Genomic DNA, 115,343 nt, shown 5'->3' with positions numbered 1-115,343 from the left:
TCGCTCTTTTCACTAACACCAATTGCTTTAGCGCTTTTAGCTCTAACAGCTTGTTCACCTGCCAATGAAACACCTCAAGCAAAAACTCCAAAAGTGACATCACAAAACGAGACTGGCCAAACCGAATCCCAACGCCTTGCCGCTTTCTTTGAGAGCTCATTTGAAGAAGACCTGAAACGCTCTCCACTCTTTCAAAGCTATTTAGGTAAAAAATGGGACTATGACAAGTGGGATGATATCAGCGAGGAAGAGACTGACGCGCGCATCGCCATAGCGAAAAACAGGCTAAAATCCCTCGAAAGTTTCGACTCACTAAAGCTGAGTGACCAAGAAAATTTGAGTCTGCGTTTGTATAAATTGGGTATTGAAAGAGACTTGGCCAATGACGAGTTTCGTCACCAAAGGTACATCGTTCATCAATTTAGAGCGGCACACACTCAGGTACCCAGTTTTTTAATTAACATTCATGGCGTGAAGAGCATAGAGGACGCAGAAGCCTATATTGGCCGACTTAATAATGTAAGCTCTTACTTTGACCAAGTTATTGATCAAATGAAGATAAGAGAAGACGCAGGCGTTTTTCCGCCAAAATGGGCTTATGACCAAATGGTGGATGCCTCTGAAAATGTGATAAAGGGGGCGCCATTTGATGACTCAGACACCCCTTCTACTATACTGAACGACTTCAAAGATAAAGTGAGCTCGCTTAGCATTGATGACAGTGAAAAAGAAGCCTTACTCACAGATGCCAAAAACGCACTCACAGTTTCAGTTAAACCAGCCTATAACCGTTTTATAAAAGCACTGGAGCATCAAAAAACATTATCACCTGAAGGCGATGGTGTATGGCGTTTGCCTGATGGCGATAAGTGGTACCAAAACCGTCTAAACTGGTTCACTACCACCGACCTTACTGCCCAAGAAGTGCATGACATAGGTTTAGAAAATGTGGAACGTATTCACAACGCTATGCGCAGCATTATGAAAGAAGTAGGATTTGAAGGTACGCTGCAAGAGTTTTTCGTATTTATGCGCGAAGACGATCAGTTCTACCTTCCCTCTACTCCCGAGGGCAGACAGCAATATCTAGACGATGCTAAGCAAGCTATCGATGATATGAGAGAGATGATCCCTGAATATTTTGGAATACTTCCCGAAGCGCCAATGATAGTAAAACGCGTTGAGGCGTTTAGAGAGCAGTCGGCAGGGAAAGCTTTCTATCAGAGCCCGGCACAAGATGGCAGTAGACCAGGCATTTACTATGCTAACCTATACGACATGAAAGCGATGCCAACTTACCAGTTAGAGGCCCTAGCATATCATGAAGGCATTCCAGGTCATCATATGCAGCGGACTATTGCTCAAGAGCTCGACGGTATTCCGCAGTTCCAAAAATTCTTAAGCTTTACCGCTTATACGGAGGGCTGGGGGCTTTACACTGAGGAGCTTGCTAAAGATATGGGGTTTTATGAAGATCCCTATTCTGACTTTGGTAGGTTAGCCATGGAGCTATGGCGTGCTTGTCGTCTCGTTGTAGACACCGGTATCCATGCCAAAAAATGGTCTCGCGAAAAAGCCGTCGATTACTTGGTAGAAAATACGCCGAACCCAGAATATGATGCACAAAAGGCTATTGAACGCTATATTGCTATGCCTGGGCAGGCCACAGCGTACATGATTGGAAAATTGAAAATTATGGAGTTGCGCGAGAAAGCGATGAACGAGCTCGGCGACGACTTCGATTGGAAAGGTTTTCATGATGAAGTATTAAAGTATGGACCGGTCCCGCTTTCGATGCTTGAGGAAAACATCGATAGCTGGATAGCAACCCAAAGCGCTATGTAAACGTTCTGTATTTTCCAAATAGAGTTCCAAGAAGCGCCGTCGCTTAAAAGCATGGCGCTTTTTTTTGCTCAAAAGATGCCTTTTAGGTTTCTTTGAGTCGGTATTTGGTGTGAGACGTTAAAAAATTAACCCTTTTTGGAATTTATTTTATGTTTGCTCGAAATAAAATCGATAACACTCGGGTCTTATCGAGTATGAAAGCAAAGCATCAAAGATATGAAGCCCTAGTGAAAGCATTTCACGCCGATATTTTTCGTTATGCCTACTGGTTAGTAAAAGACAGAAGTGTGGCGGAAGACATTGTTCAAGAAACATTCCTACGGGCATGGCGTTCTCTCGACGCCTTAAACGACGAAAAAGCAGCCAAAGGATGGTTGATCACTATATTGCGCCGTGAAAATGCCCGCCGCTTCGAACGAAAACAGTTAGAGCTCGTAGATATCGATGATGTTTTCATTCACGACGACACTCAGCAAGCTGAAGGCGATATTAAAGAAAGAGAACTGCATAGGTTACTCGGTACCTTAAGCATTGAATATAGAGAGCCGCTTATTCTGCAGCTGTTATTTGGTTTTAGCGGTGAAGAAATAGCGACTCAATTAGATCTAAACAAAAACACAGTAATGACACGGCTTTTTCGGGCTCGAAATCAGTTAAAAGAGGCGCTGGAGAAACAGAATCAACATAGAGGTCAAGCTAATGGATGAATTAGAATTTAGACGTAGAATTTACGCTAATCCTAATACAACTGACAGCGATTTAGTCGCTGCTGCAAATGCAGATGAGAAAAAGCGCGCTTTTTGGCAGGAGCAAAAAGCATTAGACAATAAGCTTAAGCAAACTCTTAAAGTTGATGTACCAGAAGATTTAGCGAGTAAACTTATTTGGCAGCAATCGGCCGATGAATTTAGCCGATATAAGAAAAGAAGCCGCTGGTATGTGGCGATTGCCGCATCTGTCGCATTTGCTGTGGGGATCAGTTTCACTATGCTTCAGCAGCAGTCAATTAGTTTGGGCGACCATGCGCTGGCTCATATGCAATATGTTGATGTAGAGGAATCTCACTCCTTATTACCCGTTGATTTAAATATGGTAAACGCGAAACTGGCGAGCTTTGGCGCTAGCTTCGACACCATGATTGATGGTGTCGAGGTTGCCAACTACTGCCACCTCAGCACCGTACAAAGCCTGCATCTTATTGTCGATACACCGCAGGGGAAAATGTCAGTTTTTGTGGTACCAAGTCGTGACAATGTGAAAGTACCCAGCGAATTTGAAGATGACTCCTTTCACGGCGAGAGCTTCAAAATGCAGCAGGCCAATATAATCGTTGTGGGCAACAAAGGCAGCGACCTATCTACTATGAAAGACGCGGTGGCCAATAGAATTCAGTTTTCTGCTTAAGCAAACAAAAAAGTATATAGCTTTTCAACCGCTTATAGCTTTTCTATCTACTTACGCTAGTTTGCTGCCAACGTCGTCGACTTGGTAGCAAACATAGCCTTATGTTCATTTTAAAAATTTAAGGTGCAACTAAGCGCTGTAAACTCTATACTTTAAACTAGTACAATAGTGTCGCATATAGGCTACAAGTAGTAGCTAAGCAAGCGCGCAAAATTACCTATTGAGACAAGTTCAATTCGTCCTAAGCAGTATAGAGTTAAGAGCAGTAAGTGAGTCGTAGATCAAAAAAACGCGCTGATAGCATTAAAGGCACAGCAGTTACGTCATTATGCCATTGTGCAAATAAGCTAGCCCTTAAGTGCCTCCTCATGCTTTTTATAACGTTCCCGTCCCTAGCTTCTAGCAATGATGTCAGCACGAAAAATCAGGTAGATGCTTATGCAAATCTCGCGCATGCCGTTCTTTATGAGTGGAACTATACTTCTGAACTTACTAATGAAGACATTGCTAAACGACTAGAAGAAAACGGTATCCAGTCTGATGATTCGGAGATAGCCGTTGTATTTCGTCATATCATGGCACTATCAAATGTAGAACACCAAGGTTCCCCTCAAGTCCCCATTACAGTTAAACGGCCGCTATTAGAAAGACATTGGCTTGAGTTAAAATCGATAGATATAAGAACTTATGTGTACTTAAAAGCTTATTATTTTTACATAAAAGGGGTGAGCGATTACAAAGGCTCGCTCAAACGTTTAAGTACAACTATTCCGTTACTCTACAACCTCAAACAAGAAATACTTCAGTCAGGCGATAAGCGAGCGGTCGCGATAGCAAGTATGTGGTTAGCCGCAGAGTATTCTGCGTCATCTCCCATACGTTCCATCAACGAAATGGAATATGCAATCCCCTTTCTCGCCGTTCCTAAAAATAGCAATAAACTTGAAAAAGAATTCAACCTTTATGATGCACATAGATTACTTTCAGAAAGCTATCTCGATTTAAATTTACCTAGCAAGGCTGTTGAGCACGCCAAACAATTTATTGCCCTAAAAAACCAGCATAGTGCGTTGGACACTGTTGATTTTTTGTTAGCAATTACAGCGCTCAACCGACTTCGGCATTTTGAAGATGCTTTAGCCTTAATTGAAGACGCAAAAAAATACATGCCCCCTGTACAAGATTTCAAAAGTATTTATGTAGATTTATTGCTTATGAGTGTCTACAGCTCTCGTCTAGTTGAGGGTGACACACTAAAGATAAAAGAATTAGCCAATAGGATTTTGAGAGCCTCTATTGATATGCCTGCTTACCTTATTGACGCAAAGCCTATAGCTAATGCTATGTACATTGCGGTTAGCGGAAGTGATTCTCAATTTGACGCTGCCATTCGCGAATACGAGAAGGCATTTGAAAAAAAGTTGAACGCTGTACCGTATAAGAAGGCTGCAATACTAGGAAAATTTCAAGCGCTAAAGCATATATATGCAGTGAGAGGCGACAGTGAAAAAGCGTTTGTAAACCAAGATAAGTACAGTTCTGCGCTAGCGAATTACCACACAGAGCGCTTCCAGCTCAATGACAACGCCAAATTAAGCATGCTCTCACGAGACGTTGAGCTTGCTGAGTATAGGCAAAAAGAACTTGAAAGTTTACAACGCGAGACCTCGGGACTTGCTGGCGAAACAGAGAATTTACGCACTGCGGTTTTCGCCCTTATAACCATTATTTGTTCAATTTTGACTACATGGCTATGGATAGCGAAAAGGAAAAGCGACACCAAAGCAGATACCGATTCACTCACTGGCGCCTTAACTCGCCGTGCCATGCTAAGACAATTAAAATCCTTGCTAAAGAAACACCCCGCGTCGTGTATCGCCCTTATTGATATCGACCATTTCAAGCGCATCAATGACAAATACGGTCATGCCGTAGGTGATGAAGTATTAAATACCTTTAGCCAAACCATTCGTAAGCGTATCCGCAAATCCGATTTGCTTTGCCGCTATGGTGGCGAAGAGTTTTTAATCTACTTTGAGAACTCCAGCGAGCAAGAAGTGAAAAGCGTACTCGATGAGTTAAATTACGCGTTTTCTCGTGTCGCCCATTGGAAGCATACAGACAAGGCGTTTACCGTTTCGTTTTCAAGTGGTGTAGTGGCGCTGAATGGGTCGGTAAACCCAGAGTCTGTGATTAAAACATGCGACGACCTTTTGTATAAAGCTAAAAACAGCGGTCGCTCACGGGTTGAATCAACCACCCTCGCCCATGCCTAAAGCGTGACTATCTATGGCTTATTGTCTTTAGCTTATTAGTTCTAGCTCACTGGCCTAGCTTCTGTCCGTTTTCCAGCCCTGTCTATTTGGCAAAAAATAAGGAGGAAGCTTACATAATAAACCCTTCAATCTAAAACCCACTGTTCACAAAGTAACCGGTGAGAGCCTACTTACGTGGAGACTCCTAGATATTGGTGATAGCATGGAGAAAAAATTCAAAGGGAACATATATGGCTACGGGTACGATTATTTCGTTGGGTTTGTATTTTGTTGTAATGTTGGGTATTGGTCTATTTGCCTACCGGCAGACGGATACCAACGTTGAAGGGTACATGCTTGGTGGTCGACAGTTGGGTCCCGCGGTAACCGCTTTATCTGCTGGTGCATCTGACATGAGTGGCTGGATGCTTATGGGTCTTCCTGGTGCAATGTATGTCTCAGGACTTTCTGCTGGCTGGATAGCGGTCGGTTTAACCCTTGGCGCACTTGCTAACTACTTACTCGTCGCCCCTCGACTGCGTATTTACACCGAAGTTGCAAATAACTCTATTACTATTCCAGATTATTTTGAAAATCGCTTCGCTGATAACTCTCGTCTTCTTAGGGTTATTGCATCTGTAGTAATTGTTGTTTTCTTTACATTATATACCTCTTCTGGCGTTGTAGCCGGCGGAAAATTATTTGAGACCTCCTTTGGACTGAGCTATGAAACTGGCTTGTATGTCACCGCCGGCGTAGTCGTTGCCTACACACTGGTAGGCGGGTTTATGGCGGTTAGCATGACCGATTTTGTGCAAGGCTGTATCATGTTTGTCTCGCTCATCATGGTGCCAGCTGTGGTCATCAGTGAATTAGGCGGTATCGGCGCATCTATCGACGCATTAGATAACATTAACCCTGCCCTTTTTGATGCCTTTATGGACGCCTCTACTAATCAAACGATTACCTTTATCGGTATCGTTTCTCTGATGTCTTGGGGGTTAGGTTATTTCGGACAGCCTCATATTATTGTACGTTTTATGGCCATACGCTCTGTAAAAGATATTCCAGCGGCTCGAAACATTGGCATGAGTTGGATGATAGTGTCTATCATCGGCGCATTAATGACAGGTTTGTTTGGGTTAGCCTATGTCACAGGCAATGGTAACGAGATTGATCCTGAAACTGTCTTCATTTATCTTTCACAAATTCTCTTCCACCCGTTAATTGGTGGCTTTTTACTTGCGGCTATTCTAGCGGCGATCATGAGTACAATTTCATCACAACTGCTGGTAACGTCTAGCTCATTAACTAGCGATTTCTATCAAGCCTTTTTACGCAAAGATGCCTCTGATAAAGAGTTAGTGGTTGCTGGTCGCCTTAGCGTAGTTGCGGTCGCATTAGTGTCAATATTCTTAGCCTACGACAGAGACAGCACCATTCTGACATTGGTGAGTAATGCGTGGGCTGGATTTGGCGCAGCATTTGGCCCGCTAGTACTGTTTAGTCTGTTTAAGCGTAAAATGACTCGTCGGGCAGCCCTAGGCGGCATGATTGTAGGTGCGGTAACGGTGTTACTGTGGATTTATCTTCCTGTCACCATTAATGGTCAGGCTTTAGGTGCTTGGATGTACGAGATTGTGCCTGGGTTTGTGCTTTCAAGCTTAACCATAATGATACTCAGCAAATCAGGTAAGCCCCGTGAAGGTGTAACCGAGACATTCGATGAATTCCAAAAGCAGTTCAATGCAAGATAATCGATAATGCTCTGACTTTTAAAAAGCCTCAAACTGCAAAAACAGTTTGGGGCTTTTTTACTTTCTGGAAAGCGAAAATAGCGCTTATGCCTAAATTGTATAGCAATTATTTTATACGGCATAAGAAAGCTATTTTAAATAGCAAAATGGCATACTACTTTTAAAATTAAATATGTTATCTTTCTATGCAGAAAAACAACCCGCATATAACTTTTTTTTATATAACATAAATCGGACTTCAAAATGACTGCAAGTATCCCGTCTATAACGCATCTGAAACAACTCGAAGCCGAGAGTATCCAAATTTTCCGAGAAGTTGCTGCTGAGTTTGACAACCCAGTAATGCTTTACTCGGTAGGAAAAGACTCTTCGGTACTGCTTCATTTAGCACGTAAAGCTTTTGCACCTGGTAAAATTCCATTCCCACTTCTTCACGTTGACACAACGTGGAAGTTTCAAGAAATGATTAAATTTCGTGATGAGCAAGCCGAAAAGCACGGCTTCGATTTACTAGTACATATTAATGAAGAAGGTGTAGAGAATGGCGTAGGTCCGTTTTCACACGGTTCAGCTAAACACACTGACATCATGAAAACTCAGTCTCTTAAACAGGCACTCAACAAGTATCAATTTGATGCAGCGTTTGGTGGAGCCCGTCGCGACGAAGAGAAGTCTCGTGCAAAAGAGCGTGTTTACTCATTCCGCGACAGCAACCATCGCTGGGATCCAAAGAACCAACGCCCAGAATTGTGGAACATCTATAATTCACAGGTAAACAAAGGCGAGAGTATTCGTGTATTTCCAATGTCTAACTGGACAGAGCTAGATATCTGGCAATATATCTACCTTGAAAACATCGATATCCCACAGCTATATCTGTCTAAGCCGCGTCCTGTAGTAGAGCGTGACGGCGTACTAATCATGGTAGATGACGATCGCATGCCGTTAGAAGAAGGCGAAGTACCAGAAATGCGTTCTGTTCGCTTCCGTACTTTAGGCTGTTATCCATTGACCGGTGCTGTTGAGTCGACGGCGGCAACCTTACCTGAAGTTATTCAAGAAATGCTGCTGACCAAAACCTCAGAGCGACAGGGTCGAGTTATTGATCACGATAGCTCCGGGTCTATGGAGAAGAAAAAGATGGAAGGGTACTTCTAATGGCCACCGACAATGTTGTTTGGCATAAACATGAAGTGAATAAAGTTACACGCTCTGAAAAGTTGAATCAGCGTCCTCGTGTTTTTTGGTTAACGGGGCTAAGTGGCTCTGGCAAATCTACCCTGGCTAATTTGCTTGAGAAAAAGCTCCACGAAAAGCAAAAGCATACCTATTTGCTTGATGGCGATAACGTGCGCCATGGATTATGTGGCGATTTAGGCTTTAGCGATAAAGACAGAGTTGAAAATATTCGCCGCATCAGTGAAGTGGCCAAGTTATTTGTAGACTCGGGCACCATTGTGCTGACAGCTTTCATTTCTCCATTTAAAGCAGACCGTGACTACTGCCGCAGTTTGCTTGAAGGTACAGAATTTGTAGAAGTGTTCGTTGATACTCCCCTTGAGATTTGCGAGCAGCGCGACCCTAAAGGCTTGTACAAGAAAGCCCGCAGCGGAGAAATCAAAGATTTCACCGGCATCGACTCTACCTACGAAGCACCTGAGTCGCCGGAAGTACACCTAACGTATCAGGATGAACCTGCAGAGCAAACCGCTGAGCGGTTATACACTTTGCTTCACGAAAAAGGATTAGTGTAAATGACACTGCCAATTAATTCTTTAGCACAAACTGTGCTGCGCATTGCCAAAGAGGCAGGCGATAAAATAATGGCGATTTATGAAAATGATTTTGCCATTTATGAAAAGCAAGACACCAGCCCCCTAACGGAAGCTGACTTAGCCGCTCATAACGTGATTGTTGATGCACTTACCGCAGAATCAGACTTACCTATTCTTTCTGAAGAATCGGCTGATATCTCTTGGGACGAGCGTAAGCAATGGCAGTCATATTGGCTGGTTGACCCTCTTGACGGCACAAAAGAGTTCATCAAGAAAAATGGTGAATTTACGGTAAACATCGCCCTGATTGAAGATGGTAAACCAACCATGGGTATTGTTTACGCACCTGCATTAAATAAAAGCTACGTAGGTATTGTAGGTGAAGGTGCTTGGACTGAAATAAATGGTGAGTTTGCACCTATTTCGGCGACAAAGCACAGTGGAAACGACGTTTGGAAAATCGTTGGAAGCCGCTCTCATCAAAGCCCTGAAATTCAGAATCTGTTAGACCAACTTATTGGTGAAACTGAGTTAGTTGCCATGGGTAGCTCATTGAAACTCTGTTTAGTGGCTGAGGGTGAAGCGCATCTTTATCCACGTTTAGGCCCGACCTCAGAATGGGATACAGGAGCAGCACATGCCGTGGCGATTGCAGCAGGCGCGAAAGTGACCGTTCTCGATCCTGCAAACCCTCTAGATTTCAATGCAGAAGACCTTACCTACAATCAGAAAGAATCTGTATTAAACCCCTTTTTCCTTGTGAGCGCATAACATGAACAACGAAAACGAATTATTGAGACAAGACATCCTGTCTTACCTAGAACAACATGAAGAGAAAGACATGCTACGTTTCCTAACTTGCGGAAGCGTAGATGACGGTAAAAGTACACTGATTGGTCGCCTTCTTCACGACTCAAAAATGATTTATGAAGATCAACTAGCAGCGATTACTAAAGACAGTAAAAAGTCTGGGACTACAGGCGAAAAAGTAGACCTTGCATTATTAGTAGACGGTCTGCAGTCTGAACGTGAACAGGGTATTACTATCGACGTAGCATACCGCTACTTCTCTACAGACAAGCGTAAGTTCATCATCGCAGATACACCAGGACACGAACAATATACCCGCAACATGGTTACCGGTGCGTCTACTTGTGATCTTGCCATCATTCTTGTCGATGCTCGCGGTGGTGTAAAAGTACAAACTAAACGCCATTCTTTCCTAGTGTCTTTATTAGGTATCAAGCACGTTATTGTTGCTATTAACAAAATGGACTTGATGGAATACTCACAAGAAGTCTACGAGCAAATTCAGGCAGATTACCTTAAGTTTGCCGAACAGCTTGATATCCCTGATATTCAATTTGTACCCTTATCGGCGCTTGAAGGCGACAACGTAGTGAGTATCAGTGAAAACACACCGTGGTTTGACGGTATTCCGCTGATGGAAATGTTGGAAAATATCGAAATTGGTGAAGATGATAATCACGATGATTTCAGGTTCCCGGTTCAGTATGTCAACCGCCCTAACCTAGACTTCCGCGGATTTGCCGGCACAGTGGTTTCAGGCCAGGTAGCACCCGGTGACGAAATTACCGCATTGCCTTCAGGTAAAACGTCAAAAGTGAAGCAAGTGGTTACCTTCGAAGGCGACCAAGAAAAGGCTTACGTTCCACAAGCCGTTACGCTAACCCTTGAAGACGAAATCGATATCTCTCGTGGAGACATGATTGTAAAGTCAGATAATCTGCCTTTACTGTCTACACAGTTTAAGACACACCTTGTGTGGATGTCAGAAGAACCGCTAATGCCCAACAAGCAGTACTTGTTTAAGTTTGCAACCAAGTCAACGCCTGGTGTTGTAGCGCATATCGATAATCAAATTGATGTGAACACGCTGGAAGAAACTGACGCAATGCACCTTAACCTCAATGAGATTGGTGTGGTTGACGTTAAATTTACCCAGCCTATTGCCTGTGACCCTTACAAACGCAACCGCCCAACCGGGTCGTTTATCGTTATTGATCGTCTCACAAATGGCACCGTAGGCGCGGGTATGGTAATTGATGCCATTTCAGGTGATGCACAGCACACTTCTCCAAACTTCTCTGAGTTTGAATTAGAATTCAATGAACTAGTGCGCAAGCACTTCCCTCATTGGAACGCTGTGGATATTTCCAAGCTATAAGCAGGACTGGACATATATGGATGTTACCCAGTTCATCGTACTGGCCATTTTTGCCAGTACGATTTTAGCGCTGATTTTTACCAATCAGCGCCCTGCCACCGTATTTTCAGGTGCGGTGTTAGGCTTACTGGTTACGCAGCAATTATCGCTAGACGACATTCTATCGAATTTAACAAACAAGGGCTTAATCACCCTTGTTTTGTTACTTTTGGTCAGTAGTGCCATCGATAAAACTGCACTCATTAAACGGTTGGGTAGAAAGCTCGTTACGGCTGACTTCACCCGCTCGTACTGGCGATTATTTTCGCTCACCTTTATTTCATCAGCACTGTTAAATAACACGGCTATTGTGGCCAGTCTCATTGGTCCGATAAAGCAAAACCAACATCACCCTGCTTCAAGATTACTCATCCCGTTGTCTTATGCCGCGATTTTAGGTGGAACGGTTACCCTTATAGGTACTTCTACTAACTTAATAGTAGACAGCTTTTTGCAAGAGCACGGGCACCCTGGTTTCAACTTCTTTGACTTTACCTTGTATGGCACAGTGGCAGGATTAAGCTGTGGCTTACTTATGTTTGTATTACTGCCGCTTTTGCCGAATATCAGTAACAAAGACAGCAACTACTTTGAATACATGGTCGAGGCCGAGGTAGAAGCGGGTTCAGAGCTCATTGGCAAAACCGTTGAGCAAAACCACCTTAGAAATTTACCTGAATTGTTCTTAGTTGAAATTGTTCGAGATAAAAACCTGATATCACCAGTTGGTCCTGATCTGGTTATTCTCGAAAGCGACAAGCTTATATTTTCCGGAAATGTGCAAAAGCTAGACAACCTAAGCCATATTAAAGGGTTAAGTATGTTCGCTGAAACAGACGGTGTTTTACGGGAAAGCCTCACCGAAGTGGTTGTATCTAATCGCGCTCAAATTATTGGCCAAACTATTAAAGAGTTGGGCTTTAGAGCGTTATTCGATGCGGCAGTTGTGGCTATACGCAGAGACGGCGAACAGCTATCAGGAAAGCTTGGGGAAATAAAATTAAAATCTGGTGATTTTTTACTGCTCGCTACCGGCGCTGATTTTGCGACTCGACAGAACCTAAGCAAAAACTTTTTCATACTTTCAGAGCAGAAGATAGCCCGACCGCTAACCAATAAACAAGAGTGGATAACTCTGGGCGGCTTTTTAACTACCGTTGCCCTTGCTGCATCAAATGTTATTCACTTGGCTATTGGTCTCTTATTTTTAGCCGCTGTTTTAGTGTTTATGAAAGTAACGTCTAATGGTGAAATGAAACGCAATCTCCCTCTTAACTTGATTGTTGTGATAGTGGGAGCATTGAGTTTGGCTACCGCACTAGAAACCTCTGGTGTTATTGCGGTGACTACAGAAGCGCTCTTGCCGGTGTTATCAAATACCGACTGGTTTGTTGCGTTAATCGCTATTTATTTCATCACGCTTTTACTCACCGAGTTTGTTACTAACAATGCGGCGGCAGCGTTAATGTTTCCATTTGCTTATGGGCTGGTTGAGATTATAGGGGCACCACTTATGCCCTTTGCCTTAGCCGTTGCCTTTGCAGCAAGTGCGAGCTTTATATCCCCCTTCGGCTATCAAACTAATCTGTTAGTTTACAATGCCGCGAACTACCGTTTTTCTCATTTTATAAAGATTGGTTTACCCATATCAGTAGTTTATAGCGCCATTGTGTTGTTCCTGCTGAATATCACCTATCTTTGATTGTGATGAAAAGGCTTATGCAAAATACGATAAAAAGTTAGGTTGACAGTACGTTTATATGTTCGACTCAATGAAAAGGAAGCGAGTGCTTCCTTTTTTGTTGTTTATCGATGTATAGGTAAACAATAACGTCGACGTAGTGCTTATATACCTAATAATTACTTACAAATAATCACCTAATTTGTGCCCATTTTCCTGTACTTAAATTCATCAACTCAGTAATCTATGCCCATCTAATTGATTTTCTGTAAACTTTTAGAGTGATTGTTAGACCTACTTATCTATAAAAATAACTAAACTTTTTCAGGGAGTTAGAATGCACACAGTGTCAAATCCGTTTCAAGCGTGTAACGATATATTTTTCAAACCCAATGGGGTCTTCAAAGCCGTTGGCGAGAATAACAACTGGAGCTGGATGCCTTTCTTTATGGTGATGGGCGTTACCTTAGTACTTCAGTACCTATATGTGAATTTTGTCGATATTGAATGGTTTGCAAATTTAAATATTGCCGCCCAAGGCGATATGAGCCCTGCTGAAGAAGATCAAATGCGTGCTTTTTTCACAAGAACAAGCCTAATGTGGTCACAAATGGTTGGGGCATTTTTTGTACTTACCATCGTTAATGCTATTTATGCTTTATACCTTAATCTTGCCACTCGTTCAGACGATAGCCACGTTTTTGGCTTTACTGACTGGTATGGATTTTCATGGTGGGTGGCGATGCCATACGTTGTAACGGGTTTGATTGGCGTTGCACTATTGCTTTTCGCAAACGATCATCAGATTTCTCCAGCGACACTCGCTCCTACTTCTCTTAGCTTTATACTGAGTATTCCTATGGATTCACAGTGGTATGCCTTTGCTCAAGCTCTTAGATTAGAGCTGTTTTGGGGAATTTATCTTGCGATGGTCGGTATTGCTCAATGGACATCGTTTTCTAGACAAAAAGCCGCCATTGTAGCCACCGCTCCATACCTCGTGATTTATTCTATATGGCTTGTTGCTATCCTTGCATTTTAATCTGCACATGAGGGCCGATAATTACTGGCCCTGTCGTTTTCTCATCGACTTGTTCGAGAATATGCCGACCAGTAAGCTATTGCTATGGAACCTCAGCGCTCGCTGTGCTTCCATAGCGGCAGCTGTACTGTTTGTTTAGCCCCCTTTCTAGCCGGCCTAAAATACTCTTCATTATCGTAAAAACTGTCAGGCTGCGGCTGATGCCACCCCGGTACGCCAAGTAAAGGTATAGGTTTTAATATAGGTGCTTGCTTAAAGTCATTTAATTGGGCTATTCGCTTAACCATGGCATTATCCAGCTCACTTCGTTGCTGCCACTGACTCAGCTGACTAAAACCCTCAGGAACTGCAACCGCCAGCCACTTGCCTGTTAATCCAATAAAAGGATTTAGCATCATTTCTAAATTGGCGTGGCCAAAAATAAAGGCCGTGACATCCCCTGCCCACGTGTTGCGCTTTTTTATAAACACTTCATGCCAGTTGTGCGCTGCTAGTGACGTTAAGAACGCTTCTAAATCGGCTGTGTCATTGTCTTTAGGGGTTTCCACTGCCAGTACTACGCCACATTCATCGAAATGAGTAATTCGATTGCGTCTTGCTGTACGAGGGCTAATTCCAAACTCATTGATATCATTCACATGCAACGTATTCAGCAGGCCTTTGGTTTTAGGAAACTGTATCCAGATAAGTGCGTTGAACAAGTCATGCCAATTGCTCTCCCGTGTAGGGACACGGTTATCTTCGCCAATAATAGTTTCGTAATATCGCGTTTCATTCTCCCCAAACTCGCTTTGCGCTACAAAGTAAGGCCCCTGCCAATTGGAATGAAAGTATTGCGCTAATGCATTTAGCTGCGCCGCCGAAGGAAACTCATTGAGGTCTATCACGTTCATTTCTGTCAAAAGGCGAGTAACACTTAACGAGGCACATTGAGATAAATACGTTTTACTAAAAGGAATATCTGTTGATTGCATAACACCTATTGGTTCGTTTTGTGGATTTCTCTATACTGGGGTCTATTGTAGAGCAAACTAAGATGGTTAATAGAGACTAATAATGAAAAAAATATTCTTGCCCTTACTTGTTCCTACGCTATTAAGCGTAAGTGCATGTACTCCTTCTAACGACAGTGAAACGAAGGTTAGCGACTCTGATACGTTAGCCACAGCACAAGAAGCAACAAACTTCGAATCGGTATACAACAGTATTTCCGATGCAGATATCCGAGAGCCGTTAAAAATACTCTCATCTGATGAGTTTGAAGGTCGCCTACCCACGACAGAAGGTGAGAAGAAAACCATTGACTACCTTGTTAGCCAATTTAAAGAAGCAGGTCTTGAACCTGGAAATGGCGATAGCTATTTGCAGAAAGTTGCGCTAATGGAAATCACTGCAAATCCTGATATGACAATGACTATCGGTGACAACAACTTCGCTTATAAAGAAGACATGGTGGCATCATCAAAGCGTGAACAGGCTTCGGTCTCGCTGAACGATTCTGAATTAGTGTTCGTAGGCTATGGTGTTAACGCACCAGAATATAAATGGAATGACTACGAAGGTTTAGACGTTGAAGGGAAAACGGTGGTTATTCTCATTAACGACCCTGGTTTTGAGAACCCCAAGAGTGGCAAGTTTCAGGGAACCACAATGACCTATTACGGTCGTTGGAGCTATAAGTACGAAGAAGCCAGTCGCCAAGGCGCGACCGGAGCCATAATCGTACACGAATCGGCTCCCGCATCTTATGGATGGTCGGTAGTTGCCAACAGCTGGAGCGGCCCGCAGTATGGTCTAGTTAGTGAAGACAAGGGCGCTAGTCGCGTTGCTGTAGAGGGCTGGCTGACTCTAGATGCTGCTAAACAAGTATTTAGCGATGCTGGATTGGACTTTGATGCTGAAAAAGCAAAGGCAATGTCAGGTCCTTACAACAAGGCAATGGATATTACCGCGTCGGTCACTGTTAAAAACACGTTCAAAAAATCAGAAAGTAATAATGTCATAGCCACATTACCGGGCTCTGCATTTGCTGATGATCACATTATTTACACCGCCCATTGGGATCATCTTGGCAAAGATGAAAGTAAAGAAGGCGATCAAATTTACAACGGCGCCCACGACAATGCCACCGGCACAGCAGCGATGATAGCGATGGCTAAGGCGTATTCATCACTAACGCCAAAACCTAAGCGCTCAGTTTCGTTTTTAGTGGTTACTGCAGAAGAGCAAGGCTTACTAGGCAGTAAATATTATGCTGCAAACCCAGTTATTCCGCTGGAAAAGACAGTGGCAAACATAAATATGGATGCCATGAACATATTGGGTAAAACCAACAATGTTGCCGTTGTAGGCATGGGTAAATCAGAGCTTGAAACCTATCTAAAAAAGGCTGCAAATAAACAAGGACGAGTATTAACCCAAGAAGATAAACCTGAAGCGGGATATTACTATCGCTCGGATCATTTCAGCTTTGCTAAACAAGGTGTACCGGCGCTATATGCCGAAGGCGGCAACGAACCTGCAGATGAAGAAACAGCAAAGTACCGCAAACGCATGAATGTGATTGTTACCGGCTGCTATCACCAAGTGTGTGACGAGTATCGTGAAAGCTGGGATATGGGTGGTATTGTTCAAGACACACAAATGTTGTTCGATGTAGGTGTGAATGTAGCAAATGCCCCCATGTGGCCAAAGTGGTATGAGGGCAGTGAATTTCAGCGCCAGTACTAAAGAGCAATCTCCGCAGTTTCATCACTTTGACGAAACAACCTTGACGGAGGCTTTTCTAGATTACATTAGCCTATATGAATGTAGATAAGCCGGAATAAATGTTAAGTGCCCCAATTCTCTGGGGCACTGTGTTATCCACGTTTATTTAGCTGCAGTTCTTGATTCCGTTTTTTAACCCATTCCTTCATCACTGTGTTATCAGAAAATGTTAAAAACTCAGCGCACACCTTAAGAGGTGCTTTTTTGTGCAAAATAGGACACTTTTGCGTTTATCGTTGAAACTTCGCTGAAAAGACCTAATAAATTCCATTTTATCATCATAATGTACTTGCAATTTCCTGTCAGACTGGCACATTCAAGACACGCGAATCAGACAAATCAAAAATAATAATCCTTCGCTGCTCTTCAACGAGTGCCCGACAGAAATAACCCATTTTTTAAACCAGCGAACAGAGAGAACCCGTTTTATGTGTGGTATTTTCGGTATCCTTGATATCAAAACCGACGTGTCTGAACTCAGAACCCAAGCCCTCGACTTATCTAAATTATTGCGCCACCGCGGCCCTGACTGGTCGGGTATCTGGAATAATGACAATACCATTCTTTGTCATGAACGATTAGCTATCGTCGATGTAGACACAGGTGCTCAACCTCTTATCAGCCAGAATGGCAAACACATTCTTGCAGTCAATGGCGAAATTTATAATCACAAGCAATTAGCCGCAGATTTAGACGAGCCGTACCCGTTTAAAACTCGCTCGGATTGCGAAGTTATCCTGCCATTATTTCAACAAAAAGGCATCGAGTTCATTGATGAGCTAGAAGGTATGTTTGCCTTTATTCTTTATGATGAAGAACAAGATGCATACCTAATTGCACGGGACCATATTGGTATCATCCCGCTGTATACAGGTTACGACGAGCACGGCAATTTTTATGTATCATCTGAAATGAAGGCGCTGGCGAGTGTATGTAAAACCATCAGTGAATTTCCTCCAGGCCACTATATGTGGAGTAAAGAAGGCAAACTAACTAAATATTACAAGCGCGACTGGATGGACTATGAAAACGTTAAAGACAATAGTACAGATTTAGACGAGTTGCGCGTTGCCTTTGAAAAAGCAGTTAAGTCACACATGATGTCAGATGTGCCTTATGCGGTGCTATTATCAGGTGGTTTAGACTCTTCATTAGTGTCTGCCGTTGCCGCACAATATGTTGCGAAACGCGTAGAAGATGAAGACAAAACCGACGCGTGGTGGCCGAGGCTTCACAGTTTTGCTGTTGGCCTTGAAGGTGCGCCAGACTTAAAGGCAGCGAAGAAAGTTGCTGATATGATTGGCACTGTGCATCACGAGATTCACTTCACCATTCAGGAAGGTTTGGACGCTATTCGTGACGTAATCTTTCACCTTGAGACGTACGACACCACGACCATTCGCGCTGCCACGCCTATGTATCTTATGACTCGTAAGATTAAAGCCATGGGTATCAAAATGGTGTTATCTGGTGAAGGTGCTGATGAAATTTTTGGTGGCTATCTGTATTTCCACAAAGCGCCAAACGCAAAAGAATTCCATGAAGAAACGGTACGTAAGTTAGACCGACTTCACATGTTTGACTGTGCTCGCGCGAATAAGGCAACGTCAGCGTGGGGCGTAGAAGCACGTGTTCCCTTCTTAGACAAAAACTTTATTGATGTGGCAATGCGTTTAAATCCACAAGACAAAATGTGTCTTGATGGAAAAATGGAAAAATGGATATTACGAAAATCTTTTGATAATGGCGACACATTGCCTGCCGAGGTCTTGTGGCGTCAAAAAGAGCAGTTTGGTGATGGCGTAGGCTACTCATGGATTGACTCTATTCGCGAATTTGTTGACGGCGAAGTGACCGACAAACAGCTTGCAACAGCTGAGTTCCGCTTCCCTTACAACACGCCTGATACAAAGGAAGGCTATTACTACCGCACTATTTTTGAAGGCTACTTTCCACAAGAAAGTGCGGCACGCTGTGTACCTGGTGGTAAGTCAATCGCCTGTAGCACCGCAGAAGCATTAGAGTGGGATGAAAGTTTCAAGAATAATGCTGATCCATCTGGCCGCTCTATGAAAGGTGTTCACTCTGGAGAGTCTTAAGATTTTTCTTTAGATAGCATTCTACAGTATTAAAAAACGCGACCTTTGGTCGCGTTTTTTGTGCATTATTTTTCATTTTCGGGCTGTTGCTTTATACCACAACGCCTCATTCGCCAGCGGCGTGTCGTCAGGTAAAAGTGGGTTTTCAATACTAAAAATCGTTCTCTCATCCATATTCATTTCATCGAGTATAGGCATAAATGTCGACTGGAAAAGCTCATCAAAAGAACCATCTTCAATGGCTCTTTGCAGTCCAGTCTCAATTAAATGCGCCAAAGTTTTATTGTTGTTACTTACAAAGTAATACATGGCGGTGGGGTAATAAATGGCGAGGGAAGGCTCAAGTGACACGCTAGCGCTTTTGCCTATTTTGTCTAACTCTGGGATAATTTCGATAACGGAGCGAGGGAAGAAATCCCCTTTTCCCTGGCTAAGGAAGTCGTAAGCTTTATCAAATTCCGGAACGGTGAATACATTAAACCCGTTAGCCTGAAGTATTTTTGTATCAGGCCAATCCTCCCCCTGAACCGGAACAAGCGCTCGCATATCGGCTATGGATTCAACCTCAGCAAACTTTGCTCTTTTTTGGTTTGGAATGGCAAATACCCGTAACCCAATTAATCCTTTAGCGATGGGTATTCTAATGGCGGTTAGATCTTTTTCGCGCTGAATGTCTGTCATACTCCATACCACGCTCACTTCTCTGTTTTCGCGAAGCTGCCGCATGGCTTTGCCTGTAAGCAAAATTCTATCTGAGGGCCGCAGTTCATAGTTAACGCCGGTTTTATCTAGCGCTAATTTGAGCAGCGCAATAGGGTATAGGGTCCGCTCATCGGTATCGTCTATGGGACGAGGGTAAGTAATTGTCCACAATGCGGCATGCGCATTAAGGCCTACCAACAAAAGCGTGAGTAATAACACTTTGAATAAGCCTAAAGTGTGTATCTGCCCTTCGCCGTTCCTATCCACTACCGAGGTAGCCAAAAACCATAAATTTAACATGCCTTTACTCAACACTCCTTTACTCTATACCGTCTATTCAATACCGATGTACTTGTGTGTTTGTAAAGATAGCCGCCAGTTTCTTGCAATACAAGTCTCTACAGCGAGCTGTGTTGCTCTTGGCTGCTGGCTAATTGGCTGTAGACAAATCTGCTTGCCTTTTAACGAAGAAACCGTAGAGAGAAGCGCGTCAAGCTCGTCTATATGCTTCTGCATAGCAATGGGGTGCTTTATTTCATTCGCGCGCTCTAATGCGCTTGTCAGTACTTCATAACCGCCACGCATATTGATTTTGGGCGATACTGTCACATAGGTTCGCTCATCGCAGAGTACTTCAAAGGTTCCGCTAGTCTCTATTTGCGTGGTGTAACCGTTATTGTGCAGCATTGTTGTCAGCCCCCGCAAGTCGTACATACAGGGTTCACCACCGGTAATAACAACATGAGTCGCCACATAACCTTCTTGTTTGAAAAGCGACAGCATGGTCTCATCATCTGCAATAAAGTAGGTCTCAGACTCTTCGGTTTGGTCAATGATATTTCTGGGAGCAACAATAAGTTCTTCTTTAATCTCCCAGGTGTGCTTTGTATCGCACCACGGACAACCCACAGGGCAACCTTGAAGACGAACAAATATTGAAGGGATCCCAGTGTGGGCCCCCTCTCCTTGAATAGTTTCGAACATCTCGTTGATGTTTAATGTGCTTAATACAGACAAATTGACGTCCTTTAACAATTGTATGTTGGGATTTTACCAAGGATCACATAAAATTCTGACATTATTTCTTAATTCGTGAAAATCTATGTCAGAAAACGTTGTTGTTATTTACTCTGGAGGTATGGATTCTTTCACTGTGCTGCATAAAGCACTGCGTGAAGGAAAGAAAGTACATGCCCTTAGTTTTAATTATGGTCAGCGCCATAAAAAAGAGCTCGATTATGCCGCGAGTGTATGTGATTCACTAGGTGTACCTCATAAGATTGTTGATATTAGTGCAATTAATTCACTGGTAGGTGGCTCTGCACTGACCTCTGATATTGAGGTTCCTGAAGGTCACTACGAAGAGCCGAGTATGAAGCAGACTGTTGTACCTAACCGCAACATGATCTTGCTTTCTCTTGCAGTAGGTTACGCAGTAAGCCTAGAAGCAAAAGAAGTGTATTACGGTGCCCACGCTGGAGACCATGCAATTTATCCAGATTGCAGACCAGAGTTTGTACATCGAATGAATGATGTATGCGGTATTGCAAACTACACACCTGTGGAAATTGTTACCCCTTACATTGATGAAAGTAAAACGGCTATTTTAACCGATGGGTTAACTATGGGGCTTGATTACGGCATGACGTGGACATGTTACAACGGCCGAGAAAAAGCCTGTGGAAAGTGCGGTGCTTGCGAAGAAAGACTAGAAGCCTTTAGAGACAATAACACTACCGATCCGTTAGAGTATGAATAGTAACAGGTTAATCTATGCATTTAGAATTCAACTAGAGGCCTAAGCGCTTCTAGTTGAATGCTTCTAGCTGGGCGCTTCTCGCTGAACGAAGTCGCCCCCCCCTGCTTTATTTTTCAAGGGTTTCTCATTTTAATAGATAGGCGTGTCGCTGCCATTTTCGTGAGATGCACTGCTGACACTGAAATGAAAGCGCAAACACCTAATGCCCCGCCAACGCCCTCAAGAAAGGGCAACAACAGCGAGCTAATAACACCAAATAAACACGCCGCCGCCACGACCCCTTTACTTGAAAGGCGATGAGATGATGTCATTCCTACAAAGCTTCCGCCAAAAAAGATGCTGGTATACGTATTTGCCGTCTCTGTGCCTGCTGAATAAGCGATTGCTAGATAACATACCAACGTACAGGTACTGCTTGCTCGAATAGCATTCATCCAAGATAAAATAGACAGCTTATAGGTAATAACACCACCTAAAATAGCAAAGAGTAACACTAACACTATTTAATCACCCATTTGCTAATCACCATTTACTAATCACCATTTACTAATCACCATTGTACAAAGCACAACACTGGCGACAGACACAAAGGCGATTGCACCTAGCTTTCCCCCAATGCCAATAAAATGATTTTTTAGCAATGTGTAAATTGCCGCTCCAATGAGGCTAATAACAACAAGTTCATAAGGAGAGTTAATAACATCAGAAGAGCACATGCCAGCAAACGCGCCTGCATACATGGCAGCCTGTGGATGGTGTCGAAATTGAGTGGTAGTGGGAAGGAAGCTGCCTACAAGCCCCATTGTGGCAGCACTGACCACAACAGGCACAGTCAGAAACTGATGAAGAGCAAAGCAGCCGAACAAACCAAAAAAGAAAGACAGCAGTTTTACACCGTAAAAAAGACTCACTTTCTTAATGGCTTGCACTCCTTGGCTCCGAGTTAGTCATTGCTAGAACGCGTATCCAAGTACTTTTATATCGCGAAAGAATACGGTTACTTTTGGCTTTCAGCAATAAAGTAGCTCAGTTCTTTAATGCAGTGTCGTAACACTGGGTTCAATCGCGTGTTTTTGCCGTTCATTACAAACAGTTCATGACTGAAATTAAACAAGCTGCCGTTGGCGATAGGCACTAACCCTAAAGCAGCGCCTTGCTCTTTCGCCATATAATCAGGTAGAAGACCAACGTATTCTCCTGTCATAATTGCCGACATTGCAGCGTCGAAGGAATCAGAGAATGTTTGAATGGCTAGCCTCGACTCGTCTTCAATATAGTTCGCTGATGACAGGCCTGAAATTCCAATAGCGGGATAGTCTTCAATATTCACATTATCAGGAAGCTCAGTATCTCGATATTTTGCTAGCACATGGGTAGGAGAGCAATACAACCGGCCTTCAACATTCAAGCCTACTGGGTGGAAAGTCACTGATTCAGGTTTCACCATGTCGTAGGTAGATACTACTAGATGACACTCACCTGATAGCGCCACATGTTCTACTTCGTTGTAAAGACGAGTTTGAATATTCACGTGAATATCATCAAACTTTTTCATGGTGCTTTTAACCGCTTTACTCACTGCTAAATGCATTGAAAGTGGCAAACCAGCCATTAATACAAGGGTAATGTGTCCTGAATAATCATCGTGTAACGATTTGAGGTTAAAGACAAAGTTATCGAATGCATTAAAAATACGTTTGGTTTCTTGAAAAACAACCTCGCCTTCTTTGGTCATTTGAAACCCGCCCCGCCCTCGGTGGCAAAGCACAAGATCTAGCCGTTCCTCTAATTTTTTGATTGCTGCGCTTATATTGGGTCGCTGCATTCGTAGAACGGGTTCAGCCGCCGTAAATCCATTACAACTTGCTACTGCATAAAAAACGCGCAGTAGCTTTATATCCGATTCTTGGAGACGATTTAACATAGTAGCACCTGTTTTAGGTATAGTTATTGATACTCTTTTGTTAACTATATGAAACAACACAGACCATTACAACGACAAATTGAGTCTTTTGGTTGCAACGTTGCTCGTTTTAGCTACTTGTTCGCCTTTCGCGAGTTATTCAGCTTGATGCTGAAAAACTCGCGGTCAGCTGGTGTTATCAAGATAAAGTGACGACTTGTTTTCTCAAAGCCTCTACGTCATCTCGAAGAGATGCTGCCTTTTCAAACTCCAATTCTCTGGCATATTCGAACATCTGTTTTTCGAGCTCTGCAATTTGGTCCATGAGATCCGTCGCCGTCGCCGCTTTTTTCTGTTTATTCTTCTCTTCAACCTTACGCAATCGCACCTTACCAGAGGCTGGATGCGCTCCATCACCAAGGTCCATAATATCTGTAATTGGTTTGTTCAAGCGCATTGGTGTGATGTTGTTTGCTTTATTGTGCGCCAACTGCTTCTCGCGACGCCTGTCAGTTTCATCTATCGCTTTGCGCATAGACTTCGTAATCTTGTCTCCATACAAAATAGCTCGCCCATTTAAATGACGGGCAGCACGACCTATGGTTTGAATTAACGAGCGCTCTGCACGTAAGAAGCCTTCTTTGTCTGCATCTAAAATAGCAACCAACGACACCTCTGGCATGTCTAAGCCTTCTCTTAAAAGGTTAATCCCCACCAACACATCAAATTTGCCTAGGCGTAAATCGCGGATGATTTCTATTCGCTCAACCGTATCGATATCAGAATGAAGATATCGCACTTTTACGCCGTGCTCATTTAAGTACTCACTTAAATCTTCAGCCATGCGTTTCGTTAGCGTGGTGATAAGCACCCGTTCATCTAATGCAACACGCTTGTGGATTTCTGATAGCACATCATCCACCTGCGTAGCCACCGGTCGAACTTCAATAATAGGATCGAGTAGCCCGGTAGGTCGCACCACTTGTTCTACAATGTCACCTTCGGTTTTTTTCAGCTCATAATCGCCTGGGGTAGCTGAAACATATATCGTTTGCGGGCAAATTTGCTCAAATTCTTCAAATTTCAGCGGTCGGTTATCAAGGGCCGACGGCAACCTAAAGCCAAATTCAACTAATGTTTCCTTACGAGAACGGTCTCCACGGTACATGGCGCCAACCTGAGAAACGGTTACGTGAGATTCATCAATAAACATGAGTCCATCGGCAGGAAAGTAGTCAAGCAAGGTTGGAGGCGGTTCGCCGGGTGCTCGACCAGAGAGATAGCGAGAGTAGTTCTCGATACCTGAGCAATACCCTAGCTCCATCATCATTTCAATATCAAACTGAGTACGTTGAGAAATTCTCTGCTCTTCAATAAGCTTATTCGCTTCTTGTAACTGCGTTTTGCGCTCGCCCAGTTCAACTTTGATATGCTCAATCGCGTTGAGAATTTTCTCTCTGGGTGTCACATAATGAGTTTTGGGGAAAACCGTGGCCCGCACAACTGATTTGTCCACCGCGCCCGTTAATGGGTCGAACAAACTTATCTTATCTATCTCATCGTCGAATAACTCTACGCGAACCGCTTGCTTTTCAGAGTCAGCAGGAAAAATATCAATAACATCGCCGCGAACGCGAAACGTGCCTCGCTCAAACGCCAAATCATTTCGTTTGTATTGAAGTTCTGCAAGCCTGCGCAGTATATCCCGCTGATCCATGGTGTCGCCCTGGCGAAGATGCAGCAGCATCTTCATGTAGGACTCGGGGTCGCCTAGGCCATATATGGCGGAAACACTTGCAATAATGACAACGTCTCGACGCTCCATAAGCGCTTTTGTCGCGGACAAACGCATCTGTTCTATGTGATCGTTTATCGACGCATCTTTTTCAATAAATGTGTCTGTGCTCGGAACATAGGCTTCGGGTTGATAATAATCGTAGTAAGACACGAAATACTCAACTGCATTATTGGGGAAAAAGTCTTTCATTTCCCCATAGAGCTGAGCTGCCAGTGTTTTATTGTGCGCAAGAATAAGCGTAGGACGCTGCACTTCCTTAATCACATTGGCCATGGTGAAAGTTTTACCAGAGCCCGTCACACCAAGCAGCGTTTGGCCGGCTAAACCACTTTCTAATCCGTCGACTAACGCCTCTATTGCAGCGGGCTGATCACCGTCGGGTTTATATTTCGAATGAAGTTCGAAACCTCTACTCATTACAATACCTTTATTGTGGACTAACTGGGTTGGCGTCAACTGGACTAGCACGCTCTTTAGCTACAGCATGTGCTACGGCTCTTTTAAATACCAAAAGAGATAAACCCGCCATCGCCACATTCGCAATCACATTGCCGACGAATAATCCTTGTAGACCGTATAAATAACTTCCTAAAACACTTATGGGTACGAAGAAAACGAACAAGCGGATGACACTGAGAACAAGAGCGGTCATTGGCCGATGCATAGCGTTTAACGATGAGTTGGTAAGGACAATGACTCCCTGCATACCGTATCCAAGCGGTACAATCATCAAAAACAGTTGTATTAAATTACCTACTTTAGCTTCATGAGCAAAAGCTTGTGCTATCCAGCCCGACAACGCCCACATAATTAGAAATATAAAAAGTTGCCATACCAATACAAACTTAAAGGTAATGGCATAGGCTTGCTTCACCCTTGCGATTTGGAGTGCTCCTACATTCTGACTGATAAAAGGGGGCAGCGTCATTGATAAGGCTAGTACAACAATATTGGCAATAGACTCCATCCGATTGCCCACCCCCCACGCGGCAACCGCCTCTGCACCGTAACTCGCCACAATAGCTGTCATTATGCCGCCCGCTATTGGTGTTAGCATATTTGCACCTGCAGCAGGTAAGCCAATCTTCAAAATGTCTCTCGTGCTGATGCGTAACTCGACGAGAGTCAGCAAACGGGGCAGCATTAATTTGCGGCGAACCGCTAATAGGTAAATTATCCAACCAGCGCCAATAAACCATGCAATAAATGTTGCCAAAGCAGCGCCCTGTATTCCCATTGCGGGGACCGGACCAAAGCCAAAAATAAACAAGGGGTCTAACAATGCGTTCAAACCGCCAACAGAAGCCATCACTATGCTCGGTGTTTTAGTATCCCCGCAAGCACGCAATACACTGTTTCCAACCATAGGTAATGCAAGAAAAATGCTTGATACATACCATAGTCCCATATAATCGGAAATATAGGGCATTAGCCCTTCAGAGGCGTTTAATAAGGAAAATACAGGCGTTATAGAAAAGAATCCTATGGTGGCTAATATGCCAACTAGCATTGCCGACAGCATTAACGAACCGGTGGCATAAAGTTTCGATTGTTCTAGTTCCTTACTGCCTTGAAGCCGGCCGATAATTGCGGAGGTACCGATACCTAGACCGATTGTTAAACTAATTACTGTGAAGGTCACAGGGAATGTGAAGCTAATGGCTGCCAACTGCTCAGTGCCTAGCAAGCTAACGAAAAACGTATCAATTAAGCCGAAGCTCATCATCATTACCATGCCTAAAATCATAGGGATAGTCATACGCTTTAACGTGGTCGCTATATTTCCCTCTAAAAGATTTGACGCTTTTGAAGATGACTGATTTTTTATCACTTATGCTCCTGCTTCATTTAAGTAAAGCGTTGAATGGTACGTAAACGTCTTATTCCACATTAACGTATTGTTTGTACAATGATAGTTATTACGCTGTTTTTTAATTGCATTACATTGTTTTATTGGTTGAATTACAGTGTTCTTATGACGTTGACAGTGTCATATTGCACGCTCTGCGACTATCAGCACTGAATGATTTCAATAATGTCACTATCATCTCGACAGTGTAAAATAGTAGACACCGTTACACCACGCCAACACGATGAACACGAGATGGCTTACGGCTGCTGTAAACTGCTAAGGGTTTAAAAAAGGGGTTAAGTTAATAAAATCTGGCTTGAAATATCGAGCGCTTGAACTCGATACACTTGCACTTGTACTTGCATTTACATTTACGTTTAAATTTATACTTACAATCAGGCTTTTCACGCCAACGCCGAACACTAGTTATAAACGTTATTTTCTCGATTCGGGCTCAATTCGCGTATGAATCGGTCGAAATGTATATTTACCCATCAAAATTAATCTTTGTTAGTAAACCACTATAATTTAGCTAGTCTATTTTTATGATAACTGTTATCACCAATGACTAATTGCGGCCCGATATGTTGGCAAAACAGGGTTTTGAAGCGTTTCACACCAAAACCACAAGGTTTATCAGAGCGTAAATTTTGTTACTCATATGTAACAACTCTTGATAAAACATAAATTTAGCTGCATAGCATTTAGACATTCGCTGAATTAACACACAAGCTAAATTTTGTCCACATGATCTCATCGGATCTCACAATAAGATCGTTAACAATGCCATAAGGCGCTGATTTTTAAGGTTTATAATAAGAGCCGCGTCATTGGATATTGAGATCAAAAGTGCAACGATCGTTTCTGTAATTATTACCAAATCAATCTATCAACATAGTTATCCACAGATTTAGTGGATAACTAACGCTAGACCATAGATGGCGGGATTTCGTGTAGCTCAAACGCAAATAAAGGTAAGTAGTGACTAACCTTTTAATCCTTAGGTTCAGGTTACAGTTTTATTAAACACTGTATACAATACCAGCATCAAAGCTTTTTTTTATTCTATTTTGTTATACTAATTTCAAGTAATGAGATATGAAAAACAAGCCATTTTAGTTTTGTTATCCACGTGACAGAAAAAACGTAATAAAGAGCATTTTCTTGTTTTAGTTCACTAATTAATCATTAATTTCGCACCGTTGACGACTATTTGACCACCAAGACGCTAAAAAGCTATTTTTTGCGCAGTCAGTGCAAATATTTTAGATATATTGTTGACAGCAACTAAGTACGTCTTTAATATTCGCCCCCGTTGAAGCACAGGTCCCCCTTAGCTCAGTTGGTTAGAGCGACGGACTGTTAATCCGCAGGTCCCCCGTTCGAATCGGGGAGGGGGAGCCAACTTCAGCAGTAAATTAAGTGTCAATTCCCCCTTAGCTCAGTTGGTTAGAGCGACGGACTGTTAATCCGCAGGTCCCCCGTTCGAGTCGGGGAGGGGGAGCCACTTGATTGGCTCACATCTCTACATTTAAAAGCATTGTTCTACAAAAGCCCCTTCTAGTTTGATATCTCTTTACAGTTTTCTCCTCTAGATCCAAAATTTATTAAATTACCCTAATTCAATCAAGTTGTTAAACCGGTTGTAAAAAGCGATAATAGTGCTGCTATTTTGTCTTATTTATTTGCGACCTGAGCTCGCATAAATTCTGTCAAGGACCTCCCTCTTTCATTTAGGTCTATTTTTGGCATTTCATTTGGGTTTTTCATGACTGATTTTTTACTGCTATTGATTGGCACAGTATTGGTAAACAACTTCGTATTGGTGAAGTTTTTAGGTTTATGTCCTTTTATGGGCGTATCAGGCAAGCTCGAAACCGCTATGGGCATGTCTATGGCTACCACATTTGTGCTTACACTAGCCTCTGCTTCAAGCTATCTCGTTGAGACCTATTTATTGGCTCCCCTTGGGCTAAGTTATCTTCGCACCCTTGCCTTTATTTTAGTCATTGCAGTAGTGGTTCAATTTACCGAAATGGTAGTGCACAAAACGAGCCCAACGCTTTATAGGCTATTGGGTATTTTTCTCCCTCTTATCACCACTAACTGCGCAGTGCTTGGCGTGGCGTTACTCAACCTAACGGAACAGCACAACTTTATGCAGAGCCTTATTTATGGGTTCGGCGCAGCTCTTGGCTTTTCATTAGTACTCATTTTATTTGCCGCAATGCGAGAGCGCCTTGCGGCCGCAGATGTGCCCGTTTCTTTTAAAGGAGCCTCCATTGCAATGATAACAGCAGGTTTAATGTCCCTCGCCTTTATGGGGTTCAGCGGATTGGTGAAAGTGTAATGTCTATTTCATTTGCTGTTATTACCATTGGTGTTCTCGCCGTTATCTTTGGCCTGATTCTTGGCTACGCCAGTATTCGTTTTCATGTTGAAGGCGACCCACTTGTAGAGCAAATTGACGAAGTTCTGCCTCAAACGCAATGCGGTCAATGCGGCTACCCAGGATGTAAACCCTATGCTGAAGCCATCGCTAACGGGGATGATATTAATAAGTGTCCTCCTGGTGGTGAATCAACAATTAAAAAGCTTGCGGATTTAATGGGTGTTGAAGCTAAGCCCCTTGATGCTGCTCACGGTGAAGAAGATACAAAAAAGGTAGCGTTCATTCGCGAAGACGAATGTATTGGATGTACAAAATGCATTCAGGCCTGTCCAGTAGACGCTATTTTGGGGGCTGCTAAGCATATGCACACCGTTATTGTCGATGAGTGTACCGGTTGCGACTTATGCGTTGATCCCTGCCCCGTAGACTGCATTGATATGGTTCCATTGGTTCAAACAACGTCCACCTGGAACTGGGATTTTTCTTCATCACCGAAAGGTGACATTCCAATAAAAATGGTGTCTTAATCGTGTTATCTCCAAGCTTTGATTCCATTATTGAAACACTGAACAACAACAAGTTGTATTCGTTTCCAGGTGGCGTACATCCCGACGATAAAAAGTCGCTATCCAATACAACGACGATACAAGTGCCCTCTTTACCAGCGCACCTTATTGTTCCTATGCGCCAGCATATTGGCTCTGATGGCGCGTGCTGCGTTGAAGTGGGTGATAAGGTGCAAAAAGGGCAAATACTGTCGCAAAGCGCAACGCCGTTTGCGGTGCCTGTGCACGCGCCCACATCTGGCGAAATCATTTCTATTGCACCACATGTAGTTGCCCACCCCAGTGGGTTAACTGAGATGTGTATCACATTGAAACCTGATGGAAATGATACATGGTGCGATTTAAGTCCTATTCCCAATTACACCGACGTCAATAAAAACGAATTAATAAACCATATCTGCCAAGCCGGTATTTCTGGAATGGGCGGCGCAGGGTTTCCAACACATATAAAAACATCAACATCGAAACCTATAGAGTTTTTGGTGCTAAATGGCATTGAGTGTGAGCCCTATATTACATCCGATGACCGACTGATGAGAGAACATGCCTGGCAAATTAGGCAAGGGCTTGACATATTAGCTCATTTAATTAATCCCAAGGCGATCATTGTCGCGATAGAAGACAACAAGCCGGAAGCACTGCAGGCATTAAACATTGCCTGCCAAGATAAAGATGCATACCGCGTTGTTAGTGTGGAAACCAAATATCCTGCAGGCGGTGAAAAGCAGCTTATTCAAGTACTGACAGGAAGAGAAGTTCCTCGCGACGGATTACCTGTCGACATTGGCGTGGTAATGTTTAACGTTGGTACATGCTATGCGGTTGCTGACGCCATCTTGCAAGGTAAGCCCCTTGTGGAGCGAATAGTCACGGTAACGGGAGAAGCCGTTAAACAACCAGGGAACTTCAGGGCTCTTATTGGAACGCCTGTTGCACATTTACTTGAACAAGCCAAGTACAATCCAAAAAAACAAAAAGCACCGAAAGTGGTTATGGGCGGCCCTATGATGGGGTTCACACTCTCAGACGCCAGCATTCCGATTGTAAAAACAACCAACTGCCTGCTTGTACCAAGCAAAAAAGAATTGGTGGATGATAATGCAGAGCGCCCTTGTATTAGATGCAGCGCTTGTGCCGATGCCTGTCCAGCGTCTTTACTTCCTCAGCAAATGTTCTGGCATGCAAAAGCCAAAGAATATGATAAGGCTGAGGAATACGATTTATTCGACTGTATAGAATGCGGCGCATGCGCATATGTGTGCCCTAGTGAAATTCCACTAGTACACTATTACAGACAGGCTAAAGCTGATATTCGCACTCAACGAGACGAAAAGAACAAAGCTGAAAAAGCCAAGCAACGTTTTGAGGCAAGAAATGAGCGCCTAGAGCGTGAAAAACGCGAAAGAGAAGAAAAGCATCGCAGAGCAAAAGAGGCGCGACTAGCAGCAAATCAAGCTAAACCGGCAAACACTGACGTACCAGCACAACCGGCGAGTGACACCAAAGACAAAGTGGCGGCGGCACTTGCCCGAGCTAAAGCTAAAAAAGCAGCCTTACAAAGCAATGTCAGTAATCAAACCCAACCTGATGCTAAGACGCAAGAGAGCGCACCGGTAACAGCCATCGATTCAAGCGTTAAATCAAGCGGCAATTCAAGCGGTGGATCTGGTAGCGATAAAAAGGCGCAAGTCGCGGCAGCAATTGCCAGAGCAAAAGCAAAGAAGGAAGCTCGGGGGGCAGACGCTTCGAACAACCCCACTGCAGCAACAAAGCCAAAGAGCGAAATTTCAAGTGACAGTAATAGCAACAACACTGCTGAAACTGATGCGGGCGCAACGGATATTGATGATAAAAAAGCAAAGGTTGCTGCGGCCATTGCTAGAGCGAAAGCCAAAAAAGCAGCTCAACAGGCTTCTGCGCCAACTAGCGATGCTTCCTTAGCTTCTGACGCTAAGACTTCTGAAGCTAAGCCCGCTAAAAGAGCGGAACGTGATAGCACCTCGGGTGACACTGGGGTAAATGATACGCCTTTAAGTGAAGCTGATGAGAAGAAAGCACGTATTGCAGCTGCTGTGGCTAAGGCAAAAGCGAAAAAAGCCAGTTTAGCGCAAGGCGATAACCGTGGTGAAAAAAGCAATAACAGCCATATCAGCACCAAAGATAGCAAGAAGGCGGCTAAGGTATCTAACAACGAAATCATTAACACGCCTAGTCATCATGGAGACACGGGTTCGCAAGAGCAAAGTGCTTCAGATGCTAAGAGTTCCGCAAATGCCAACAGTGGCGAAGATGCAAAAAAAGCGCGAATTGCAGCTGCGGTAGCAAAGGCCAAGGCAAAAAAAGCAGCAATTGATAAAGAGAAAGAGTCAAAATGAAATTAAGTTTATCAAGCTCACCACATCAGCGCGTAAAACGAGATACGGGCCAGGTCATGCGCATCGTCATTTATGCCATGATCCCTGGCATGATAGCGCAGTCGTGGTTTTTTGGCTGGGGCATGCTTATTCAAGCGGTAATCGCTGTGGCTAGTGCGCTCATATTTGAAGGCGTGATATTGTATTTGCGAAACCGCCCGATTGAGAGAACACTAACTGACTATAGTGCGGTGCTAACGGGCCTGCTTATTGCAATCAGTATTCCGCCTACCCTGCCTTGGTGGATGACAATTATTGGGGTGTTTTTTGCCATCGCCGTTGCAAAACAAGTCTATGGCGGGCTTGGTTTTAATATTTTCAATCCCGCTATGATAGCTTACGTGGTGCTACTAATCTCTTTTCCGGCAGCGATGAGTGTATGGCTTCCAGTAACCACACACGCCGCCATTACGCCTAGCTTTCTCGACTCAGCATCGCTTATTTTCACCGGATTTACCACAAGCGGCTACGACGTAACTCAACTAAAAACGCTAGCCGGCGGCGCATCCATGGTTGACGGAGTCACTATGGCCACGCCGTTGGACACGTTAAAAACCGATCTTACACAAGGCCTCACCTACTCAGAGTCATTAGCCAAACCCACTTTCGATGGCAGTTTTTTTGATGCAGCAGGCGCTGGATGGGGCTGGGTTAGTCTAGCTTATCTACTTGGCGGTCTGGCTTTAGTGAAAACCCGCGTAATTAGCTGGCATATTCCTGGCAGCATGGTAATCAGTGTGTTTGTTTGCGCAGCGTTACTGCACTTAGTGAATGGCGATCTTTACGCTTCACCTCTGTTTCATTTGCTTAATGGCGCTGTAATCGTTGGAGCATTTTTCATTGCCACCGACCCCGTGTCGGCATCCACTACCCCAAGGGGCCGCCTCATTTTTGGTGCAGCCATCGGGTTTTGGGTTGTCGTTATTCGTGTGTTCGGTGGTTATCCCGACGCTGTAGCGTTTGCAGTCATTATCATGAACATGGCAGTGCCATTAATTGACTACTACACACGCCCACGAGTTTATGGCAAAAATGTCAGCAGTAAGATGAGGGCAAAGTAATGGCCCTAAATAACATGATAAAAGATAGCCTGATTAAAAACGGTGTAATGTTAGGTAGCTTCGCGATTGTGACAACTGCGCTTATCGCCGTTACCTTTTTCGGTACAAAAGATACTATTGAAGAACAAAAAAGACGCAAACTTCTGAGTGTTCTTAACGAAGTGGTGCCAAGTTCACTGCACACCAACCCGCTCTACGCCGACTGTACTGTTATCGATTCACCGGCCCTTGGTCCAGGCAATCATGCTGTATATCGAGCGCGCCTAAACGGTCAACCCAGTGGGCTAGTTGTACAAGCCACAGCCCCTAATGGGTATAGCGGTAACATCGACATGGTTATTGGCGTAGATATTCAGCTCAATGTATTGGGCGTTCGCGTTGTTGAACATAAAGAGACCCCAGGGCTTGGTGATAAAGTAGAGCTCGCCATTAGCGACTGGATAACATCATTCGCAGGAAAAGAGTTTTCTAGTGAAAACCTCGCGCCTTGGCAGGTGAAAAAAGACGGCGGTGAATTCGACCAATTCACAGGGGCAACGATCACTCCACGAGCGGTGGTTAATGCAGTTAAAAATGCACTAATTTATGTAGAAGAAAATCAGACTCGTTTATTTGACGCCCCCAATCAATGCCAAGTGGGTACTGATATAGATGCCGACAGTCAGGAGCAGCCATTATGACAGATTTTCGCGACTTATCGCTTCAAGGGCTATGGAAGAATAATCCAGCCTTAGTCCAGCTTCTCGGACTATGTCCATTACTTGCAGTCACCTCTACCTTTATAAACGGGTTAGGGCTAGGTTTGGCGACCATGCTTGTTCTTATCGGCAGCAACGTTACTGTGTCGCTTGTGCGTAATATTGTGCGTAACGAAATCCGTATTCCCGTATTCGTTATGATCATCGCCTCATTTGTTACTATTGTTCAGCTACTAATGAACGCCTACACCTACGATCTGTATTTGGCACTGGGAATATTCATCCCTCTCATTGTTACTAACTGCGCCATCATTGGTCGCGCAGAAGCATTTGCTTCCAAGAATCAACCTCTCGCCTCGGCCTACGACGGCGTGATGATGGGACTTGGATTCACCGCAGTTCTCGTGATTTTAGGCGGTCTCAGGGAAATTTTAGGGGCGGGTACCTTGTTTACCGGTGCCGATAGGCTATTCGGTGAGGTCGCACAAAACTGGGCAATCACGCTGTTTGAAACGGACAGCCCTTTTTTACTGGCCATTTTGCCACCCGGCGCGTTTTTAGCGATGGGGCTATTAATCGCGGTAAAAAACATGATAGATACGAAACTCGCAGAAAAAGACACAACACCGAAAGCGAAAGCTGAACGGGTGAGAATTACTGCAGAAACATAGCCATTAGCGGACCGTTCCTAGGGCGTGTTGATCTTTGCTGTACATTTTTGCAGCGGTCTGTGAGCTATTTAAACAAGGCGAATGGTTGAAGGTCTAGCAGGCTAAATCGAAACCATTCAACGCAGGGTAAATAGCTCACAGGCGCTGCCCGAAGGGGGCGTTATGGAAGCATTTTACTCTTTGTCGACGCTTTTTTTATTTGGGCCCTTTGACTTAGCCCACTAGGCCTACAGGACTGTTTCGCGATTGAAATGCTTCAATTTAGCCCAAAACTCGTACAACAAAAATCAACACGCCCTTAGGGTTCAAGTTAACTATAATTATATTAAGAGAGCACATTCATGGGTGACGCTGTAAAAACATTGTCGAAACACGAAAAAGTCCAGGCCATCATGGATATTCTCGACGACCTTTACCCTGAAATTCCCGTTCCCCTTGACCATACCGACCCATACACATTATTAGTCGCCGTACTGCTCTCAGCACAATGTACCGATGAACGTGTTAATCAAATAACACCGAAGCTTTTTGCCAAAGCAGATAACCCATTCGACATGGTCAAAATGAGCATTGAAGAAATTCAGAATATTATAAGGCCCTGCGGCCTATCGCCAATGAAATCAAAAGGTATTTGGCACCTTTCTGACATGATTATAAAGCAGCATGATGGCAAGGTTCCTCAAGATTTTACGGCTCTTGAAGCTATGCCAGCCGTGGGCCACAAAACAGCGTCCGTAGTCATGTCTCAGGCGTTTGGCGTGCCTGCATTTCCGGTGGACACACACATCCACCGATTAATGTATCGCTGGGGTTTATCAAATGGCAAAAGTGTTGAGCAAACTGAGCGTGATGCAAAACGCCTATTCCCTAGAGAGAGATGGAACGACTTACATCTACAAATAATTTTTTACGGCCGTGAGTATTGCCCGGCCAGAGGCTTTTCGTTAGACCGATGCCTAATTACAAGAGAGTTTGGGCGAAAAAGTTTCATTAATGAAGTGATTAACGAGCAAGAAAAGAAGAAAACGCTAGCGGCTAAGAAGAAAGCAAAGCCGGTTAAACGTAAAGCGCAGACTCAGTGAGTTACCTGTCTTCTAAAATCCCATTCTTACAGCAAGCATTATCGACTTTCATCTCACAGTCGCTATGATTGAGTAACAAAAATAAAAACACAAAATTGACAAACAAGAACTTGGAGATGACATGCTACAACTTAAAGCAGTAACACTGAGTGCATTAGTGGGGGTGTTTAGCACATCCTTACTCGCCGCTCCCTCCCCCATTACCGATTCACAAAAAGAAACCGCAGAACAACTCATACAAACCGCTCTTAAAAGTGATATGGGCTATGACATAGTCACATCACTGACAACCGAGGTCGGTCCTCGATTAGGTGGCTCAGAGGCTGAGGCTCGTGCAAGGAACTGGGGTGCCGAGCTTGGAAGAGAGTTAGGTTTTGATAGGGTATCAATAGAAGAGTTCACAATGCCTTTTTGGGATCGTGGTCACTTACATATTACGCTCACCTCTCCTTATCAACAGCCGCTTTATGGAACAGCCCTTGGCGGAGCTGCCCCGAGCGAGAGTGAAGTTAATGCCGATGTAGTCTATTTTCGCGACATTCACGCCTTAACAGATATCAAAGACTCAGAGCTAAAGGGAAAAATTGCCTTTGTTGATGGCGACGCCATGGTTAAAAGCCAAACTGGTGCGGGCTATGGACAAGCTAATCAGCGGCGACGCATTGGATGGCAACATGCCCAGCGTGGTGGAGCAAGTGCCCTTGTTGTGCGTTCTGTTGGCTCGGACTCCCACCGTTTTCCCCATACAGGCATGATGAGTAAAAATGGCGACGAATGGGCAAACATACCCGTTATTGCTGTTTCTAATCCAGATGCGGACCATCTTCGCCGCCTTCATCAAGCCAATAAACCGCTTTCCATGTCGCTTCACAGTGAATCCAAGTGGAAAGGTGAAGTGAGCAGTGGCAATGTGATCCTCGATATCGTAGGTAGTGAGAAGCCAGAAGAGATTGTACTCATTGGCGGGCATTTAGACAGCTGGGACTTGGGAACAGGTGCGGTTGATGACGGTGCTGGTGTTGCGATTACCACTGCAGCTGCAGCGCTTATTGCTAAACTTCCAACGCGACCTAAACGCACCATACGCGTTGTTATGTTTGGCGCTGAAGAAGTAGGCCTATTAGGTGCTTTTGCCTATGCAAAACAGCACGAGGCAAATTTAGCCAATCACGTTGTGGCCACTGAGTCAGATTTTGGCGCGCAAACAGTCTGGCAATTAGTATCAAATGTTAATTCAGACGCAACGCAACTCGTGGACGATATCGCTAAGATACTGTCACCATTAGGCATTATTCGAGGCGGCTCTGACATCGCAGGCGGAGGCCCAGATATTATTCCATTAGCAGCGAAGGGCGTACCCACTATCAGACTGAATCAGAATGGTCGTGATTACTTTGACTTACACCATACACCTGATGACACGCTGGATAAAATCAATCCTGAGGAGCTCGCGCAAAACATTGCAGCTTATGCGGCTAGTATCTATCTCTTGGCAGATACAGATGTAGACTTAAAAGGCGCAAAATAGCATCAAGACACGAGATAACAGTTAACACGGATGTTGGCTGTTCTATTTCGCGGCTTCTCTTGTGCGGTTATTCCTACGAGCTTTTAATTACGCGCTCTTAATTACGCGTTTCTGACACGGGCTTTTTGGAAATTTGGTTTATGAGAGTGTATTAAGCACTTTTCTCGAGCTAAGCTAGCCAATCAAATACGAATTTAATCAACACTGAAAGCGTTATGAAAAGTTTAATAACCAATTAAGGTAGGCTCTAGTTTCTTTCTTAGAACTGAATTCAATATGACGTTTGCTATTTACTTCGGTAAAAGCAATGCTGTTTTTATAGACTGAAATATTGGAAATTGGAGTTTGTACTGGGGAATTTTTTATAGATTGGATGTGCAAATTAATTACTTCTTTTATCATTATTATATTGTTGTTTTTAGTATTCCTTTTGTGGTCAGCAATTGGTAGTAAGAAATTTCAAAAACTTTATATTAGGCTCTCATAAGAGAGCCTAATAACTTCAAAGACTCTAAGCGTCTTTTAGCTTATCGAACAACAACGTTAGCTGCTTGTGGGCCTTTTTGACCTTGTTCTACTTCGAAGCTTACCGCTTGGCCTTCAGAAAGAGTTTTGAAACCGTCAGAAGCGATTGAACGGAAATGTACGAATACGTCTTTACCGCCGCCGTCTTGAGTTAGGAAACCAAAACCTTTTTCTTCGTTAAACCATTTTACTGTACCGTTTACAGAATTAGACATAATATATACCTTTTAAAAAATTGATGTTTAAGTGGTGAAATCACCGATAGCGATAGACATAAACGAGCTAGTAAAGCAGATGTATATCTATATAAAACTTCAATTGAAGGAATAAAAGAGTGGTACAAAGCAGTATTAGGTAAAGCGTAAAACATATCTAAAGCCCGCGTAAGATACATGCAAAGCATGGGCATGTCTAACCTTTTCATCAATGTTTTATTAACCTCATGCTAAAGCGCGCACAAAATACACATAAAGCATTGTTTTGTAGTCACTTTAAAATATTATTTATTTGATTTTTATTTTGACGCATAAGTATTTGCCGCTCTACAACGTATAAAGCGATCGCAAAATGAAAAAATTACCGCCATCGCTAACATCTTAATTAACCTGAGCCTGTTAAAAGAATGTCTTCAAGTTTTCACAATTACCCATTACCCTTAATTTTAAGTGTACTGATATGCTATTCGCTGGCGACGCACTGAATATTGAGGAAGACGGTTTTAGCGAGTAGACCGCTTAACATAGGAATTATTATGAGAATGCTGCACACCATGCTTCGGGTTGAAAATCTAGAAGCTTCACTACATTTTTATGTGGAACTAATGGGTATGCGCTTGTTGCGCCAATCTGACAATAAGGATTACGAATATACACTCGCTTTTGTAGGTTACGGCGATGAAGAGAATTCAACCGTGCTGGAACTCACCTATAACTGGGGAGAAAACACTTACGACAAAGGCAATGCTTACGGTCATATTGCTATTGGCGTCGATGATATTTATTCGTTTTGTGAAAACCTTGAACAAAATGGTGCTGATGTATACCGCAAACCTGGACCAGTGAAAGGTGGCAAAACGGTCATTGCTTTTGTACGCGACCCTGATGGCTATGCTATTGAGCTTATAGAAGGTCGTTAATTCAATGTAGCACCTGCATTTTATGAATGAGAGTACGTCTTGCGCCCACTTCTTTTTGGAATATTTTAATGAACAATCGTCCCGTGGCTTTGCTTTTTTTACTTTTCAACTTATGGATGCTTTCATTTGCAGAAGCATCCCAAACAGAGAGCGCTGTCAATAAGGAAGCGCCAGATAGCGAAAGCCAACGAGCTGAATTTTTAGTCATTGCTCATCGAGGCGCTTCAGGTTACTTACCCGAGCATACTTTAGAAGCGACTGCCCTAGCCTTTGCGCTCCAAGCAGACTTTATTGAGCAGGATGTGGTGATTACCAAAGATAATGTGCCTATTGTGCTTCACGATATCCATTTAGAGACAGTCACCAACGTAGAAACTGTGTTTCCTAAGAGAGCGCGGAAAGACAGCAGGTTTTATGCTCGGGATTTTACATTAGCAGAGTTACGCAGGCTTAACGTGCACGAACGAGAAGATAAAAGCAAAAACAGAGTATTTCCATCACGTTTTTCCGCCACGACTTCTCGCTTTAGCATTGCTACTCTTTATGAGCACTTTGATTTAATAAGCGAACTCAACCGCCAGCTTGGCAAAAACATAGGGGTATACCCAGAAGTTAAATCACCTGCTTTTCACTTAGCTGAAGGAGTAGACGCAAGCCGCATTGTTATAGACGCGCTTCAAGCATTTCATTTAGATGGTGCACAAGACAACAGCTACTTGCAATGTTTTGACTTTAGTGAAGTGAAAAGAATTCGCAGTGAGTTAGGCTACAAAGGCAAGGTTGTTATGTTAATTGGCGAAAATGATTGGAAAGAAAGCAGTACTGACTACACGTGGATAAGAAGTGCAGAAGGAATGGCAGAAGTGGCTAAGTACGCAAATGGTATTGGGCCTTGGGTACCTCAGCTTTTCAATCAAGACGACACAACGCGTAAAAAAATTGAGCCTGCAAACTGGCTAACACATGCACATAGCAATAATCTAACAATTCACCCTTACACCTATCGCCAAGATGCACTGCCTTCTGGAATGAGTGGCCCTCAACTGTTAAACGCCCTACGCAACATAGCCAAGGTAGACGGAGTATTTACCGACCATGTCCCTCCTGTACTAGCATGGCGTGAACAAGGCCGTGCAGACGTCGATGATGCCCGATAAACCAACGGCTATGATTTAGCTAGTCTAACTACAACGCGTCGGTTTTGCGCTCGCGACTCTTTTGTATCATTAGGCGCGATAAAACGCTTTTCACCATGACCGGTTAGCTGAATACGATCGTTAGGTACGCCGATAGCCGTGAGGTAACTTTTAACCTCATTCGCTCTTCTAATAGAAAGCTGTTCGTTGTTCCAACGGCCGCCGTAGCTGTCGGTGTAACCGTCTAGCAGCACGAGTTCTAACTCACCATCTTCTTTGAGATATTCACCAATCATTGTAAGCCGCTTTTGCGAATATTTTGTTAGTTCTGTGCTGTTATTTTGATAAGATAATACTGTGTAAGCTATATCATCAAAGGTATAGGGAAGCAGGTTAGAAACACATTCCACGAATTGTCTGTAAACGCCGGCAAAATTACTCGCGTTTAGCGCCACGCTTACTTTGTCATATTTGTTATACCAATCTTGATAATAAATAGTGGGCCAGAATCCTTTTTCGAGCTCTGAAAGCATGGTCCATGCTGCATCTTGGGGTAAGTCGCCGTTGTACTGCTTTCTCATTGTCATGTCTGCTATCGTCTTAGGTGCGACTCCGGGCATCCATTTCGGCGGTACTGAGTACACCGCAGCAACGTCGAAACGATTGGGCAGCAAGTGCATATCAAGTTCAAATTCCATATTCAGTTGTTTAGACGCTACGCTCGTAAATATGGCATCACCGTATCCAGGCAGCTCATGATTTAACGTACACTGCAAACGCGATTCTGTATCAACTTGCCAGTTAGACGTTTCAACTGTTGCTGAGTACTGGCGCATGGCTGCATGCGCTGCTGTCGAGCTCATCACAACGGCTGCGGTTATGATCAGCCGGCGAATGTTAAGGTGCCCCTCAAACAAAGCTCGTCTTGTAATGTTCCACATTATTTTAGATGTCGATAGCATAACGAAAACCTAGTAAATGAAAATTGAATACCGCATCCATGTGCGCAGCAGTTCCAGCAGTAGTACTAGCAAATACACACTATAATCAGTATATCGCCTTAATCACAAAAAAGTTTAGACGTGATTTATTAATTTACACTCTGTTAGAGCATTCCGCCCTTCCTTATGCAACGCTTTCGTCTCACGGAGCTTTTGTCTTGCGGAGCTTTACGATTTGGCTAGCTTTACTGTAAGCAGAGCCTCTCGAAGTGCCGAGTAATCCGGAGCAGGCGTTTAGTAGCCCGAATTCCACAATTTATTCGTCGCTCTTAAAGCACTGCGCGAATTCGTGCTAGCACTTACCTTTTATCCTTGCGATAATCTTGCTCTATTGTCATTTGTGTCTGCGATTATCCTCACGACACTTCACATTCACCTGTCTGTAAAAGAGAATCTATGTCTTCAACTGCAATGCCTACTTTATCTCAGCGTTTCAGAGGTTACTTTCCCGTTGTGATTGATGTTGAAACTGCAGGTTTCATCGCTGGAACCGATGCGTTGTTAGAGCTTGCTGCTGTAACGGTAAAAATGGATGAAAATGGTTTGCTGCATCCAGACGATACCTTCCATTATCACATTGAGCCCTTCGAAGGCGCCAACCTTGAACCTGCCGCGCTAGAATTTAATGGTATAGATCCAAATTGTGCTCTACGAGGTGCTATTGAAGAAAGCGATGCAATGAAAGACCTATGCAAAGGCGTTCGCAAGGCGCAAAAGAACGCCGACTGCCAGCGTTCTGTGATTGTGGCTCACAATGCCGCTTTCGACCAAGGTTTTGTTAACGCAGCTATCGATCGATGTAATATCAAGCGTACGCCATTTCACCCCTTTGTGTCTTTTGACACCACGAGTTTGGCAGGGTTAGCCCTTGGTCAAACCGTTCTGGTAAAGGCATGTCGAGCTGCGGGGATCGATTTTGATCAAAACGAGGCTCACAGCGCACTATATGATGCACAAAAAACGACCGAGCTTTTCTGTTATATAGTGAATCGCTACCAATCATTAGGCGGTTGGCCTCTTGCCGAAAAAGAATAACCGAATTACTCGGGCGTGTTGAGCTTTGCTATACAAATTTTGGACTAGGTTAAGTGTGCAAAATTAGGCACCGTGAAGTAAGAGTATGCAGAAAGGCTCCCTACACCATTAGACGTATTTAATGAAAATTATTCTCAACTAGACTTGCCAAAACCACGAATAACAATTATTATCATTTACAGATTCATTTGGAGTATTCGATAATGTTTGTGTGTATGTGCTTTGGGGTAACCGATAAAAGTATTCGTGCAGCTGTTGAAAGCAACGGTGTTGGCAACATGCGTGAATTACGTGAGCACTTAGAGCTTGGCTCTCAGTGCGGCAAATGCATTAGCATGGCACAGCAGATTATTGATCAAACAATCATCGACGAATCTCTATTTAAAAACGTAGGCTAATATCCCTTAAATACTTCGGCGCTTCGACGCTTCGCAAATATTAATCGATAGCTAGCACAAGCCACTGTGAGCATTATTGACCCTGCCTTTTTCATTTCACTACTTAAATTCAAACTCCAAACCTGCGTAGAAAAAGTTTCCGTTTATACCGCCCGGCGTAGTCGGCGGATACAAAGCACCAACCTCTCCCTTGAAAATATTAGTATCTGGCAACGTATTGAATAAGTTTTGCGCCCCAACTGTAAAACGAGTTTCCTCTGACACTTGCCACGAAAACTGCGCATCCATGGTCAGTCTTGCACTACCATATATATCAAAGCCTGCAGATGCATCTAAGTGATCTTCATAAAATGAGCCAAAGTAGTTTAAGCGCCATGTAAATGCGAATGACGAAATAGCTTGTTCGAGAGTAATACTTCCCCTGTGGGCTGGCAAATTATCCTCTAGCATGCGTATCCGCGCATTGGTCAAATTTGGCGTAAGCTGAAGCGCGCCATCGACTAACGCCGGGTATAACGTCACTCGCTCTACCTGCGTATCGGTCCAGTTGTAGGCAAACAGCAGATTGTTTTGCCATTCTCCTGCTGCAAATTGATAATTTACAACAACATCAACACCCTGTGTTTTAGTATCAAAATCGTTAGTAAAATATTTTGCAGCGTTGTATTTAGCCGCATCAGGTCGCCCATCGGCAATAAGTGCACTGATGTCATCTTCTGTGAGCGGGATAGCTGACGTAGTGCTGATCCTATCTTCCAAGCGAATATTGAAATAATCGACGGTGGCAAAGAAATACTCACTCACGTGCATTACCGCCCCTACACTGAAATTGACCGATTCCTCTGGTGTCAGCGGTGTCGCGCCAAGCTGTACGGATATTAAATCTGTAGGCGGCAGTGTGGCTTGGTCTTCTAGCCCGTTGGCGCCGTAGGCCGTGGTCACGTTAATAACATTGCTCTGCCCTACCGTGGGCGCTTTAAAGCCTGTATTCACTGAGCCTCTTAAAGCAAAAAGATCGGTAAGTTTGTAGCGCGTACTCAACTTGCCATCAAATGTAGTGCCAAAGTCACTGAAGTGCTCAAGACGTGAGGCAACACCAAATTGCAATGCTTCGGTAACGAAAAACTCAATATCGGCGTACATAGCCCAATTACTGCGACTCCAATTTCCAGCAGACTGAGGCTGATAGCCAGGGAAACCGTTGGAGCCAATTGAAAATCCTTCGTTTAAGCCTAACGGGGGCTCAAATGCATAAGGCCCTGCAATATATGAACTCTCATCGCCTGCTTTTTGAAAATAGGTCTCTTTTCGCCACTCTATTCCAAGACCAATACTCACAGGGTCGTCGAATACGGTTTGAATTAGCTTCGAAAAATCTAAATTTAGGGTGCGCTCGACTTGAGACACGCCTCCTGGGTTAAATGACGTTGGAGAAGCCGGACCTAATGAGGGGTTTACCGTATTGGTAATCTCATAGTCTACATTACTGTAGCCCAAACTCGCACTCACATCGAAAGCCCAATCGTAAGGAAGCTCTTTTCTAAGCCCCACCGCCAATGAGGCGTCTTTAATAGTGCCGCCAAAGCTTGGTGTAAAACCACCTGGATAAACCTCGTTGAACGCAAAGCAGTTTTCGCCAAGCTCAGTACGGTTATCCGCAATCTGCTGATAGGTAGGATTTTGCAATACATCGGCATCGGTAAGGGTAATTGAAGGGCACTGTATGCCAGAATCAATACCATCTAAATCGGCAACAATTAGTCGCCGTGCTCCGGTTTCACCATCAGTGCGGCTAAACACCCCATCCCGTGTTTGGGGATTGCGGTAGTAAAATCCACCCGATAGCTTTCGAGTGGCTGCAGTTAAAAAGCCGTATACGGCCGTGGTGGAAGATGGGCGATAGCCTGCGTTAACGGCAAACTTTATATCGTTATCAACATCAAGCGCGCCCCAAATTTGCGCGGGATTTTGAATAAAACCATTTCCCTGCTCGCTTAACGCGAAAGCGTCGTTCCGCTGCACCGTTCGAGACGTACCGCCCTGCTGGCGATATTCACCAGTTACATTAATAAAACCAGTGTCGCTCAATGCAAAGCCACGATTACCCTGAAATTGAAATAAAGCACCATCTCCCTCGCCATAGGCACCTGATTTCAATGCAAAGCTTCCTCCTTCCCTATCATCTTTAAGCACAAAATTAATGACACCGGCAATAGCGTCTGAGCCATATTGCGCTGATGCTCCATCTCGCAATACTTCCACCTGCTTTAACGCATACGCTGGAATAACTGAAATATCGGGGCCCTGTGCGCCATCGCTCAACCCGCCACCTAAAAAGGTGATGACCGCAGAACGATGCCGACGCTTACCGTTGAGCAATAGCAACGTATGGTCAGATGACATACCGCGTAAATTTGCTGGCCTTACCAAGCTGCTTGCGTCGTTGATTGGTTGGTCGTTCACATTAAGAGATGGCACCATAACGCTGAGCATTGACAGCACGTCTGCATTGCCTTGAGAGCTTAACGACTTAGCGCCAATAATATCCAGCGGAACCGGCGAATCAACGGCGCTTCTAGGCGCATTTCGTGTGCCAACGATAGCAATGCGTTCTAGGGCGTTACTATTATCCTCTTGCTCTTCTTCTTTGCGCTCAACGGGCTTTTTAGCCACTAACGATGTTCGTGAGCGTATGCTTAGTACACCTAAATCATCAGCAATTACCGCAAGCTCGGTTCCTTCTAGCAGCTGCTCAAGTGCTTCATTCAGCGTATAGGTGCCATTGAGCGAGTTGGTTTTAACTCGCTTGGCTAAATCGAAGGGAAAAAGGAGTGTGGTATTTGCCTGCTTAGCCAGCTCGGTTAGGGCTTCATCTGCCGATTGGGATTGCACCGAAAACGTAAATAAGGGCACTTCCGATAAAGCTGGGGCCTCGCTATCGCGGCTTGCAGATGTAGATTGCTGAGCATGGCTTACGCTTTGCCACCCCATGCTTGAAAAGGCTATGTATATCGCCAGCGCCACTTGGCTCTTTTTATTGCTGCTGTCATGGGAGCCACGATAAGCGCTGGGATTAGCGCTGCGACCGGCGCTTTTGTGAGCACAGTAATGAGAGTCCACAGCACGAAAACACCAACTAAAAAGTTGACGTTTCATAGAATGAGTAATGTCTGCAAAATGCATGTACTGCAAGGTAAAATATCGATGTGCTGTTATTCTTTCGTATATTGTCACATTCAATAAGCGGATGCCAATAGGCCAGTACCATCGCGCTAAATATTTTTATATCGCATTAGCGCTTGCCACTCTTTTTTTATATATTTTTGAGGCTGCTTAAGCTCAACAGTTTCATACAGTCATGATCAAAACTGCCTAAGAAGCGACAGATAACTGAATGCTTGTATCGGTTATTTTTTCATAATTGATATTAAAACTGCTTTTTAGCGCTGCCAGTAAGCCATCGATATCGCCCACTTTAAAGTAGCCAGCAACCCGGCGTTTACGTAGGCGTTCATCTGTTATGTTAAACCGCACTGGCGTGTAGCGTCCTATCTCAGCAAGTACCGCTTCTAAAGGCTCGCCTTTAAATACAATCATCCCCTGCTGCCAAGCTAAATCATCATCAATATCGTTTTTCGACATGCTTTCGCGAGCTTCCACCTTGCCTTGCACCGTGGCTTTCTCACCCGCGAACATAAGGAGACCTTCCTCGGTAACAGGCTTCTTCCCAAACAAAGATTCGGCAGATGTGGAATCTCTGAACCGATCTTTAACGAGTACCTTTCCGTCTGTCACAACCAGTTCGAAAGCATTATCGTTAACGTACTGCATATTAAATGCTGTTCCTACCGCGGTAACCGTGTTGTTTCCTGCGGTTACTGAGAAGGGGCGAGACGTATCATGAGCCACTTCAAAATGAGCTTCCCCCTTTAGCAGCACAATAGAACGCGCGCTCTGGGAAAAATCGACCGTAACGATAGAATTAGTGTTCAAGTGCATGACAGAACCATCGGCCAAGGTGATGTTTTTTTGCTCTCCAATACCCGTCTCCACTTTTTCGCTTATGGCGGCAAACTCAGGTGTATTGTCTAACCACACTTGCTGAACAATCGTCCCTATCGCTAACGTCATTACCAAGAAAACAGCGGCAATACTCCAATTAGCACGCTGTTGAAGAGCGTTTTGGCGCTTTGCTCTGTTTCCATCACTTTTACGCATGTGAGACTCGGGAAACAAGCCACTTAACTCGTTGAGCACAGACATGTCGTCCCAGAGGCTAGCCGCTTCAATAAGAGACTGACGATGGGCGTTACTCTCGCTAAGCCAGCTATCAAGTTCCACGAGCTCTTCATCTCTCAAACCGCGGTCTAAGCGGCTTACCCACAAGCAGGCATGCTCTTGGATATCTTCTTTACTGGAAAATTGGCGAATGTTATTCATATCAACTACTGCTTATGTCCTGAGTCGCACTTAAAGGTGCTTGGGGTGACGAAGTATCTTTTGACAGGTCGGCCAAATACCGAGAGCACATTAAAAGACCTTTGGCGACATGCTTTTCCACAGTGCTTTCACTCAACCCCACGAGTTCGGCAATTTCTTTTTGTCGCATGCCATAGACTTTTTTCAATAAAAATACGCGCTTCACATCCGCAGACAGCGTGTCTGTGGCTCGGCAAAAGTGAATGAAGCGCTCTTTACTTTCTACGTTTTTTTCTAAACTGTGCCCTATCAACTCATAGGGCAGCATATCCATATCGTCTAAATGCTGTTTATTTTTATTTTCAGCCTTCGACACATGGTTAAGCGCTAAATTACGCGCAGTTTTAAGCATGTAGGTCCGTTCATACTGTATTTCTTGTTTTAGTTCGGCCTCATAGCTCTTAATAAATGCTTCTTGCACTATATCTTCAATATCATCAGTACCAACAATAGTGCCTACCGCGCGCATTAACTTGCTGCGGTATTTTAAGAAGGTTTCAGCTACTGTCGACTTTCTGGTCATAAATCTCTAATGAATGTGTTTCGAATTGCTTACAGATGTTCAAGAAATATAGATTTTGGGATAACAGCTAAAATCTATAGCCCCTAATCATGCCTGTGTTTGTCAGGCTTTTCACGCTTTAAATATGAATTTTGCGGTGAGTAAAAAGGGAGCAAATGCTCCCTTTTTAGATGTACAAGTTAGAACGTGTACATGCCTCGTAGGTAGTAGAACCCACCATTAATACCAATAGGTGCTGTTGTTGGGTATAACGACCCAGCAATGCCCGCATATTGCGTATTTTCGTCTGGGTATTCATCCAACGCGTTTTTGGCGCCAACAGTAAGCGTGAAGTCTTCTGTAAAGCTATACGCTACTTCTAAATCAACGGTAAATTCAGAACCAATTTTCTCAATTGGAAGGGCTGAGTCTAAGTGATCTTCAAAGATGCTGCCAAAATAGTTTAGGCGTGTAAGGAAACGCCAGTCACCGTTTGTGTGGTTAGCCGTTGCGCTGTAACGAACCGCTGGAAGGTTGTCTTCTAGCATGCGAATACGGAAATCTGAAATATTATCAGACGCTCGGTCAACTACTGTTGATGTCCAGTTATAAGCAAGTGAGAACTTAGTGTCTCCACCCAACATTTCCATGCTGTAGTTTGCTACTACGTCAACACCTTCCGTTGTAGTATCAAAGTCATTGGTAAAGAAGCTGATTTCAGAGAAGCTAGACGCATCATTGATACCTTGAGAAATCAAGGTCGCAATATCTTCATCAGTTAGCGCAATGCCCGAAGCAGTACTTAAACGGTCTGTAAGTTCGATATTGTAGTAATCAGCTGTGATAAATAACCCGCTGTCAAACTGTGCAACAATACCAAAAGTCATGCTTTCTGATTCTTCAGGAGTGAGCTGTTCACCGCCTTTAAGCTGCGATACTGGATCCGTTGGTGGTAGCGTCGCACGGTCAATAAGTTCGCCGCCAGTACCAAACGCTGTCGTTACGTTGCGAACGTTACTTTGACCCAGTGTTGGCGCTTTAAAGCCAGTTGAGTAAGCACCACGGAACGCGATGTTTTCAAGTGCTTGCCAACGGAACGCAATTTTACCTTTTGTGGTGTCACCGAAGTCTGAGAAATCTTCATAACGAAGCGCACCTGCTAACATAAAGTTTTCAGTAATGTACGCCTCTGCATCAATATAAAATGCTACGTTATGACGAGACACAAGGCCTTGGCTATTAGCTGCTAAGCCAGGGAAACCATTTGAACCAATGCCAAAGCCTTGTGACGCCAATGGACCTATTTCATAGGACGCGTTATCACCTGCAAAACTCTCGTAGCTTTCGTGACGGTATTGGAAACCCGTTGCAACGAAAAGTGGCTCGTATAGGCCAATATCGAAAGGTTTAGTGAAATCTATATCTAACGTTTGCTCAGACTGGGTGTAACGACCCGGACTGAATTCAAACGGTGTATCTGGACCAAGAGATGGGTTGATCGTGTTGCTAATTTTAAAATCAACTTCGTTCTGGCCTAAGTTAACGCTAACGTCATACGTTACGTCGTTGTCTAACTCGCCTTTCGTACCGAATACCAAAGACATATCAGTCACTTCACCGCCGAAACGTGGCGTGAAGCCGCCAGGAAGAATTTCGTTGAACGCAAAGCAATCCGGATTGTTCGCCACTTCATTGATATAACGTTCGTTAGTCAGCACGTTTGCGCCTGGTGCAATATCAGTTGGACAGTTGCCCGACATATCACCAGTTAAGTCACCCACAAGAAGCGAACCGTCATTAGCGAAAACACCGCCGCGAGTATGTGGGTTACGGTAGTAGAAGCCACCTTCAACTTCGCGCACCGCATAGTTACCAAACATGTAGGCTTCTGAAGAGTCTGATAGCTCTAGTCCCGCATTCGCGAAAAGCTTAATGTCGTGCTTAATTTCAGGCGAACCCCATATTTGTGCAGGGTCTGCGACAAAGGTGTTGCCAGCAGCAACAAGCGCTGCGGCGTCATCACGCTGCACGCTGCGAGATGTATCGTCTGCAGTGCGATATTCAGCAGAAAGGTTGATGAAGCCCGCATCAGACAGTGGAAGACCAATGTTGCCTGAAAGCTGGATCATGTCACCATCGCCTTCATAAAATGAGCCGTAACGAGCTTCAAACGTACCGCCTTCTGATGCATCGTTAAGGACGAAGTTGATAACGCCTGCGATGGCATCTGAACCGTACTGTGCAGCGGCGCCGTCACGAAGTACTTCTACCTGCTTTAATGCAGATGCTGGGATAACTGAAATATCTGGACCTTGTGCGCCGTCAGAAAGACCGCCACCAAGGAAAGTAATGACTGCTGAGCGGTGACGACGCTTACCATTGACTAAAACAAGAGTATGGTCAGCTGCCATGCCGCGTAAGTTTGCTGGGCGTACTAACGTTGATGCATCGTTGATTGGCTGGTCGTTCACGTTAAATGAAGGAACCACCGTTTGCATCATAGATACCATATCAGTGGCACCCTGTTGCTTAAAGTCCTCACTGGATATGATGTCAATTGGCACTGCTGAATCGCCAATTGAGCGTGGTGCTGCACGTGAACCAACTACCGCAATTTGTTCGTAATCTTCCGCTTTCTTTTCGTCGTCTGCTTCTTGCGCATAAACAGGCGCGGCAGCAATAACGGAAAACGCAGCAGAAGCAGCTAGTACGCTGCGTACGTTTTTAGTCAATAAAGACAAGTGTGTTTTCATGGTGTTTTCCCGGAGTTTTCTTTATCAGCTTTGGCGCTTTTGCGCCTTAAACCATAACCAGAGTGATTACGATAAAGTATTTTTTTATTAGACCTTCATCACTGACGACTGCTGTGTCAGCACAGGTTTTTTATAGAGGGTAACGTATTAAAAAACAAACCTTTTTCGATAAAATAAAAATTTTTTTTCAAGGCGTAGAGGATTTATTTTTCTGGCTTGTCTATGTAGTTTTAGCGGAATTAAAAGCGGTGTGTTTTTGGGTGGTTTTAATCAAAAAAGCCAACTCAAAGCCGGCTTTTCAATAGAGAAATAAGATTTTCCAATTACTCTTCAGTTTTGTGTTTTTCAGCCGTTTCTTTGACTAAAGGCTGTAGCTCGTTTTGCTGGAACATTTCAATAATGATGTCACACCCGCCTACGAGTTCACCATCAACCCACAGTTGTGGAAACGTTGGCCAGTTTGCATATTTTGGCAATTCTGCTCGAATGTCTGGGTTCTGAAGAATATCAACGTATGCGAATGCTTCCCCACACGACATAAGCGCCTGTGAAGCTTGTGAAGAAAATCCACAGCTTGGAAGCTTAGGTGAGCCCTTCATGTAAAGTAAGATTGGGTTCTCTTCAATTTGTTGCTTAATTCTGTCAATCGTCGATTGGCTTTCAGTATTGTCCATGGGATCCTCTCAGCGGAATAGTTAATACTCAGGAAGTGGGAATGCTCGTCACATTTATCAAGGGCAGAATAACACAAATTATCTTATTGTGATGTTATGCAGTGTTTAACATAACCGCTAATATGCTTAATAATGAATAGAGTAACGCGGCAGTCGCTTTACTAGCGCCGATAAAACACGCGTTATAAAGTGATCTGTTGAAAGGTCATGTGGCTATCAATTGTACCGATACTTACTTCTCTCAAGCATAGACAAAAAATTCATAATTTTGTCATTGAGTTATAAGACTTTATCCCCACTTCTACGTTATGCTTTATTTCGAAACGCTTTATTTCGAAACAATACACATAACGATATTAGTGAGCTAAATTAGCACCTTGTCCTCTAATAGCAGGCTTTAGAGGGTTGATAACGTTACATACACAAAACCAATCATGGAGACCGACATGGCTTTTGAATTACCAGCATTACCATACGAACAAAATGCACTAGAACCGCATATTTCAGCTGAGACACTTGAATACCACTATGGCAAGCATCACGCCACCTACGTAACTAAGCTTAATGGCCTAGTAGAAGGTACTGATATGGCGAGCAAGAGCCTAGAAGAAATCATTAAGGCTTCTGAAGGCGGTGTATTCAATAACGCAGCTCAAGTTTGGAACCATACTTTCTACTGGAATTGCTTAAGCCCAAATGGCGGCGGCGAGCCAACAGGTGCAGTAGCTGACGCAATCAATGCAAAATGGGGCTCATTCGCTGACTTCCAAGCCGCGTTTAATGACAAAGCAGTGAACAACTTCGGTTCAAGCTGGACGTGGCTAGTAAAAACAGCTGACGGCAGCCTAGACATTGTTAATACAAGCAATGCTGAAACACCTATTTCAGGCGACTCGCTAACGCCAATCCTAACTGTTGACCTTTGGGAACACGCGTATTACATCGATTACCGTAATGCTCGTCCTAAGTACCTAGAAAACTTCTGGGCATTGGTAAACTGGGAATTTGCTAATAGCAACCTAGCGTAAGCGACCTCTGTTTCTAGACAGGGTGAGCGCTATACAGAGCGGTCACTGAATAGAAATAAATCGCTACAAATAGCTGAATATGAAAGCCTCGCACTAGCGAGGCTTTTTTGCTTTCGGCGACAAAAACTCTCTTAAAAAGTTAACCTACAAAACCTTACCTTCATTGAGATTACTGAGCAGCAGTATAAACGGGGGGCAAATGAGGTTAGCGTATGAAATAGTCATTAATTCAAGCCCTTGTATTGCTTATTTAATGGAAGAAAACACCATCACCATGCAGGCGTTAGTTATGGGCCATGCATGCTACGGCCACAACTCCTTTTTTAAAGGCAGCTATCTATTTAAAACTTGGACCGACGCTGGCTCAATCATCGACTACCTAGTGTTTGCTAAAAACTATATTGCCGAATGCGAACAAAAATTTGGCTTTGAAGATGTAGAGAATATTCTTGATTCGTGCCACGCGTTAATGAACTTTGGCGTAGATAGGTATAAGCGGCCTCAGAAAATATCCCTACAGGAACAAAAGAACCGTCTGCAAGAACGCGAGACATACCTACAGTCGCAGGTCAATGAACTATGGCGAACACTGCCGGAGAACGCACAAAAACATAATACACACCCCCGTTGTTTTCCTAGTGAGCCACAGGAAAACTTACTCTATTTTATTGAAAAAAATGCGCACTATTCGCTAACATTACGCTACACCCCTCAACACGATATCCCTCTTGCCGAGTCAAAAGATAAGGTTATGCGTCATTTACATCGACTGTGGAAATTTGATGTCAGGTTAGAGCAAGAGCATAAATGCGGTAAAACCGACGTCATTTCACAGTGCAGCCTGACGAAATCCGAACCTTAGAATTTTAGTATTATAGTCTTCGGCAAAAGGGCTCAAGCGTTAAACATAAAAATGCCAAACGCCCAGCTTTCTTTTGTCATGAAGTGGTTAGGTAGCGGCACTAGAAAAGCGCTGCCCCCTTACTACAAGGTTAAAAATAGGTTTCCTGAATTTCGTCGAATACAGCGATAATGCCAAACTGCATATCATCAATAAATTCGTGTAATTTATCTTGAATCAAAAGTTGCGGATTAGCCTCTGTAAGCTGTGAATCAACCTTTTGAATGGCCAGCGCCACTGATTCACAGTGAGGCAGCTCGTTGATACACCCTTTAACTTGATGCAGTGCATGGCGCAACGATCGCGGAAACTTTTCGTTTAATAGCAAAAATTTCAATACATCTGCACGGCGAATACGAAGGCGCACCTCACGGCGATACATTTGATACGCAGTCATTGATTTCAGCACGCTCATCCACTGCAGGTTTTCAAAAGCAGCCTGCTCAGTTTCAGTCTCAGGTAATAATGTTGCCGAACGGACGTCTATAATCCTCGTGGTCATATCAGCACGTTCTAGGTTGCGCCCAATCCGCAGAAACTGATATCCCTCATCACGCGTCATGGTGCCCGCAAGTATTCCGGTTATTTTTTGGATAGACTCTATTATTTCAGTTAAAAATTCATAGCGCGTGCGCCTTATTACCGCTTTATCGCCGTGCTCTTTGACGAACAGGTATAACTCATTAATTTGTTCCCACACTTCCCGCGGTATTATTTCGCGTATAGTCCGTGCATTTTCACGAGCATTTTCCAGCGACGCCAAAATAGAGCCTGAGTAGTCTGGACCACTCACCATAAATTTAATGACGCTTTTTTCATCTGCGTTTTGATATCGCTCATCAAACGCCTCTCGTCCAGAAACAATATCAACAATGGGCTCCCAGCCCAGAACAATCACTTTTGGAAGGTCTAACAATAGATTAGCGTTAACACTGATGAGGCGAGCGGTATTTTCGGTACGCTCAAGGTATCGTCCTAACCAGCAGAGATTACTTGCTACGCGTGATAACATATTATTGTCCCTCCGCTTTTACAATCCACGTATCTTTACTGCCGCCACCCTGCGACGAGTTAACCACAGTAGAACCTTTAACCATTGCAACACGGGTCAATCCTCCCATTGTTACTTTGATATCTTTACCGCTGAGAATGAATGGACGTAAATCTAGATGGCGACCTTCTACGCTATTACCCACCATCGTTGGTGCTGTAGATAACAACAACATAGGCTGAGCAACATAATTTCGCGGATCATCCTGTATAAGCTTGCGGAACTCATCATGCTCTTTCGCGCTACTGTGTGGGCCTATTAACATTCCGTATCCACCAGATTCATTCGCGGGTTTTACTACCATGCTGGCAATATTCTCTAAAACATATTCGCGATCTTTTGCGTCAATACATCTATATGTGGGTACGTTTGGTAGTATGGCCTCTTCATCCAAATAGTACTTAATGAGCTGCGGCACAAAGCTATACACCACTTTATCATCAGCAACGCCAGAGCCGGGAGCGTTAGCTAAAGCGACATTACCGGCTTTCCACGCGCGCATGACTCCAGGAACCCCAAGTGTTGATTCAGGATTAAATACTTCAGGATCCATGAATGCGTCATCAATTCGACGATAGATGACATCAACTCTACTAAGTCCGTCTATTGTTCGCATGTAAACGCAATTGTCATCTTCCACAACTAAATCACTGCCAACAACTAACTCTGCTCCCATCTGCTGCGCCAAATAAGCATGTTCGAAGTAGGCAGAGTTATAGATTCCTGGAGTAAGCACCACAATCTCGGGCTCATCAATATCACGGGGAGATAAATTGGCTAGCATGTCATAGAGATCAGACGGGTAATCATCTACTGGCATTATGTCGTACTTTTCGAACATCTCTGGAAACACGCGTTTCATTACCTGCCGATTTTCTAGCATATATGAAACACCGCTTGGAACGCGCAAGTTATCTTCTAATACATACACCGTACCGTGTTGGTCGCGAACTAAATCGGAGCCACAAATATGTGCCCACACTCCTTGCGGCGGCTTGATACCGTTGCATTGAGGCAGAAAGTTCTTTGACTTTTCGAGTAACTCAGAAGGAAATACACCGTCTTTTACAACATTTTGCTCATTGTAGAGGTCGTCAATAAACATATTTAATGCTTTGACTCGCTGAACTAACCCCTTTTCAATGTCTTGCCATTCTTCATAGGGAATTAAGCGCGGAACTATGTCAAATGGCCAGGCGCGATCGATTGACCCTTCTTCATCGTTGTAAACACGAAAAGTAATACCCATTACTTTAATCGCTGATTCAGCCGCTATTTTATATTCGTTTATTTCTGCATCACTTAAGTTCTCTAAGTAACTACATAGATCGGAAGCGTAATGACGCGGCTCGCCTGCCGTAACGACCAACTCGTCAAAAAATGGTCCTACATCAAAGTTTTTCCACACAATTGCCATACTACGAACTCCCTTTTTTTGAAGACATAATCATCAATTTTTATTCTCAAGCTAAGCTTCTAAGGCTCAGATTATATTGCTATTACTGCATTCTCAATCCACACTATACTTGTGAAAACCCTGATTATAATTTCATCACTTTCTTTCACTGTACATCATGGAGCATCGCTTTGACATATTGTTTGGCTATTAGTGTAAATAAAGGGCTGGTATTGGCATCCGACTCTCGCACCAATGCGGGCGTCGATTACGTTGCCACATATAGCAAGATGAGTCGGTATATTTTTGAGGATAACCGTTCCTTAACACTGCTAACGTCAGGCAGTCTAGCAACTTCTCAGGCAGTCATTAATGCTATCGATGCTGACCTCGATGATCCCGACGTAGAGTTCGATATTAGCAAGGGTAAGCACTTGCACGAAGTTGCTCAGTATATTGGCCGTCTGAGTCAGCGCGAACAAACCTTACACAACAGTGCAATGGAACGGTCAAAATCGAGTAATGAATCAAGTTTTATTTTAGGCGGTCAAATTACAGGGCAACCCAGTGAGATTTTTCTCATTTATCCGCAAGGTAACTTTATTGCGGCGTCACCCGAGACGCCTTTTTTACAAATCGGCGAGAACAAGTATGGCAAGCCCATTCTCGACCGTATGATTTCACCCAATACATCATTAGAGGACGCAGCACGATGCGCCATCGTGTCTCTCGACTCCACGATCAGGAGTAATATCTCAGTTGGTCCGCCGATTGAGTTAGCAATACATAAGGAAAATGTCATTGAATCGCCCTACCATAGCGTTTTGGGGCAAAACAGTCCTATGTATAAGTCGGTACAAAAGCAGTGGAACGAGGGGCTGAAACAAGCGTTTCAACGCTTACCTCGTTTTGAATGGGAAAAGTCTCGCTAAAGACTCTAGTCTTGCCCCATGATGACTTCATGAACAAATCTAAGCTTATCCAATGCACTAATCGATATAATGAAGGGGTATGCATCATCATGCCCCATACTTCGATTGAGACCGTTCAGTACTTTTGTTAATTGACACCAATCGTTAAACAAATGAGTAAAACTGACCGCAGTATAAGTATCGTCGTGATGTATATGGGTAGAAATAGGATTGGCAATAAGATTACCAGATACGCTAAATTGATATTGATTGGCAGTTTCTAATGTATCAACCATGTGCAGGTAATGAGCCCAGGTTTCAGCCCAATCTTCCCAGGGATGCATAGAAGCATATGCGCTAATCCAAACATTTTGCCAATTTTGGGAGGGCCCATTGGCATAATAATTTTGTAGCGCACTGATATAATCCAACCTTTCATCGCCAAATAAACGGCGAAACTCCTCGAGATAGTGACTGTTGGCGACCAGTCTGTCCCAAAAGTAATGCCCAGACTCATGGCGAAAGTGACCGAGTAAAGTACGATAGCGCTCACCCATTTTCTCGCGCATTTGCACTCGCACAGCGTGATCAGCCTCGTTCAGGTTTATCGTAATAAGCCCATTAGCATGGCCTGTTGTCACCCACTCTTTTACGATTAACTCATTGCCAAATTGATCTTCAACTTGGTCTTGTTTAAACGCAAAACCCAGACCAGTTCTAGGGTTAGACTTTCTGTCTTCTATAGGTAATCGTAACTGCAAACACGTATAAAGTAATCTTCGCTTAGCGGCTTCAAGGCGAAACCAAAGTTCAAGATTACCTGGTTCTTGCAAATTCGGAATAGTCTCATTCAGCCGACACGACAAGCAATATTCATGGGGGTCATCTGCTGGCACCATCCAATTACACACATCAAGGCCTTCGTAATTTTTGCATTTACGATATGTTTTCCCATTGATGGCGGCCTGTAAATTACCCGAGACATCGGTGGTAAATGCACTTAACCGAATCTCTTCTGGTACAAAGCCGAGGGGCAATTGACAAGCAATACAGTGGGTATTTGGAAAATGAACAGTATTACCACATTGGCACGTGAAGTTCTTCAAAGTGATTCCTAAGACAACAACAGTCAGCGCCAGAGTATAGGGCATAATAATGCAAGGGACTAGGCCTCATTACACAGACCGGTGTGTGTAACGACGTTTACTTAATAGAGCCTGCCGCTACTTTAGAAGTGTCGAGTTTAGATGAACCATCCATCACTTTTTTAGAGCACAAGAAAAGAGACAGCGCCCCGACAGCAGCGAAAACGGCTGCAGTCACAAAGGTTTCATAGGCATTGGTGCCTTGTGACCACTGCTGGCCTGCAAGGTAATTACCAGACGCGCCCCCTAAACCAAAGGCAATACTGATATACACGGCTTGCCCGCGGCTGTGGAATGCTGCGGGTAAATACTGATGAATAAAGTGCACAGACACCGCGTGTGTTAATCCAAAGCTTAATGCGTGAATAACTTGGCTAAGCACGATGACAGATACATGTTGCGCAAAGTCGGCAAGCAAGTACCATCGCAGAGCCGTCAACGCGATACTCGCAAACAGCAAATTCCACACGCCAAAACGGCTAATAAGATGCCTGGCAACTAAGAATATGCCCACCTCAGCCAGCACACCAAGTGCGATAAATACGCCGGTTTGCTGACCAGAGTATCCGAGATCTCGCATGTACAATGCAAAGAAGCCATAGAAAGCACCAAAGCTAATTTGTAGACATGCAGAGGCAAAAATAAATACCGCAAACGGTTTTTGCTTAACGAACGTCCAAATACTTCCAGGCTCATTGTCAGATTCTGATTTTTTAGCGGGTGCGGTAATGAATAATGTGCTGATGAATAGTAGCGATAGCACCCCAACACTGACATACACCGGAGTTTCGGTGGAAAATATATCGAGGGCTTTACCCGCAGTCACTGTCAAGCAGATAAAACCGATGCTGCCCCATAGTCTTATTTGCCCGTAGTTTGCTGAGCTCGTAGAAACTGCGTTCATTGTGATCACCTCCAGCTGAGGCAATACCGCAGTCCAAAACATCATCATAAGACCGAAGGCAAGAGTGAGGCCCCAAAAGCTAGAAAAGTAAAACACCGAGCTAAAAGTGAGCACCGTAAGCAAGCAGCCAAGTCGCAAAATGCCAACCGCATTGCCCGTTTTATCTGCTACGCCTGCCCACAGTCCGGGCCCTAAAATACGCGCTAACGTAATAACAGCAAATAGCTCACCTATGTCCTGCGACGAGAAGCCTCGACCGTCTAAAAAAATACCTAAATAGGGAACAAGCACGCCAAGTTGACCAAAGTAGAGCCAATAGGTTAATGCTAAAATAATGAGAGACTTTTTACTGGTAACCGAAGAATGGCTAGAAAGCGTCAATGCGTATCTCCATATGTATAAATTCCATTTACACCGACCAAATAAAAGGCGCCACTAATGTGATATTAGAGCGCCAATAACGTAATACAGGAAGCCAAGTGTTATAAACGATAGACAGTAGCGTCTAACGACTGCCGGAAATCGGGGCTGTCGTTGATACAACGCCCATGTTTTGTGCGCGGTGGCGCAATAGATGGTCCATCAACACTAGCGCCATCATTGCCTCAGCAATAGGCACAGCGCGAATGCCAACGCAGGGGTCATGGCGACCTTTTGTCACAATATCAATTTCTTCGTTTTGCTTATTGATGGTCGTACCTGGCACAGAAATACTCGACGTTGGCTTTAATGCCATGTGAACTTCAATGTCTTGCCCCGTAGAAATACCACCAAGTACGCCACCGGCATGATTAGACGCGAAGCCGTCAGGAGTCAGCGTATCGCGATGCTCACTGCCCTTTTGATTAATAACGTCAAATCCGTCGCCAATTTCAACGCCTTTAACCGCATTGATACCCATCATGGCATGAGCAATTTCTGCATCTAGTCTGTCAAACACTGGCTCACCAAGTCCTACAGGCACGTTCTTAGCGACCACTGACACTTTCGCGCCAATACTGTCGCCAGACTTCTTTAAATCGCGCATGTATTCGTCGAGAGCTTCTAGTTTGCTCTCGTCTGGGCAGAAAAAAGGATTGGTATTGGTAATAGAATGATCAACGTTCTCTACGGCAATGGGGCCTAGTTGAGATAGGTAACCCAACACTTCAATACCGTGAACTTCTTTAAGGTATTTTTTTGCAATACCCCCCGCTGCTACGCGAACAGCTGTCTCGCGAGCAGATGAGCGACCACCTCCGCGATAATCGCGGCTGCCATATTTTTGATCGTAGGTATAGTCGGCGTGGCCTGGACGAAACCGGTCGGCAATATTGCCGTAATCTTGGCTTCGTTGGTCTTTGTTTTTAATTAACAGGCCAATACTGGTTCCCGTTGTTTTTCCTTCAAAAACGCCTGAGAGGATTTGTACCTCATCATCTTCTCTACGAGCAGTGGTATAACGAGACGTTCCCGGCTTTCTTCTGTCTAAATCAATCTGAAGGTCTTCTTCAGTAATTTCCAATCCTGGAGGACAACCGTCTACGACACCACCAATGGCAATACCGTGGCTTTCTCCAAACGTGGTTACAGTAAAAAGTTTCCCGAAGCTGTTACCTGACATAATTAACCATTAATCCTTACTACTAAAATACTGAACCAGTGTGTCTTTATTCACAGCAAAGATGCCTTGGCCGCCGTTTTCAAATTCTAACCAAATAACTTCTAAGCCAGGGAATCTCTCATTCATGTGCACTTCGCTATTACCCACTTCGATAAATAGCCAACCGCCATCATTTAAATACGAAGGGGCCTGACGCAACATGGTATCGACCAAATCAAGGCCATCTTCTCCTGCGGCTAGCGCGAGTTCTGGCTCATGATGATACTCTTCAGGGAGGTCTGCCATATCTTGTGCATCAACATACGGCGGGTTTGAAATAATTAAGTCGTACTTTTGGCCTTCTAGGCTTGTGAATAAATCAGACTGAATGGGATAAACGCGATGACTAAGGCCATGCTCTTGTATGTTGATATCTGCCACTTCAAGTGCGTCTGAGCTAATGTCCACCGCATCTACTTGCGCTTCTGGATAAGCATGTGCAAGTGCTATTGCAATGCAGGCTCCCCCAGTACACATATCAAGAATGTTCGACGGCTCGTTTTCTACAAACGGCGAAAAGTGGTTTTGAATTAACTCAGCAAAGGGTGAACGAGGAATTAGCACTCGTTCGTCAACATAGAACGGCATACCGCAAAACCATGCTTCGTTAGTCATGTAGGGCAAAGGCATGCGTGTTTGTACACGCTTTAATACAAGCTCTGCTATTTTCTCACGCTCACTTTTTGTAAGGCGAGAAGACAATATATGTTCTCCCACTGACGATAGAATTGGGTGTGGAAGGTGAAGGGCTTGCAATACCAAGCTTGTGGCTTCGTCCCACGCATTGTCAGTGCCGTGACCAAAGTAGAGTTCAGCGTCATTAAAACGGCTTGTTGCCCATCGGGTCATATCCAGCAATGTATGCAGATCGTCAATGGCTTCTTCTAGGTAAAACTTATCGGTCATAGCGTTTGGGTACATCAATATTTTGAAAGCTGGTATCATACCCAAACTTCATGCTAATTCACATAATTAACTGTGGGTGCAGCAGCGTCGAAAGGTATTTTATTAACGCTCGCTTTTGACAGAAGCTTCTTGCTTCTTTGAAAGCCCAATGCAGATTAGATTCATTATGAAAGTGTTTAAAAAAGAATTGAAAGCGTTGAAAAAGCAGCAAAGTACGCTCGCGCCTGCTGTTCAAGAAGAGACCTTTTCGTTCACCGACGCAATGGCAGGCGTAAAACCGTTGGCTCAAGATAAAGTAGAGCCAAATAAGCAAGTAGAGCTGTTTAAAAAGAAACAGCAGTCGTCGGCTAAAAATCTTAAACACAGTAAACAACTTGCTGCGTCGTTTAACTTTTCAGACATGTACCAAGCCGTATTGCCACAAGAAGGCCCGATGCGTTATTGCCGCAGCGATGTGCCCACCCATGTGTTAAAACAATTACGACGAGGTGATTTTTCGCCAGAGCTACATTTAGATCTTCACGGACTGACCAGAGAAATGGCAAAAGGTGAAATTGCCGCGCTCATTTACGCCGCGAGAAAAGACCTTGTAGACTGCGCCTGTATTATGCACGGCTTTGGTCAGGGTGTACTGAAAGCCGCCCTGCCCCATTACTTGGTTCAACATCCCCACGTTAAAGCGTTTCACCAGGCCCCATTAGAGTATGGCGGTAAAGCTGCTTTACTGGTACTGCTTGATGTGCCGGTAATGGCTGGCAAACAGTAGCTGCACTCTACTTTTTGAAAATAGAGGCCTGGCTGCATCTGCCGTTTAAAGCAACCAGGTTTATTTTCCAGCTGCGCTGTTGTGCATGAACAAATAGGTGTAGTACACCATCATTCCAACAATAATACCTATACCTAACAGCGAACCCCACACCACCGGATCTTTAATCATTGTCCACAACATAATTGTTCTCTCCATAAATACGTTAAATAGGTACGTAAAATTAGTACGTTAAATAAACACGTAAACAAGCACGTGAATAAGAAATCTATAGTTGAAGTGTATGGAAGACCGAGAGCTGCGGTTATGATCTAGATCAACAGCGTAGAAAGGATGAATGGTTTTGCATGGGTATCTTGATCTGCATCAAGAAATAGAAGGGTCACAAAAAATACATCAAATTGCTATTGCAAATCATTCTCATTTACAATACATTGAGTGTGCCTGTTCGACGTTGGGTCAAAAAAACGGTCTTAGCTTAGCGTCGCTGAGGGGGTAGAGATAATCTACCTCCTCTTTTTTTGTTCTGATGTTTTATAATTTTTTTTTGATAGATGCAGCTTATTAATACGCTAATTTCAAAGAGCGTGTAACAGCCGGCTGAGCGACAAAAACAAACGGCTTACGAAGGAAGTAGCTTTAGCTGAAAAGCTTCATAAACCAACCTTTCTGAAGATCTTCTTCACAGGTTTTTAACTGAGTGGCATAGCGTAATGAGCGCGCTTTGACCTTTGATGCCACCTTTTTAAGCCATGGCTTTCTATCGTAGCTGCGTCGTTTATACCCGCCCCAACCTTCGTGATAATTAAGATACTGGGCGTAAGCATCCCACTTGGACACACCATTAACCTTTTGCGATTTGTAGATAAACCACCCCATAAAATCAATGGCATCTTCAAAGTCGTCTCTATCGGCGCCACTGCTATCTGTTTCTCTTATGTAATCTTCCCAAGTGGGCGTTTTCGCTTGTGAATAGCCGTAAGCTGAGCTCACTCGACCCCAAGGAACTAAGCCAAAAAAAACATAATCTCTGGGAGGAAGTGCATCGTGTCTAAAAGAGCTCTCTTGGTACATCATCGCCATAGGAATATGAATTGGAACGCCCCATTTATCCCTCGCATCGGCAGCGGCATCATACCAATCTTCTTTTTCGTAGAAGATTTCACACAAGTTACTGCTGTTTTTTGGGGGCGTTGTGGCACACCCTGCGATTAACAGTGGAAATAGAACGATGAGGGCTGATAAAAAAACAACCCATTTTTTGAACTTTTGGTCCATAGCGTGTCTTAATTAATGTTCTAGTAAAATGTGTGTTTCCCTGGAACCCTTTAATGCCTGACAGATGTCAGGCATTTTTTTTTGCTGGGGGCTCGGCAAAGTAGTCAGTAATAAAGGTATCAAAGTCTTTTTCATCTGACGCCTCTATTTCTCGCTGTGCGTCAAAAGAGCTTTCGCCCTGTCTTACAAACTCAGCACTATCGGTAAACGTGTAGTCAAACCCTTTCATTTCGTTGCTGTATTTCTGCGCTAACTCTAACCCAAAAATACTATTGTCTTTGTCACCATCTAACAGAGTCTGAAGCATTTTCCCTGAAGGCGTTAAAGCGGGGTTTTGAATTTTAGCGTATTCGTCACTCACCGCCTTGGTGTATTGTTTTGTGTTATTCGCTTCATCAAGCAATGTGGCCGCTTGGCCAAAGTATTCAAAAAGCTTTTCACTCCATTGAGGTAACGACACCGCGTTGCCGTTTTCTGTCAGCATTAGCTCCGGGTTTCGTCCGTCCAATACAACGCGATCCATATTTTCTTTTGCTTCATTAAGCTGTTGTTCGTCTAAAGCTTCACTGGGCATCAGCAAACAGGAAAGCAGAAATACATCAAGAAAATTAAACTGCGTATCAGAGATGCCTATGGCTGAAAACGGGTTTACATCTAATGCGCGCACTTCTATATAGCTAATACCGCGCCTTACGAGAGCGTCGGTAGGCTTCTCCATTGACTCAGTAGGCTGCTTAGGACGAATAGGAGAATAGAGCTCGTTCTCAATTTGAATAATATTGTGATTAAGCTGCTGATAATTTCCACCCTCGCCAGAGGCAAATCGCTCAAATCGAGTAGACGGCGTCTTCATTGCATCTTGCAACAAACGCACATAGTTATCCAATTCGTTATAGCAAATTTTTAATGAAGACTGCTCTGCACTGGTATAGCCTAGGTCACTCATTCTTAGGGACGTGGCGTAAGGCATGTAAAGTGTACCTTTACCCACCTTCTTAAACGGCAGACTGTGTTCCTTGCCTTTTAAGAATGAGCTGCACAAAGCTGGAGACGCACCGTATAAATAAGGGATTAACCAGCACAAGCGGCGATAGTTTCTAATTAGGCCAAAATATTCTGCCGACGTTTGATTTTGCGAATGGGTAGTGCCGTTTTGCTTCGCCCACAGTGCCCAAAAGCTCTCTGGGAGCGAAAAGTTAAAATGAACACCCGCGATGGCCTGCATCATACTACCGTAGCGGTTTTTTAGCCCTATGCGATACACTCGCTTCATTTTACCCACGTTAGACTCGCCAAAGTACGCAATGGGAATTTCCGTCTCATCATCAATAAAACAGGGCATACTAAGGGGCCAAATTTGCTCGTCCTCGATATTATCAGCAACGAAGCGATGAATATCTTTGAGCTGCGCAATGGTCTTTGCCGAACTTGCTTCTGGTGGAGTGATAAACTCTAACAAAGACTCAGAAAAATCGGTCGTGATAGATTCGTGAGTCAGGGCCGAGCCCAACGGCTTAGGATGTGGCGTTTGTGCCAATGTACCGTTTGGATTGATTCGAAGCGCCTCTCGCTCTACACCACGCTTTATGTCTTTTAACGAGGCTAAAAATTCTGGCGATTTAAGCGCTTTAACGCGCGCGTCGAAACAAGTGTTGTCTGCTGTCAAAATGGTATTCCGTGATGTCATTATTGCGCCCAGTTTTGGAAGTCATGGGCGGCAATAGTGTAAATTCAAGATACGTTGGCTGTTTAGTCTAACGCTTCTCGCTTGTTGTCCTCTACCGATAATTCAACCATCGGCATATTTAATGCGCCCAGCTGTGGCAAAATCTTTGTCTTATCACCCACTACAATAATTTGCATCTTATCAGCATTCAAATATTGTTTCGCTAGCCTGTTAATAGCAGCTTTATCTATGCGGTTAATGATATCGAGTTGCTCGTCTCGATATCCTTTTTTCAAATCATAGCTTAGCAACTGTCGTAAAAAGCGAGCTTTGCTAGAGGGTGTTTCAAATGCCAATGCATCACTTAATGTAAAGGCATTTCGCATAAATTCAATTTCAGACTCAGTAACGCCTTTTTCTTTATACGCATTTATCTCGGCAAAAATCTCTTTAATGCCCAGTGCAGTATCCTTTGCGGTTAAATCAGTACTCACTTCAAACCAACCTAAGGTTTTTCCACCCACGAAGCCGCTGCTCGCACCGTAGGTTATACCTTTATCTTCCCGTAGATTTAAATTGATTCTACTGTTAAAGGCTCCACCTAGCGGGAAATTCATAAGTCGAGATTTAAAATATTCACCTGTGGCATCAAAGGGTAAACCTCTATCCACAATATACACCACCGACTGCACCGCATCAGGACTGTGTACTACATACAGGTTTTGCTTTTTGTACTGAGGAAATTCATGGTAATCGACAAATTCATAGTCTTGCCCTTCCCAATTATTTAAAAAACCAAGCGCTTCCATGGTCTGCTCTGGCGTCAGGTTACCCACAACAACCATGCTGGCTTTTGCGGGTGAATAATAGCGTTCGTAAAATGCTTTTACATCATCCAAGGTAATATTGTTTACCGACGCTATAGTGCCTCCATCAGGCAAACTTACTCGATTTTCTTCCCCAAACAGAATTAAGTCTTTGGCTCTCTGCGCTAGGCTAGAGGGCGTTTTTGCCTGCTGCTGCAAGCCCTGCAGAACTCGTTCTTTCATGCGCGAGAAATCTGCTTCAGTAAATGCAGGGTTAAACAGCTTCTCTTCCATTAACGCTAGCGTGGGTTTAATATTTTTCGTCAGTGTAGACACCGACATCTGAGTAAACCTTCCACCAGTGCTAAAGCGAATCGAACTGCCTAGCTTAGCAAGTTCGTTTGCTAAGTCTTCATTACTGTAGTTTTTCGTAGTCTCGTTCATCAGTAGCGCCGTAAGGTAAGCGGTGCCTGCTTTGCCTTCCGGATCTAGTAACATGCCACCGTCCATACCTAAGGTTATGGTTACCGTGGGCGTTTCATTACTGGTTACGCCGAGCACCTTAATCTCATTATGTAGCGAACGTTCCCAATAGTCTGGCACTTTAGAAACCGGCGCAGGCCCAGCACTTGGCATAATGCTTCTATCAAATGTTGACGCTGCGCTAACGAACGATTCATTGTCACCTTTATGCTTTGCAGAGGCTAATTGATGCTCAGATTGTAATTGGTCATCGGGCAGTGTGCGCGTGGGTCGCTCGAACGTCGGCTCTGCCGCAGCAAGCTGAGGGCTACCATTTGGCACAACACTCAATACAACGCTGTTGGCGTCTTTAATATACTCATTGTATACACGCATAATGTCGCTAGCGGTAACTGAATTGTATCGCGCAATGTCTTCTGCAATGAGGTCGGGAGTTTTGTAGTAGGTTTCATTTGCTGCAAGCGCAGAGACTTTACCTGAAACGCTTTGAAGCCCAAATACTGTCCTAGATTCTAGCTGACCTTTCGTTCTGGCAAGGTCATCGGCGGTAACCCCTCGGGTCTCAAACTCTTTTAATGTATCGTTGAGCGCTTGTTGAAGTGTCGCTAGCGACGTCACTTTAGCGGGATTGGCCAAGGCCAATAGCTGAAACTCACAGGCTAGCTCGCGACAGGGGTGAGACACAGCGGCCTGCACCGCCATTCCTTGCTTTACCAAGTTCTTATAAAACAACGACGTTTTACCACCGCCAAGAATATTAGCCAACACATCTAAGGGTGCTTCATCAACGTGACGGGCGTATACCGTGGGGTATGTTATTTGCAGCAGGGGCAAATGCACTTTGTCTTCTAAGGTTAAGTAACGCGTTTCATCAAGCGTCACAGGCTGAGGCTTAGCATCCGTAACCTCTGGCCCTGTGGGTATATCGCCAAAATACTGCTGAATAAGTGCTTTTGTTTTGGCCACATCAATATCGCCGCCAATGGTGAGCACTGCATTGTTTGGTCCATACCAACGTTTAAAGAATGCCTTTAAATCGTTAACGTTTACGCGGTCTAAATCTTCAACGTAGCCTATTGTTAACCATGAATAAGGGTGCCCCTCGGGATAGAGCGCTTCGCCGTTTAGCTCAAATCGAAGGCCATAGGGCTGATTATCAACTCGTTGAGCTCTTTCGTTTTTTACCGTTTCCCGCTGATTTTCGAACTTCTCTTGGTCTACTGCGTCAAGCAAGTAACCCATGCGATCAGACTCAAGCCACAACACCTTTTCTAATTGATTAGCAGGTACGGTCTCAAAATAATTGGTCCTGTCTGTATTTGTTGTACCGTTAAGGTTTCCGCCCGATTCAGTGATAACCTTAAAATGCTGCTCATCAGCAACATGCTTTGAGCCTTGGAACATCATGTGCTCAAAAAAGTGGGCGAATCCTGATTTACCCACTTCTTCCCTTGCTGAGCCAACGTGGTAGGTCACGTCTACGTGTACCAGTGGGTCTGAGTTGTCTTCGTGAAGAATGACAGTTAGGCCGTTATCCAATGTATATTTTTCAAAAGGAATAGACACTGAACTTACTGTTTGTGATTCATCGACCTTCACCCTTTGGCAAGCGCCAATTATTAACACTAGAAGCGCTATACAGACGATACGGATGGAGGGATGTAGCGGCATGTTTATTCCTTTTCAACTAACAACGTTATAAATCGCACTTTTTAGAAGCGATAATTTTATTATTTTACAATAGGATGAGGACGTAGCATTGACACCGAAGATTAACAGAAATTTGGATGCTTTACTTGTACTGGTAACGCGATGACTATATAAATTTATGTGATCTTGAAATAGACTATCACCATCATGAGTTCTATCATCTCTGGTATTACAGACCAGTGCTATAATGTTTCGCTCAATGGTAGTAAAGCAATGACCAACGACGTTGGATCAACGTCGCCTTAACGTGTTGTAGAAGGATACTTGAATGGATAAGTCAACCCCATTAGTCGATCTCGAATTTGGAATGTCGCAGTTAAGCGGAAACAAAAAACTCTTATTTACTTTGCTCGGTAAATTTACAGATGAATATCGAAACTTAGATTCAGATTTACAGACTCTGATGCACAACGAGCAATATGACGAAGCCTATTCTCTTATGCACACTCTCAAAGGCGTGTCTGGTAACTTAGGCCTTTTCGCGCTTCACAACAACAGCAAGCCAATAGAAAGTGCCATTAGAAACGAACAACAGTTATCAAGTGGTTACTCTTCATTTGCTGTGTTGCTTAACGACACTGTTGCCGAAATAGACAGCATTACGACCGAACCGGCTGTATCAAACACGCAGGATACCACAACCAATAGCGCAGCCGCAGAACGCGCTAGTAAGCACCTTGTCGCAGCGCTAAAAGCCAGTGAATTTATATCACAAAGTTCCCTTGATGAATGGCTAAGTGCAATGAATCTTAGCGATGAAAAGCGCGCAGCAATTATTGAAGCGGTGGACGAGCTAGATTATGAAGAAGCTTTGACAACCCTAGAAGCTAAGTGAAGCTAACGAGTGCAGCACATACCCATTATTTATCGTGGTAAGGGCATCATTGTTGTCAATAAGCCTGTTGGCGTTGCCATGCATACTCGGTCTTCTGAGCATAGCGAGGGTGATAAACTCAGCAGTCATAACCTGCATGATGAAAATACAGCGCAAACTGACAACAAAAAGCAATTCGATAACAGTGGACGCCAAAATGAGGTTGGGCTTGAGTCAGAACACAGCAAAGAGCGTATTGCAGAGCGTGGTCAGAAACTGGGTATAGTCGAGTTATTAAAACGGCAGTTGAATGTACCTCAATTGTATCTATGCCACCGCTTAGACACCGGCACTTCTGGCTGTTTATGCCTTACTGAAAATGAGCATTTGGCAGCAGAAATTGGTTTGCTATTCGAGGCTCGCCAGGTAAGTAAGTACTACTTAGCGCTCAGTGATAAAAAGCCGAAGAAAAAGCAGGGCTTAATCATCGGCGACATGAAAAACCGACGAGGTGGCCAACATATTTTGTTAAAAACCACTGACAATCCTGCCATCACTCAATTCTTTAGCCAGTCGGCAAAACAAGGGATCCGCGGTTTTTTATTAAAGCCCCATTCAGGTAAAACTCACCAAATAAGAGTTGCTTTAAAAAGCATAGGCGCACCTATTTTAGGGGATTCACTTTACGGCGGTAGCAGTGCCGACCGATTGTATTTGCACGCCTTTATGCTTTCATTACCTTTGAAAAGCGGCACATTGACCTTTACCGCGCCTCTATTAGAGGGCGATGAATTTAACGATGCTACCGTTAAGCAGTGGCTTTTGACTGTCGCAAACCCCGATAATTTTGCATGGCCGGCACTGCCCTCTCGCTACTCTCATGACAGCTCCCTTAGCGCAGCCGGACAACCTAACTGATATGACGCACTTACATATTGTGGGCAGTGGTGCCATTGGGAGTCTTTTGGCGGCGGGCGCTGAAAAGCATAAAGTGACTTATACTCGCTACCCTCGGGTTTACTCGCCCTTGCACCGCAATGAAGCTACTAAGCGTTGTGATAAACCAACACTTGCTACATCTTTTAACATTCCAAACAAGTCTAGTATTCCAAACGAAGCAACATGGCTTGATGGGCATTCTTTTCCCCTACAAGGCGCTATTGCATCACCCACAAAAATTGATGCCGACCATGTGCTAATATTTCCGCTTAAAGTGTATCAACTGGAGTCGGCTCTTCGCCAATGGCTACCGTTTTTACACGCCAAACCCGTTATTGTATTGCTACAAAATGGTATGGGCGGACAAGAAATAGCGCGGGCTTTACTAGGTGATGACTATCCACTGTTATTAGCGACAACGAGCCACGGTGCGTTGAAAAAGCAAAGTGACGATGCACAGCAACAGCTCGTGTATACGGGCTTGGGAAGTACTACGCTAGGCAGTATAAAACACCCTAACCTGTGTGCGTTAGACGACTCATTCAATGCTGATAGTTTATTAAAAACAGATCACCTATTGAAAACAGACCATCTATTGAAAACAGACAGTTTAGGGAAAACCGGCAAGCTATCAAAGTCAGAGCGTGAAAGCAGACAGCTGGTGACAGCCTATACCTTACTGAATAAGACGTTGCCACCAGTGGCACTCTCCAACGACATCCTACACGCGCTTTGGAGCAAGCTTGCAGTAAACGCAGTCATAAACCCACTAACTGCGCTTAATAATGTCCCAAACCTTGCTATTTGTGATGAGAGCTACAAAGAACTGATACACGATATTTGCCAAGAATTTGTAGCAGTAGCTCGAGCTTGCGGCGAGCACTTTGACCTTAGTGAAGTTAAAGACAAGGTAGTGCAGATAGCAAAGGCGACGGGAAGTAATTTTTCCAGTATGCATCAAGATGTACAGTATAAACGTGAAACTGAGATAGACGCGATCAACGGCTATATTGTGTCTATGGCAAAGAAAAAGGGTATTAGCGTTCCCACCAATACCCTTCTTGTAGAGCGCGTGAAAGCGCTCCTTGTCTAGCTTTTTATTCGGTTTTTTTACTCGGCTTTTGAGTCTTTTGCCTCAGCGTCGTTGCCTGCTTGAGGCTTCATGTGAGGGAACAAAATAACATCTTTAATGGTAGAGCTGTCGGTAAACAGCATTGCTAATCTGTCGATGCCAATACCTTCACCCGCTGTAGGCGGTAAGCCATACTCAAGGGCGCGAATGTAATCGTCATCAAAATGCATAGCTTCATCGTCGCCAGCGTCTTTTTCTACCACTTGCTTAGCAAATCGTTCCGCTTGATCTTCTGGGTCGTTAAGCTCACTAAAGCCGTTAGCCAATTCACGACCGCCAACGAAGAACTCAAAACGGTCAGTGATAAATGGGTTATTGTCGTTGCGACGCGCTAACGGAGATACTTCCCACGGATATTCAGTAATAAACGTCGGTTGTTCTAGTTTCTCTTCTGCAGTGGCTTCAAAAATTTCACACAAGTATTTACCTGCACCCCAAATACCGTCTACCTCTGGCTCTTTAATATGAAGCTGCTTTGCCATGGATTTCAGCGCATCGAGGTTCGCTTCTGGGTCGCGGATTGCTGCTTCATTGGCCTCTGGCCAATATTTTAAAATAGCATCGCCCATGCTTAAGCGCTCAAAAGGCTGGCCAAAGTCGTACTGAACTTCACTGGTTACGTTGCCATCAGCGTCTTTTGTGGTATTGGTAATAATGCTAGTGCCAAGGATGTCTTCTGCCAAGGTGCGAAGCATATCTTCGGTAAGATTCATCAAATCGTTGTAATCCGCGTAGGCTTGATAAAACTCAAGCATAGTAAACTCTGGATTGTGACGAGTTGATAAGCCTTCGTTACGGAAGTTGCGGTTAATTTCGAACACACGTTCAAACCCACCTACAACCAAGCGTTTTAGGTAAAGCTCAGGGGCGATGCGCAAATACATATCAATGTCTAACGCATTGTGGTGCGTAACGAAAGGCTTCGCAGTAGCGCCGCCTGGAATAACCTGCAGCATTGGCGTTTCTACCTCTAAGTAGTCACGCTTAGTGAGATAATTGCGAATACCACTCACAATTTTGCTGCGGATCATAAAGGTTTTACGGGTTTGTTCACTGGTGATCAAATCTACATAGCGCTGACGATACTTAGTTTCCTGATCGCTTAAGCCATGAAACTTCTCAGGCAATGGGCGCAGTGCTTTAGTCAGCAGCTCGTATTCGGCCATGTTAACGTATAAGTCGCCTTTGCCAGATTTGTGCAAATCACCGGCAACACCAATAATATCGCCAATATCTAACGCACCGTATTTGGCTTTAAGCACTTTCTGCGTATCTTTGTCAGCATAGGCCTGAATACGTCCAGTCATGTCTTGAAGCAACATGAATGGACCGCGTTTCGCCATAATACGTCCGGCGATGCTTACTTTATTACCCTGCTCTTGCAGCGTTTCTTTATCGAATTCACCGAACTTAGCTTGTAATTCGTCGGCGTAATTTTCGCGACGGAAGCTGTTAGGGAAACCGTTTGCACGGCACTGCTCACGAATAGCGCTTAACTTAGCACGGCGCTCTGCAATCAATTTGTTATCGTCAGTTTGTTGGTCAGTCATAACCTTTCACTTCGTTGTTCGGTCTACAGCCCAGACTTCAGGCTAGCTACAATGAATTTATCCAAATCGCCATCAAGGACAACCTGGGTGTTGCGTGTTTCAACGCCAGTACGCAAATCTTTTATGCGAGAATCGTCTAATACGTAAGACCGTATTTGGCTCCCCCACCCGATATCTGACTTACTGTCTTCCATCGCTTGTTTTTCAACGTTTTGCTTTTGCAGTTCAAACTCATAGAGTTTCGCTTTCAACTGCTTCATGGCTTGGTCTTTGTTTTTGTGCTGCGAGCGATCGTTCTGGCACTGCACCACAATTCCGGTGGGCTCATGGGTAATACGCACAGCGGAGTCCGTTCGGTTTACGTGCTGTCCACCGGCACCTGAGGCTCGGTAGGTATCAATACGCAAATCGGAAGGATTGATATCGATATCAATATCGTCGTCAACTTCAGGGTATACAAACGCCGAAGAAAACGAGGTGTGTCTTCTATTGCCAGAGTCAAATGGCGACTTTCGAACTAGGCGATGGACGCCTGTTTCGGTACGCAGCCAGCCAAAGGCATACTCACCTTGAATGCGTAATGTCGCACTTTTTATGCCGGCTACATCACCGTCTGATACTTCGATAAGTTCGGTTTTAAAACCGTGAGCTTCACCCCAGCGAAGATACATACGCAGCAGCATATTCGCCCAATCTTGAGCCTCTGTACCGCCTGAGCCAGATTGAATATCAATGTAGCAATCGTTGGCATCGTTTGGCCCGGAAAACATACGGCGAAACTCAAGTTTCTCTAGCGCCTCAATTAAACTATTCAGTTCATTTTGCGCTTCTTCGAATGTCTCTTCGTCTTCGGCTTCTACGGCAAGTTCAACCAAACCTTCAACATCTTCGGTGCCTTGGTCTAGATTGTGAATAGTTTCCACAATTTGCTCTAAGGCTACCTTTTCTTTCCCCAGTGCTTGCGCTTTGTCTGGTTCATTCCACACATCTGGGTTTTCAAGTTCTCGACTTACTTCTTCTAAACGCTCTGACTTCGCATCAAAGTCAAAGATACCCCCTAAGCGCGTCGGTGCGCTCGCGGATATCTTTTATCGCATTAGTAACCGGGTTAATTTCAAACATAGTCCGCTTATTAATTAAAAATTAAGACCGCGGATACTACCGAATTTAGAGCAATTTTGATAGAGGCTGCAGTAAATAAGACTCAATTTAGACAGCCTACTTTACCAGCCCTTTTTGTCTTAATTGCGCTTGTCGTGTTTAGACATTTAATAATCGCCCTCTTGCTTTTTATTTTTTTAAGCTTACACTTGTGCGCTGAATGAGCGTACAAGTGTAAGCCAAAGGCTGTACATATCTTTGGTGATAGTAAAAACGCTGTCCGTACCTATTTTTGAAGGCCCCCAGAGAGCTAATACAAAAGCCAATACAAGAGCAAAGAGTAAACATCGCAGTGAAAGCATTAATAAATAAGGCCGCAGCCGTTTTCTTCCACCACGCTACGTGGGCGGGATATTGGGAAACGGTTTTTCAAATGGTGAATCCATCATGGCGGGACGGGTATTATCAAGCCCGTGTAAAATCGGTATCTACCCTAAATGCCACAACCGTTCAGCTTGTTCTCTCACCGCAAAAGCGCTGGCCAAAACACACGGCTGGTCAACATATTGCGCTTACCATAGAAGTAAACGGCAAGTTAGTCACTCGTGTATTTACCATCGCCAGCGGCCAAAAGAGCCGACAGGATGAAGGCAATATTCGTTTGGTAATACGGGTTAAGAAAGACGGTGCGCTAACGCCATATCTGAGCGCCCTCTTATCAAAAACGGCATCAAAATCGGCATCAAAAGTGTCAGTGAATATTTCTGCGCCCATGGGCAATTTTGTTATGCCAAAGGCAGCGCTTTTAGATAAGCTTGAAACCTCTTCATTAGAACAAGCAGCACCTGAGCAAATCAAACCCATTGTAATGATAGCTGGCGGCTCAGGCATTACGCCTTTCATCGCTATGCTAGAAGGTCTTAACAGTGCAAGTAGCGATAATCTTCAAAGTCGGCCTGTTCACTTACTGTATTTTGCTAAAGAGAATGAGCATCTACTCACACAAGAGCTTGCTGAATATAAGCGCCTAAATACTTACTTCACCTATGAATTACTGTGTCGCCAAAAAGATGGCGGGGTGGAACAGCGTTTGGCTAGCCACACTGATTCACACTGGATGGTATGCGGCCCGCAGTCTCTTTATGATGAGGTGGCAAATACACATGCGAATCTTCCCCCTGCTAATGATGCGTCATTAGATAGCGAACATTTTGCCGCATTTCCCGTGGCAACTGCGCAAACCAGTGGTGAAAAAGCCTTTTTCTCTTTAAGCCATAACGGAAGCTCTCTTTCTGTAGATAACCAGCAAACGCTATTAACACAACTTCAGCAAGCTAACCGACCTGTTACCTACGGATGCGGCATGGGTATTTGTCACCAATGCCAGTGCGTAAAAAAACGTGGCGTGGTTCGAGATACACGAACCGGCGCGCTATCAGATAACGCAGAGCAGCTAATTCAACTTTGTGTATCTCAAGCCGTTACCGATTTGGAGCTTCAAGCATGATTACGACAATTAGTACAAACACCGTAAATAAAAGCACGGTTAATAAAAGTATCGTTAATGAGGGCCAAGTATTAAAAGGTTCAAGCAGCCGCTTAAATAGTGGAAAAAATGCGAATGAACAGACTTCACAACGCTCATCAAAAGATATCGATGTTGGCACTAAAAAAACACCTGACTATACCAAACTTGCTACTCAGCTTGATGCCGTTAAAACCGACGTGAAAAGCAAAATTGGCAGTGAAGATGCCGCCTACATTAGACGGGTAATATTGGCCCAGCGTGGGTGTGAATGGACCGGCAGAATACTGCTAATGTTAGGGTTTATACAACCTCTGCTGTGGGTAGTAGGTGTGCTGAGTTTAGCAACGGCTAAAATTTTAGATAATATGGAAATTGGTCACAATGTTATGCACGGTCAGTACGACTGGATGAACGATAAGCACATCAACTCCAAAGCCTATGAGTGGGATATTGCTTGTGACGGCTCTAGCTGGAATCGTGTGCATAATTACGAACACCACACCTATACCAATATTATTGGCAAAGACAGAGACTTTGGTTATGGCTTACTGCGTTTGTCGAATGACTTTCGCTGGCGAGTAAAAAACCTATGGCAGTTTATTACCTACGTAATGTTGAGCGTCATGTTTCAATGGGGAGTGTCGTATCATGAGATGGCGGCAGAGCGCGTATTTTTTGGTAAGAAAAAAGACAACCGCAAAAACCAACTGTCACATGCTGAGTTAAAGCGTCGCTTTTTTAGCAAAGGAGCCCGTCAATTAGTTAAAGACTACGTATTATTTCCTTTGCTAGCCGGCCCATTCTTTCTTTACGTTTTCACCGGTAACTTGGTGGCTAACTTGCTGAGGAATTTATGGACGTCTACCATCATCTTCTGCGGGCATTTTACGGGTGATGTGCAAACCTTTAGTGCTGAAGACTGCGTTGATGAAACCCAAGGGCAATGGTACTACCGACAAGGGCTTGGTTCGTCCAACATAAAAGGCGGTAAGTTATTTCACGTACTTACCGGTCACTTGAGCTTTCAGATAGAGCATCATCTGTTTCCAGATATTCCTGCCCGCCGCTACAAAGAAATGGCACCGCAGGTACAAGCCATTTTCAAAGAGCACGGTATGCATTACAACACGGGCGGATTTTTTAAGCAGTATGCCAGCGTGCTAAAACGCATTGTTCGCTATTCATTTCCTTAAAACAGCGCGAAATCCTAACCAGCCTGCCATAGCGCTAGCGCTGGTTAGGAATGTTCCCCATGCCCAATCTATCAGCATGATAAACAGGGTGAACCCGTCGATAATACTGTACGCCGTGAGGTTGTAAGCGCCATAGCTGGCAAGCCCAAGTAATGCACCGTCGATGCCTGCGTACAATAGTGACTTATCGCGGTTTGCTACCACTGCCAATACAAATACAACACAGCCGTACATAAGATAAAATACTAGCCACGGCCACGTAATAAATTGCGAGCGTAGCAACGGCGCCATTTCGGTTTGATACCAGCTATCGGCAATAATGCCTAGCCATAGGAAATCGAGCACGCCAAAACAGATGAGAATAGCGAAAAGAGAAGCCGCTATTGATTTTGCAAAGTGTTGAATATTTTGAAGCATCTAACATGTCCCTGTTTTATAAATTGTTAGGTATAAGCTCGTTAGGTTTAAGTCCGTTAGGTGAAAGCTCGTTAGGAGCCAATTTGTGGCGAGCATCGCCCTAGCTAGTTCGCGCACATACTTTGTTCGGCGACGCCATTTGACACATAAATTGGGCAGTTGAAGAGATTGGTAGATTCTAAGCACATGCCTTCAACCTTCGTTCCAGCAGTGACATTGTCAATCTTTGCCGAACATGCCACTGTGCATTGAGAGCTATCAGAGCACACATTTCCGGCATCACTCGCGGGCAACACACAAATAGCAGATTGCTTGCTATCATTTTGCTTCCACGTACCGCCCTCTTTTTCACAGAGCTCACTGCTTTTTATCGAATATGCTTGCGCAATAAGGGGAAGGTCGTGATCGACGCCTTGCTCTAAATTCTGTAATGCTTCTATATCTATGAAGTCTTCATTAGGCTGCGCACCGCAGGCGGCGAGAGTTAGGGTAAAAATAAACGCTAGTAGACGCATATAGAATTCTCTGCTCTTATTCTGTTTTTTATGAATGGCCTCTATGCCGCTAGTGTGAACATAAGCGCTATTAGACGTTATTAAACGTAAGTTACGTGGCTTGCGGTTACTGCGCTTTGATGGCTTACTTAAGTGCTAACGTAACCCAAACCAGGCGATGATCAGAGCTTGCTTCTCTTCCATCCACCAAACGATAAAGCTCGCTGTTTTTTGTCGGCCAGAAAACGCCAGCGTCAGTGATGTTGAACTGTGCAGAGGGTAGCACATAATCAGCCCTAGCGCCCCAACTTGCCGTATAGCGGTTACTGTAAGAGACGTTAAACGACTCTGCGCCACCGCGACTTATTGGCAAAACAGTATTATTAACTAACGGGTTTTCCGTTAGTTGCTCAATAACACCCTTACGGTACTTATCACCGATGTCGGCAGCATTAAAATCACCAGCAAGTACAAAGCGCGTATTGTGTTGCAAACTCACCTTTTTGCCGTTGTCATCATAAATATAGCTTCCTTTATCTGGCGATAAGTAATCTGCCATTAAACGAATCTCATCATGATTGCGCTTGCCGTTTCTGTCCTCTTCCCCATCAAAAGAGGGCGGTGTTGGGTGCATCGCGAGTATATGAATACTTTCGCCATTAACCAGCACGGGCACATCCCAGTGAGACTTTGAGCTTAGACGCAGCGCCTGCCACTCTGTAGCATCATACCAAGGCGTCCACTCAGTCTCTTTTTGCTGGGGGTTTGGTATGTATGGCTGCTGGGGATGAGGCATGTGGTGCCATTTGAACCGTTGAAACGTGCGGATATTATCGATGTCGATGGGATATTTCGACAACAGTGCCATACCGTATTGGCCTGGATATAAGCCAAAACCGTAAGCATCTCCTCCAAGCTGCTCAGCCCGACCGTTATTGTCTAAGTCGAATGGCGTGGCGAGCCCCGTATTGACCGGTGCAATATACGTATAGGGGTAGTCAACAGCCTGCTGGCCATTTTGAGAAACATTGAGGTAGTGGCGAATAAAGGCGTCGACACCTTTGGTCTTATCCGCAATATAATCGAACTCATTCAATAGCAGTACGTCTGGATTAACGCGCTGAATAATTTCAGCTACATTTTTAACTTGCGGGTGCTCTCCCGTACTGAGCACTCGTTGAAGCACGTCAATACTCGGTGCGGACTTTTGCGTTGCCCCTTGTGAATTTTTCGTTTTTGTTAAAGCCTCAGGGTAGTTTCCCGCCTCCATACTGACATTGAAGGTAGCGACTTTCAGTGTCTCAGTAGAAAGACAATATGGCGACAGCGTAAACAAAAAAATGAGTAGCAGAGCTCTCATAGTATTTTTCCTAATTTATAATTTACCTAAGGCGTGAATATCTAAGACACGTTGTCCTTGAGCATGATGATTTAGGGTGAAACGACCTGACCTAAGATCTAGTGACCTAAGATCTAGTGACCTAGTGACCTAGTGACCTAGTGTTTTAGCACAAGATACCAAGTTTTTTATGAAGCCCAAACAATTTATGCACGCAGCACTGCCGAACACTTCGCTTCAAAAACGTCAAATAGAATCACAAACCTTTTAATTACTAATTTTTGGTATTGAGTTGCAATTAATTTATTAAATATAGAAAAAAACGCACAGAAAAACTGAAAACTCACTGCTATTCTACAGTCATATTTTCTTCTGGCGACATGTTTTAAGGGATTGTAATGGCAGATTGGGTTTCCCAAGCGATAAAAAAAATAAATGCGGACTATCAGCGCTCAGCGGATACGCACCTTATCAAACTCGATGCACTCAAACTTAACGGTATCGATATTTACTTAAAAGATGAAAGTACCCATCCTACCGGCAGTTTAAAGCATCGCCTCGCCCGCTCACTATTTTTATATGCGTTGTGTAACGGCAAAATAAATCAACACACTACCGTTGTGGAAGCATCTTCTGGAAGCACCGCGGTATCTGAAGCCTACTTTGCGCGTATGATTGGCGTTCCATTTATCGCAATCATGCCGCGCTCTACTGCCCTAAAAAAAATTGCGCTTATTGAGCAATTTGGAGGTCGCTGTCATTTTGTCGACTGTCCAACACAAATGCACGATGAGGCAATTCGTGTTGCTAAGCAGAGTAACGGTTACTTTATGGATCAGTTCATGTTTGCAGAGCGCGCCACAGATTGGCGAGGCAATAACAATATTGCTGAGAGTATTTTTCACCAAATGGAGGCCGAACCTCACCCTCTGCCCCATACCATAGTGATGAGTGCGGGTACGGGCGGCACTTCTGCCACCATAGGGCGTTACATTCGCTTTAAAGGTATGGCATCTAAATTGGTGGTGGTAGACCCTGAGTTCTCCGTGTTTTATGACAGCTATAAACAACGAAACTCCTCATTAACGGCCAATAGAGGCAGTAGAATAGAAGGCATTGGCAGACCCAAAGTAGAGGCTTCATTTCAGGGCGATGTTATCGACGATATGATTCAAGTTCCTGATGCAGCAAGCGTGGCCACCATGCATTGGTTAAATGACGCTATGGGTATAAAAGCGGGCCCGTCCACGGGAACAAATTTGTGGGGTGCGCTGACAGTTGCTCAATCTATGTTAAAAAAAGGTGAGCAAGGCTCTATTGTTACGCTTATGTGTGACAGCGGAGAGCGCTATCTAGATACCTATTATAATCGCGAGTGGATTGACAGAGAAATAGGCAATACATGTGACTATGAAGAGATATTAAACGCCCTAGAAGTGGGTTAATCTCTTATAGGTTTATCTCTTATACGTTTATCTCTAAGAAGGTAAATTCACGTTTACTAAAAAGGAATCTGTATGCGAAAGGTCAAAAACGCCATACTCTGCTCTCTAACTGCTATTTCATTTTTCGCCAGTGCTACAGTCAGCGCGAGTGCTTCTTTGAACACTAGCGCTAGTGAGAACGCTAAGGGCCTTGCGACTGGTTTGAAAACTAGCGATACAACGGCTGCTGCACACGTCAGCGACAACGCAAAAAGTAGTACTGGTGAAGCATACGACTCAAGTAATAGTGATATCAAACAAGATAGTGGCTATGAAAAGGTATTTTCAGACCTCGCCCTTCAATGTATTCACCAAGAATACCCCAATATTATTAAACACACGATGAGTAGCAATGCCGATGCAAAGACACCAAAAGCCCTTTACCCTGCATTTTATGGCTGTCTCGATTGGCACTCTTCCGTACACGGCCATTGGTTATTGGTTCGCATGCTCAATACCGTAGGCGATAACATCTCCAAAGACACGATTATTGCCAGTTTGAATAAAAGTTTTAGCCAGCAAAATATCGACGGTGAAATAGCAACAATACAACGGCCAAATAACAGCGCATTCGAACGCCCCTACGGCCTTGCATGGTTCTTACAGCTAACTGCTGAGCTGCGCCAATCGTCGTTGCCTGAAGCTGCCGTTTGGCTGTCGCGATTAAAGCCGCTAGAAGCTATTATTGTCAAGCGAATAGAGAGCTGGTTACCCAAGCTCGCCTACCCCATACGCACAGGTGAACACAGTCAAACTGCCTTTGCCTTTGGCTTAATGCTAGATTGGAGTCGTATTGCAAACAATGAGTCTTTTGAAGCCCTGCTTACATCTAGAATAAAAGATTACTACGAAGATGACACCACCTGCCCAATAAGCTATGAGCCATCAGGGCAAGACTTTCTTTCACCCTGCTTGGCAGAAGCGGATTTAATGCGCCGAGTTTTATCTAAAAAAGAATATGGCGAATGGCTTACTGACTTCTTCCCTACACTCACTAGCACAAGCAGAAATTGGTTGCAGCCCGCTACGGTAACCGATAAATCTGATGGAAAATTAGCACATTTAGACGGTTTAAATATCAGCAGAGCGTGGATGATTGAGGGTATGATAAATGCGTTAGACACCAATGATCCGCGAGCGAGCGCTTTGCAAAAGGTGATGGAAGCACATCGCGATGCAGGACTAAACGCAGTCCTTGAAGATATGCACTATATGGGAAGCCACTGGCTTGGCAGTTTCGCAAGCTATCTGGAAACGTCGAGAGGGATAAAGTAGAGGCATTGCCCTGACGCTACTGTAATGAAATATAAATGATAGACAAAGTGGTCACTCATTTGGTGATTGAATAAATCCAAACATCTCATGAGTGTTTGCAACAACATCGACATTGGCAGCCAATTAGCGGGTCTCACTAATTGGCCTTACTAATTGACTTCGCTAAAGCACTGCGTAAAGTCTTGCAATAAATAAACTAGACACTGCTCTTTTGATTTTTCAATCGAACACTAACAGATGTATTAAAAGCCATTTCAATTTTAATGAGTACTAATAGCGCAAAAAGAAGCCAAGGGTTTTGATCGAACCAGCCCCAGCATGAAGAGAGAACAACAAAGGTGCTATTAAACAAAAACTTTTTCATAGTGTTCCTTTAAACTCAAATTTTAGAAAAGCTGGGATACATCGCTGCATCCCGCAAATTTTTGGTTTTACTGGGAACACACATAAGCACCAAAACCAGCACCAGCCATTGCACCAGCAACTCCAAAAATTCCCAGGCTGGCTCCTACAACACTTGCAGTTATGCAATTAAACTGGGAGTTGTCGCTTCTCCCACCAGTACGGCTTTCTCGCATTCTTTGAATTTCCAGTCGTCTTGCGCTATTTCCGCCACACACAGCGTCGATCTCTGAACTAATCAATTCTTTCATTATTTATTCCTTTTTAATTTTTTCCATTTTCAAAAAAAGCTCAATAATTAAGCTTAAGCTTCAGTATGCCCAAGTTTTCCCAGCTTTCTACTGTACCCAAGCCTATAATATCAATGGAATAACAGAACCAATAAACAGATTTAATTGTGCGAAGGGCGTGAAGATAAGCGCCGAGGGTGGTTTAGCGGAAAAGAGTTGAGATAAGAGCAGATGAACAAAAAGCGCAGCTTTTTAGCTGCGTCAGTGGCTTAACATAAGTCAAAAACTGGAATTTGGTTTAGTAATATTGATAAGGTAAACTATTAATCAGCAAGCTTACGCGCAAGCTCAGCGGTCTCTTTGCCTAAGTTTTTAAGCTGCTTTATTGTCTTTTCATCGCTTACGTTGCCAGAATCGTCAAGTAAGGTGTTTACTTTCGCGATGGCCTTTTGATTTGGGCTAACAATAACGCCGATGTTTTCTAACAGCATTCTAAGCACTACCAGCACTCTTAAGCCACCTAACCCACCAGCAGATGCAGCCATAATACCGGCAACTTTTCCTTTAAATGCTTGAAGCGGCTTTTCACCTTCACTCATTCTAGAAGCCCAGTCGATAGCGTTTTTCAGCAAAGCAGGATAGCTGGAGTTATATTCAGGCGACGCAATGAGAAAACCATCGTGCTCCATTAATAGCGCTTTAAACGCCAATGCTTTTTCTGGAATACCAAACTCAGCCTCTTCGTCTTCATTGAATATTGGCATTTGATAATCAGCTAGGTTGATAACGGTTACATCGGCCCCTGCTTCTTTTGCCCCTTCAGCGGCGACTTTTACGATAGCATTATTAAACGAACCGTCTCGAGTACTACCAGCGAATGCGAGTATTTTTGTCATTGGTTTTCCTATTGTTGTTTTGTCGTTATTGTTTTGTCTTTAAGGTTTTGTCGTTTTTTTTGTAATGGTCACGCTGTTTTTAGTATCAGCTTGTATGTAGATAAGCTGATCGGTACACGCCCTTCGATGTAAGCTTCAGTCCATAAAGACAAAGCCTTGGTGACTTGGCTTGCAGAAATGAAAAAGGCTGACATTACTGCCAGCCTCTTTCTCATATAGCTACTTTATACTGTGCAATGTATGACGTAGATTACATTTTTTCTAGTGTTTCGATACCGAGAAGAGTTAAACCTTTTTCCAGCGTATTGGCAACTAAAGCTGACAATGCCAACCGGCTGTCGCGGGTTGTTGGCTCAATGCCGTCTTTAAGCATTGGGCACGCTTCGTAGAACGTCATAAAGGCCGATGCAACATCGTACAAATAAGTACAAAGAATATGCGGCGTTGCCTCACGAGACACCATACTGATAACTTCTTCAAATTGTAAAAGAAGTACCGCTAGCGCATGCTCTTGTTTTTCTACGAGTGTGATATCAACTGACATAGACGCCATGTCTACCCCAGCCTTTCTAAATAAACTTTTCACACGAGTATAAGCATACTGTAGATAAGGCGCTGTGTTGCCTTCAAAACTCAACATCGAGTCCCAGTTAAACATATAGTCAGTGGTACGGTTCTTAGATAGGTCGGCATACTTCACCGCACCAATACCTACCTTGTAGGCAACTTCATTCAGTTCGTCTTCGCTTAAATCGTTGTCACGCTCAGCAATCAGTTTACCAGCACGCTCAATAGCTTCGTCTAACAACTCTACCAACTTAACCGTTCCACCCGTACGCGTTTTAAAAGGCTTGCCATCGCTGCCTAACATCATGCCAAACGGACAGTGCTCATAGGTTTGTGTTTCAAGCATAAAGCCCGCTTTGCGGCCTACAATTTCAGTTTGCTTAAAGTGCAACGCCTGACGGGCATCGGTAAGTATCAATGTGCGGTCGGCATTTAGTTTACCGCTGCGATAGCGCATTGCTGCAAGGTCGGTAGTGGCATAAAGGTATCCACCGCCAGACTTTTGAACGATATAAACAGCAGGATTACCCTCTTTGTCGGCAAGTTCAGGAATAAACACCACCTGAGCACCTTGGTCTTCAACAGCAATCCCTTTTGCTTTAAGGTCGGCAATGACATTAGCCAGATCGCTGTTGTACGCCGACTCACCCATAATATCGCTGCGAGTTAGACTGACATTAAGCTTTTTGTACACTTCTTCTGAGTGAGTAATCGATACATCGATAAACTTCTCCCAAAGTGCTAAACACTGCTTGTCTCCGCCTTGAAGTTTCACTACGTACTCTCTAGCACGATCGGCAAACCCCTCTTCGTCATCAAAACGAACTTTGGCTTCGCGATAGAAGTCTTCTAGGTCAGACAGCGCGGTTTCGGCCACTTCTTCTTGAAGCTTGTCAGACAGGTGTGCCAACAGCATCCCAAACTGCGTACCCCAGTCGCCCATGTGGTTTTGGCGAATGACCTTATGCCCTAAAAACTCAAGCACTTTCACTACCGCGTCACCGATAATAGTGGTTCGCAAATGCCCCACGTGCATTTCTTTAGCTAAGTTTGGTGAAGAATAGTCAACAACAATATTTTGTTCATCCGACTTAGCGATGTCCAAGCGAGGGTCAGCGAGTGAAATTTCGCACTGGCTAGCAAGCCATTCGTCACTCAAATGAATGTTGATGAAGCCTGGGCCGGCTACTTCTAGTTTTGAAGATACGTCGTCAAGTTCTACTATTTCGACGATTTTCTCTGCAATGTCGCGAGGCTTTTGGCGCAATTGCTTAGCCAGCGCCATAGCGCCGTTAAACTGATACTCACCAAACTCTGGACGAGCACTGCGAGAAACGGGAATAGGCGCGTTTTCAACGCCCATTTTTTGAAGTGCTTCGCTGAATCGGTTAACTAATAGAGCATGTATATTCATAATGTGTTCTTAATTTTCGCGCGTGTTCGTAAACTGAATGTCTGGGTAGCGCTCTTGCGCTAACTGAAGGTTCACCATAGTCGGTGCAATGTAAGTGAGGTTATCTCCGCCATCTAACGCAAGATTTTGCTCACCCTTTCGACGAAACTCGTCTAGCTTTTTCTCGTTATCAGAATAAACCCAGCGCGCTGTGCTTACATTGATATGCTCATACAAGGCTTCTACGTTGTACTCAGCTTTAAGACGCGCAACCACCACATCAAACTGAAGCACACCAACGGCGCCAACAATAAGATCGTTATTCGCGAGCGGACGAAACACCTGAACCGCACCTTCTTCTGAAAGCTGTATAAGGCCTTTTAACAATTGTTTTTGTTTAAGGGGATCTTTTAGACGAATGCGTTTAAATAGTTCTGGCGCGAAATTAGGGATACCGCTGAATCGATAGTTATCACCGGAGGTAAAAGTATCACCTATGCGAATAGTACCGTGGTTATGCAAGCCGATAATATCGCCAGCATAGGCCTCTTCAAGTAACGAGCGGTCGCCAGCTAAAAACGTAAGCGCATCAGAAATACGAACGTCTTTACCTAAACGGCTATTGCGCATTTTCATGCCTTTTTCGTATTTACCCGACACAATTCGGCAAAATGCAATTCGGTCGCGGTGTTTCGGGTCCATGTTGGCTTGTATTTTAAATACAAACCCGCTGAACTTGGCGTCTTTGCTGTCAACTTTGCCTGCTTCAGTATCACGACCTAAAGGCTCTGGAGCCCACTCAACTAAGCCATCGAGCATGTGGTCAACGCCAAAGTTACCTAATGCGGTTCCAAAGAATACTGGGGTTAATTGCCCCTCTAAAAACAGCTCTTTGTCGAAGTCATTTGACGCACCGCGTACTAATTCGAGTTCATCGCGCAGTATATCTGCTAACTCGCTGCTTACTGCCTCATCAAGCTCAGGGTTATTCAGCCCTTTGATAGTGCGTACTTCTTGAATGGTGTGACCTTGACCACTTTGGTACAACACGGTTTCGTCGCGATACAGATGATAAGTACCTTTAAATCGCTTTCCGCTGCCAATAGGCCATGTAATAGGAGCGCACAGAATATCTAGCTCGGTTTCAACTTCATCGAGAAGTTCTAACGGGTCGCGAATGTCACGGTCGAGCTTGTTCATAAAGGTAATAATGGGCGTGTCGCGCAGACGAGTAACTTCCATCAACTTGCGGGTTCTATCTTCTACCCCTTTTGCGGCATCAATAACCATTAAGCAGGAGTCAACAGCGGTAAGTGTACGATAGGTATCTTCAGAGAAATCTTCGTGCCCTGGGGTATCGAGAAGGTTCACTAAATGGTCGTTGTAAGGAAATTGCATAACCGAGGTCGTCACGGAAATACCACGTTCTTTTTCCATTTCCATCCAATCTGATTTTGCATGCTGGCCCGACTTTTTCCCTTTAACCGTACCAGCGGTTTGAAGAGCACGACCGAACAACAACACTTTTTCAGTAATGGTGGTTTTACCCGCATCAGGGTGGGAGATGATCGCAAACGTGCGTCGCTTTCCTATTTCTTCAAGAAGCTTTAGATCTGACATTGATAATAATCTTTTTTCTGTGCTTTTGGATGTCGTGCTGATTAGTCAACTCGACTCCGACATTTGAACCACAATGCATTGAATTTCCATTTTGCGAATGCATTGGAAAAACAAAATTCGGGTGGTGTATTAATTGCTGGTGATTTTAGCATCTTACCGTCGGTAACAGTAGAGCCTTATTTCAAGAAATATTTACACGCTTAGCAGTAAAAGCCTTTATTAACCTGAATCATAAAGAGTTCAATTTTAAACATATATTTTGTAAATATTACATAGCTCAGTTGATTATATGACAGCTTTGTGTATACATTAGATGTGCGCAAAAAAAACGCACACATAAAAAAATCAAAAGTTCTAAGACAATACACAGTCTAGGGAGACTACAATGTTTACAAACCACAAGCTGGCTAAGTCAGTCAGACTAGCTTGCGCTTTCGGAGCTGCGGCTTCCATAGCTTTATCCGGCAATGTGTATGCACAAGAAGATGCAGACAGTGAAGACGAAAAAGTCGAAAAAATTGAAGTTACAGGTTCTCGTCTACTTTCCAACCCAAATATTGCAGCTGCTACACCAGTACTGAGTGTATCAGGTGCTGAAGCTGCTGCTCGTGGTAACTTACGTGTAGAAGACTTCGTAAACGTACTTCCTCAGGTGTTCGCAGGTCAGGCCTCTGAAGTATCAAACGGCGCAACAGGTACGGCAACGCTTAACCTACGTGGTCTTGGTGCCAACAGAACCTTGGTGCTTATCGACGGTAAACGTCTGCCATACGGTTCATCTGGCACAGCGGCGGCCAACGTCGATTTAGTACCTACCCAAATGCTTGAGCGTGTAGACATCCTAACCGGTGGTGCATCGGCGGTATACGGCTCAGACGCTGTTGGTGGTGTTGCTAACTTTATTCTTCGCGACGATTTTGAAGGCGTAGAGTTTGGTGGTCAGTTTAGCTCCAATTATACAGACAACGACAATGGCCTTTACGAAGGCGTATTAAACGCGGCAAACCAGCCTATCCCTGGTTCAACTATGGACGGCGACGAAACACTTATTTATACCATGTTCGGCGCCTCAACAGGCGATGGCAAAGGTAACGTAACCATTTATGCTTCTTATGAAGACAGAAATGAAATTGTTCAAGCAGACCGCGTATTCTCTGCGTGTACCCTTGGTCAAAGCAGCGGCGCGTCTAGCTTTGAAGGTTTAGGCTGTGTGGGTTCTGCTAACTTCCGTTTATTTGGCGGCCCAGGTGGTTTTGCATTCCAAGAAGAAAACGGCAACATTATTCCTTATGCTGGCGGTCCTGCACAAACCTTCAACTTTGGCGCGCAAAACTTCTTCCAACGTCCTTCAGAGCGTTATCACTTCTACGCGAAAGGCGATTACGATTTAACTGAGAACCTTGAAGCTTACGCTGATTTCTCGTTTATCAATAACACCAGTAATGCCCAGATTGCACCGAGTGCATCATTTGGTATTGGTGCTTATGACATAAACTGTGGTAACCCACTAATTCAGGGTAATGACGGAATTGCGTTTACTGAAATCTTTGGCTGTTCTGCTGATGATATCGCCAGCAATGCCATTGTTAGCGGCGTAACCGCTTCTCACCGTAACGTGGAAGGTGGCCCTCGTGATTCTCGCCTTGAAAATAGCACATGGCGTTTTGTAGGTGGTTTAAAAGGCTTCATCGACGATACATGGGCGTGGAATTTATTTGGTCAAGTTTCAGAAACTCGTGACCAAAGTGCATCTACAAACGATTTTGTTGTAGCTAACCTACAGCAAGCATTACTTGCTACTACAGATGCCGACGGTAACGTAGTGTGTACTGACCAGTCTGGCGGTTGTGTACCTTACAACATTTTCCAACGCCCAGGCGGTGAGAGCCAAGTTACACAAGACCAACTCGATTTTATTCAAGGTATTGGTATTGTTAACGGTGAAACATCACAGAAAGTATTTGGCGCAGATATTCAAGCTAACCTAGGCGATTACGGTATTCAGTTACCAACCGCTGACGATGGCATTGGCCTTTTGATGGGTATTGAGTATCGTAAAGATACGCTAGCCTCTTCACCTGATGAAATCAGCCAAGTTCAAGGCGGTGGTTTTACAGGTGTAGGCGGTGCAACTCTTGCCGTTGAAGGTTCTATTGAAGTTCGTGAGTTCTTCTTAGAAACTCAAGTACCTTTACTTTCAGACGCACCTTTTGCTGAACAATTAGTGCTAAGCGCGCAATATCGCTTCTCTGATTACGACGCTAACGGCAACGGTACAAGTAATAGCTTTGACACCAATGCATATGGCTATCAGTTAGCGTGGACACCGGTTGAAGACGTTAAACTACGTGCACAGTTCCAACGAGCGGTACGTGCGCCTAACGTAATTGATTTGTTTACAGGTCAAAACACAGGTCTTCCAAACCTAAGTCCTAAAGGTACTGATGCAAGTGGTGAGCAGTTATACGATCCGTGTGCGGGTAGCAACCCAATTGCGTCGCTAGAAACCTGTGCGCGCACAGGTGTAACTGCGGCTCAGTATGGCGGCATCCTTGACGTAATCTCAGGTCAAACACAGTCTCTAACAGGTGGTAACCCTAACCTATCGCCAGAAACTGCTGACACTGTAACATTTGGTGCTGTAATTACTCCTGAAAGCATCGAAGGCCTTTCAATCAGTATCGATTACTTCGATATTAAAGTTGATGACGCTATCTCTGCCGGTATCCCAGCACAGACTATCTTTGATAACTGTCTAGATTCAGGTGATCCAACATTCTGTAGTCTGATCACACGTTCAGCTGCAGGTTCACTTGCAGCAGGTACATTTGGTGTTGGTTTCCAGCAAACCAACTTGAATATTGCAACCCTTGAAACATCGGGTGTGGATTTACAAGTTGGCTATAACTTTGATACTGAGCTTGGCAACATCAAACTAGACTACGCAGCAACATTGCTTGACGCGTTAGATACAGTGCCGTTCCCTGGTGGTGATGCCGTTGAGTGTGCGGGCTTCTTTGGTAACGCGTGTGGTGCGCCAAACCCAGAGTACCGTCATAGATTTATGGCAACGTGGAACACCGAGTTAGATATCGATATTACAGCAACGTGGAGACACTTTGGTGCAACTGATAACGATGATGAAAACGATAATCTAGAAACCGGTTTCAACTCTATTAACTACTTAGATATCTCGGCAACGTATTACATGTCAGATAACTTCGAGTTAACGCTTGGTGCACTTAACTTACTTGGCGAACAGCCTCCTGTTTACTCAGGTGCTGGTCCAGCGCTAGGTAACGGTAATACTTACCCTACAGTGTATGATACAAGCACAAACTTCTTTGCTGGTTTAAGAGGTAAGTTCTAAAACACGTTTAGAACATAAGTTTAAAACATAAACATGTAGTCAAAGCCCGAGATATTCTCGGGCTTTTTTTTGCCTTTATTATTTTTGCCTTTACTATCTTGGACGTCAGCCTGCAGCTTTCCGATATTGGCTAATTTTTTTGGGGGGGGCGAGGTTGAAATCTTGTCTCTTCTTGCTTCTACTCGCCGCCACCAAACCTTATTGACACTAAAACCGTTTATTCCTATGAACGAATATGGGAAATTAGGGTAAAACATTAACGCATTGGCATGGTCAATTTACATGCAACGTCATGTATTAATTTGAAAGTGTTAAGATTAGTATCCATTCTTGTGCTAAAAAGACATAGTAGAAAATTATATTAAAAGGATGTTTTCGATGGTGAGGTTGAAACTGTTTCTTATATTCATGCTCTACAGCGTGTTTGTTTTTTCAGTAAACAGTAATGTACTTTTCATTGATACGAATGAAGAGTTAGCACTCACTGAGCATGCACAGTTCGCCATATCTAACACCTCTGTATTAACCGGCCGTGAAAATTGGGTTAATGAGCCTAGTGGTTTAGACAGGAAGCCTACTCAATATCTGCACTTTAAAATAGAAGTAAAAAGTAATAGTAGTAGACCTACACCGGTATGGTTCAATATTACGTTTCCTGCTATTAAACACCTACAGGTATCGGACGGCAGACGGGTATGGAACACAGGTGATGCACTCACCTTTTCTACAAGAGAGATTAACCTACCGAATTACCACTTCCCATCTATATTACCCGCCAATGACAGCGTGACGTTTACCGGCCATATGCGGGGTGAAATTCTTCGCTACAACTTCTCTCTTGCCACACCAGAGAAAGTGATTAATGACTATGTCGATACGCTACAGCGAGACATGGCCTTTTTTGGTGCCATGGCCATATTGACTGCCTTATCATTTTTGGTCTTTTTTGCCACGCGCAAAATTGCGTTTTTGAGCTTCGCGGTTTTTATCTTAGCAACCACCTTTTGGTTTTTCAGAGTGTTCGGTTACGCGTTTGAAATACTGTGGCCTCAAACCCCTGAACTTAATGACATCAGCTACGCAGTCAGTATTTACGCACTGCTACTTTCTGCCTTCGGGGTGATAGTAACGGTATTGAAAAGACCAGGCCGACAGATTTACGGTGAAAAATTTATCAAGTGGTTTTGCTATTTACTTCCGCTTATTGGTATCGCTGTATGGCAAACCTTAGGATTAGATTTAGCGTTACAACTACCAGTATTGCTGTTTTTTCCCTATTTACTCATTTCTGTTTTAGTCATTATAGTGGAACATAAGCGGGGATCGGACATAGCAAAGCGTTTTGCATTCGCGATGTTACCTATCACTTTGAGTTCTATATTCTTAGTACTTATCGTTCTCAATAATACACTCTCTACCTGGGACCCTGTTGCAACCTTCATGGCTGGGATCTTACTGACCTGCATGTTCATGATAGTAATAACTTCCAATTACTTGATAAAGCGACTTCAAAAAGAAAGAGATGCAGAAAAGGAGGTGGCACGAATGAAAAGCGAACAAACGTCAATCTTAGAGTCATTAGTAAAAGAGAGAACCTTAGAACTCGAGCAGTCAAACAGAATGCTTGCTGAGTTAGCATCTAAAGATGCGCTTACCAACCTACCTAACAGAAGAAGTGTCGACTTATTTGTCGACGCAAGTTTTGAAAGCCTAGTAGGCGGCGACCGCAATATTGCGGTAGCGCTTATCGACCTTGATCATTTTAAAACCATTAACGACAGCTTTGGTCATAACGTGGGCGATATTGTATTGAAAAAGGTTGCTAACACACTAGACGCGCTTAATGGCGATAACATGTTAGCGGGCCGTTTTGGGGGAGAAGAGTTTGCCATTATTGCGCGAGATATGGATGACAATACATTTTATAACATGCTCAACAACGTACACGATGACATCAACGGGCTTTCCCTTTCAGAATTAGAGGATAGAACAGTGGGCGCCAGTATTGGCTATACGATGTGTACAGGCCAAACTGATGTGGTCGACGCATTTAGACGGGCAGATAAAGCCCTTTACATTGCGAAAAACAAAGGTCGAAATTGTATAGTTCGTGCCAAAAAAGGGGAGTAAAGCAGCCCCTCTTCATTTCTATCAGAGCATGCAAAGACACACTCTATTTAAGAAGTAATAAGCGCTTACGGCAGCCGGAACACTTTTTTCAACGTGTGTGGTGACAACCCATTCACTATCAGTGCAGCAATCATTAACACTGCGCCAGCGACCACCATTGGCAATAAATTTTCCTGTAAAATAATCACTGAACTTACATAGCCCACTATTGGAGTCAGCGTTGAAATAAGCACAATTTTTTCAGGAGGAAGCTTTGGCCCAGCAGCCACCATTAACCCAAACCCCAATCCTGTTGCCACAGGACCAATGTAGGTTAATAGAAGCCAATCTGACCATGTGTAAAGTGCAAAGTCTGGAATAGGTTCAAAAGCCAAGGCTAATCCCACCATAGCAATTCCTGCGATGGCGAACTGCCAAAATACTGCCTCGATTACGCTACCTTGCCACTTGTGAAATGACACTCTGCGGATTGCTACAGCCCAAAGCGCAGAGGCGACTAACATTCCCAACAACGGCAGGCGTGCGCCCGGCTCACCAGATGCAAACAAAATCATTGCGCAGCCAATAGTGGATATACCGGTAAGTATGAGTCGCTTTGAAGCTGCTCGCTGCTTGTACCATAAGGTGTCAATTAGCAACATCCAAAGCGGCGTGGTGTAAATGAGAATACTCGCCGTTCCTGCAGGAATAAACTGGAGACAGACAGTAATTAGGCCCATAGATAAAATAAATTGAAAAAAAGCGACAACAAGAATGACGGACCTGTCTTTTCGATTGAGCATAGGTAACCGCTTCTTGGTTAACACCACAAAAAGCGCTAATACCGGTAAGCTGAGTAAAAATCGTAAACTCACCATCCACAGCGGGGAAACTATCTCAAGCCCTACTTTCATTCCAGGCCAGTTAAACCCCAAGCACAGCACGGCAACTAAAAGCATTTTAATGCCTTTAGACTGGGTTTTATCTATTGTGGAAGTGTGTTGCATGGTTATTAGATCCAATTGGCTACATTTGCGCTGTTGCTGCGCACTGAGGCTTATCTATAAAGAGCGGGACTATAAGGTAAAACCAGCCTAATTGAAATGAAGCGTGGAAAAATGCAAAACGAAATATGACCAAATGGTCAACTTTTAGTTACAGCTTAATAGACTAAGATACCTTCGGGCTTCATCATCATAATCGAGCATATTTGCTATCGAATGCGATTGTAATGAGATGCTATGGAAATTGCATGCAGCGTAAATTAATCACTATAAAAATGACAAACTCTACGGCTCAGCATTACTCCACTTCATAACTAAGGCATTCTCTCTGCCTGTTTCTGTGGGATAGTAATTATTCCTTGTATCTATATAGGAAAATCCCTGCTGTTTATAAAGGGAAATAGCAACTTCATTACTTTCCCTCACGTCAAGCCACACCTCATCCATGCTGCGACGTTTAGATTGCTCTAGTACAAAGGTAAGCAGCGCTTTACCAAGCCCTTTACCTCTTGCTTTTTTGTCTACGGCAATATCCATTAACGTGGCTTCTGACAGCACTTCAAGCACAATGGCGAACCCCACAACTTCTTCGTTAAGGTAAGCGAATACGCCGTAATAAGGTGCTGTAAGGCAATCTTCAAAAGTAGCGAAAGACCATGGCTCTACCTGCACAGATTCGTGAATACGATGGGCCTCGTTAAGAGAACCTAATGGCGTATGCGAGTTTACAATCGTCAAGTTTGGCACTCGTGCTTACTCGCTATTTTGGCTAGTTGATATTAACGCCTGCCATAGATCACGTTTTTGCTGCGTACTCAGTTGCGTTGGCGGTGCAGGTAAAACTATAGCGTCATCATGAATACTGAGTGTGGTTCCAATGAATACATTTACCTGGCTCGAAGAGAGGCCTAGCTGCACGCAGGCTAAAGTGAGATCGGAAAGCCATGCTGCGCTTGCTACTTTCTGACTAGCACTTAGCGGTATACCCAGTGGCTGAGACTGAGAATTGGTATCGCTTTGAGTGGGTTGTGACTTATTGGTGGCTGAGCTTTCCTTAGCGGCTGAGCTTTCTTTAATGGGTGGGCTTTCTTTATGAGCAGTCGCTCCACCAACATGAGCTCTTAGCTGATCAAGTCGCGACTGCTTTTCTTGCTGTGAAATGGGCTTGCTTGATACTGGAGCTGGCGCATTTTCTCTAGAAAGCAATTTAGCCGTATTCTCACTGCCCGTATTCTTATTAGCCCCATTGCCTTCTTTACTATTTTGTGCGGCAAAATATGCCTTTTTAGATATCCAAACGGGAATACCCATCTCTTGCAAAACAGCGTGTTGATAAGGCGTAATGAGCATAATAATACCGGCAAATTAGATTAATGCTTAAAGCAGAAATAGCGTAGTAATAACGTATCCGTAGTGTACTGCAATGACGTGAGATATTGAATGACTAATCGTATTCCACAGACTCTGCACAATTGGAAAACATTAAAAATGGGGAACTAAATAACAAGGAATAAAGGAAAATTACATTAAGGTTCGAGGCTTTACGGATGTTTGCAAAAGTGCAACCAGAAAAACTCAGAGGGGAAAGTGGCAGGGGTGGAGGGACTCGAACCCCCAACCATCGGTTTTGGAGACCGCTGTTCTACCAATTCGAACTACACCCCTAGCGCGCTGTGCATTATACGTATGACAATTAAAAGGTAAAGACTTTTTGTTAGCTGCCCTGCTCTCATGCTTAATTTACACTCAATGCGTTGAATTTTCATTCAAAAGTGTCTCATTATTCGCTGTCGCATCCATTGCTGCGCGCCATAACGCGTTGGTTACATCCACGATGTCAGTGAACAACTTATACTGTGACAATGCTCTTTGTGGGCAAATATTCATTTCATCGGCGTAGGTGTTAACTAACTGAGCGCTTTCTGCTTCTGTGAACCCATTGATTAAACAACATGACGCTAAATCGAAATAACGATTGCCAATAGCTGCGTATTCCCAATCAATCAGTAAAGGGGGTATGGCTGTGGCTTTTAATACATGAGCCCTCAATAAATCATTGTGGCAAATAACGATGTCGCTCTCGGTAACATTGTCATTGTGTCTGTTTTCGGCATCAGAACCGTCACTGAAGGTTCGTTCGCTGTTGATAACGTGGTGTTTCAGCTCACACACTTTATCGAATAATGCACTTGTCGATGTTATGTTGGCCACTTCAAGATAATGCTGCCAACGTTCATACAGATTCAGAGGGTGACCGCTAACAGGTAATGCGTGAAGCTGTGCTAACACCTGCGCCATCTGCTGAGGTGTTAACGCCTCTGGTTGACTATTTGCCTGCTTATCGTTTTTCTGCACAGAGCTCTCTTGAGCATTGTTGTCCTGTTTTATCTGATTGGCGTCACAATCAATCCACTGCTCTACCCAAATTGTTTCGTCAGCACTCAACCAAATGGGTTCTGGCGCAGCGCCTAAACGCGATAAGGATTGCTGCAGCACAAATTGCTCACGTCGTTTTACGCCACTAAAGTTATCGTCACCAAGCCATTTTACCGCCGCGCTAAGGTTGGCATCTAGCAAGTGATACACATGGTTAACCGCCCCTGCAGGACAGCGATACAAACTTGCCTTAGCAGACAGCCCCAGAGGCTTATGTAACAGCTGTAGCAGTTGATTGTCTGTCATCTTGCGCTTTCCATTGGGAGAACCATTGATAGTAACCAAATATAGAAAATCCCACATACCCTAGGAAAAGACATGCAGATAACGCATACCCTACCTGAAGATATAAATAGGCCGACGCAAGATTGATAAAAAACCAATACACCCAATTTTGTAAGATTTTGTGGGCAACCATAAAGGTAGTAACAACACTGAGTAAATTAATACTGGCATCTAAAAGTAAGTAATCGCTAATAAACTGTGAGCCCGCAACTTGAGCTAACGCCCACGCAAGCAGCAGCATAGCAGGCACGATTAGACAATGAACCCACAGGGCCCATGAACGCACAGGCTTAACCTGCCCGTCTGCTGTGCTGCCCTTCGACCATTGATAGTATCCATAGCCGGCCATTGCCATGTAAAACAGGTTCAAGGCAGCTTGAAAGGGAAGCGTGACTTGCCAGAATAACCAGGTGTAAATAGCAGTGCTCACAAACGCACACGCCCAGCACCAGCTGTTTTGCTTTGCAGCGAGCAACACATACCCTAGTGCGAGCACAACGGCCACCCATTCTAATAGAGAGGTGGCTGCTATTTGGGCAACAAAATCAGAAAGAAAGCCGTCCACTACGACGACTTTCTTGACTGCATTGCATCGAAGTTGAGAAATTTGGCGACGAAGATTGCCTGCCCTACTTCCTCGTGTGTCCGTTGCATCTCTTTTCCTAAAATCTCCATCACCTTTGTATAATCGCCAGTGACCTGAGTACTGGTGGAACAGGTGTTAATGCTTAACTCAGTATAGCTATTAAGCCTATCAATAAAATCTTGTATAGGAGGAATATACTCATTGACCAACGGATATAACGACAATTCAACCATCACTTGCATATTCATACCCCCTTAAAACTCATACTTAGCAGTTACGCCAAATTGACGACCGTTACCCAGCTGATAATACGGTTCTTCAAACGCATATTCATCTCTTGGATCATTGCTAAAGCCGCCAAAGCCCCGTGTGTAATACTCTCTGTCGAACGCATTTTGAATCCACACAGAGGTTTGCCAGTTGCCGTGGTTTACTACCAGCTCTGAGTTCACCAACGTGGTGGATGGAGCCGTCACCTCATGTCCGTCTGAAAAGCGATATTCGTCTTTATAATCGACGTCTACTCGCCACGTTACATTGTCGGTTAACGCATATTCACTGTATAGATTACCTGTCCACTTCGGTGCCTGAGCCTGACGCTGTTCATTAACTTGAGTGCCATCGGCTAACGTATAACCTTCAAATGTAGCTGACAGATAACCTGCACTAGCACTCAGCTGCCATACATCAGAAACCAACCATGACAACTCTAGCTCAGCCCCCTTGTTGGTACCAAGATCTGCATTATCAATAATATCGATAAACCCGGCCGTGCCGTCTTCACGAGTAATCACATCAAAGTCACTCACTTGAGTGTCTGTTCTATCCATGTAGAAAACAGCAGCGCGGGCTGTTAAGTCTGGGGTTAACAGCGGCCCTTTAAATCCTAGCTCGTAATTGACGTTGTATTCTTCATCGAAGAAACGCTGGTCGTCGTTAACTCGGTTATCAGGGTTAAAGCCAGGCCCTTTGTAGCCACGCGAAATACTGGCATAGTAAAAGTGGTTGCCCAAGGTGTACTGCAGTGCCACTTTGCCGCCCAGCATATTGGTATCGTTTTCGCGGGTCAGGCCACGGTTATCCGCAAAATCAAAATCATAGTTTTCTGCGCGAATACCGGCTACAAGCGTTAAGTCGTCTCTTAAGCGGGTTTCTGTTTCTAAATAAAGCGCAGTTGTTGTAGGAGTAAATTCACTCGCATAATCACCGTCTAAATACGTATATTGGCGTAGCAGGTTTTCCTCAGTTTGTTTGTAGAAAGCCCCTACCGTCCAATCTGTCATGCCATTAAACAGCGCAGCATCGTCTGAAGACACAAAGCGTACTTCCCCTGTCTGTGTTTCTACATCACGATAGTAAGCGTCAAAGGACGTATAACCGAAAGGGTGGAACCCTGTGAACGTCCAATCTTCGTCATAGCCATAGGCGATGTTATGAGAAGCGTGGGTCGCGATTACGATGAAGTCACCCGCACCAGTGGTGGTGGTTGAGCGGGCACTTACTGCGTGGGTTTGGTGCTCGTCAAAACCCGGCTCATCAGACAGCGTTCTGTTATCATTGTCTAAAGAGAATGCGTCGTAGCCGTTATCAATATCATACCATCGGTAAGCCAATGCCAATGCGGTTTTATCGTCAAGCTTCCCCTCAACAGCTACCCTCAGCGCAGTCTCATCGATGTTATTCGTATTGTCTCTATTTAAAAACGTATTCTCGACAAAACCATCGCTTCGATTGTGAACCAGCGCCACGCGATACCCCCAATCGGAGTTGATGTCATCACCGGTAGCAGCCTCAACGCGATAGCTGTCTTTATTGCCAATTCGCGCTTCAACATAGTCAGGCGCCTCGCTGCCCGTTTCATTGCTTGATAATTTGACGGCTCCGGCTAGTGCTCCAGTGCCATATAGCGTTGCCTGTGGACCGCGATAAACTTCAAGCTGCTTCGTGTCGAAAATAATGCCCGACGCAGCTAGACCAGAAAAATCAAACTCGTCAACGATAAAACTGACAGACGGATTAATCGGCTCAGCAAACTGGCTGCGCTCACCAATACCACGAATTTGTATAAAGCGGCCGCGAGAGGCACCAGCCGCAAAATTGACGTTGGGAATACTATTGAGAATACTGTCAACATGAGAGGGCTGCCTGCTGCGCAAGCGCTCTTGATTCAGTATGGTCGCACTGGCGCTAAGCTGAGCTAGGGTAGTTTGACGAAAATTGCCCGTCACCACTACTTTTTCAATATCGTCAATGGTGTCAGTGCCTTTTTGAGCGTTATCAGAGGCTCCAGTTTGTGCTATCGCACTTATTGAGGTTGCCAGTAGAGAAAGTGTGAAAAGTTGTTTGTACATGGGATCTCTTGTTCTCTTAATAAGAAAAAAGATCCGGGTTTAGCGGCAGGTGATCAGGCTATGTTGTAAACCATTCCTACGCCGGTATTATCCGGATCAGGTTTAAGGGTTCCCACTAGTGTGGATCTCAGACCGAAAAACGGACACCCCTTGGTATAATTCGCGTAACACTATTGCATTACATATAACAGGCAATTGACTTCATCTGTGAATCATTAAATTGAAATATTAACTGTGCGAACGCCGTGGAGTCTACCATTTAGAAACATGCCGTCAAGCGCGGCGCTCGTTAAGCTAAGTTCATAGTTAATCTAGGTTATTACAAATCTAGGCCGTTACAAATTTAGCGTGACGCAGTGAACTCGATTTAGTTATTCTCTATATTAAGATTGAGCTTGCGCACTTCATCATCAGTTTGCGCAATTAACCCTTCTAATGTCTTTCCGTGAGAAGCCGGCTGTCTCGTCTCTGGGTCCACCTTAACGAAAACAATATCGTCTGCAAAACAAATCGTCTTTTTAGTGGCTTTATTACGCACTAAGCAGCTCACCGTAATAGACGTGCGCCCTACTGCCTTGGTCTCAAGACCAAACTCAACGATATCGCCCTGTAACGCCGGTGATTCAAAACTAATTTCGCCTATATGCTTGGTGACCAAACAATTGGTTTCTAATTGACAAATAGCCCATATGGCGGCCTCTTCATCTATCCATTCTAATGCTCTACCGCCGAACAATGAGTTGGCGTAATTGAGGTCGTTTGGCATCACTAAACGCCGAGAAAGAAAGCGCATTCGAATTCCTTAATATAAATCGCTACTATATGCGTTCAATTATACAGAAAAAAACTCTTCATGGCGCTACAACAATTACGTGATTGGCTACTCGCCCCCTACTACACGCAGGCTGCAAAGCAAAAAAGCGATGTAGAATATAATGCACAAAACAATGCAGAACGGCCACAGATTCATCGCCGACTCCTTGTTATATCTGGCGAGGTTGAGTTTATCGAGAATACTATTGATGTATTGCTCGCTGAACTACCGGAACAGTACCGTGCAGAAGCGTTTAGCGAGAGCCAATTAAAAGGTAAAAACAGAAAAATACTATTGGGCTCTGAACGGGACATTGCCGTTTTTCATTGCCATGAGTCTTTTAGTCCAGGCAACTTTTTGGCGCTGGCTGGCACAATAAGGCATGGCGGTTGCCTCATTGTTACCTGCCCTTCTTTTGATAAGTGGCCGCAGCAACACCATGCCTCTTTCATTTCATATGGCTACAAGAGTACCGATAGTGCTTATTTAAAACGATTTATAACATTGCTCTTAGATGACAAGCACATCGCAATTCACCGTCGTGAAGGTACTCGAATACCGAATCAAGATATTGGGTGTAAAGGTGCAATGCAGGAATTCCATTGTCTAGATGTTAAACTCGATAGCCAACAAGATACCCAAAGCTCAACGCACTCTCTATTTAACTCTAAAGACCAAAGAGACGCATTTACTGCCCTGAATAAACACGTAAAAGATAACAATTTACATACTCTGCTAGCGGCACCTCGAGGGCGCGGTAAATCAAGCCTGTTAGGAATATTCATATGGCATTTATTAAATGAAGGCCAACATATTCTGCTAACAAGTACACTGTTTGAAAACGTACAGTCCGTTTTCCGTCAGATTGACCGAATGTGCTACCACAATAAAACTTCAGCAGGCGATAGCAAACATACTCATGTTGCGCACTCTTCTTCGAATAAAGTTCTGGATAAAACGTTGGAGAAAAAACGACGCGTTGGCGGGGGGACCGTTGAATGGGTTGCACCTGATAATCCAATGCTCTTCAACGGCCATTGTGATGTCGTTTTCATTGATGAGGCAGCGTCATTACCCATTCCTGTCGTGCTTGATATAATCAAAAAGCACAAACAGTGGCTGCTCAGCACTACATTACAAGGCTACGAGGGCAGCGGCAGCGGCTTTATTCATAAGCTTGTTCCGAAACTTCACATTCACTTAAACGAAAGTGAACGCAAACACGTCAACATTGTAGAATTACATACCCCCCTTCGCTGGTTTTACCATGACCCCATAGAGCGCTTTACCAATAGAGCCTGTTTATTCGATACAGGTCGTGAAAATTCAAAATCGTTTCTTGAAGGCAATAAAGAAGATGGCTATCAGGCAGTGGAGACGCCACTCCCCCCCACCACTTCGTTTAATGACATTGCAATACACAAAACAACGTTTCAAATGCTCAGTGAGACAATGCTTGCAGATGTGATGAAGCTATTGACACTTGCCCACTACCAAACCACGCCTGATGACTTAATGCGGCTCTTAGATAGCCAAGACCTCATAGTATTTTTACTCTATCAGGATGCCAGAGTTATTGGTGCGGCGGTTGTTAACGAGGAAGGTGGCGAGAAATTGCAAGACATTGCTGAGAATATAGCAACGGGCGAACGTCGACCTAAAGGACATTTAGGCGCACAGCAATTAACACTTATGAGTGCAGACTCTGCCCTTGCAACGTTAAAGTATTGGCGTATTAACCGTATTGCGGTGTGTCCAGAATTTCAGGGTAAAGGGTTTGGTACCCTTATTGTAGCGTCCATAGAAAAAGCTGCTAAAAAAGCTGACATTGATAGCTTAAGCACGTCGTACGGTTCAGAGGATAAACTAGATAGATTTTGGCAACACAATGAATTTGTCTGCGTACATAAGGGTGAGAAAGCCAACAAAGCGAGTGGTGAGAGAAGTGTATTGCGAATAGCGCCACTTTCTGACCATGCACAACGATTATCGTCACACTTAGCCAACATATACGACGCCAAGAATAACCCCCCCCCCCTCGATTCTCTATCTGCTTCTTTACAACTACTTTGTGTTACCAAACTTCGTCATTTTATCTTAGGTTATCGCACCTTAGATAACATCTGGGGAGAGGTAAATGCGATAGCCCTCTGCAACAGTCAATATCCGAATAGCAATTACGCCGCTCTTTTATTTGATGTATTAAGTGAATTGTTCGATAACCAGACTACTGAAACACACAGTGAATTATTAAGGCTTTTACAACAACCTCGTCCTAACTATGAGATGCTCGCCGACACGCTAAACACGACGGGAAAAAAAGGAACCACTGCAGCATTAAAGGAAATAATTAGCAGGTTGATTAAAAGGCTTGATATAGAGGATTAGATACACGGTTACCGTCTTGAAAGCCAATATTCTGCGCGGTAGTTACATTACAGTGGCCCTTCGCGTTATCTCTATAGCTTTGTCTCTATAACCTAAGCCCCGATTTGTTAAATACAATCTTATTTTTACATCACTAAAATGTTCAGAAACAAAAAAGCCTCCATCAGGAGGCTTTCTTACTAAGTGTAAATATTAACAATTAAATGTTGATACCACGGTTCTTCGCTTTTTCCTTAATATAAGGTTCCCACGCCGATGCGTTACGGCGAAGTGAGCGATCTTTCTTAGCTTCTTGGATGTGTCTGAAGGCTTCTCTGTAGTTACCAGCGTAAAAGTTAGCTTCCATTAACGTAAAGTGAACTTTAGCCGGCTTTTCAACACCTCTCTCAAGTGCATTTTCTAACGCAGAGATAGCGCCTTTATAATCTTCAGCAACAAGTAACAACGTACCTTGTTTCTTATAAAGGTCAGGGTCAGAACTCATTTGAGCAGCTTTTCCGTAGAGTGACGCCGCTGTTTTGAATTCTTTTGCAGAGTGATAAGCGTTTGCAAGACTTGCCAGCAATTTCTCATCTTCTTCAAGCAAACCAGACTTCATGTACTTTTCCATTACCTTGGCACCGCGGTAAGGCATGCCGTTAGTTTGGTAAAGCTGAGAAAGTGCCTTAACTTCACTTTCTTTTTCAAGGTAGCCTTGGATGTATGCAAGTTCAAATGTAGAAAGTGCTTTCTTGTAATCTTCAACAGAAAGATAGAAGAAACCTAACTGACTCCACCAACGAGGCTCTTCAGGGAAGTTACGCACTAATTCTTCTGCTACAGCAACTGTCTCAGGAAACATCTTGCGCTCGTAGAACGAAGTAAGCTTAAGCACATACGGGTTTTTGTTTGGCTCTTCGTACAAAGCAATGGCTTTATCCGCAGGCTCAATCATCTTATCTAATTGCTTAGATTCGTAATAAGCCTGAGTCAAACGCGTATATACATCAGCATCTTCTTTACACGTGAAATCCATCCACGAGTTATACCACTTAACCGCGTCAGTAAACTTTTCTTCCTGCATACTCAAATCACCTAATAATTTAAGTGTTTGAGAATGCTCAAGGTCGTTAAGCACTTTTGGTTGAACAGAGTCGGCAAGATATTCATAAGCCTTGGCACCTTTACCTTCTTGCGCAGCAAGCAGGTTTCCGATGAAGCGCTTTACGTAAGACCTATCAAAGTCATCAGACGGGTCGATATCATAAAGGATATTCAACGCTTCATCGACTTGGTCTTCATTGTAAAACTCAAAGGCCTTTTGAACTTTCTTACCAGTTCGCTCGCCAACCAGTGTTGTTTTGCCCTTTTCGTATCCAGGACAAACTACAGCAGATGACTGCGCTAGGGCAGTAGACGATGTAAACATCGCCCCTGCACCTAGCACCAAAGCAACGGCTGACATTTTGAATGAACGTTTCATCATAATCATTGCTCCAGTTTGAAGTCTAGCTGTACAAACATGCCGGTTTGCTTAACAGCCTTGCCATCAACAATTTTAGGCTTGTATTTCCACTTGCGAAGAGCACGACGTGCCTCGCGGTCGAATATACGCTTAGGTTCTGCTTCGATAACTTCGATATCGTCTACACCACCAACTTCATTGATAGTGAAAGATAACCTAACCCATCCTTCGCGACCATCTCTAGCCGCCTGCGGTGGATACTTAGGATCGATTCGAACGATAGGCGTTGCTTCACCGTCACGCTGCATAGCACCAACACCACCAATGTTTACACCCACGCCACCAGTGTCGATTGCAGGAATAGCTAAGCTAAATCCGTCAGCATCTGGCTCCGCAGCTTCTGGCTCTACTTGCTCCATTTTAGGAGGTTGTGGAGGCGGAGGCGGCGGTGGCGGCGGAACACGTTGACGCATTTGCGTCTGGTCGTCTGGTTCCTGCATCACAATATCGATTACGGGTGCAGGCGGCACTTCGTCTGCTGGCCTAGATGAGTTTTCAATCAGCTTGGCCATAAGAACGAATAGGGCAAATGCAACACCAGCACCTAATAATATAGATACAATTATACGTAACATCTTATCCCCTTGCCGCTACCGAGACTCGGTCAACGCCAGCGGCTTTGACCTGATCCATAATCTCAACTACTAAACCATGCTTCGCTTTAACATCAGCTTGAATGATTACATAGTCAGTTGGCTGCTCGGTAAGCAGTCTTTCTATATTCGCTCTTACGCTATCTGGCGCTACTTCACGTTTATCTAACCAAACATTCCCATCTTCCGTTACGGCGATAAAGATGTTTGCGTTTTTGTGAAGAACCGCCTGACTCGCATCTGGCTTGTTAACTTCAATCCCTGCTTCTTTAACGAAAACAGTGGTAACGATGAAGAAGATAAGCATGATAAAGACAATATCCAACATGGGAGTCATGTCAATCTGTGCATCTTCTTCCTCGGTTCTGACTTTTCGAGGCATAATCTCTCTCTCTAATGATGTGGCAGGCTATCAACTAGCCCTTCTCTTGCCAGCTTCACTTTCGCTTCAAGACGTGAACTGATAAACAGCCCAGATAGCGCCGCTACCATTCCCGCCATTGTCGGGATTGTAGCCATAGAGATACCAGATGCCATAAGACGTGCATTACTGGTTCCTTGTGTGGCCATTGTCTCGAAAACGCTGATCATCCCGGTTACTGTTCCAAGTAGCCCTATTAAAGGACACATTGCAATAATCGTTCTTATGATTAGCATTCTTGCGGTTAAGTCGTCTGACGCTTGAGAAATCCACGCGTCACGGATTCTATGCGCATACCATGAAGTAGTATCTGCTCGTGCATCCCAATTAGCGATGATGTTTTTCTTCACCTTTGGAAAAACAGAGGTTAAATACCAATAACGCTCAATCATTAAAACCCACATGAGAAAGAGCGCGGCAGCGACGAAATAAAGCACGTCACCGCCGGTAGCGATAAAGTCCCTGACCGATTCAAATAATCCAATCAGGTAATTCATATTACGCCTTCTCCGACTCTGAGTGAGCAGCTACGATACCCGCAGTTTGCTCATCAAGAATATGGATGATTGACTTGCTGCGAGAAGCTACGATGCTGTGAGTAAGGATTAGCGGTAGTGCCGCAATGATACCCTGAGCTGTAGTTACAAGAGCCATTGAGATACTTCCTGCCATCATACGTGGGTCACCAGTACCGAACAATGTGATGGTTTGGAATGTCTCAATCATACCAAGTACTGTACCTAGTAGACCTAGTAGAGGTGCAATCGCTGCGAAGATCTTAATTACGTTGATACCGCTTTCGATACGTGGAAGTTCACGAAGGATCGCTTCATCAAGTTTAAGTTCTAAGTTTTCTGCGTCAGCATTTTTGTTCTCGCCGTATACTTTAAGGATACGACCAAGAGGGTTGCCTTCAGACGGGTTGTTTACGTTTTTAAGCTGTGAGCGCATTTTGCCGCCAACAACAGTAAGCGTAACTAGCTTGTAAACACCGATAAGCAAACCGATAACTAGCATCACTGTAATTGTGTAACCTACCGGTCCACCAGCATGATAGCGCTCAGACATAGTTGCTTTCTGCTTTAACAGACCAAGGATCGCACCTTGAGAAGGGTCAGCATAAAAAGGAACTATGCCAGAAGTAGCAGATACTAGGCCATTTGCTGAAGATACAAAGTGACCATCTGGCTGACGGCCAAGAGGCTGTACAACTTCTGCTTCTGCATCATATGCAAGGTAACCGTCTGCGCCAACAAGGTTGAACGTACCTACACGTACGATTTCTTGTTGAGATGAACCGCCGTCTAGGTTTACAACTTCAGTAGTAAACCTAACAACTTCGCCGCCTTCAGTCATTTCTTTCTGAAGTGCAAACCATAGGTCTTCTAGTTCTTGAATGTTAGGAAGACCTTTAGAATCTTCTGACATCGCTGCAAGGAACTCACCACGACCTGCGTATTGAGCACTTACAATTGACGTAGAGATACGACCAAATGCTTCTGATGACGCTTGACGTACAACACCAAACATTTCACCAAGAGTACCTGTAGCTTGATCTAGTTCAGCCGCTTTTTCGTTCAACGTTACTTCGTTGTCAGAAAATTGCTGTTGTAGACGATCACCACGATCTTCTTCTGCTTTTAGTTCGTTTTGTGCTTTTCTTAGAAGCGCTTGCTTGTCAGCACGAGCAGACTGAAACTCAGCCTCACGTTGCTTGTCTAAGCGTGCTTCAGAAACACGGTTCTGCTGAACCTGGTCAAGCAGATCCTTAAGGCTCTTTGCTTCCTGAGCCTGTGCTCCGGTTGCCGCAACTGCAAGTGTCACAGCGGCTAAAAGAGATTTGAATACTGGTTTCATTAACTATTACTCCGCTGCACTAATTGGTAGTTTGATGAGATCTGCAGGAACGACGCCATTAGCCATCTTAACTGCATCAACAACTGATGAAAGATATTCATCACCAAGTTTTTCCCATGCACGGCTCTCATTGTTCCAAACCCACGCATGAGTTTGATCAAGAGAAAGCGCAAGCAGTGCTGCACGACCAAGGTTGAAGAAATCAACAGTTACTTCTGTACCTGCATTATCGATTGTACCTTGGTATGAATTGATCTTAGTACCGTATTCAACTTCTACAAGGTACGCTTCAAGTACCTGGCGGAACTGCTCTGATACAGTAACGTTAGAGTTAGCCATTAGGTCGCGAAGACGCTCAACGCGCTGAAGACGCTCGTCTAAGTGAATAGGACGATCTAGTTTGATAAACTTCTCTAGGCTATCAATCATGCGGAACATAAGCGGAACGATGCCCTGCTTAGTTTCTTCAATGCTGTCAATTTGACGTTGCAATGAGTTGATGCCGCGCTGCTGGTCAGCAACAAGGCTAGCTAGATAATCATTGTAGATTTTGAGGTTTTCTGTCTGGTCTACTGTTTGACGATACTCAACAAGTAGTTCTTGAGATTGTTCAAACAACGTGTTGATTTTTTCTTGCGATTTCGCTGCAGCCGCATGAATTTTTGCTTCTTCTCTGTGAAGATCATCAAGGGTATCTGCAGAGACTGCGCTACCTGTTAGTGCGAATGCACCTGTAACAGTAGAAGCAATAAGAGTTCTCTTGCTCATTTTGGACATAGTTCCCAACCAAATTTCTTATTTGAATCCTCGCCGATAGGAAAATATTCGGGCAAGGGGCGTATTAAATTTTTACAATGTTGTTTCAAATATGTAGTACATCAGGCGCTAACCAGCACTACGAACCTATTATACTCACATGGAATGTGAGGGTTAGTCAAGCAACACTATGTTTACACCATTGAAATGAGCCGTTGCCTGACTAAAAAACAAACGTTATGCCAACAATGCATTTTGTGTACTGTTAGTTTGTAAATAAAGTCTGCGAATAAGCGCCTAACCAAACCATCATCGCTTGCCAGACCAGCCTGTTATTGAAAACCTTGGTTTTTTAGCAAACGGAGTTAGATACGTCACGCTGTGAATATTTTCAACGGTAAACAGACTGAGCGTATTAAAGTTTGGCGTCCAACTTTCACTGGTAGTACCATCTTCATTAAAGAATTGAAGCAGTCCTCCCCAATCTGGATGCCACTCGGGAGATAGGTTAAATACATAGGCTAATTTACGTCCCTCAGCATCTACAACATCTTTATGACGAGTAAGAAACTGTCCGGGTATAAAGCGCGTTACCTGCATGCTGGCATAATTGAGTTCTCCAACGCCAGTGAGGGAGCTCATCACATTGAGAACATCCTCACTGTTTAACACCGTATAAAACGACCTAATAAGTTCGTCGGGCTCATCAGCGGTAATGTATTTTCTTCCGTAGGAGAATCCATTTCCTTTTGCCGCGTTGTCCATTAATTTGAAGTAGGTCTGCTTTTTCTGCTCGTCTTTAAGCGCTTTCCACTCATCTGGCGACACAACAATATTTTGTCCATCTATCGCCATAGCATTATCAAATACAAATCGCTCACTCAGTGCTTGATATAAATGCGCAGCCTTTTCGAAGGGCAATATATCGTTAACTCTTACTTTGCCGTTATCAGCGAAGGTGTTTCTAATTTCACTCAGGTCTATGTCATTGTTAAAAGGGGTATTCATTAGTTACTCGTCAATGATTTGAAGTAGGTTGATTAGGATGAAACATCGAAGGCGACAGTCAGTCGTTTTTCTGATGAATGAAAAGGGATTGTTCCATGCCAAAAGTAAGAGGGAAATACAACCAGCTTACCTATTTTTGGCATGACTGAATATTCATGGGTTAAATCTTGTGGCAAATCAAAGTTAGGCTTGCCAAAAACGAGATGCCCCTCTTCATTACTTTCATTAAGATTATTAGGTATGTCCACATAAAACACCGCACTCAAGCCGCCTTCCGGGTGCACGTGGTTTGTGTGATATCCCTTGTTGCTCAAATTTACCGACCAGGCACCGACAAATTTAATTTCATTGGACAACGCGGGTAGATATGGATGGGGCTGCGCGACTCTGTCAAGTCCGCTTATATAGTCTTTAATTGACTGTTCGCAAAATGCTTTTAAACATACTATGAGCTCGTTGTCATTCTGAGAGAATATATTTCCCCTAGTCTGAGTTCCTCCGTTCAGTGTCTGTTGCAAAGGCTCTGATTTAGCTGTGTGTTGAGTGGATAGATAGGCACTTAGCTTTTTACAAAAATCGGCAGCACCATCACGAGATATAGCATCGGGAAGTTCAAAAGTCTTAACTAGGTTTTCATAGTGACAGTAACTTTGCCTATGGGCGTTTTGGCCTAACAAACGCTCGGCAAGAGTGAGATAGGCTTTTGCCATCACTGCACTGTCTTTTTTATTGGTGAGTTCAGGCATGTGCTCTAAAACAAAAGACGTATTGTTAGTTTGAATTGCATACTTTGCGCACTGAAGCAGTACCTTGTCTGACTCTATGTCCTTTAATGTGCCAAATAGCGCATCAAAAGCACCTGCAATATCATTTTCTAGATATTTTACTTCGGCATTAACTAGCGCAATCTCCTCGCCAGTGTCAGTGTCAGTGTCGTATAAATCAACTTTGTCTTTTGAAGAGCCCTTATCAGCAGAAAAATATTTTGAAATCAGCAGTTTTGATTTTTCAGTGTTTCCTACACGTAAATAGTTTCTAATCAATTCTAGAATGATGTCTTTAGATACTCTATTGGCAGATATAGCGTTTTCATACAGCGCGATTGCAGAGCTAATGTCGCCTGATTCACTGTAAAGTGCGGCTAAATTTTTGTAGCTATCAATATAATAGGGGTTAAGCGATATCGCTTTTGAATATGCGGCTATTGCGCTGTCGATATCATTGAGATCAGAAAAAGCATTACCCAGATTGTGGTGCAACTGAAAAGAATCGAGGCCCAGAGCTTGTGCTCGCTTAAGTAACGCAATAGCGTCATTAGGCAACTCTAGCCGTCTCTTAATTGTGGCTAAATTGTGAAGGGCTAATACATTGTTAGGGTCTTTACTGAGAATCTTAAGATAGATATCAGATGAAGCAGTGAGCTCTCCCCTATCATCACAAAGCTGAGCCATCACTAGCATCAGGCTGCTTGAGTCATTCCAGTAAGATAATTGTTTATGATAGTGCTGGGTAAGTTCGGCGGTATTACACACAAGGTGCTGCGCTTTAAGAAAGAGCTTTGACAGCTCTACCGACGTTTTACAATGATTCGACAGTAGGCCAATGACGTCCTTGCTTTTACCTAACGACAGCATGCATTTTGCATACTCCGTTAAAATGCCCACATTTGTCGAAACCGCATTATATGCTTTACGCAATAATGCCTCTGCCCTTTTGGGCTGCTGTGTATCGTTAAGCAGTTTTCCATACAGAAAATTTACATTGATATCATTAGGGCTTTTTGCGAGCAACGCCTGATAGCTCTTAGCCGCGATATCTAATTTACCCTCTTGATGCAGGCTCAAGGTTTTTTGTAGGTCGTACATAGTTGCTACACTTTTTTGAATCTTAGTTCCCATGCTACGGGAAGTTTGCTGCTAGCCATATAAAAGGGCTTGGCTGTCCAACATTGATGGTCTTGATTGGAAATAGCAATAATATCGTTTATATCTTGCTTTGAAAGCGCAACGTCACATATGGCCGATACTCTCTGGTAAGCAAGCTGCAGCTGCTTATCCATACCCTCTATCCAATTCACAATATCACTCTTATTGTATTGCTTATAGTTTCGAAGCAGCTGGTAAGCGCCTTGAATAAAATGCAACGCACCCGCATTCCAATGCTGCTTGTTAGCCTCAAGAGTTTTGAAGTAAACCGACATCGACGGCAACGCACTGTCTGGTTTCACAAATAAGTCAGTTGCAAATTGTCTTGCTTGTTCAACTGCCTTTAATTCTGACAACAACACCAGCGCATTTTTTTCAGCGGCATAGCGGCTGTGAATGTGTCCATCCTGATAATGACAAAGCGCGACGAATTCTGCTTCTTTCTTTAGTTGCGACGGCAATTCCGCTACTGCCTCTTTGCCCAAGTATTCAATACCGAACTGGCTGACAACCTTATCAAAGGTGCCTATAACGTCGTTGGGGAGCTGTTTAGATGAATTTAGAATAGTGCGAGAGTGAGGAAAGGCTTCTTTAAAAAGTGCTAGTGCATGCTCACTGCAATCAATTCCCGCGATATTGCTAAAGGGTAAGTGGGATACGCTTTTGAATAACGCACCAGAACCACATGCTACATCAAGGATGTGCGAGTCTTTATCACTGTTACTAAAGAAGTCTTCCCAAAAGACAACAAAATCCTTTATCGCTTTACCTTCAGCATCTGTAAACAAGGCATCGGATTGAGGTGCACTGGCACTGTTCCAATATTGGTTCCACTCTTCTACTGAGTTCATTATCTACCTTTTACGTAAAAAAAAAGGTGGGCAATAATGCCCACCTTTTTGTCTAACAACTAAGCTTAGAAGCTAGCAGTAACACCTACGAAGTAAGTTCTACCGAACACATCGTATGTTGCAGGATAAGTATTTGACTGTTCTGCGTTATCACCAAAGCGTGGTGCTTCACGGTCGAACAAGTTACGAATACCTGCATTCAAGCGATAGTTTTCGCCTAAGTGGTATGTACCAGAAAGGTCGAAGTAGCTGAATGAACCAGTGTCTTCTTGGAAGTATGTAGTACCATCGGCGTCATCTTCTGTCGCGCCGATAAAACGCCACAATAACTGAGCGTCGAAATCATCCATACCCCAGCTTACCGTCATACGGTGAACATACTCAGGAGTAGGCTCGCCACAGGTATTACCGAATGTACCAGCACAATCTACTACTGGCTCGCCAGTTGCAGTTTGGAACGAGTTCTCAGTTGTGTATGTACCAAGGTAGTTAATACGCATGTTGCCACCAGCAACTTCCGCTGCATAGTCAGCTACCATGTCGAAACCGGTAAGTTTAAGCGCACCAACGTTCTGGCTTAAGATTTCTACGAAATCGATAGAGCCATCAGGGCGACGATTTACCACGTTACAGAATGCTGAACCTGCACCGCCTAGCTCGTCTTCTGGATCATAACACTTCTGTAGTACGTTGTTTGTACCACCACCGAAGCCGAATACTGCGTCTTCAATTTCAATGTCGAAGTAATCGATTGATACACTTAAATCATCCATTGGCGTAACAACAAAACCTAAAGAGAAAGTATCAGCAGATTCTTCCTGAAGATTCGGGTTACCACCACTTACTTGGCGAGTCTGACCAGATACTGCGTCCAATGTAGGAGTAAATACTGCATCAGCTGGAACACCAGTAGCTGTACAAATTGCACTTACCGCAGCTGATTGATCAGTTGCTTTAGATGAACATGGATCTTCAGCAGAAGGGAAGCCTTCGTTCTGAGGAGAGAACAATTCACCAATGTTAGGCGCACGTACAGCACGGTTGAAGCTTGAACGTACACGAACTACGTCGTTAATTGTCCATGAACCAGCTACTTTAAACGCGTCTACACCACCAACTGTTGACCAGTCAGCGTAACGATAGGCTAGTTCTAAGTCGATTAGCTCAGCAAACTCAAGACCTTCTACAAGCGGTACGTATGCTTCAACGAAATACTCGTTTACATCAAACTCACCAGATACTGGACCTGAACCGTTAAAGCCTGCAATTGTACCTGCTGCTAAATCTTGCGACGGGTCAAAAGAGAAGCTCTCTTCACGGCGTTCAAAACCAAACGCTAAACCAACTGGACCGCCAGGAAGTTCAAAGAAATCCATGGTGTCGCCGCTGATGTTAAAGCCATAAAGCTTTTGCTCGTACTCAGAAGAAGAGTTAACGCGGGTTCTGATAAAATCAGCTGCGTCAGCAGACATATTGCCTTCACCGAAAATATTCATTGGTGAACAACCAACTAGACCGCCGTTTGCTCCCGTATCAGAACAACTCGGGTTACCGTTGGCATCAAGGATAACGTCGCCATTCTCGTCCTTTGCTAAAAGAAGCGCTTGGTCGTAACGGTCACGATTAACGTTACCAAGTTGGATAGAGTTTTGGTTTACACGGCCAGTTTGGAAGTATGCATCATACGTCCACGCTGAATCACCGAAAGAACCACGAAGTCCGCCAAGCATTGAGAACATTGTATTGTCATCTTCAACAATACGTGGACCAACTTCTAGAAGACGACGACGTAGGAACGCAGTACCTTCATCAGCAATACCGTCGCCATCAGTGTCAACATCACCACCTACCGCGTCAGATAAAATCTGTTGTGCAGTTGGGTCGATGAACGGGTTACCATCTAATGTGAAGGTAGACGTTTGGAAAATAGGAGTCGCAGCTAGCTGCTGTGGAACATCACTGTTCGCAAAGCTACCACGCATATAAATTTCAGCAGTGTCGCTTACTTCGAAGTGACCCATTGCTGTAATATTGTGACGTTGCTGAGGTAACTGAAGGTAGTTAACCGGTGCAAAGTTATAGAAGTCGTTTGTAGCGCCACCTTGAACGAACGGACGAATACTGCCGTCTTGGTTAAAGATTGCAGCGCCACCGAATGACTCAGGTAAACCACTTACGAATGCAGAAGTTGCTGGAACACCAGAAGAACCAAATGGTTCAAGGAAAAGGTTACCGTTTTCGTCTTCAGCATCAGTTAATGCAATGCTTGAAATAGCACGAGAATCAGCAAAAAGAGCTGAACGCTCAGTGTACTGCATGCTTACAACAACGTTACCACGGTCATCAGCGAAGTTTCCGCCAAGTGTTAATGAACCGTTCCAAATTTCAGCGTCGCCTTCTTCGGTGGTTTCAAAACTTGTGTTGAAATCTACGCCTTCAAAGTTCTTCTTAAGCGAGAAGTTAACAACACCAGCTACCGCGTCAGAACCGTATACTGCTGATGCACCACCGGTAAGAACTTCAACGTTCTCGATTAGCGCCGCTGGGATAGTGTTGATATCAACCGTACCGCCTGAAGTACTAGGTACAGCGCGAATGCCGTCTACAAGAACAAGCGTTCTGTTAGTACCTAAACCACGAAGGTCAACAGTAGCGATACCGCCACCTGGGTTGTTCGATGAACGATCAAGACCCGGGATAGTTTGCGGTAATGTGTTAAGAAGTGCTTCAGTGTTAACTGAGTTAGTTAGTTCGAACTGCTCGATACCAACTGTTGCTACTGGTGCGTTACTTACGAAATCAACTTTACGGATACGCGAACCAACAACCTGAACTTTCTCTACGCTCTTTTCGTCAACTTGAGCGTCTTCTTGAGCGAAAACCGGTGCACTGATGCTTGCAGCAGCTGCAAAACTAAGTGCGCCCGCCAACTTTATAGAAGTGGCGATTCTAGATTTTTTAAACATGTATGTCTCCCTGGGCTACCTACTGTCTGAGGTAGTTATGAGTCGTTTAGAACGATTTATTATAGTTAAGGTGGAAACCTCGAGCCGGATAATACCCACAACACAAGCGAGCGGTCAACACACCATGCATTACGAAACACGTAGAAAGTTCAATTTTTTTTCACTTATTTGCAAATTTTGTACAAATAAAGATACGAAATTTACAAAACCTCACATTATTTAACATGTTACGTTTTTTGATTACATTTTAAAAAAATTACTAAAAATAAAAAAGGCCACCTTCAGAGAAGGTGGCCTTGTTGTATTTTTGTACTCTTTTTTACAGAGTACTTTATAAGCTCTATTAGAACTTGTGATTTACACGTAGGCTGAATCGACGGCCTAAACGTTCATCTATTCCAAAGTGGCCCGCAGCAAACGCAATATCACCGTTTTCGTCTGGCTTGCGATCAAGAAGGTTTAGTATGTTTAGTTGGATATTCGTTGATGAATCCAAAGTATATCCGATACTCAACTCGTGAATTGCACGCCAATCAGTTTCATTGGTGAAATTGCCTTGGAAAGTACCATCTTCAAGTTCAGTATAACTGTCGGCGTACAAACGCTGATCAAGTGCATCAATCTTGACTGGGTTCTGCCAGCGAATACGGTGGCTTACAATCCAATCTTCATACAACCAGTTGATATCAACTGTACCAATCCAATCTGGATCTGCGAAATCTCCAACATCTTCAGTCACTTGCGCAGCGGAAGTAGCTTGGAACTCGTTTGTGATATTGTGCTGAGTTGAAGAGTTAACCGTTAGGTTTCCGTACTCACCTAAGTCGTGAGCGTAGAACAATGAGATTGAAACTGCCTCAAACGTAGACAAAGCAACGTTCGCAGGTTGGTTACGTGCCTCAGTTACTTGGAAGTCATCGCCACGTTGGAACGTATTACAAGCAGGCTCGTTAGGGAAGTTATTAGAATCGTAACAAGCGGCTGCAAGAGTCTCAAAATCAACTTGTTCAATAAAATCTTCAATCTCAAGATTATAATAGTCAACGCTTAATTGTAATCCCTCTAAGTACGAAGGTGTGTATGCGAAGCCATACGAGTATGATTTGTTAGTCTCAGGACCTAGCTCTGGATTTCCAGAAACGATACCTGTTGGAATCGTTCCATCTTGTATATCAGATATAAAAGTATCCGTATCAATCCCTTGCGACTCGCAGTTTGCCTTTCTAACTGAAGGGTTAGGACCCACTCCTACGGAACGAGAATCGCACGGATCGTCGCCCAAGATAAAGGTTTGCTGCTCTGGTTGGAACAACTCGTTTATCGATGGATTTCTGAATGCTGTTGCATATGTTGCTCGGAACGACAAATCATCAACAACTTGCCACTTCATACTGGCTTGATAAACGTCTTCTTCAGTCGTTCTATCTTCGAAACCGCGAGGTGCATTAGTATTGAACTCTTGGTTTCGATACGCACCACTTAGCTCAAAATACTTAACGAATGGAATGTCCATGTCCTCAGAAATAACTGGGGCAACAACTTCAACATAATACTCGTTGGTGTCAAATCCACCACTTACAGGACGATCAATGGCAGAACGAGTAATTGGTACACGTCCACCTAGAGCAGGTTCATAATCACCTTTTTCTATACGACGCTCTACACCGACCACAAAATCAAGTGGGCCAGCTGGAAGTTCAAACGCTGTTCCACCAATATTGGCAGTGTACACAGTTTGTAGGTTGCTCGCTTGAGACATCTGTGAACCGCCAGTTATAAAGTCTAAAGCTTCTGGCGATGCTTGAGATCCAAATAAGTTTAGCGGCTGACAGCCGTCTAAGAACGGAAGGTCTTCATCAACAAGACCCGAGCCCGATGCGCGAGAATTAAATCCTTCCAAGGTACCAGCCGCGAGGTCCGCATAGGCACCACAAATGATGTCTCCACGCTGGAAACCACCTGTAAACTGAGAACGTGCTCCTTGAAGTGTCGCCAGTGCATCGTCAAGTGTGTCTAGACCTTGCGCATCGCGAATTCTCTCAAGCATAGTATCATCAACGCGCTGTGCATCTGCTGCGTTAAGGAATCGGCCATCAACTATACCAGTTGTTCTGATACTTATATCTGAACGACCATGTACAACAGAAGCATCCCAGTAGAAATCTCTATCAAGTGCTTCGAATTCGCCCTCGATCACACTGCTCGCTCGCCAAACGTGTGTCTCGTTTGAGTTA

The 115,343-nt window shown here is 44.1% G+C and carries 93 protein-coding genes, 3 tRNA genes, 1 pseudogene and 1 riboswitch (2 of these 98 only partly in view); of the genes and pseudogenes, 43 read left to right on the top strand and 54 right to left on the bottom strand.

Going from position 1 to position 115,343, the window contains the following annotated elements:
* The 11 genes from O9X84_RS02010 to O9X84_RS01960 all read left to right on the top strand — a co-directional run.
* Nucleotides 1-1,845 carry the 3' portion of a DUF885 domain-containing protein gene (locus tag O9X84_RS02010; RefSeq protein ID WP_269517849.1) on the top strand. The gene continues 9 nt to the left of window position 1, outside the view, so the window shows 1,845 of its 1,854 coding nt (coding positions 10-1,854); the start codon falls outside the window, past its left edge; it ends in the stop codon at nt 1,843-1,845.
* 149 nt (nt 1,846-1,994) lie between these two features.
* Nucleotides 1,995-2,552: a sigma-70 family RNA polymerase sigma factor gene (locus tag O9X84_RS02005; protein ID WP_269517846.1), complete on the top strand. Its 558-nt coding sequence runs from the start codon at nt 1,995-1,997 to the stop codon at nt 2,550-2,552.
* A complete protein-coding gene (locus O9X84_RS02000) occupies nt 2,545-3,249 on the top strand; it encodes a DUF3379 family protein (protein WP_269517845.1) in 705 nt (234 codons plus the stop codon). Before O9X84_RS02005 ends, O9X84_RS02000 begins: the two co-directional genes overlap by 8 nt.
* A gap of 368 nt (nt 3,250-3,617) precedes the next feature.
* Nucleotides 3,618-5,525 (top strand): GGDEF domain-containing protein, encoded by a 1,908-nt coding sequence (locus O9X84_RS01995; protein ID WP_269517844.1) that lies wholly within the window; start codon nt 3,618-3,620, stop codon nt 5,523-5,525.
* A 230-nt stretch (nt 5,526-5,755) separates the two neighbouring features.
* The gene (gene putP, locus O9X84_RS01990; RefSeq protein ID WP_269517843.1) at nt 5,756-7,261 is read left to right on the top strand and encodes a sodium/proline symporter PutP; all 1,506 of its coding nucleotides are present in this window, start codon (nt 5,756-5,758) and stop codon (nt 7,259-7,261) included.
* 243 nt (nt 7,262-7,504) lie between these two features.
* Nucleotides 7,505-8,419, top strand: a complete 915-nt coding sequence (gene cysD, locus O9X84_RS01985) for a sulfate adenylyltransferase subunit CysD (protein ID WP_269517842.1) — start codon at nt 7,505-7,507, stop codon at nt 8,417-8,419.
* Entirely contained in the window at nt 8,419-9,015 is a 597-nt protein-coding gene (gene cysC / locus O9X84_RS01980) for an adenylyl-sulfate kinase (protein WP_269517841.1), read from the top strand. The genes cysD and cysC overlap by 1 nt, the downstream gene beginning before the upstream one ends.
* A complete protein-coding gene (gene cysQ, locus O9X84_RS01975) occupies nt 9,016-9,807 on the top strand; it encodes a 3'(2'),5'-bisphosphate nucleotidase CysQ (protein ID WP_269517840.1) in 792 nt (263 codons plus the stop codon).
* Between the two features lies 1 nt (nt 9,808).
* Nucleotides 9,809-11,224, top strand: coding sequence for a sulfate adenylyltransferase subunit CysN (gene cysN / locus O9X84_RS01970; protein WP_269517838.1), 1,416 nt, complete (start codon nt 9,809-9,811; stop codon nt 11,222-11,224).
* 16 nt (nt 11,225-11,240) lie between these two features.
* Nucleotides 11,241-12,965 carry an SLC13 family permease gene (locus O9X84_RS01965; RefSeq protein WP_269517837.1) on the top strand — a complete coding sequence of 575 codons (1,725 nt, stop codon included), beginning with the start codon at nt 11,241-11,243 and terminating at the stop codon, nt 12,963-12,965.
* A gap of 316 nt (nt 12,966-13,281) precedes the next feature.
* Nucleotides 13,282-13,986 (top strand): YIP1 family protein, encoded by a 705-nt coding sequence (locus tag O9X84_RS01960; RefSeq protein WP_269517836.1) that lies wholly within the window; start codon nt 13,282-13,284, stop codon nt 13,984-13,986.
* 92 nt (nt 13,987-14,078) lie between these two features.
* Here O9X84_RS01960 and O9X84_RS01955 read toward each other — a convergent pair whose 3' ends face one another.
* On the bottom strand, nt 14,079-14,960 hold the full coding sequence (locus O9X84_RS01955; protein ID WP_269517835.1) for a DUF3025 domain-containing protein: 882 nt from the start codon (nt 14,958-14,960) through the stop codon (nt 14,079-14,081).
* An 82-nt stretch (nt 14,961-15,042) separates the two neighbouring features.
* On the opposite strand from O9X84_RS01955, the gene O9X84_RS01950 reads away from it, so the two are divergent.
* Both O9X84_RS01950 and asnB read left to right on the top strand, forming a co-directional pair.
* The gene (locus tag O9X84_RS01950) at nt 15,043-16,716 is read left to right on the top strand and encodes a M28 family metallopeptidase (RefSeq protein WP_269517834.1); all 1,674 of its coding nucleotides are present in this window, start codon (nt 15,043-15,045) and stop codon (nt 16,714-16,716) included.
* A 467-nt stretch (nt 16,717-17,183) separates the two neighbouring features.
* Nucleotides 17,184-18,854 carry an asparagine synthase B gene (gene asnB, locus O9X84_RS01945; RefSeq protein ID WP_269517833.1) on the top strand — a complete coding sequence of 557 codons (1,671 nt, stop codon included), beginning with the start codon at nt 17,184-17,186 and terminating at the stop codon, nt 18,852-18,854.
* Between the two features lie 72 nt (nt 18,855-18,926).
* On the opposite strand, the gene O9X84_RS01940 is transcribed toward asnB, so the two are convergent.
* Both O9X84_RS01940 and queE read right to left on the bottom strand, forming a co-directional pair.
* Nucleotides 18,927-19,856, bottom strand: a complete 930-nt coding sequence (locus O9X84_RS01940) for an amino acid ABC transporter substrate-binding protein (protein WP_269517832.1) — start codon at nt 19,854-19,856, stop codon at nt 18,927-18,929.
* Nucleotides 19,857-19,889: 33 nt separating this feature from the next.
* Nucleotides 19,890-20,540 carry a 7-carboxy-7-deazaguanine synthase QueE gene (queE, locus tag O9X84_RS01935; protein WP_269518007.1) on the bottom strand — a complete coding sequence of 217 codons (651 nt, stop codon included), beginning with the start codon at nt 20,538-20,540 and terminating at the stop codon, nt 19,890-19,892.
* A 118-nt stretch (nt 20,541-20,658) separates the two neighbouring features.
* Here queE and queC point away from each other — a divergent pair, with 118 nt between their 5' ends.
* Nucleotides 20,659-21,315, top strand: a complete 657-nt coding sequence (queC, locus tag O9X84_RS01930; protein WP_269517831.1) for a 7-cyano-7-deazaguanine synthase QueC — start codon at nt 20,659-20,661, stop codon at nt 21,313-21,315.
* Between the two features lie 113 nt (nt 21,316-21,428).
* On the opposite strand, the gene O9X84_RS01925 is transcribed toward queC, so the two are convergent.
* The 5 genes from O9X84_RS01925 to O9X84_RS01905 form a co-directional block, all read right to left on the bottom strand.
* Nucleotides 21,429-21,815, bottom strand: coding sequence for a hypothetical protein (locus O9X84_RS01925; RefSeq protein WP_269517830.1), 387 nt, complete (start codon nt 21,813-21,815; stop codon nt 21,429-21,431).
* A 36-nt stretch (nt 21,816-21,851) separates the two neighbouring features.
* Nucleotides 21,852-22,244 carry a hypothetical protein gene (locus O9X84_RS01920; RefSeq protein ID WP_269517829.1) on the bottom strand — a complete coding sequence of 131 codons (393 nt, stop codon included), beginning with the start codon at nt 22,242-22,244 and terminating at the stop codon, nt 21,852-21,854.
* Nucleotides 22,245-22,312: 68 nt separating this feature from the next.
* Nucleotides 22,313-23,239, bottom strand: a complete 927-nt coding sequence (locus O9X84_RS01915; protein WP_269517828.1) for a LysR family transcriptional regulator — start codon at nt 23,237-23,239, stop codon at nt 22,313-22,315.
* Between the two features lie 178 nt (nt 23,240-23,417).
* Nucleotides 23,418-25,433 (bottom strand): excinuclease ABC subunit UvrB, encoded by a 2,016-nt coding sequence (uvrB, locus tag O9X84_RS01910; RefSeq protein ID WP_269517827.1) that lies wholly within the window; start codon nt 25,431-25,433, stop codon nt 23,418-23,420.
* Nucleotides 25,434-25,443: 10 nt separating this feature from the next.
* A complete protein-coding gene (locus O9X84_RS01905) occupies nt 25,444-26,763 on the bottom strand; it encodes an MATE family efflux transporter (RefSeq protein ID WP_442864492.1) in 1,320 nt (439 codons plus the stop codon).
* Nucleotides 26,764-28,195: 1,432 nt separating this feature from the next.
* Here O9X84_RS01905 and O9X84_RS01900 point away from each other — a divergent pair.
* From O9X84_RS01900 to O9X84_RS01855, 10 genes are all read left to right on the top strand, one after another.
* A tRNA-Asn gene (locus tag O9X84_RS01900) sits at nt 28,196-28,272 on the top strand.
* A gap of 26 nt (nt 28,273-28,298) precedes the next feature.
* Nucleotides 28,299-28,375: transfer RNA gene (locus O9X84_RS01895), tRNA-Asn, on the top strand.
* 261 nt (nt 28,376-28,636) lie between these two features.
* Nucleotides 28,637-29,218 carry an electron transport complex subunit RsxA gene (gene rsxA, locus O9X84_RS01890; protein ID WP_269517825.1) on the top strand — a complete coding sequence of 194 codons (582 nt, stop codon included), beginning with the start codon at nt 28,637-28,639 and terminating at the stop codon, nt 29,216-29,218.
* Nucleotides 29,218-29,787, top strand: coding sequence for an electron transport complex subunit RsxB (rsxB, locus tag O9X84_RS01885; RefSeq protein ID WP_032094506.1), 570 nt, complete (start codon nt 29,218-29,220; stop codon nt 29,785-29,787). Before rsxA ends, rsxB begins: the two co-directional genes overlap by 1 nt.
* Nucleotides 29,788-29,789: 2 nt before the next feature.
* On the top strand, nt 29,790-32,201 hold the full coding sequence (rsxC, locus tag O9X84_RS01880) for an electron transport complex subunit RsxC (protein ID WP_269517824.1): 2,412 nt from the start codon (nt 29,790-29,792) through the stop codon (nt 32,199-32,201).
* A complete protein-coding gene (gene rsxD / locus O9X84_RS01875) occupies nt 32,198-33,301 on the top strand; it encodes an electron transport complex subunit RsxD (protein ID WP_269517823.1) in 1,104 nt (367 codons plus the stop codon). Before rsxC ends, rsxD begins: the two co-directional genes overlap by 4 nt.
* A gap of 14 nt (nt 33,302-33,315) precedes the next feature.
* Nucleotides 33,316-33,981, top strand: a complete 666-nt coding sequence (gene rsxG / locus O9X84_RS01870) for an electron transport complex subunit RsxG (RefSeq protein WP_269518005.1) — start codon at nt 33,316-33,318, stop codon at nt 33,979-33,981.
* On the top strand, nt 33,978-34,670 hold the full coding sequence (locus O9X84_RS01865; protein WP_269517821.1) for an electron transport complex subunit E: 693 nt from the start codon (nt 33,978-33,980) through the stop codon (nt 34,668-34,670). Before rsxG ends, O9X84_RS01865 begins: the two co-directional genes overlap by 4 nt.
* Nucleotides 34,671-35,011: 341 nt before the next feature.
* Nucleotides 35,012-35,752 (top strand): endonuclease III domain-containing protein, encoded by a 741-nt coding sequence (locus O9X84_RS01860; protein ID WP_269517819.1) that lies wholly within the window; start codon nt 35,012-35,014, stop codon nt 35,750-35,752.
* 121 nt (nt 35,753-35,873) lie between these two features.
* Nucleotides 35,874-37,280, top strand: coding sequence for a M20/M25/M40 family metallo-hydrolase (locus tag O9X84_RS01855; protein ID WP_269517817.1), 1,407 nt, complete (start codon nt 35,874-35,876; stop codon nt 37,278-37,280).
* 527 nt (nt 37,281-37,807) lie between these two features.
* Here the strand turns inward: O9X84_RS01855 and cspE are convergent.
* Nucleotides 37,808-38,020 (bottom strand): transcription antiterminator/RNA stability regulator CspE, encoded by a 213-nt coding sequence (gene cspE / locus O9X84_RS01850; RefSeq protein ID WP_032094499.1) that lies wholly within the window; start codon nt 38,018-38,020, stop codon nt 37,808-37,810.
* A 536-nt stretch (nt 38,021-38,556) separates the two neighbouring features.
* On the opposite strand from cspE, the gene gloA reads away from it, so the two are divergent.
* Entirely contained in the window at nt 38,557-38,940 is a 384-nt protein-coding gene (gene gloA, locus O9X84_RS01845) for a lactoylglutathione lyase (protein WP_269517816.1), read from the top strand.
* A 26-nt stretch (nt 38,941-38,966) separates the two neighbouring features.
* The gene (gene glpQ / locus O9X84_RS01840) at nt 38,967-40,097 is read left to right on the top strand and encodes a glycerophosphodiester phosphodiesterase (RefSeq protein ID WP_442864484.1); all 1,131 of its coding nucleotides are present in this window, start codon (nt 38,967-38,969) and stop codon (nt 40,095-40,097) included.
* An 8-nt stretch (nt 40,098-40,105) separates the two neighbouring features.
* Here glpQ and O9X84_RS01835 read toward each other — a convergent pair whose 3' ends face one another.
* A complete protein-coding gene (locus tag O9X84_RS01835; RefSeq protein ID WP_269518003.1) occupies nt 40,106-40,939 on the bottom strand; it encodes a flagellar protein MotY in 834 nt (277 codons plus the stop codon).
* Nucleotides 40,940-41,473: 534 nt separating this feature from the next.
* Between O9X84_RS01835 and rnt the strand changes: the two genes are divergently transcribed.
* Both rnt and O9X84_RS01825 read left to right on the top strand, forming a co-directional pair.
* The gene (gene rnt, locus O9X84_RS01830; protein ID WP_269517813.1) at nt 41,474-42,112 is read left to right on the top strand and encodes a ribonuclease T; all 639 of its coding nucleotides are present in this window, start codon (nt 41,474-41,476) and stop codon (nt 42,110-42,112) included.
* Between the two features lie 203 nt (nt 42,113-42,315).
* Nucleotides 42,316-42,510: a bacterioferritin-associated ferredoxin gene (locus tag O9X84_RS01825; RefSeq protein WP_269517811.1), complete on the top strand. Its 195-nt coding sequence runs from the start codon at nt 42,316-42,318 to the stop codon at nt 42,508-42,510.
* A gap of 99 nt (nt 42,511-42,609) precedes the next feature.
* Here the strand turns inward: O9X84_RS01825 and O9X84_RS01820 are convergent, their stop codons facing one another.
* From O9X84_RS01820 to O9X84_RS01800, 5 genes are all read right to left on the bottom strand, one after another.
* Nucleotides 42,610-45,501 carry a TonB-dependent receptor plug domain-containing protein gene (locus tag O9X84_RS01820; protein WP_442864490.1) on the bottom strand — a complete coding sequence of 964 codons (2,892 nt, stop codon included), beginning with the start codon at nt 45,499-45,501 and terminating at the stop codon, nt 42,610-42,612.
* Nucleotides 45,502-45,882: 381 nt separating this feature from the next.
* Complete coding sequence (locus O9X84_RS01815) at nt 45,883-46,950, bottom strand: FecR family protein (protein ID WP_269517807.1); 1,068 nt, start codon at nt 46,948-46,950, stop codon at nt 45,883-45,885.
* A gap of 1 nt (nt 46,951) precedes the next feature.
* Complete coding sequence (locus tag O9X84_RS01810; RefSeq protein WP_032094494.1) at nt 46,952-47,512, bottom strand: RNA polymerase sigma factor; 561 nt, start codon at nt 47,510-47,512, stop codon at nt 46,952-46,954.
* A 179-nt stretch (nt 47,513-47,691) separates the two neighbouring features.
* The gene (locus O9X84_RS01805; protein ID WP_269517803.1) at nt 47,692-50,244 is read right to left on the bottom strand and encodes a TonB-dependent receptor plug domain-containing protein; all 2,553 of its coding nucleotides are present in this window, start codon (nt 50,242-50,244) and stop codon (nt 47,692-47,694) included.
* 323 nt (nt 50,245-50,567) lie between these two features.
* Nucleotides 50,568-50,918, bottom strand: a complete 351-nt coding sequence (locus O9X84_RS01800) for a Grx4 family monothiol glutaredoxin (protein ID WP_032094492.1) — start codon at nt 50,916-50,918, stop codon at nt 50,568-50,570.
* Nucleotides 50,919-51,364: 446 nt separating this feature from the next.
* On the opposite strand from O9X84_RS01800, the gene sodB reads away from it, so the two are divergent.
* From sodB to O9X84_RS19600, 3 genes and pseudogenes are all read left to right on the top strand, one after another.
* Nucleotides 51,365-51,946 (top strand): superoxide dismutase [Fe], encoded by a 582-nt coding sequence (sodB, locus tag O9X84_RS01795; RefSeq protein ID WP_032094491.1) that lies wholly within the window; start codon nt 51,365-51,367, stop codon nt 51,944-51,946.
* A gap of 171 nt (nt 51,947-52,117) precedes the next feature.
* A pseudogene (locus tag O9X84_RS01790) lies at nt 52,118-52,628 on the top strand (SpoVR family protein); the annotation flags it as partial.
* Nucleotides 52,614-52,808, top strand: coding sequence for a hypothetical protein (locus O9X84_RS19600; RefSeq protein ID WP_442864489.1), 195 nt, complete (start codon nt 52,614-52,616; stop codon nt 52,806-52,808). The pseudogene O9X84_RS01790 and the gene O9X84_RS19600, both read left to right, overlap by 15 nt.
* A gap of 130 nt (nt 52,809-52,938) precedes the next feature.
* Here the strand turns inward: O9X84_RS19600 and O9X84_RS01785 are convergent, their stop codons facing one another.
* Together O9X84_RS01785 and O9X84_RS01780 are read right to left on the bottom strand one after the other, a co-directional pair.
* Nucleotides 52,939-53,859, bottom strand: coding sequence for an alpha-E domain-containing protein (locus tag O9X84_RS01785; protein ID WP_269517800.1), 921 nt, complete (start codon nt 53,857-53,859; stop codon nt 52,939-52,941).
* Between the two features lies 1 nt (nt 53,860).
* Entirely contained in the window at nt 53,861-55,315 is a 1,455-nt protein-coding gene (locus O9X84_RS01780; RefSeq protein WP_269517798.1) for a circularly permuted type 2 ATP-grasp protein, read from the bottom strand.
* A gap of 170 nt (nt 55,316-55,485) precedes the next feature.
* On the opposite strand from O9X84_RS01780, the gene O9X84_RS01775 reads away from it, so the two are divergent.
* Entirely contained in the window at nt 55,486-56,226 is a 741-nt protein-coding gene (locus O9X84_RS01775; protein WP_269517797.1) for a peptidase, read from the top strand.
* A 5-nt stretch (nt 56,227-56,231) separates the two neighbouring features.
* Here the strand turns inward: O9X84_RS01775 and O9X84_RS01770 are convergent, their stop codons facing one another.
* The 4 genes from O9X84_RS01770 to prmB form a co-directional block, all read right to left on the bottom strand.
* Nucleotides 56,232-57,311, bottom strand: a complete 1,080-nt coding sequence (locus O9X84_RS01770) for a zinc-binding metallopeptidase family protein (protein WP_269517795.1) — start codon at nt 57,309-57,311, stop codon at nt 56,232-56,234.
* Between the two features lie 97 nt (nt 57,312-57,408).
* The gene (locus tag O9X84_RS01765; protein ID WP_269517794.1) at nt 57,409-58,635 is read right to left on the bottom strand and encodes an MFS transporter; all 1,227 of its coding nucleotides are present in this window, start codon (nt 58,633-58,635) and stop codon (nt 57,409-57,411) included.
* A 124-nt stretch (nt 58,636-58,759) separates the two neighbouring features.
* Entirely contained in the window at nt 58,760-59,857 is a 1,098-nt protein-coding gene (aroC, locus tag O9X84_RS01760) for a chorismate synthase (protein WP_269517793.1), read from the bottom strand.
* A 9-nt stretch (nt 59,858-59,866) separates the two neighbouring features.
* The gene (gene prmB, locus O9X84_RS01755; RefSeq protein WP_269518002.1) at nt 59,867-60,802 is read right to left on the bottom strand and encodes a 50S ribosomal protein L3 N(5)-glutamine methyltransferase; all 936 of its coding nucleotides are present in this window, start codon (nt 60,800-60,802) and stop codon (nt 59,867-59,869) included.
* A 166-nt stretch (nt 60,803-60,968) separates the two neighbouring features.
* Between prmB and smrB the strand changes: the two genes are divergently transcribed.
* Nucleotides 60,969-61,568: an endonuclease SmrB gene (gene smrB / locus O9X84_RS01750; RefSeq protein WP_269517791.1), complete on the top strand. Its 600-nt coding sequence runs from the start codon at nt 60,969-60,971 to the stop codon at nt 61,566-61,568.
* Nucleotides 61,569-61,628: 60 nt separating this feature from the next.
* Here smrB and O9X84_RS01745 read toward each other — a convergent pair whose 3' ends face one another.
* From O9X84_RS01745 to O9X84_RS01730, 4 genes are all read right to left on the bottom strand, one after another.
* Entirely contained in the window at nt 61,629-61,751 is a 123-nt protein-coding gene (locus O9X84_RS01745; protein WP_152561496.1) for a DUF3149 domain-containing protein, read from the bottom strand.
* A gap of 456 nt (nt 61,752-62,207) precedes the next feature.
* Nucleotides 62,208-62,846 carry a transglycosylase SLT domain-containing protein gene (locus tag O9X84_RS01740; protein WP_269517788.1) on the bottom strand — a complete coding sequence of 213 codons (639 nt, stop codon included), beginning with the start codon at nt 62,844-62,846 and terminating at the stop codon, nt 62,208-62,210.
* Between the two features lie 67 nt (nt 62,847-62,913).
* A complete protein-coding gene (gene gshA, locus O9X84_RS01735; protein ID WP_269517786.1) occupies nt 62,914-64,533 on the bottom strand; it encodes a glutamate--cysteine ligase in 1,620 nt (539 codons plus the stop codon).
* Nucleotides 64,534-64,595: 62 nt separating this feature from the next.
* Complete coding sequence (locus tag O9X84_RS01730) at nt 64,596-67,472, bottom strand: M16 family metallopeptidase (RefSeq protein WP_269517784.1); 2,877 nt, start codon at nt 67,470-67,472, stop codon at nt 64,596-64,598.
* Nucleotides 67,473-67,779: 307 nt separating this feature from the next.
* Between O9X84_RS01730 and O9X84_RS01725 the strand changes: the two genes are divergently transcribed.
* Genes O9X84_RS01725 through O9X84_RS01715 form a run of 3 tightly spaced genes read left to right on the top strand, consistent with a single transcriptional unit; the run spans nt 67,780 to nt 70,357 of the window.
* Complete coding sequence (locus tag O9X84_RS01725; protein WP_269517783.1) at nt 67,780-68,346, top strand: Hpt domain-containing protein; 567 nt, start codon at nt 67,780-67,782, stop codon at nt 68,344-68,346.
* Between the two features lie 9 nt (nt 68,347-68,355).
* Nucleotides 68,356-69,243: a pseudouridine synthase gene (locus tag O9X84_RS01720; protein WP_269517782.1), complete on the top strand. Its 888-nt coding sequence runs from the start codon at nt 68,356-68,358 to the stop codon at nt 69,241-69,243.
* Nucleotides 69,206-70,357, top strand: a complete 1,152-nt coding sequence (locus O9X84_RS01715) for a ketopantoate reductase family protein (RefSeq protein WP_269517781.1) — start codon at nt 69,206-69,208, stop codon at nt 70,355-70,357. Before O9X84_RS01720 ends, O9X84_RS01715 begins: the two co-directional genes overlap by 38 nt.
* Nucleotides 70,358-70,374: 17 nt before the next feature.
* Here the strand turns inward: O9X84_RS01715 and lysS are convergent, their stop codons facing one another.
* Together lysS and prfB are read right to left on the bottom strand one after the other, a co-directional pair.
* The gene (gene lysS, locus O9X84_RS01710; RefSeq protein ID WP_269517780.1) at nt 70,375-71,946 is read right to left on the bottom strand and encodes a lysine--tRNA ligase; all 1,572 of its coding nucleotides are present in this window, start codon (nt 71,944-71,946) and stop codon (nt 70,375-70,377) included.
* Between the two features lie 23 nt (nt 71,947-71,969).
* Nucleotides 71,970-73,068 (bottom strand): peptide chain release factor 2 gene (gene prfB, locus O9X84_RS01705; protein WP_269517779.1). Its coding sequence is split into 2 segments (ribosomal slippage): nt 71,970-72,992 and nt 72,994-73,068, totalling 1,098 coding nucleotides; the frame shifts between segments, so codons are not numbered across the junction.
* 412 nt (nt 73,069-73,480) lie between these two features.
* Between prfB and O9X84_RS01700 the strand changes: the two genes are divergently transcribed.
* Nucleotides 73,481-74,554 (top strand): flavin reductase family protein, encoded by a 1,074-nt coding sequence (locus O9X84_RS01700; protein WP_442864488.1) that lies wholly within the window; start codon nt 73,481-73,483, stop codon nt 74,552-74,554.
* Nucleotides 74,551-75,768: a fatty acid desaturase family protein gene (locus O9X84_RS01695; RefSeq protein WP_269517776.1), complete on the top strand. Its 1,218-nt coding sequence runs from the start codon at nt 74,551-74,553 to the stop codon at nt 75,766-75,768. The genes O9X84_RS01700 and O9X84_RS01695 overlap by 4 nt, the downstream gene beginning before the upstream one ends.
* On the opposite strand, the gene O9X84_RS01690 is transcribed toward O9X84_RS01695, so the two are convergent.
* The 3 genes from O9X84_RS01690 to O9X84_RS01680 all read right to left on the bottom strand — a co-directional run bounded on the left by O9X84_RS01690 (nt 75,757) and on the right by O9X84_RS01680 (nt 78,039).
* Nucleotides 75,757-76,185, bottom strand: a complete 429-nt coding sequence (locus O9X84_RS01690) for a DUF2177 family protein (RefSeq protein WP_269517774.1) — start codon at nt 76,183-76,185, stop codon at nt 75,757-75,759. The genes O9X84_RS01695 and O9X84_RS01690 overlap by 12 nt on opposite strands.
* Nucleotides 76,186-76,289: 104 nt before the next feature.
* Nucleotides 76,290-76,700 carry a hypothetical protein gene (locus tag O9X84_RS01685; protein ID WP_269517772.1) on the bottom strand — a complete coding sequence of 137 codons (411 nt, stop codon included), beginning with the start codon at nt 76,698-76,700 and terminating at the stop codon, nt 76,290-76,292.
* Nucleotides 76,701-76,824: 124 nt separating this feature from the next.
* A complete protein-coding gene (locus O9X84_RS01680; protein WP_269517770.1) occupies nt 76,825-78,039 on the bottom strand; it encodes an endonuclease/exonuclease/phosphatase family protein in 1,215 nt (404 codons plus the stop codon).
* Nucleotides 78,040-78,416: 377 nt separating this feature from the next.
* Here O9X84_RS01680 and O9X84_RS01675 point away from each other — a divergent pair, with 377 nt between their 5' ends.
* On the top strand, nt 78,417-79,463 hold the full coding sequence (locus O9X84_RS01675) for a PLP-dependent cysteine synthase family protein (RefSeq protein ID WP_269517769.1): 1,047 nt from the start codon (nt 78,417-78,419) through the stop codon (nt 79,461-79,463).
* A 72-nt stretch (nt 79,464-79,535) separates the two neighbouring features.
* Nucleotides 79,536-80,777, top strand: coding sequence for a DUF2891 domain-containing protein (locus tag O9X84_RS01670; RefSeq protein ID WP_269517768.1), 1,242 nt, complete (start codon nt 79,536-79,538; stop codon nt 80,775-80,777).
* A gap of 431 nt (nt 80,778-81,208) precedes the next feature.
* Here the strand turns inward: O9X84_RS01670 and O9X84_RS01665 are convergent, their stop codons facing one another.
* The 4 genes from O9X84_RS01665 to prfC form a co-directional block, all read right to left on the bottom strand.
* Complete coding sequence (locus O9X84_RS01665) at nt 81,209-81,430, bottom strand: hypothetical protein (RefSeq protein WP_269517767.1); 222 nt, start codon at nt 81,428-81,430, stop codon at nt 81,209-81,211.
* A gap of 302 nt (nt 81,431-81,732) precedes the next feature.
* Nucleotides 81,733-82,305 (bottom strand): NADPH-dependent FMN reductase, encoded by a 573-nt coding sequence (locus O9X84_RS01660; RefSeq protein WP_269517766.1) that lies wholly within the window; start codon nt 82,303-82,305, stop codon nt 81,733-81,735.
* A gap of 250 nt (nt 82,306-82,555) precedes the next feature.
* Nucleotides 82,556-84,286 carry an arginine--tRNA ligase gene (gene argS, locus O9X84_RS01655; RefSeq protein ID WP_269517765.1) on the bottom strand — a complete coding sequence of 577 codons (1,731 nt, stop codon included), beginning with the start codon at nt 84,284-84,286 and terminating at the stop codon, nt 82,556-82,558.
* A gap of 9 nt (nt 84,287-84,295) precedes the next feature.
* The gene (gene prfC / locus O9X84_RS01650) at nt 84,296-85,885 is read right to left on the bottom strand and encodes a peptide chain release factor 3 (protein WP_269517764.1); all 1,590 of its coding nucleotides are present in this window, start codon (nt 85,883-85,885) and stop codon (nt 84,296-84,298) included.
* Nucleotides 85,886-86,270: 385 nt separating this feature from the next.
* Between prfC and O9X84_RS01645 the strand changes: the two genes are divergently transcribed.
* On the top strand, nt 86,271-89,255 hold the full coding sequence (locus O9X84_RS01645; protein WP_269517763.1) for a TonB-dependent receptor plug domain-containing protein: 2,985 nt from the start codon (nt 86,271-86,273) through the stop codon (nt 89,253-89,255).
* Between the two features lie 378 nt (nt 89,256-89,633).
* Nucleotides 89,634-91,385, top strand: coding sequence for a GGDEF domain-containing protein (locus tag O9X84_RS01640; RefSeq protein WP_269517762.1), 1,752 nt, complete (start codon nt 89,634-89,636; stop codon nt 91,383-91,385).
* Nucleotides 91,386-91,450: 65 nt separating this feature from the next.
* Here O9X84_RS01640 and O9X84_RS01635 read toward each other — a convergent pair whose 3' ends face one another.
* The 9 genes from O9X84_RS01635 to O9X84_RS01595 all read right to left on the bottom strand — a co-directional run bounded on the left by O9X84_RS01635 (nt 91,451) and on the right by O9X84_RS01595 (nt 98,819).
* Nucleotides 91,451-92,371 carry a DMT family transporter gene (locus O9X84_RS01635; protein ID WP_269517761.1) on the bottom strand — a complete coding sequence of 307 codons (921 nt, stop codon included), beginning with the start codon at nt 92,369-92,371 and terminating at the stop codon, nt 91,451-91,453.
* A 282-nt stretch (nt 92,372-92,653) separates the two neighbouring features.
* Nucleotides 92,654-93,115 carry a ribosomal protein S18-alanine N-acetyltransferase gene (gene rimI / locus O9X84_RS01630; protein WP_269517760.1) on the bottom strand — a complete coding sequence of 154 codons (462 nt, stop codon included), beginning with the start codon at nt 93,113-93,115 and terminating at the stop codon, nt 92,654-92,656.
* A 6-nt stretch (nt 93,116-93,121) separates the two neighbouring features.
* Nucleotides 93,122-93,718 carry an alanine acetyltransferase gene (locus O9X84_RS01625; protein WP_269517759.1) on the bottom strand — a complete coding sequence of 199 codons (597 nt, stop codon included), beginning with the start codon at nt 93,716-93,718 and terminating at the stop codon, nt 93,122-93,124.
* 238 nt (nt 93,719-93,956) lie between these two features.
* A tRNA-Trp gene (locus tag O9X84_RS01620) sits at nt 93,957-94,033 on the bottom strand.
* A gap of 81 nt (nt 94,034-94,114) precedes the next feature.
* The gene (locus O9X84_RS01615; protein WP_269517758.1) at nt 94,115-95,050 is read right to left on the bottom strand and encodes a phosphotransferase; all 936 of its coding nucleotides are present in this window, start codon (nt 95,048-95,050) and stop codon (nt 94,115-94,117) included.
* The gene (gene pnuC / locus O9X84_RS01610) at nt 95,016-95,654 is read right to left on the bottom strand and encodes a nicotinamide riboside transporter PnuC (protein WP_269517757.1); all 639 of its coding nucleotides are present in this window, start codon (nt 95,652-95,654) and stop codon (nt 95,016-95,018) included. Before pnuC ends, O9X84_RS01615 begins: the two co-directional genes overlap by 35 nt.
* Nucleotides 95,654-95,917 carry a hypothetical protein gene (locus O9X84_RS01605; protein WP_269517756.1) on the bottom strand — a complete coding sequence of 88 codons (264 nt, stop codon included), beginning with the start codon at nt 95,915-95,917 and terminating at the stop codon, nt 95,654-95,656. Before O9X84_RS01605 ends, pnuC begins: the two co-directional genes overlap by 1 nt.
* Before the next feature lie 12 nt (nt 95,918-95,929).
* Nucleotides 95,930-98,026 carry a TonB-dependent receptor gene (locus tag O9X84_RS01600; protein ID WP_269517754.1) on the bottom strand — a complete coding sequence of 699 codons (2,097 nt, stop codon included), beginning with the start codon at nt 98,024-98,026 and terminating at the stop codon, nt 95,930-95,932.
* 56 nt (nt 98,027-98,082) lie between these two features.
* Nucleotides 98,083-98,187, bottom strand: a riboswitch (TPP riboswitch).
* 206 nt (nt 98,188-98,393) lie between these two features.
* The gene (locus O9X84_RS01595; RefSeq protein WP_269517752.1) at nt 98,394-98,819 is read right to left on the bottom strand and encodes an acyl-CoA thioesterase; all 426 of its coding nucleotides are present in this window, start codon (nt 98,817-98,819) and stop codon (nt 98,394-98,396) included.
* Between the two features lie 60 nt (nt 98,820-98,879).
* Here O9X84_RS01595 and O9X84_RS01590 point away from each other — a divergent pair, with 60 nt between their 5' ends.
* Nucleotides 98,880-101,228: a GNAT family N-acetyltransferase gene (locus O9X84_RS01590; protein WP_269517750.1), complete on the top strand. Its 2,349-nt coding sequence runs from the start codon at nt 98,880-98,882 to the stop codon at nt 101,226-101,228.
* Nucleotides 101,229-101,427: 199 nt separating this feature from the next.
* On the opposite strand, the gene O9X84_RS01585 is transcribed toward O9X84_RS01590, so the two are convergent.
* The 11 genes from O9X84_RS01585 to O9X84_RS01535 form a co-directional block, all read right to left on the bottom strand.
* Nucleotides 101,428-102,693, bottom strand: coding sequence for a tetratricopeptide repeat protein (locus O9X84_RS01585; protein WP_269517749.1), 1,266 nt, complete (start codon nt 102,691-102,693; stop codon nt 101,428-101,430).
* A gap of 2 nt (nt 102,694-102,695) precedes the next feature.
* Nucleotides 102,696-103,307 carry an energy transducer TonB gene (locus tag O9X84_RS01580; protein ID WP_269517748.1) on the bottom strand — a complete coding sequence of 204 codons (612 nt, stop codon included), beginning with the start codon at nt 103,305-103,307 and terminating at the stop codon, nt 102,696-102,698.
* A gap of 1 nt (nt 103,308) precedes the next feature.
* A complete protein-coding gene (locus tag O9X84_RS01575; RefSeq protein ID WP_163105330.1) occupies nt 103,309-103,707 on the bottom strand; it encodes an ExbD/TolR family protein in 399 nt (132 codons plus the stop codon).
* 11 nt (nt 103,708-103,718) lie between these two features.
* Nucleotides 103,719-104,243, bottom strand: a complete 525-nt coding sequence (locus tag O9X84_RS01570; RefSeq protein WP_032094464.1) for a MotA/TolQ/ExbB proton channel family protein — start codon at nt 104,241-104,243, stop codon at nt 103,719-103,721.
* Between the two features lies 1 nt (nt 104,244).
* On the bottom strand, nt 104,245-105,603 hold the full coding sequence (locus tag O9X84_RS01565; RefSeq protein WP_269517747.1) for a MotA/TolQ/ExbB proton channel family protein: 1,359 nt from the start codon (nt 105,601-105,603) through the stop codon (nt 104,245-104,247).
* A gap of 6 nt (nt 105,604-105,609) precedes the next feature.
* Entirely contained in the window at nt 105,610-106,371 is a 762-nt protein-coding gene (locus O9X84_RS01560; RefSeq protein ID WP_269517746.1) for a DUF3450 domain-containing protein, read from the bottom strand.
* A 297-nt stretch (nt 106,372-106,668) separates the two neighbouring features.
* On the bottom strand, nt 106,669-107,367 hold the full coding sequence (locus tag O9X84_RS01555; RefSeq protein ID WP_269517745.1) for a 2OG-Fe(II) oxygenase: 699 nt from the start codon (nt 107,365-107,367) through the stop codon (nt 106,669-106,671).
* A 32-nt stretch (nt 107,368-107,399) separates the two neighbouring features.
* Nucleotides 107,400-109,232: a putative 2OG-Fe(II) oxygenase gene (locus O9X84_RS01550; RefSeq protein WP_269517744.1), complete on the bottom strand. Its 1,833-nt coding sequence runs from the start codon at nt 109,230-109,232 to the stop codon at nt 107,400-107,402.
* Nucleotides 109,233-109,237: 5 nt separating this feature from the next.
* Nucleotides 109,238-110,143: a class I SAM-dependent methyltransferase gene (locus O9X84_RS01545; protein ID WP_269517743.1), complete on the bottom strand. Its 906-nt coding sequence runs from the start codon at nt 110,141-110,143 to the stop codon at nt 109,238-109,240.
* Nucleotides 110,144-110,208: 65 nt separating this feature from the next.
* The gene (locus O9X84_RS01540) at nt 110,209-113,109 is read right to left on the bottom strand and encodes a TonB-dependent receptor domain-containing protein (protein WP_269517742.1); all 2,901 of its coding nucleotides are present in this window, start codon (nt 113,107-113,109) and stop codon (nt 110,209-110,211) included.
* Nucleotides 113,110-113,452: 343 nt separating this feature from the next.
* Nucleotides 113,453-115,343 carry the 3' portion of a TonB-dependent receptor domain-containing protein gene (locus tag O9X84_RS01535; RefSeq protein WP_269517740.1) on the bottom strand. Its footprint extends 1,376 nt past the window's final position, so the window shows 1,891 of its 3,267 coding nt (coding positions 1,377-3,267); the start codon falls outside the window, past its right edge; the stop codon is at nt 113,453-113,455.

Origin of the sequence: Alteromonas sp. BMJM2 (assembly GCF_027257845.1) — a bacterium.
Classification (GTDB): domain Bacteria; phylum Pseudomonadota; class Gammaproteobacteria; order Enterobacterales; family Alteromonadaceae; genus Alteromonas.
This window is presented reverse-complemented; position numbering and strand designations above follow the sequence as displayed.

Bases quoted from the DNA above. Each gene is read 5' to 3' on its own strand.
- O9X84_RS01660 (WP_269517766.1), bottom strand. From the start codon at position 82,305: ATGACAAAAATACTCGCATTCGCTGGTAGTACTCGAGACGGTTCGTTT.
- O9X84_RS01960 (WP_269517836.1), top strand. From the start codon at position 13,282: ATGCACACAGTGTCAAATCCGTTTCAAGCGTGTAACGATATATTTTTC.
- O9X84_RS01550 (WP_269517744.1), bottom strand. From the start codon at position 109,232: ATGTACGACCTACAAAAAACCTTGAGCCTGCATCAAGAGGGTAAATTA.
- O9X84_RS01585 (WP_269517749.1), bottom strand. From the start codon at position 102,693: ATGATGAAACGTTCATTCAAAATGTCAGCCGTTGCTTTGGTGCTAGGT.
- cspE (WP_032094499.1), bottom strand. From the start codon at position 38,020: ATGTCTAATTCTGTAAACGGTACAGTAAAATGGTTTAACGAAGAAAAA.
- O9X84_RS01725 (WP_269517783.1), top strand. From the start codon at position 67,780: ATGGATAAGTCAACCCCATTAGTCGATCTCGAATTTGGAATGTCGCAG.
- O9X84_RS01955 (WP_269517835.1), bottom strand. From the start codon at position 14,960: ATGCAATCAACAGATATTCCTTTTAGTAAAACGTATTTATCTCAATGT.
- prfC (WP_269517764.1), bottom strand. From the start codon at position 85,885: ATGTCAGATCTAAAGCTTCTTGAAGAAATAGGAAAGCGACGCACGTTT.
- gloA (WP_269517816.1), top strand. From the start codon at position 38,557: ATGAGAATGCTGCACACCATGCTTCGGGTTGAAAATCTAGAAGCTTCA.
- O9X84_RS01855 (WP_269517817.1), top strand. From the start codon at position 35,874: ATGCTACAACTTAAAGCAGTAACACTGAGTGCATTAGTGGGGGTGTTT.
- gshA (WP_269517786.1), bottom strand. From the start codon at position 64,533: ATGACATCACGGAATACCATTTTGACAGCAGACAACACTTGTTTCGAC.
- O9X84_RS02005 (WP_269517846.1), top strand. From the start codon at position 1,995: ATGTTTGCTCGAAATAAAATCGATAACACTCGGGTCTTATCGAGTATG.
- O9X84_RS01805 (WP_269517803.1), bottom strand. From the start codon at position 50,244: ATGAAAACACACTTGTCTTTATTGACTAAAAACGTACGCAGCGTACTA.
- O9X84_RS01560 (WP_269517746.1), bottom strand. From the start codon at position 106,371: ATGAGCAAGAGAACTCTTATTGCTTCTACTGTTACAGGTGCATTCGCA.
- O9X84_RS01825 (WP_269517811.1), top strand. From the start codon at position 42,316: ATGTTTGTGTGTATGTGCTTTGGGGTAACCGATAAAAGTATTCGTGCA.
- queC (WP_269517831.1), top strand. From the start codon at position 20,659: ATGTCAGAAAACGTTGTTGTTATTTACTCTGGAGGTATGGATTCTTTC.
- O9X84_RS01915 (WP_269517828.1), bottom strand. From the start codon at position 23,239: ATGTTAAATCGTCTCCAAGAATCGGATATAAAGCTACTGCGCGTTTTT.
- queE (WP_269518007.1), bottom strand. From the start codon at position 20,540: ATGTTCGAAACTATTCAAGGAGAGGGGGCCCACACTGGGATCCCTTCA.
- O9X84_RS01745 (WP_152561496.1), bottom strand. From the start codon at position 61,751: ATGTTGTGGACAATGATTAAAGATCCGGTGGTGTGGGGTTCGCTGTTA.
- glpQ (WP_442864484.1), top strand. From the start codon at position 38,967: ATGAGAGTACGTCTTGCGCCCACTTCTTTTTGGAATATTTTAATGAAC.
- O9X84_RS01715 (WP_269517781.1), top strand. From the start codon at position 69,206: ATGACAGCTCCCTTAGCGCAGCCGGACAACCTAACTGATATGACGCAC.
- smrB (WP_269517791.1), top strand. From the start codon at position 60,969: ATGAAAGTGTTTAAAAAAGAATTGAAAGCGTTGAAAAAGCAGCAAAGT.
- lysS (WP_269517780.1), bottom strand. From the start codon at position 71,946: ATGACTGACCAACAAACTGACGATAACAAATTGATTGCAGAGCGCCGT.
- O9X84_RS01605 (WP_269517756.1), bottom strand. From the start codon at position 95,917: ATGCAAGTGATGGTTGAATTGTCGTTATATCCGTTGGTCAATGAGTAT.
- cysN (WP_269517838.1), top strand. From the start codon at position 9,809: ATGAACAACGAAAACGAATTATTGAGACAAGACATCCTGTCTTACCTA.
- O9X84_RS01640 (WP_269517762.1), top strand. From the start codon at position 89,634: ATGGTGAGGTTGAAACTGTTTCTTATATTCATGCTCTACAGCGTGTTT.
- O9X84_RS01670 (WP_269517768.1), top strand. From the start codon at position 79,536: ATGCGAAAGGTCAAAAACGCCATACTCTGCTCTCTAACTGCTATTTCA.
- O9X84_RS01590 (WP_269517750.1), top strand. From the start codon at position 98,880: ATGGCGCTACAACAATTACGTGATTGGCTACTCGCCCCCTACTACACG.
- O9X84_RS01615 (WP_269517758.1), bottom strand. From the start codon at position 95,050: ATGACAGACAATCAACTGCTACAGCTGTTACATAAGCCTCTGGGGCTG.
- O9X84_RS01950 (WP_269517834.1), top strand. From the start codon at position 15,043: ATGAAAAAAATATTCTTGCCCTTACTTGTTCCTACGCTATTAAGCGTA.
- argS (WP_269517765.1), bottom strand. From the start codon at position 84,286: ATGAATATACATGCTCTATTAGTTAACCGATTCAGCGAAGCACTTCAA.
- O9X84_RS01540 (WP_269517742.1), bottom strand. From the start codon at position 113,109: ATGTTTAAAAAATCTAGAATCGCCACTTCTATAAAGTTGGCGGGCGCA.
- O9X84_RS01835 (WP_269518003.1), bottom strand. From the start codon at position 40,939: ATGAGCTCGACAGCAGCGCATGCAGCCATGCGCCAGTACTCAGCAACA.
- O9X84_RS01575 (WP_163105330.1), bottom strand. From the start codon at position 103,707: ATGCCTCGAAAAGTCAGAACCGAGGAAGAAGATGCACAGATTGACATG.
- O9X84_RS01730 (WP_269517784.1), bottom strand. From the start codon at position 67,472: ATGCCGCTACATCCCTCCATCCGTATCGTCTGTATAGCGCTTCTAGTG.
- O9X84_RS01675 (WP_269517769.1), top strand. From the start codon at position 78,417: ATGGCAGATTGGGTTTCCCAAGCGATAAAAAAAATAAATGCGGACTAT.
- O9X84_RS01780 (WP_269517798.1), bottom strand. From the start codon at position 55,315: ATGGCAATTGTGTGGAAAAACTTTGATGTAGGACCATTTTTTGACGAG.
- O9X84_RS01700 (WP_442864488.1), top strand. From the start codon at position 73,481: ATGGTGAATCCATCATGGCGGGACGGGTATTATCAAGCCCGTGTAAAA.
- O9X84_RS01680 (WP_269517770.1), bottom strand. From the start codon at position 78,039: ATGAGAGCTCTGCTACTCATTTTTTTGTTTACGCTGTCGCCATATTGT.
- O9X84_RS01555 (WP_269517745.1), bottom strand. From the start codon at position 107,367: ATGAATACCCCTTTTAACAATGACATAGACCTGAGTGAAATTAGAAAC.
- O9X84_RS01565 (WP_269517747.1), bottom strand. From the start codon at position 105,603: ATGAAACCAGTATTCAAATCTCTTTTAGCCGCTGTGACACTTGCAGTT.
- rsxG (WP_269518005.1), top strand. From the start codon at position 33,316: ATGATAAAAGATAGCCTGATTAAAAACGGTGTAATGTTAGGTAGCTTC.
- O9X84_RS01905 (WP_442864492.1), bottom strand. From the start codon at position 26,763: ATGATTTTAGGCATGGTAATGATGATGAGCTTCGGCTTAATTGATACG.
- rnt (WP_269517813.1), top strand. From the start codon at position 41,474: ATGTCTTCAACTGCAATGCCTACTTTATCTCAGCGTTTCAGAGGTTAC.
- O9X84_RS01995 (WP_269517844.1), top strand. From the start codon at position 3,618: ATGCTTTTTATAACGTTCCCGTCCCTAGCTTCTAGCAATGATGTCAGC.
- O9X84_RS01800 (WP_032094492.1), bottom strand. From the start codon at position 50,918: ATGGACAATACTGAAAGCCAATCGACGATTGACAGAATTAAGCAACAA.
- O9X84_RS01690 (WP_269517774.1), bottom strand. From the start codon at position 76,185: ATGCTTCAAAATATTCAACACTTTGCAAAATCAATAGCGGCTTCTCTT.
- O9X84_RS01635 (WP_269517761.1), bottom strand. From the start codon at position 92,371: ATGCAACACACTTCCACAATAGATAAAACCCAGTCTAAAGGCATTAAA.
- uvrB (WP_269517827.1), bottom strand. From the start codon at position 25,433: ATGAGTAGAGGTTTCGAACTTCATTCGAAATATAAACCCGACGGTGAT.
- aroC (WP_269517793.1), bottom strand. From the start codon at position 59,857: ATGTCAGGTAACAGCTTCGGGAAACTTTTTACTGTAACCACGTTTGGA.
- O9X84_RS01595 (WP_269517752.1), bottom strand. From the start codon at position 98,819: ATGCGCTTTCTTTCTCGGCGTTTAGTGATGCCAAACGACCTCAATTAC.
- O9X84_RS01865 (WP_269517821.1), top strand. From the start codon at position 33,978: ATGACAGATTTTCGCGACTTATCGCTTCAAGGGCTATGGAAGAATAAT.
- O9X84_RS01685 (WP_269517772.1), bottom strand. From the start codon at position 76,700: ATGCGTCTACTAGCGTTTATTTTTACCCTAACTCTCGCCGCCTGCGGT.
- O9X84_RS02000 (WP_269517845.1), top strand. From the start codon at position 2,545: ATGGATGAATTAGAATTTAGACGTAGAATTTACGCTAATCCTAATACA.
- prmB (WP_269518002.1), bottom strand. From the start codon at position 60,802: ATGACCGATAAGTTTTACCTAGAAGAAGCCATTGACGATCTGCATACA.
- O9X84_RS01815 (WP_269517807.1), bottom strand. From the start codon at position 46,950: ATGAATAACATTCGCCAATTTTCCAGTAAAGAAGATATCCAAGAGCAT.
- cysC (WP_269517841.1), top strand. From the start codon at position 8,419: ATGGCCACCGACAATGTTGTTTGGCATAAACATGAAGTGAATAAAGTT.
- O9X84_RS01645 (WP_269517763.1), top strand. From the start codon at position 86,271: ATGTTTACAAACCACAAGCTGGCTAAGTCAGTCAGACTAGCTTGCGCT.
- rsxA (WP_269517825.1), top strand. From the start codon at position 28,637: ATGACTGATTTTTTACTGCTATTGATTGGCACAGTATTGGTAAACAAC.
- O9X84_RS01965 (WP_269517837.1), top strand. From the start codon at position 11,241: ATGGATGTTACCCAGTTCATCGTACTGGCCATTTTTGCCAGTACGATT.
- O9X84_RS01740 (WP_269517788.1), bottom strand. From the start codon at position 62,846: ATGGACCAAAAGTTCAAAAAATGGGTTGTTTTTTTATCAGCCCTCATC.
- O9X84_RS01860 (WP_269517819.1), top strand. From the start codon at position 35,012: ATGGGTGACGCTGTAAAAACATTGTCGAAACACGAAAAAGTCCAGGCC.
- putP (WP_269517843.1), top strand. From the start codon at position 5,756: ATGGCTACGGGTACGATTATTTCGTTGGGTTTGTATTTTGTTGTAATG.
- O9X84_RS01665 (WP_269517767.1), bottom strand. From the start codon at position 81,430: ATGAAAGAATTGATTAGTTCAGAGATCGACGCTGTGTGTGGCGGAAAT.
- O9X84_RS01810 (WP_032094494.1), bottom strand. From the start codon at position 47,512: ATGACCAGAAAGTCGACAGTAGCTGAAACCTTCTTAAAATACCGCAGC.
- O9X84_RS01580 (WP_269517748.1), bottom strand. From the start codon at position 103,307: ATGTTACGTATAATTGTATCTATATTATTAGGTGCTGGTGTTGCATTT.
- O9X84_RS01940 (WP_269517832.1), bottom strand. From the start codon at position 19,856: ATGTTAAATTTATGGTTTTTGGCTACCTCGGTAGTGGATAGGAACGGC.
- cysQ (WP_269517840.1), top strand. From the start codon at position 9,016: ATGACACTGCCAATTAATTCTTTAGCACAAACTGTGCTGCGCATTGCC.
- asnB (WP_269517833.1), top strand. From the start codon at position 17,184: ATGTGTGGTATTTTCGGTATCCTTGATATCAAAACCGACGTGTCTGAA.
- O9X84_RS01600 (WP_269517754.1), bottom strand. From the start codon at position 98,026: ATGTACAAACAACTTTTCACACTTTCTCTACTGGCAACCTCAATAAGT.
- O9X84_RS01625 (WP_269517759.1), bottom strand. From the start codon at position 93,718: ATGCTCATTACGCCTTATCAACACGCTGTTTTGCAAGAGATGGGTATT.
- O9X84_RS01785 (WP_269517800.1), bottom strand. From the start codon at position 53,859: ATGTTATCACGCGTAGCAAGTAATCTCTGCTGGTTAGGACGATACCTT.
- O9X84_RS01570 (WP_032094464.1), bottom strand. From the start codon at position 104,243: ATGAATTACCTGATTGGATTATTTGAATCGGTCAGGGACTTTATCGCT.
- cysD (WP_269517842.1), top strand. From the start codon at position 7,505: ATGACTGCAAGTATCCCGTCTATAACGCATCTGAAACAACTCGAAGCC.
- O9X84_RS01820 (WP_442864490.1), bottom strand. From the start codon at position 45,501: ATGGGGTGGCAAAGCGTAAGCCATGCTCAGCAATCTACATCTGCAAGC.
- rsxB (WP_032094506.1), top strand. From the start codon at position 29,218: ATGTCTATTTCATTTGCTGTTATTACCATTGGTGTTCTCGCCGTTATC.
- O9X84_RS01695 (WP_269517776.1), top strand. From the start codon at position 74,551: ATGATTACGACAATTAGTACAAACACCGTAAATAAAAGCACGGTTAAT.
- O9X84_RS01545 (WP_269517743.1), bottom strand. From the start codon at position 110,143: ATGAACTCAGTAGAAGAGTGGAACCAATATTGGAACAGTGCCAGTGCA.
- sodB (WP_032094491.1), top strand. From the start codon at position 51,365: ATGGCTTTTGAATTACCAGCATTACCATACGAACAAAATGCACTAGAA.
- rsxD (WP_269517823.1), top strand. From the start codon at position 32,198: ATGAAATTAAGTTTATCAAGCTCACCACATCAGCGCGTAAAACGAGAT.